The sequence below is a fragment of the Methylobacterium sp. JK268 genome (assembly GCF_054052225.1).
The window spans coordinates 220,366-330,431 of the sequence record NZ_JBSVZN010000002.1 but is presented as its reverse complement, the minus strand read 5'-3'; the positions used below and the strand labels follow the sequence as shown (position 1 = coordinate 330,431).

Genomic DNA, 110,066 nt, shown 5'->3' with positions numbered 1-110,066 from the left:
TGACGCCGGTGAGCTTGGCGTCGTCGCTCTCCACCCGGCAGAGCAGACGCCCGGTCATGTAGCGGGCGCCGTTCTCCACGTAGAGGAGTTCCGAGGGCTCGATGTCCTGCATCTCCTCCCGGGTCGGAATGGAGATGCCCAGGAACGCCTCGACGCGGTGATCCTCCTCCCGGGTCGGCTCGACGAGGTCGATCCACAGGGTGTCGGTCGGGATCGGTTCGTGGGCGTCGAGCAGGCGGCGTTCGAGGAGCGGCTGCCCCGTGCTGGGGCAGGCGTTCGGCTGGTGGACAAAGATCAAGGGTGCGGCTCAGTCGAGGGCGTGGGGCGGAGGCAGGCTCGTATCCGGCACGAAGAAGTCGGGTGCAAGCGCCACGCCCGGTGTGACGCGGTAGTGTGAGAAGTCCGTGACGCCCTCCTCGGCGAGGAAGCTGTCGTCGATGAGGAAGCGGCCGGTGAAGTCGCGCGCGGTCTTGGTGAAGACGTGCCAGGCGGCGTCGGCCAGGATCTCGGGCGTGCGGCTCGCCTGCATGAGCGCGTCCCCGCCGAGCAGGTTCTTCACCGCCGCGGTGGCGATGGTCGTGCGCGGCCAGAGCGCGTTCACGGCGATGCCCCGGCGCCGCAGCTCGCCGGCGAGCCCCAGCACGCAGAGCGACATGCCGAACTTCGCCATCGTGTAGGCGAGGTGGGGGGCGAACCACTTCTCCTGCATGTCGAGGGGCGGCGACAGCATCAGGATGTGCGGGTTCTCGGCCTTCTCCAGGTGCGGGATCGCGAATTTCGACACCATGTAGGTGCCGCGCGCGTTGATCTGATGCATCAGATCGAACCGCTTCATCTCGGTCGCCGGCGTGTTGGTGAGCGAGATGGCGCTGGCGTTGTTGACGACGATGTCGAGCCCGCCGAAGCGCGCCGCCGCGGCCTCGATCGCCTCGCGAACCTGCGCCTCCTCGCGTACGTCGACGACGAGCGGCAGCGCGGTGCCGCCCGCCTTCTCGATCGCCTCAGCGGCGCTGTGGATCGTGCCTTCGAGCTTGGGATGCGGCTCGGCTGTCTTCGCGGCAATCACCACGTTCGCCCCGTCGCGGGCCGCCCGCAGGCCGATGGCGAGACCGATGCCCCGCGAGGCCCCGGTGATGAACAGCGTCTTGCCCTTGAGCGACATGGCGATCTCCAGAGATGTGGCGAATGGCGAATGGCGAATGGCGAATGGCGAATGGCAATTAGTCTGACTTTGAGTCAACAAGTTTTTTAATCATATCCATTCCCTATTCGCCATTCGCTATTCGCTAATCCAATACCGCTCCGGCCGGCTGCCGTCCTCGTCGGTGAACCCGTAGGCACGGGCGAGGTCGGCGACGTGGAGCGTGCGCCCGCCCTGCCCAGCCACGTCCGGATCCCCGGCCAGGGCCGCGACCGCGCGGCCGGCGAACAGCGGGCTTTCCGTCGCCTCCGCCGCCATGCCGGCATCGACGGCGCGCTCGGTGCGGACCCGTCCGGGCGAGAGGGCGAGGGCCGTCACTCCGCGCGGGGCCAGTTCCGCGTTCGTCGCGACGGCGAGCCGGTTCGTCGCCGCCATGGCGAGGTCGTAGGCGAGGTCGCCGAGATAGCCATCCTCGGTCCCGAAGGTGACGAAGGCCAGGAGCCCGCCGCGCGCCGAGACCATCGCGGGCGCCACCGCCCGGGCGAGGAGCAGGGCCGCGTAGGGGCCGGACTGGAGGGCGTGGCCGAGGGGCGTCGCCGCGCGGCGCCAGAACGGGTCGCCCCAGGCCGCGCCGTCCGGGAAGCGCTCGCCGTCGAACCCCTCGTTGCCGCCCCACACGCTCGACACCGCGACGTCGATCCGCCCGAACCGGCGCAGCGTCCAATGGACCATGGCGTCCACCGCCTGCTCGCGCGTGTGGTCGCAGAGGTAGTGGAAACCCCGCCCTCCCGCGAGATCGACCTCGCGGGCGGCGTCCTCCAGCACCTCCGGCCGGCCGTCGGTGCGCGGCCCGCTCTCGCTGGAGCGCGCCGTCACGATCACCGTCGCGCCCGCCTCGCCGAGCGCCCGGGCGATGCCCCGCCCGACCCCGCGCGACGCGCCGGCGACGAGGCAGACCTTGGCGGAGAGGTCCGGGACCCCGCCGGGTCTCATGCCCGCGCTTTGCTCCGCTCGAGGAAGGCCCGGAAGGCGGCCTGGGCCTCCGGCGAGCGCAGGGCCGCCTCGAAGGCCTGGACCTCGGCCTCCAGGGCCGCCTGCACGGCGTCCCGGTCGCCGCGGATCAGCGCCCGGGTGGCCGCGAGCGCCCCGCGCGGCTTGGCGGCGAGCTTGGCGCCTTGCGCGAGGGCGTGCTCCAGGAGCGCATCGCTCGGGACCAGCGCGTTGGCGAGGCCGAGGCGCACGGCCTCGTCGCCGTCGAACGACTCGGCCAGCATCAGGATCTCGGTCGCCTTGGCGAGACCGACCCGGCGCGGGAGCAGGTAGCTGGAGGCCGCCTCCGGGACGAGGCCGAGATCGACGAAGGGCGCCCGGAACAGCGCGCGGGACGTCACGTAGACGAGGTCGCAATGCAGGGTGAGCGTCGTGCCGATCCCGATGGCGAGCCCGTCGACGGCGGCCACCATCGGGGTGCGCGTCACCGAGAGCTGGCGGATGAAGCGCAGGGAGGGCGCCTCGCGGAAGCCCGCGTCGTTCGCCCGCGCGACGAAGTTCGAGATGTCGTTCCCCGCCGTGAAGGCGCCCTCGGCGCCCGCGAAGACCACGGCACCGATCTCCGAGCCCTCGGCATCGGCCGCGACCAACGCCTCGCGCATGGCATCGTACATCTCGCCGACCAGCGCGTTCTTCTTCTCCGGTCGATCGAGCCTGATGAGGAGAACGCCGCCGGCCTCCCGGGTGATCCTGACGAGATCGGTCATGGCATGGGCTCCGTGGAGTTTATCTATACTCGACCCCTATTCCGGACGACTGAAGCGTCAGCGGAAGGAGATCAGGAAACCAGCACAAAACCTTGCCGCGAAGCGGCTCTGCATTGTGCGGCGTGGTACACAGGCGGTCGCTTCGCGACTTCTTGCGCTGGTTTTCGGATCTCCTTCCGCTGACGCTGCACTCGTCCGGAAAAGGGTCGAATCGTTGGTGGACCTCGAGCGAAGGAAGAGGATCAGCTCGCCAGCGCGAGGGCCGCGTCCTGCAGGGAGCCGGCGCCCGCGGTCACGGTGGCTTCCAGGCCGCCCGCGGCCGTCGCGAGGTTCTCGGCGAAGAACCGCGCGAGCGCGACGCGCGACGGATGCGCCGGGTCGGTGTCGCCCTCGGAGGCCGCGCGCTGAGCCGCCAGCGCCGCCTGGGCGAGGCGCGCGCCCCCCTCGGCGAGGCCGAAGAGGCGAAGATACGGCGTCGCGCCGGCGAGCGCCTCCTCGGGCCGGTTCGAGCGCAGCGCCCGCAGCAGGAAGCTCGTCGCGCGATCGAGGCTCTCGGTCGCCTCGCGCAGGCGCGGTGCGGTGAGCCCGAAACCCGGGCCGCCCTCCCGCAGGACCCGCTCGGCGATCCCGCGCAGCGTCGCGATCTGCGCCCGCACCACCGCGCCGTCGCGCAGCGGCAGCTTGCGGGTGACGAGGTCGATCGCCTGGATGCCGTTGGTGCCCTCGTAGATCGCCGCGATCCGCGCGTCGCGCAGGTGCTGCGCCGCGCCGGTCTCCTCCACGAAGCCCATGCCGCCGTGGACCTGGATCCCGAGCGACGCGACCTCGATGCCGATGTCGCTGGAGAAGGCCTTCGCCACCGGCGTCAGCAGCGAGGCACGGTCGAGGGCGTCGCGGCGCGCGGCCTCCGTGGGAGACCGGTGCGAGCGGTCCAGCGCCTCCGCGGTGACGTAGCAGATGGCGCGGGATGCCGCCGTCAGCGCCTTCATGGTGAGGAGCATCCGCTGCACGTCGGGATGCGCCACGATCGGGCTCGTGCCCTCGGCGCTGCCCGGCGCCTTGCCCTGGCGGCGGTCGCGGGCATAGGCGAGCGCCTGCTGGTAGGCGCGCTCGGCGATGCCGACGCCCTGGAGGCCGACGCAGAGCCGGGCGTTGTTCATCATCGTGAACATGCAGTTGAGGCCGCGGTTCTCCTCGCCCACGAGCCAGCCCACCGCGCCCTCGTGCTCGCCGTACACCATGGTGCAGGTCGGCGAGCCGTGGATGCCGAGCTTGTGCTCCAGCCCTGCGCAGCGCAGGTCGTTGCGGCTCCCGTCCGGCAGCACCTTCGGCACCAGGAAGAGCGAGATGCCGCGGGTGCCGGCCGGGGCGTCGGGAAGCCGCGCCAGGACGAGGTGCACGATGTTGTCCGTGCAATCGTGCTCGCCCCAGGTGATGTAGATCTTCTCGCCGCGGATCCGGTAGGTGCCGTCGTCCGCCCGCTCCGCCCGGCTGCGCAGGATCGCGAGGTCCGAGCCCGCCTGAGGCTCGGTCAGGTTCATGGTCGCGGTCCATTCCCCCGTGACCAGCTTCTCCAGGTAGCGCGCCCGCAGCTCCTCCGAGCCGTGCTGCGCCACCGCCTCGACGCCGCCCGCGGTGAGGAGCGGACCGAGCCCGAAGGACATCGAGGCCGCGTTCCACATCTCGACGCAGGCCGCGTTGAGCAGGAGCGGCAGGCCCTGGCCGCCATATTCCACGGGGCCCGGAAGCGCGTTCCAGCCCGCTTCGCTCCAGGCCCGGTAGGCGTCCCGGAAGCCCGCCGGCATGGTCACCGCGCCGTCCTTGAGCACCGCGCCCTGCTTGTCGCCGACCCGGTTCAGCGGCGCGATCACGTCGTTGGCGAAGCGGCCGGCCTCCTCCAGGATCGCCTCCGCGAGGTCCGTCGTGAGATCCCCGTGCAGCCCCTCCGCGATCGCCGCGTCGAGCCCGGCGACGTGCCGGATCGTGAACGCCATCTCGGCCACGGGTGCGCGAAAGCTCATCGGATCCTCCCGGCAGCGCCGCGCGATCATCCCGGCCGCGGGCCTCGTCATTTGACGCGAAGCCGGACGCGACGCTAGGGCGCTGTCATGTCGGACGATAGTTTACATGTGAACCAACCCCGGTCAACGGGCGCGACCCGTCTCCTGCCGGGCGACGCCGCGGGCGTCGCGGGCGCGGCCGCGCTCCTGCGCGCCGGAAGCCTCGTCGCCTTCCCGACCGAGACGGTCTACGGCCTCGGCGGTGACGCGAGCGACGGGGCGGCGGTCGCGGCGATCTACGCGGCCAAGGGGCGCCCGCGCTTCAACCCGCTCATCGCCCACCTCCCCGATCTCGCCGCCGCGCGCCGCGAGGGCGTGTTCGACGCCCCGGCGTCGCGCCTCGCGGATGCGTTCTGGCCGGGACCGCTCACCCTCGTGGTGCCCCGGGCGCCGGGAGGCCGCGTCTGCGACCTCGCCCGGGCCGGCCTCGACAGCGTGGCGCTCCGCGTCCCGGCCGCCCCCCTCGCCCGCGACCTCCTGGTGGCGACGGATCGGCCGGTGGCGGCGCCCTCGGCGAACCGCTCCGGCCGCGTCAGTCCCACCCGCGTGGACCACGTTCTCGGGGACCTCGACGGCCGCATCGCCGCGGTGCTGGATGGCGGCCCCTGCCCGGTCGGCGTCGAATCGACGATCGTGGCCTGCCTCGAGGGCGTCCCGCGGCTGCTGCGTCCCGGCGGCGTCGCCCGCGAGGCGCTGGAGGCGGTGCTGGGCGCTCCGCTCCTCGCGCCCGAGGCGACGGGCGAGGGTCCCGTGGCGCCCGGGATGCTCGCCTCCCACTACGCGCCGCGCGCGGCCGTGCGGCTCGAAGCCACCGCTATCGGCCCGGGCGAGGCGGCACTTCTTTTCGGCCCGGCGCGACCGCCCGGTCTCGACAGGGCCGTCGCGCAGCTCAACCTCAGCCCGGACGGGGATCTCGTCGAGGCGGCCGCGAACCTGTTCGCGGCCCTGCGCACGCTCGACGCCTCCGGCGCGGCGACCATCGCGGTTGGGCCGATCCCGCGGCAGGGATTGGGCGAGGCGATCGCGGACCGCCTGGCCCGGGCCGCGGCGCCCCGCTGAAACAGCCGCGGCGACGCGTCCCCGGCGTCATCGAGAAATTTCCCGTTGCTTCGGAACCGATCCGGAGGACGCCGCGTTAAGGGAGCATCGAAGGCCATCTCAAGCCCCCATCGGCCTTCCCCCTTGACAGGGCCCGGAGCGATCCGGGCCTTTTTCTTTGGCATGCCCGAACGGGATCAGCCGGCGAGCTTGGCGGCGATCCCGGCCACGTGGCGGCCCTGGAAGCGGGCACCCTCGCGTTCCACCTCGGAGGGCTGGCGGCTGCCGTCCCCGTCCGCGATCGTCGAGGCGCCGTAGGGCGAGTTGCCCATCACCTGCGCCACGCCGAGCTGGCCCTGGAAGCTGTAGGGCAGGCCCACCAGGACCATGCCGTGGTGCAGGAGCACCGTGTGGAAGCTCAGGATCGTCGATTCCTGGCCACCATGCTGCGAGGCGGTCGAGGTGAAGACCGAGCCCACCTTGCCGACCAGCGCGCCCTTCATCCACAGGCCGCCGGTCTGGTCGATGAAGTTCTTCATCTGCGCGGCCATGTTGCCGTAGCGGGTCGGCGTCCCGAAGATGATCGCGTCGTAGCCCGGCAGTTCGTCGACGGTGGCGATCGGCGCGGCCTGATCGAGCTTGTAGTGGGCGTTGCGCGCGACCTCCTCCGGCACCAGCTCGGGCACCCGCTTCACGTGGACTTCCGCGCCGGTCTCGCGGGCGCCCTCGGCGACCGCGTAGGCCATCTGCTCGATATGCCCGTAGGTGGAGTAGTAGAGCACCAGAACCTTCGCCATCGTCGGTCTCCTCCGCGCTGAGCCATCGCGCCCGACCTGCGGCCGGTCGCCGTGACGGCACCATCGGGCATCGCCTGGCGAACCGAAACGGCCTATGATGCAAGCCTGGTCGTGCACGGATGCAAGGAAGGCCGTGGGATCCCCTCTCTCCTGGGACGATTTCCGGCTCGTCAAGGCGATCGCCGACCAGCGCGGCCTCGCGCCGGCCGCCGCGCGGCTCGGCATCAACGCCTCGACCGCCTTCCGCCGCCTCGGCCAGATCGAGGCGGCGCTCGGCACGCCGCTGTTCGAGCGGCGCCGCGCCGGTTACGCGGCGACGCCGGCGGGTGAGGAGATGGTGCGGGCCGCCGCCCGGATGGAGGACGACGTCGCCGCCTTCTCGCGCAAGCTCGACGGCCAGCTGCTGGCACCGTCCGGCGAGCTGCGCGTCACGACGGCGGATTCCCTGTTCGGCTACCTGCTGGCGCCGATCCTGGCGCGGTTTCCCGACCGCTACCCGGAGATCCGCCTCGATCTCGTCCTGTCGAACCGCCCGCTCAACCTCGCCAAGCGCGACGCGGACGTCGCGCTGCGCGCCACCGACGATCCGCCGGACACGCTGGTCGGGCGGCGCCTCGCCACGATCGCCTGGGCCCTCTACGGGCGGGTGGAGGACGGGGCCGCGCGGCCGCTCGCGGAGCGGCGCTGGATCTCGCTCGCTCACGAGACCGGAGCCGCCAAGGTGGCGCGGTTCGTGGCGATGCGGGCCGAGCCCGCGCGGATCGTCCTGCGGGTCGACACGGTGGCGGCCCTGGTCGAGGCCGTGGAGGCCGGGATCGGGATCGCGCCCCTCGCCTGCGTGGTGGGAGACCGCCAGCCCGGCCTGACGCGCCTGTCCGAGCCGCAGCCGGATCTGGCGACCGGGCTCTGGCTCCTGACCCACGCGGATCTGCGACACGCCGCGCGGGTACGGGTGTTCCTCGACTTCGTCGCCGAGGAGATCGGCCGCCAGCGCCCGCTGATCGAGGGGCGCGGGGAGCGCGCTACCGAACCTCGATGATCTCGATGTCGTGATCCGCCACCGTCACGGCGTCGCCCGCCTGCTTGCCGGTGAGCGCGCGCGCGAGCGGTGCCACGTAGGCGATGGAGCCCTTGGCCGGATCGGCCTCGTCCTCGCCGACGATCCGGAAGGTCTGGCGCGTGCCGTCCTCCCGCTCGATTGTGACGGTCGAGCCGAAATGCACCGTGTCGCCGGGCGTGGGCTCGATCACCTGCGCGGAGGTCCGGCGGGCCGTCCAGTAGCGTAGATCCCGGTTGGTGCGGGCGAGCGCCGCCTTGTCGTCCGGACCCAGGGCGGCGTGCTCCGCGTGCAGCCGATCCAGCTCGGCCTCGATCAGGGCGAGGCCCTCGGGGGTGACGAAGTTGGGATGCGGGGAGATCGGACGGTCGGGCAGGTCCTCGAAGGCCTCCCCGCCCTCCGGCTCACGAACGAAGGCGATGCTCATGAAACAGGCAACACGCGGAGCACCGTCAAGGTTCCCGGCAAAATGATGCCAATTCGGTGGCGGGATCGCTCAATCGATGGCCACGACGATCCGTCCGCGCACGCGCCCGGCCAGGATCTCCGGAGCCGTCTCGATCACCCTGTCGAGGCCGATCGTCGTCGTCATAGCCGCGAGCTTGGCCGGATCGAGATCGCGGGCGAGCCGGCCCCAGGCCTCGCGGCGCAGCGGGAGCGGCGCCACCACGCTGTCGATGCCGAGGAGCGCCACGCCCCGCAGGATGAAGGGTGCCACCGAGGTCGGCAGATCCATGCCGCCCGCATTGCCGCAGGCGGCCACCGCCCCGCCGCGCTTGGTCATGGAGAGAAGATTCGCGAGCGTCGCGCCGCCCACCGTGTCGATGCCAGCGGCCCACCGCTCCTTGGCGAGGGGCTTTGCCGGCTGGGACAGTTCCGACCGATCGAGGATCTCCGCGGCGCCGAGGTCGGTCAGGTAGGCGGCCTCCGCGGCGCGGCCGGTCGCGGCGATCACGCGCCAGCCGGCCGCGGCGAGGAGCGCCACGGCCACCGAGCCGACGCCCCCGGCCGCGCCGGTCACGACGGCCGGACCGTGCGCGGGCGTGAGGCCGTGCCGCTCCAGGGCGAGCAGGCAGAGCATCGCGGTGTAGCCGGCCGTGCCGATCGCCATGGCCTGGGCCGGGGTGAGGTTCGCCGGCAGGGGCACCAGCCAGTCGCCCGGGACGCGGGACTTGCGCGCAAAGGCCCCGAGATGGGTCTCCCCGGTGCCCCAGCCGTTCAGCACCACCGCGTCGCCCGGCTTCCAGTCCGGATGCCGGGATTCCTCGACCACGCCGGCGAAATCGATGCCGGGGATCATCGGGAAGCGGCGCACGACCGGCAATTTGCCGGTGATCGCGAGCCCATCCTTGTAGTTGAGGGTCGAGTGCGTCACCCGCACGGTGACGTCACCCTCCATCAGGCCGGATTCGTCGAAGCGGGTGAGCGCGACCGACTGGCCACCCTCACCCTTCTCGATCACGATCGCCTCGAACTCCGCCATGCGCGCCTCCCGGATGCCCCTCGGTTGTGGGGCGGCGCGGGGCGGGCGGCAAGGCGGCCGGGCGGATGCGGGGCTCAGAAGTCCCCGAACGCCGCGCCGGTCACCGCGCCGGCGGTGGCGAGCCCGAGGCCCAGGCCGGCCCCGGCGAGGCCGAAACCGGCGCCGACCGGGCCGGACGCGTAGGTGCCGGGATAGCCGCCGCCGTAGCCGCCCTGGCCGCCGGCCGGTACCCAGCCCGCCCGGGCCGGCGAGACCAACACGCGGCGCTGGTAGGTGGCGTAAGCCGGCGGGATCACCTCCGGCACCACCTCCGGCGCCCGCACCAGCACGCGGCGGTGGCGCACGGCGTAGCGGGCCGGGGTGGTGACCCAGCAGCCCACGAGCGCGCCGCTCGCGTCGTAGGAGGTCTGCCAGACCCGGCGCGGCGGGGAGACCAGCACCTGCTCGGCCACCGTGTCGTAGACGGGCGGCGTGACGTGGGTGATCGTGCGGGCGGGCCGGACCATGACCTGCTCGGCGACGGTGTCGTAGACCGGCGGCGTCGTCACGTAGCGGTAGCAATCGGCGGAGGCGCAGCCGTAGCCGCCGGCCTGGGCCGGCAGGGTGAACGCGGCGAGGCCCGCCGCGGCGGCGAGCAGGAGCGGGAGACGGGCGACCGGAACGGTCATCGGGGGTTCCTCATGGACGAAGGGGCAGCGCGGGCGGGGAGCACCGCGCGTGGCCGTATGGAAGCCGCGCCCGACCGCGGCCGGCAAGTCGAAAGCCCTGCCACGGTAAAATCGCCCTCGGAAATTACTACGTATTTGCACAGATCCCCGTCAGGATCACGCAACACCCCGGCCGGCCGGCGCCAGTTCCTGCGGCGAGCGGATCAACACAGGACATTTGCCGTTTAAGATTAATGGATCCCGTGCGGCGCCCGGATCGTCAGGCGGCGCGCATCGAGGCGACGAAGCCGTGCATGGTGCTGCGCAGCCGCTCGGCTTGGACCGCGAGGTCGGAGGACGCGGCGAGGACGTGATCGACGCCGTCCCGGGTCTCCTCGCTGGCCCGAGCCACGTCCGCGATGCTCTCCGTCACGGCCCCGGTGCCGCCCGCCGCCTGGGCGACGGCCTCGACGATCGACCGGGTCGCGGCCGATTGCTGCTGCACGGCGGCGGCGATGGCGGCGGCTGTCCGGTCGATCGTCCCGATCGTCGCGGAGATGCCCTCGATCGCCGGGACGGCCTGCCGCATGCTCGCCTGGATGGCCGAGATCTGGGCGGTGATGTCATCGGTTGCCCGGGCGGTCTGGCCGGCCAGGCTCTTGACCTCGGCGGCCACCACCGCGAAGCCGCGGCCCGCCTCCCCGGCGCGGGCCGCCTCGATCGTGGCGTTGAGCGCCAGCAGGTTCGTCTGCCCCGCGATGCCGGAGATGATCTCGACGATGGCGCCGATCCGCGACGCGATGCCGGCGAGGTCCGCCACGACCGTGGCGGTCGTTCCCGCCTCGCGCACGGCGTCCTGCGCGAGCCGGGCCGAGACGTCGACCTGCTGGCCGATCTCGGCGATGGAGGCGCCGAGTTCCTCCACGGCGCCGGCGACGGCCGCGACATTCTCGGAGGCCAGCCCCGCGGAGGCCGCGACCGCGGTCGATTGCCGAGAGGTCCGCTGCGCCGAGCCGGTGAGCTGCTGGGCGGTGGCCTGCAACTCGGTGGCGGCCGCAGAGACGGATTGCGCCACCGCGCCGATGGACGATTCCACTTCTTCGGCGAGGCCGGCCATGGCGCGGCGGCGCACGGCCTCGTTCTCCTGCCGGTCCGCGGCGGCCTGCGCCTCGAGCTGCCGGTTGCGCTCCAGCCCCGCGCGGAACACCGCGACGGCCTGCGCCATCGACCCGATCTCGTCGCGGCGCCCCGCCCCCACGATCGCGACGGCGAGGTCTCCCGCCGCGATCCGCCTCATCCCCTCCGTCATGGCCGCGAGCGGCTTCGTCACGCGCGCCCGGATGATCCAGAACGCCGCGGCGGCCACCAGGGCGGCCGCGCCCGTCGCCAGGATCGCGAAGCCGAGCGCCGCCCGCGCCTCGCCGGTCAGATCCGCGATCCGCGCGATGGCGCTGTCGTAGGCGGCGTCGCGCGCCTGCGCGATCAGGGTCCACATCGGCACAACGGTCTCGCGGTAGGTCTTCCCGTCGATGGGGAAGCGGCCGCTGTCGAACTGCCCGACGAGGGTGGATTTCAGCGCCCGGAAGGGCTCCCAGAAGCCCTGCGCGACGCTCCGCACCGCCGCCTTGATGTCCGGCGACGCCGAGACGTGGTCGGCGGTCGCGGCGATGCGGGTCCAGACCTGGAGCACCTGTCCGTCGAGCTGGGTGAATTGCTGGCGGTCTCCCGCACTCACCGGCCGCGCCGCCACGACGAAGTTCTGCAGCGTGCCGGCCTGACGCCCGGCGACGTCCCGCAGGTCCCACAGGGAGCCGGCGAGGTCGCCCATGCGGTAGGCGATGCCGTCCGCGGTGGCGACCGCGACCAGTTGATCCCGGAGCAGGGCGATGATCGCGCGGTTGAGCTCCGTCACCGCGGTCACGACGTCCGAGGCGGCGTCGCCGCGGCGCTCCACCGGCGTCCCCGCCAGCAGCGCGTCGATCCGGCCGCGGAGGGTCTGAAGGTCCTGCTGCTGCCGGTCGAGAGCGGACAGGATCGCGGCCTCGTCGGGCCGCCGGGCCGCGAGACGCTCGCCGAGGTCGTGCGCCCGGGCGAAGGCCGCGTCCGTGGCGCGACGGCTCTCGGCGATGGCGGGCCGCCCGGACGAATCGCCCGGCGCGATGGTGCCGAGCTGCAACTGGAGGAGGCCGCGCTCCAGGTTCAGCGTTCCGGGAATGTCGGCCAGGGCCTTCGACACCTGGAGCCGCAGCGCGGCCTCGGCGTAGGTGTCGAGGCGGCGGCTCTGGGCGGCCCAGTTCCAGACCGCGAGCCCGCAGCCGAGCGTCGCCAGCGCGAGTACCACCGCGGGCAGCAGCCTTCCGAGACGCATATTCTCCCCCCGCGCCGGTACGGTCCCGCCGATCGAGGGTCGTTGCGGCTGCTCGTCACCGGATGGCCGGGCGGACGGCGGATGCGCGACACCTTCGAGGCGGCCTCGACCGTCTACCGGGGAAACCTAAGACAGAAATCATTGACGTTGGGTAATCAAAACGCCGGAGCGCGTCGCCGCGAGCCCGCTTCCGGCGCTCACGTCTGGCCCGGCTTGAGCTGGTAGAAGATGTGGCGGCCGATCACGTCCATCTTCTTGAGGCGCCGGGACCAGCTCGGACGGACGTAGTCGGCGTGATAGTGCGTCGCGCCCCCCACATCGGCCAGGTAGGTGCGGCCCTCCACCACCTCGCGGGCGACGCGCGCCGCCGTCGTCCAGGCGGCGGTATCGCTGACGCGCAGGGACCGGCCCTCGCAGGCGAAGGAGAACTGGCACCCCATGTAGCGGTGGCGGTTCTGGTACACGACGCCGCAGATATTGGCCGGGTAGAGGCCGCTCTTGGCGCGGTTCAGCACCACCTGCGCCACCGCCGCCTGCCCCTGCTCGGACTCGCCGCGGGCCTCGAAATAGACCGCCTCGGCGAGGCAGCGCTGCTCCCGCTCGGCGGTGTCGGGCGTGATCAGGTCGGCGTAGCGGCGGCGCGCCTCGTCGCCGGGGAGGTCCTCCGGGGCGATCCGCGCCGCGGCGGTGCCGTCGGGCCGCGCCTCGAGGTGCGGGCCGAGCAGCCCGCCGGCGACGGGCGCCGCGGCGACCTCGATCGGCGTGGCATCGGCCGGCGCCGGCGTCGTCGAGGACAGGGCGACGGCCCGCGGCACCGTCGGCGTGGCGCCGTCCTGGCGCGCCTCTCCGGTGCGGACGCCCGAGGCCGCGCCCCGGGTCTCGTCGGAGGCGGCGCTCGACGGCGAACTCTCCGCCGCGCGGTCGCCGGGCAGCCCCTCGGGGAGCGGGACGAAGCCGGAGGCGGGTTCGAGGTCGGGGTTCCAGGCGGCCGGTCCGGGCGTGAGCGTCGAGGCGACACCGCTTCCGGCGCCGCTGAGCCAGCCCGAGCGGAGCGCGGAGAGGAGCCGGCGCGAGGCGCCGACACGGGCAGGCACCAGGGCGTCGGCCTTGGCCTCCCGCGGGGCGACCGGGTACGGCCCGGCCCCGGTCTTGAGGTCGTCCCGCGGCGCCAACGCCCCGAGGGGCGCCCGCGCCTCCGCGTCGAGCGGGACGAGGCCGGCGACCGGCAGGGGCGGCGTCGCGCGGGCCGCGATGAGGGCGACGGCGCTCGATCCGAAGGAGGAATCGACGCCCGCCGCCGCCGTGAAGGAGACGAGCACGCCCGCCGCCACCACCCAGGGCAGCGTCGCGGCCGCCATCCAGCGGACGCCGCGCCCTCGTTGTCTCCGCCTCGCGCGCACGCTCCGATCCCGCGGCTGTTGATCCCACGGCCGCGTGGCGGCCCGGCGCGATGATCGGAGCGTATGGTTGAGCGTCGGTTAACCGGCGGGAAGCGGCCCGCCGGTTCGTCAGGCCTGGCCCTGTGGCTTCGCCGAGAGGGCCGCCTGCGCGGCGGCGAGCCGCGCGATCGGCACGCGGTAGGGCGAGCAGGAGACGTAGTCGAGGCCGACCTCCTGGCAGAAGGCGATCGAGGCCGGGTCGCCACCGTGCTCGCCGCAGATGCCGAGCTTGATGCCGGCCCGCACGGCACGGCCGCGCTCGGCGCCGAGCTTCACGAGTTCGCCCACGCCCTCCTGGTCGATCGACACGAAGGGGTCGGCGGCGAGGATGCCGGCCTTGGTGTAGGGGCCCAGGAATGTGCCGGCATCGTCGCGGCTGATGCCGAGCGTGGTCTGCGTCAGATCGTTGGTGCCGAAGGAGAAGAACTCCGCGGTCTCGGCGATCTCGCCGGCCCGCAGGGCCGCCCGCGGCAGCTCGATCATCGTGCCGACCTGGTACTCGACCCTGGTGCCGCTCTCCTGCGCCACCGCCTTGCCCATGGCGTCGATGCGCGCCTTCACGAGGTCGAACTCGGCCTTGGTGAAGACCAGGGGCACCATCACCTCGGGGATCACCGGCTTGCCGGTCTGCCGGGCGGCCTCGACGGCCGCCTCGAAGATCGCGCGCGCCTGCATCTCGGCGATCTCCGGGAAGAGGATCGCCAGCCGGCAGCCGCGGAAGCCGAGCATCGGGTTCGTCTCGTGCAATTCGGTCATCCGCCGCCGCAGCTTGTCGGCCGGCAGGCCGGTCTCGGCCGCGAAGGCGGCGACCTCCTCCTCCTTCGGCAGGAACTCGTGCAGCGGCGGGTCGAGGAGCCGGATCGTCACCGGCAGGCCCGACATGATGGTGAACAATTCGACGAAATCCGCCCGCTGGTAGGGCAGGAGCTTGGCGAGCGCTGCGCGCCGTCCCTCGGCGTCGTCCGCGAGGATCATCTCGCGCACCGCCGTGATGCGGCCCGCGTCGAAGAACATGTGCTCGGTGCGCGACAGACCGATGCCCTCGGCGCCGAAGTTGCGCGCCGCGCGGGCGTCGGCGGGCGTCTCGGCATTGGCCCGCACCTTCATGGTGCGCACCTCGTCGGCCCAGCTCATCAGGGTGGCGAAGTCGCCCGAGAGCTCCGGCTCCCGCATCGGCATCTCGCCCCGGATCACCTGCCCGTTCGAGCCGTCGATGGTGATGAGGTCGCCCGCCTTCAGGGTCACGCCTCCGACCGAGAGGGTGCGGGCGTTGTAGTCGACCCGGATCGCGCCCGCGCCCGACACGCAGGGCTTGCCCATGCCGCGGGCCACCACGGCCGCGTGGGAGGTCATGCCGCCGCGGGTGGTGAGGATGCCCTCGGCCGCGTGCATGCCGTGGATGTCCTCCGGCGAGGTCTCGATCCGCACCAGGATGACCTTGCGCTCGGCCTTCTTGGCGGCCTCGGCCTCCTCGGAATTGAAGACGATCTCGCCGCAGGCGGCGCCCGGCGAGGCCGGAAGGCCGCTCGCCAGCACCTTGCGCTCCGCCTTCGGGTCGATGGTCGGGTGCAGGAGCTGGTCGAGGGAGGCGGGCTCGACGCGGCCCACCGCCTCCTCGCGGGTGATCAGCCCCTCGCCCGCCAGCTCCACGGCGATGCGCAGGGCCGCCTTGGCGGTGCGCTTGCCGTTGCGGGTCTGCAGCATCCAGAGCTTCCCGGTCTCGACCGTGAACTCCATGTCCTGCATGTCGCGGTAATGGTGCTCCAGCAGGCCGTAGATGCGGACCAGCTCCGCGTAGGCCTCCGGCATCGCCCGCTCCATCGACGGCTTGTCGGAGCCGGATTCGATGCGGGCCGCCTCGGTGATGTCCTGCGGAGTGCGGATGCCCGCCACCACGTCCTCGCCCTGGGCGTTGATCAGGAACTCGCCGTAGAGCGCCTTCTCGCCGGTGGACGGGTTGCGCGTGAAGGCGACGCCGGTGGCCGACGTGTCGCCCATGTTGCCGAACACCATGGCCTGCACGTTGACGGCGGTGCCCCAGCTCGCCGGGATGTTGTGCAGCTCGCGGTACTTGTTGGCGCGCGGGTTCATCCACGACCCGAACACCGCCCCGATCGCGCCCCAGAGCTGGGCCTGCGGATCCTGCGGAAAATCCTGGCCGAGCTCGCGCTTCACGATCGCCTTGTACTCGCCGATCAGGTGCTTCCAGTCCTGGGCGGAGAGATCGGTGTCGAGGTCGAGGCCCTTCGATTCCTTGTAGTGCTCGAGCGCCTCCTCGAAGGTGTGGTGCTCGACGCCGAGCACGACGTTCGAGTACATGGTGATGAAGCGCCGGTAGCTGTCGTAGGCGAAGCGCGGGTCACCCGCCCCCTCCGCCAGCGCCTCGACCGTGGTGTCGTTGAGGCCGAGGTTGAGCACGGTGTCCATCATGCCGGGCATCGACGCGCGGGCGCCCGAGCGGACCGACACGAGGAGCGGGTTCTCGGCGGCGCCGAAGCGGCGGCCGGTGAGCGTGCCGACGGCGTCGAGGGCGGCGTCCACCTGCTCCTTCAGCTCCGGCGGGTACTCGCGGCCGTGGTCGTAGAAGTAGGTGCAGACCTCGGTGGTGATCGTGAATCCCGGCGGCACCGGCAACCCGAGATTCGACATCTCGGCCAGGTTGGCGCCCTTGCCCCCGAGCAGGTTGCGCATCGACGACTGGCCCTCGGCCTTGCCGTCGCCGAAGGTGTAGACCCACTTCGTCATGGTGTTCGTCCGTCCGGGTTGCAACCTCACGCCTCGCCGGGGTTGGACCATCCCACGGCACAACGCAAGCTGAATGGCCGGGGCGCTCTGCGGAGCGGCGCGTCAGGATTCAGCGCAGGAGGCCGAGGCCGAACAGCCCGACGAGGATGAGGTAGATCGCCACGATGTAGTTCAGCAGGCGCGGCACGACCAGGATGAGGATGCCGGCGATGATGGCGATGATCGGCTGCAGGTGGGCGACCGTGATGGTCATGGGCGGTCTCCGGGCGCGGCCGGGAGCAAGCGTGGCCGCATTCCGACGACGCGTCAGACCTGCTCCGGTTCCCTAACGGGAGGTCAGGACCGGTAGCGGCCGTGCCGCTTCACCAGCACCGTCGTCCCGACCGGCACCCGCCCGTAGAGGTCGACGATGTCCTCGTTGAGCATCCGCACGCAGCCGGAGGACATCTGCTCGCCGATGCTCCAGGGCTCGTTCGTGCCGTGAATCCGGAACAGGATGTCGCGGCCGCCCTGATAGAGGTAGAGGGCCCGCGCCCCGAGCGGGTTGTCGAGGCCGCCCTTGCGCGAGCGGGGCAGGTCCGGGTGCAGGCTCACCATGGTGCGGGTGGGTCCCCAATCGGGCCACACCGCCTTGCGCCCGACCGAGGCGACGCCCTTCCAGGAGAAGCCGAGCTTGCCCACGCCGACGCCGTAGCGGATCGCCTCGCCGCCGTCCTGCACGAGGTAGAGGTGGCGCGCGTCGATGTCGACGACGATCGTTCCGGGCTTCTCCGGCCCCGCATAGGCCACGACCTGGCGCCGGTACTTCGGGTCCATCCGGCTGCGGTCGACGAGCGGCACGTCGAAGGGCTGGTCGGGCATCGTCCCGATGTACCAGGCCGCATCCTCGTCCACGGCCGCGACATTCGCGGGTCCGCGCGCCTGGCAGGCGGCGAGCGGGAGGCCCGCCAGGAGGAGGAGGAATGTGCGGCGCAGCGGCATGGGACCCCGGGATTCGGCGATGGACGTCTCGCGTCCCTGCCTAGCGCCTCGTGGGCCGCGCGGATGTGTCCCGCGCGCCGCAGGAGCCCGGGAAGCGCCCGCGCGGTCAGGCCGCCGCCGCGGCCGTGATCAACCGGGCGAGCGTCGCGGGCGGCACCGGGGGCGCCAGGAAGCGGCCCTGCACCAGGCTGCAGCGTGAGGCGCGGAGGGCGTCGAATTGCCGGCGCGTCTCCACGCCCTCGGCGACCGTGGCGATGCCCAGGCTGCGGCCGAGATCCGTCAGGGCGCGCAGGATCGCCGCGCAGAACGGATCCTCTCCGAGGCGGCGCGTGAAGGAGGGAGCGATCTTGATCGCGTCGAACGGAAAGGCCTGGAGATTGCTCAGGCTGCCGTAGCCGGTCCCGAAATCGTCGATGGCGATACGGGCCCCGAGCGCGCGCAGGTCGCGCAGGACCGGCAGCTCCGCGACCCGGTTCGACAGCAGCACCGACTCGGTGATCTCCAGATCGAGGCGGTGGGGATCGAGGCCCGCCTGGGCGACGGCCGACACGACCGTCAGCGCCAGCGTCGGGTTGCGCAGCTGCCCCGGCGAGAGATTGACCGCGAGGCGCAGCCGCGCCGGCCAGGCGGCGGCCTCCCGGCAGGCCGCCCGCAGCGCCCAGCTCCCGATCTCGTCGATCAGCCCGATCTCCTCCGCGATCGGCAGGAAATCGGCCGGCGGCACGAAGCCCCGCTCGGGATGCTGCCAGCGCAGGAGCGCCTCGCATCCCGAGAGGCGCAGCGATCGCGCGTCGAAGAGCGGCTGGTAGTGGATCTTCAGCGCGCCGGTCGCAACCGCGACCCGCAGCTCGTTCCCCAGCGCGGACCGCTCGCGCGAGGCCGCCTCCATGGCGGAGGCGAAGGCGACCGCCGTACCGCGGCCCGCGCCCTTCGCCGCGTAGAGCGCCTGGTCGGCCCGGTGCAGCACGTCGTCCGCATCGGTCCCGTGCTCGGGCACCAGCGCCACGCCGACGCTCCCCCCGATCGTCACCGCGTGTCCCGAGAGGTCGAAGGGGCGCGTCAGGGCGGCGACGATCCGCTCGGCCACCGCCATCACGCAATCCGAATCGTCCGCCGGAACCACGAGGGCGAATTCGTCGCCTCCGAAGCGCGCCACCGTGCCGCCGCCCGCGCAGGCGACGAGCCGGCCGGCGACCTGCCGCAGGAGGTCGTCCCCGGCCGGGTGGCCGAGCGTGTCGTTGACGAGCTTGAACCGGTCCAGGTCCAGGCAGAGCAGGCCCGCGACCCCGCCGCGGCGGCGCTGGTCGGCGATGGCCTCCAGCACCCGCTGCCGGAAGAGGGTTCGGTTGGGCAGGTCGGTCAGGGCGTCGTGATGCGCCATGTGGACGATGCGAGCCTCCGCGCGCCGCTTCTCCGTCACGTCCACGAGGACGGTGAGCATCGCCTCGCCGCCGCGGAAGGGCACGCGCCGCGCGTAGGGGACGACCTCGATCAGGCTGCCATCACGGCAGCGATGCAGGGCGGGTTCGCCACCCTCGCCGGCCGGGGTGACCTCGATCTCCCGCAGGGCGGCCAGCAGGAACTCCTCCCGCGGGTAGCCGTAATGGCTGATGGCCGCGTCGTTGACGGCGAGGAACCGGCCGGCGGGATCGGCGACCCACATCGGCAGCGGATTGGTCTCGAAGAGCAGCCGCGCCGATTCCTCGCGCAGCTTCACGTCGCCGATATCCGTGAGGGTCAGGCCCAGGTAGTCCCCGAGCGACGCGCCCTCGACCTGCAGATGGAGCGGCGGTGCGTCGCGGCGCGGATAGGCGATCTCGAAATTCACGCGCCGGCGCGCCCGCAGCGCGTCGCGCAGCCGGGCGAGGAGGCCGAGACGCTCCATGTCCGGGGCGAAGACGCTCAGCCGCTGCCAGAGCAGCGTGTCGAGGGGCCGACCGCCGATCTCGGCGGCGGCCCCGTTCAGGGCGACGATCTGGAAATCCTCGATCGCGCCGTCGGCGGCGCGGATGGCGCTGAGGGCGAGGACGCCCTGCCCGGTGGACCGGAGAACGGCTTCGAGGAGGTTGGTCCGGCTGGTCTCCCCGGCGAGGCAGGCGAGGACGCGGCGCCCCCCCGCGCGATCCCGCAGCGGCAGCATCAGGATGTCCGTCGCCAGGGCGAAGCCTCCGGTGACGCGCGTGCAGGGGCGCCGCACCGGCTCGCCCGTCGTCACCGCCTCCCGGATCATCGCGCCGAGGCCGTGGCCGAGCCCGTCCGGCAGGTCGTCGACGGCGACGCCCTGCGGGGGGATCCCGAGCCATTCCTCGAAGACCTCCCCGCCCCACATCAGGATGGCGGATCCCGCTTCCGGGATCGCGGCCACCACCGCGCGTCCCGCCAATCGCCCGAGATTTCCCAGGACGACGTTCTCATAGAAGGGAGTTCCGCCCGCCGCCAGCCGCGCGGAGTTCCAGCCTCTCAGCAGAGCGTCGATGGCAACCGCATCCTTCGCCGCGCGCATGACATCGTTCCGGGATATTCCGCTCCCTGTGTTGCGCTCCGGACCTTACTCCTCCCTAAATGTTTGCCGGCACATTCCTGTCCTCTGCCTCGGAAGATGCGCGCGATTACTCTGGTCTGCTCTCGGCGCGCGCCGTCCGCCCGCGCGACTACAGGGCGACTTCGATCAGGAACGGACCGCGCCGGGCGAGAGATCGGCGGAACACGTCGATCAGGGCCGGCAGAGTCTCGACCCGAACGCCCTCGACGCCGTAGCCGCGCGCGAGGCTCGGCCAGTCGATCGGCGGATCGTCGAGGGTGAGCATGTCGATGGCCTTGCGTCCCGGATTGGCGCCGACATTGGCGAGTTCCGCCCGCAGGATCGCGTAGGCGCGGTTCGACCAGACGAGCGTCACCACGTCGAGCTTCTCGCGCGCCTGCGTCCAGAGGGATTGCGCCGTGTAGAGGGCGGAGCCGTCCGCCTGCAGGGTGATCACCTTGCGGTCCGGGCAGGCGATCGCGGCGCCCGTGGCCATCGGGATCCCGAGGCCGATGGCGCCGCCGCTGAGCTGGAGCCAGGTATGCGGGGCCGCGCCCTGCGTGACGGGGAAGAAGTTGCGCCCCGTCGTGATGGATTCGTCGCAGACGATGGCGCCCTCCGGGATCAGGGCGCCCAGCATCTGCCCCACGGAATCCTGGTCGAGCCGCTCGCCGCCGGGCAGGTCCGGGCGCGGCGCGGGCGGCAGCGTGACCGCGGGAGGCGCGCCCACCACCTCCGCGAGGCGTTCGAGCGCCTCGATCTGGTCCTGGTCGGGCGTCGCCAGGGCGAAGACGTCGCAGGTCGGCGGAGCGAGAGCCGAGGGCTTGCCCGGATAGGCGAAGAAGGCGACCGGCAGCGTCGCCCCGACCAGGATGATGTGCCGGTACTCCTTCAGCACCTCGCGGGCCGGGTCGACCGGGTAGGGCAGCCGCTCGATCGGCACGGTCCCGGCGCCGCGGTCGATCCGGGCGTTCGACGTCATGGCGAGAAGCCGCGCCCCCGTCTTGGCGGCGATCCGCGCCGCGATCCGCCTCCCCTCCCCGCGCACCGCCCGGTCGCCGAGATGGAGGAGCACCGGCTCGCCGCTGCGCAGGGCCGCCGCCGCGTGGGTGATCGCCTCGTCGGAGACCCGCGCCGGCGCCGGGATCGGCGGCAGGGACGCGATGCCGGAGCCCGGCTCCCAGGCGGTGTCGGCGGGCAGGATCAGGGTGGCGATGCCGCCGGGCGGCGCCAGGGCCGCGGCGACCGCCGCCGCCCCGTCCTCGGCCACCGACGCGGCGCTCATGCCGGTGCGCAGCCAGGCGGAGACCGGCCGGGCGAGGCCCTCGATGTCGCTGGTGAGGGGCGCGTCGAAGGCCCGGTGGTAGGTCGCGTGCTCGCCCACGATGTTGACGATCGGCGAGCGCGCCCGCCGGGCGTTGTGCAGGTTGGCGATGCCGTTGCCGAGGCCCGGCCCGAGATGGAGGAGCGTCGAGGCCGGCTTGTCGGCCATGCGCGCGTAGCCGTCCGCGCTGCCGGTCGCCCCGCCCTCGAACAGGCAGAGCACGGCGCGCATCCCCTCGACCCGGTCGAGGGCGGCCACGAAATGCATCTCGGAGGTGCCCGGGTTGGTGAAGCAGACCTCGACGCCGCCCGCCACCAGCGTGCGGACCAGGCTCTCGGCACCATTCATGGCCATCGGCGGGACTCTCCCTCGATTCTCTTCGCGTTTCGGCCGTTATAGGGCGCCGCGCTGGATCCCGAAGCCCGCTTGGCCGTTTGGCGTGCGCGCCCCGGCCCCCAGGTCCGCGGCTTGCTTCCTCTCGGTCGCGCGGAGGCCACACGATGCGACTCTTCCAATGCCAGTCCTGCGGCAACATCCTGTATTTCGAGAACACGCGCTGCGAGCGCTGCGGGCACCGCCTCGCCTACCTGCCTGAGACCGGCACCCTGTCGGCCGTCGAGCCGGCCGAGGGCAATGCCTGGACGCCGCTCGCGGCGCCCGACCAGCCGAGGCTGTTCTGCACCAACGCGGAGCACGACGTCTGCAACTGGCTGGTGCCGCCGGGGACGACCGACGCCTTCTGCCTCGCCTGCCGCCACAACGGCATCATCCCCGACCTCTCGAACGCCGAGCACGTGGCGGCCTGGCGCAAGATGGAAGCGGCCAAGCACCGGCTGTTCTACACGCTGCTGCGCTGGAACCTGCCGCTCAGGACGCGGACCGAGGATCCCGAGCACGGGCTGATCTTCAACTTCCTGGCGGATCCGCCCGCAGACGGCCCCAAGGTGATGACCGGCCACGACAACGGCATCATCACCATCGCGCTGGTGGAGGCGGACGACGCCGAGCGCGAGAAGCGCCGCGCCGCCATGGGCGAGCCCTACCGCACCCTGCTCGGCCATTTCCGCCACGAGGTCGGACACCATTACTGGGACGTGCTGGTCCGCGACGCCGGCAAGCTCGATGCCTGCCGGGCGGTGTTCGGGGACGATTCCCAGAACTACGAGGAGGCGCTGCAGCGCCACTACAGGGAGGGCGTGCCGCCGAACTGGCAGGAGACCTACGTCTCGGCCTACGCGACCACGCATCCCTGGGAGGATTTCGCCGAGACCTGGGCGCATTACCTGCACATCGTCGACACGCTGGAGATGGCGAGCGCCTTCGGCATGCAGGTGCAGCCGCTCCTCGACGCCAGCGGGACCCTCGCGGCCCGCATCGGCTTCGATCCCTACCGGGCCGAGAGCGTCGAGCAGGTGGTGGGCACCTGGCTGCCGGTGACCTTCGCGCTGAACAGCGTCAACCGGGCGATGGGGCTCAACGACCTCTACCCGTTCGTGCTGGCACCGCCGGTCATCGCCAAGCTCGGCTTCATCCACGACCTCGTCCACGGCCGCGTCTGAGCGGTAGCGTCGGCGCGCGGACGCGTCCATGATGGGGGAGAGCCCCCGGGGAGGCGTCCGGCGCCATCGGTGCCTCCCGGCGAACGGGGCCGGGAGGATCATCCATGAAGCTCGCCAGCCTCGCGCACGGTCGGGACGGCCGCCTCGTCGTCGTCTCGCGGGACCTCACCCGCGCCACGGACGCCTTCATCGTGGTGCCGACGCTCCAGCAGGCGCTCGACGACTGGCCGCGCTATGCCCCGGCCCTGGAGGCGCTGGCCGAGCAGCTCGAACACGGCTCGGTGCCCTCCTTCCGCTTCCACGAGCACGCCTGCGCGGCGCCGCTGCCGCGGGCCTATGCGCGCCTGCACGCCGCGCCCTGGCCCGGCCATGTCGGGCTCCTGCGGCAGGCCGAGGGCGCGGAGGCGCCGCCCGCGGGCCGCGATGCCCTGCGCCGGGCGGTGTCGGACGGGTTCCTGGGCCCGCGCGCGCCCATCCGGGCGGAGGCGTCCGCCTCCCTCGACATCGCGGCGGGGCTGGCGGTCATCACCGGCGACGTGCCCGCCGGGGCCGGCCTCGACGAGGCCGCGGCGGCGATCCGCCTCGTGACCCTGGCCGTCGAGGTGATCGCCCGCGACCGGGTGAAGCCGGACGGGATCGACCTCGACGGGCCCCTGGCGCCGGGCTTCGCGGCGAGCCTCGGCCCGGTGGCGGTGACGCCGGACGAGTTCGGCGCCTCCTGGCGCGACGGCATGGTGCAGCGGCCGCTCTGCGTCACCCGCAACGGCGCCCTCCTCGGGCGTCCCGAGGCCGGGGCCGATCTCGGGGCCGGCTTCGCCGCCCTGGTCGCGACGGCGGCGCGGCGCCTGCCCCTCGGCAGCGGCACCCTCGTCAGCGCCGGACCGGTCTCCAACCGAGGGATCGACGGCGGACCCGGCCGCTCGGTCGCCGAGGGCGGCGCCGGCTTCGCCTCCCTGGCCGAGGCGCGGGCCGCCGAGGTCGTGGCGAGCGGCTGGGCGCGCCTGCCCTTCCTCACGCCGGGTGATCACCTGCGCGTCGAGATGAAGGATGCCGCCGGCCACGGCATCTTCGGGGCGATCGAGCACGAGATCGTCGGCTGATCGGCGGGCGGCGCCGGGACCTTCCCGTCACCCGGCCCCGCCCTAGCTCCCCGGCACAGGCCATCAGGACGAGCCCCGGCCCATGTCCGATCCCGAACCGCTCCCGGACCTCGTCGAGGCGCTGCCCGTCGTGGACCTGCGCCCGGCCATCCATCTCGACCACTGCGTGATCCACGTCTCCGACTGGGAGCGGGCGACCGCCTTCTACACGCAGGTGCTCGGGGCCGAGGCCGTCCCGGTCGGGAAGGGCTTCGCCTACCGGTTCGGCGGGGTCCAGCTCAACGTCCACGGCCCCGGGCAGATCGGCGAGCCGCGCGCCCGCCTCCCGGTGATGCCCGGCGGCAGCGACCTCTGTTTCCGCTGGTCCGGACCGATCGAGGAAGCGATGGCGCATCTCGAGCGCCACGGCGTGCCCGTCGAACTCGGGCCTGTCCCCCGCAATGGCGCGGCGGGACCCGGGATCAGCGTCTATTTCCGCGACCCGGATGGATCGCTCATGGAGTTCATCACCTATCCGCCCGGCGGCGTATCCTGACCGTCCGCGCACAGTGATCGCGCCTCAACGGGACGACCCTGCGGCACGGGGCGGCGCCGGCCCCTCATATACTCGCGATCCCGTCCAGAATTCGCGAGCCTCGCCGCCTTTCTCTCGTGAATGTGATCGGATGACATTACTCGGTGCGGAAATGCGTCGAGCATCCGAGTCTCGAAAATCAGTTTAAATATTCCGAAAGACGGTTCGCGGATGACTCCTGTGGTCCTCGGCGCGGCGGGTTGGCCGGCGAGGGGCTGAAGGAGGCCGGGATGCGGTCGCAGGGCGGAGAGGGTTGGCGGGCGCGCGGCCTGCGCGCGCTCGCCGCGGGGGCGGCGGAGTTCCGGGCCGAATGCGGCGGGGCCATCGCCATGATGTTCGCCGTGGTGGCGATCCCGGTGGTGCTGCTCGTCGGCGCAGCGATCGACTTCACCTCCTACCTGAAGGTGCGCGCCGGGCTCGACGCCGCTGCCGACCAGGCCGTCCTGGCGGCGGTCAGCCCCAGCGGCCTGAAGATGAGCCAGGCCGAGGCGGAGGCCTCCATCGCCAAGCTGTTCCGGGACGCGGCCGCCGCGCAGGCCGGCATCACGCTCGGCACGGTCACGGTGCACGCGCCGACCGTGAACGGCGCGCGCGCCGCCAGCCTGACCTACGCGGCGTCGCTGCGGACGGGGATGATGCAGCTCGCCATGATCCCGTCGATCACCTTCAACGGCAGCGCCACCGCGAACTCGCCCGACCCGATCTTCCTCGATTTCTACCTCCTGCTCGACAATTCCCCCTCGATGGGAGTGGCCGCGACTTACGGCGACATCGCCACCATGGTGACCAATACCGGCGACCAGTGCGCCTTCGCCTGCCACGACCTGTCCGCCAACGGCAACGACTACTACGCGCTCGCCAAGAGCCTGAAGGTGCAGATGCGCATCGACGTGGTGCGGCAAGCCACGCAGCAGCTGATGGACACCGCCGCCGCCAAGGCCGTGACGCCGGGCCAGTACCGCATGGCGATCTACAGCTTCGGGACGAGCTGCGCGAGCGTCGGGCTCACCCAGGTCTCGGCGCTGACGTCGAACCTCGCCACCTCGAAGAGCGACGCCGCCGCGATCGACCTGATGTCGACGCCGGGGCAGAACTACAACAACGACCAGTGCACCGACCTCGACGGCAGCCTCGCCAAGCTCAACGCCGCGATGCCCGCCACCGGGGACGGGTCGAGCGCGGCCTCGCCGCAGAAGGTGGTGTTCTTCGTCTCCGACGGCGTGGCGGACGCGTACTACCCGAGCACCTGCACCAAGCCGACCGTCAGCAACGGCCGCTGCCAGGAGCCGATCACGCTTGCCGGCTGCCAGGCCCTGAAGGATCGCGGGTTCCGGGTCGCGGTCCTCTACACGACCTACCTGCCGCTCCCGACCAACGATTGGTACAACAGCTTCATCGCGCCCTTCGCGGACCAGATCCCGATGAACATGCAGGCCTGCGCGTCGCCGGGCCTGTTCTGGCCCGTGAGCCCGTCGGACGGCATCGCGGACGCGATGCGCAACCTGTTCAACAAGGTCGTGGCGACGCAGACCCGCATCACGCACTGAGCCTCGAGCGCAATCAGTCCGCGATGCGGCTGGGTGGCTTGGGGCTCGCGAGATTCCGCCTTTTCCGGGTCGCATCCCGCCGACGCTGCTCTCGTCCGGACGCGGGGCGCCCGGAACCGGGCTGGGGTCTCCTCGACTCAGTCGCCGGGACCCGCTTCGATCAAGCGGCTCCCGCCTCACAGCCCCGAGACGAGGTGCCCGCCGTCGACCGGCACCGTGGCGCCCGTCATCCAGGACGAGGCGTCCGTGGCGAGGAGCAGGAAGGCGCCGTCGAGTTCATCCGGCCGGCCGAGGCGGCGCATCGGGATGCGCTTCACCAGCGCCTCGCCGGGCGGGCTGGCGAAGAAGTCGCGGTTGATGTCGGTGTCGATGTAGCCCGGCGCGAGGGCGTTCACCCGGATGCCGTGGCGGGCCCATTCCAGCGCCAGGGCCTCGGTCATCTGCACCACCCCGGCCTTGGAGATCGTGTAGGGCCCGACCCCGCCCGCCACCCGCAGGCCGAGGATGGAGGCGACGTTGAGGATGACGCCGCCGCGCCCGGCCTCGCGCCAGCGCCGCCCCGCCTCGCGCGACACGGCCCAGACCCCGCGCAGGTTGGTGGCGATGACCCGGTCGAACACCGCGAGGTCCGTGTCCAGGGCGGCGCCGCCCTCGGCGATGCCGGCGTTGTTCACGACCACGTCCGGCAGGTCGGGCAGGGCCGCGAAGGCGGCCGTCACCGAGTCTTCGTCCGTCACGTCGAGGGCGACCGAGCGCGCCCGCGCGGCGCCGCCCTGCTCCAGCGCCGCGACGAGGGCGTCGAGCCGGTCGCGCCGGCGCGCCGCCACCGTCACGGCGGCACCGCAGCGGGCGCAGAGGCGGGCGAAGTGCTCCCCGAGCCCGCTCGACGCACCCGTGACGAGCACGTGGCGGCCCCGCAGGCCGGCACCGAGATCCATGGCGTTTCCCCGTCTGTGTTGCTCCGGCCGCCGGCCGGGCGTCAGCCCGACCGGCTCCGGGCGAGCTGCTGGTTGGTCATCTCGAGGCGGTGGGCGAGTTCGCGCATCACCGCGATGGCGATCTGCGGGAATTGGCTCAGCAGTTCCAGAAAGACCCGGCGGTCGATGCGGAGGGCCGTGGTCGGGCTCGTCGCCGTGATGGTGGCCGAGCGGGGCTGGTCGGCCAGGATGCCCATCTCGCCCACGAGGGCGTTGGCGCCGAGCAGCGCCACCTGGATCGGCCCGCCCGGCCCGTCCAGGGTGACGGCGGCCTCCCCGTGGAGGATCAGGTAGGCGGCGTCCGCCGCGTCCCCCTGGTGGAAGAACGTCTGTCCCTCGGCGAAGTGGACCCGCTCGCTCGTGAAAGCGAGGAGCTTGAGGCGCGGGGGATCGACCTCCCGGAACATCGGCACTTGGCGCAGGGACTGCACCTCGGTCTCGAGCGTCATGCCTCGCACCTCGATCCTCGACGGCCGGACCTTGCCGCAGCGCCGGGCCCGGCGCCAGCCCCCGGGCCGCGGCATCCTCCGCGAACAGCGAGGCGGCGCTTCAGCCCTCCCTGGCCGGCGCCGCCTCGACCGCGGTACCGCTCGCGCGCAGCACGACGTCGAAGAGCGGCGCGAAGCGCTCGTTCGGCAGCACCGCGACGAGGCTCGCCTCGCGCCCGAAATGTTCCAGCAGGAGCTGCAGGGTCGCCCGCGCCCGGTTCTCGCCCATCGGCGCCAGCGCCCCGTCGAGGACGAGGAGGTCGGGCCGGCGCACCAGGGCGCGGATCAGGCTGATCGCGGCGCGCTGCCCGCCGGACAGGAACCGCCCGGCCGGGCCGACCTGGTGGTCGAGCCCGACCCGGGCGACCGCGTCGGCGAGCTTCAGATCCTCCACGGTGGCGGTGATCGCCGCCGTGACGGAGGCCGCCGCGTCGGCGGCGGATTGGTTGATGCGCCCGAACAGCAGGTTGTCGCGGAGCGGCGCCGCGGTGCAGACGGCGTCGGGCTCGTAGAACTCGACGCCCCCCTCCCCGGAGGCGTCGAGGGCCGCCCGCAGCGCCCCGCGCGCCGCGACGAGCCGCTCGCGCCGCGCGTCGTCGAGGAGCCCGAGGCGGTGGCGGGGCTCGATATAGGCGAGCGGCAGCGCGATCAGCCGGGTTGCGTCGGCGCCGCCGTAGCGCTCCAGGCCGAGCCAGCGGCGCCGGAACCGGGCGACCGACGAGGCCCCGTGCCGCGCCTGCGAGGCCTCCGTGGCGGTGCGCCGCGCCAGGATGGCCTCGTATTCGGGCAGCTCGTCCGCCGACAGGAAGGAGAATTGCTCGAAGAGCGGGTGGCCCATCGGCAGGCCCTGGAAGATCTCCAGCATGGTCTGGGCGATCTCCTCGCCCATCGTCACGAATTCCTCGGTCAGCCCGGCGGCGTCGAGGACGCCGCGCACGACCGGGTGCTCGGCCATGGCGCGTCCCCTCAGGCTCGACGTGGTCGGCACGCCGAAGAGCAGGTTCTCGCCGACCGTCGCCTGACGATTGTAGCGCGCCGGATCGAACGGCTCGACGAGGTGCGCCATCCCGGACGCGGCGAGCCGGTCGCGCAGCGCGCCCCGCGCCTCGATCAGCCGCTCCGCGAGGTCGGGATGCCGTCGGGGATCGACCTGGCCGAGCAGCCCGAACCGGTAGACCTCCTCGCCCATCCCCACGTGACGCAGCCAGCCGAGGATCACCGCGTCGAGGCCGGCCGCGTCCTTCACCCCCGCCTGCGCGTAGTCGATCCAGTCGCCCGACAGGCTGCTGATCGGGTTGCCGGTGCGCCGGGCCTCGGCGCGGCGGCGCTTCTCCTCGGCCGTCTCGGCCGGCGGGAGCCGCTCGGGCGGGCGGTGGAGGCCGTAGATGATGTTCTCGCGCAGCGAGCCCGGGAACAGGATCGGCTCGACGCTGGCATAGGCGATCCGCCGTGCCAGGGCGAGCGACCCCCATTCGGTGAGGTCGTGCTCCCCGACCGTGAGCCGCCCCCGGTTCGGCGGCAGGCGGTTGGCGAGCACCCGCGCGAACGCGCTGGCGGCGGGGCCGCCGTCGCTCACGATCCCCATCCGGGCCGGCAGGGTCTGGGACAGGGACACGCCCTCCAGGAGCGGCCCGTGATCCTCCTTCACCCACACATCCTCGACCGCCAGCGTACCGAGGAGCGGCGCGTCGCGGCCGGGCACCTCGGCCGGAAGCAGCCGGTCGGGCAGGAACTGCTGCACCACCTGCTCGTACTTGACCTGGACATCCAGCCGCTGCTGGTCCCAGTCGATCAATTCCTTCAGCGGCGGCGGCAGGTCGCGGTAGGCCGCGATCACCGCCACCAGCTGGCCGATGCTGAGCTGGCCCTTGAGCGCGAAGTAGCCGCCGATGCAGTAGAAGAGGAACGGCGTCATCTGCGCGAGCAGATTGTTGAGGAACTTGACCATGAACTTGCGCTGGTAGATGCGCAGGCGCAGGTCGAAGAGGCCGAAGAGCCGCTGCCCGATCTCGGCCCGCTCCCAGGGCTCCGATCCGTTGGCGTGCACCGCCTCGATCCCGTCCACCACCTCGCCGACCCGGCCCGCGAGCCGCCGCGAGGCGAGCTGGCGCTGGCGCCCGAGGCGGAGCAATTCGCGCCGCAGCCGCGGGATGACGACGAACTGCACCCCGACCACCGCGGCGGCCATCAGCCCGAGCCAGGCGTTCTGGATCAGGATGAACGCCATGGCGGTGGCGGCCTGCGTGCCCAGGAAGGCGGGCAGGATGTAGGCGTCGCCGATGAACCCGCCGATCGGCTCCACCTCGTCGCGCACGATCGTGGCGAGTTCCGAGGCCTTCGCCTGCCGGATCGAACTGGGCGAGAAGCGCAGGATCAGCGAGAACAGCTGGAAGCGCAGGCGCCGCAGCATCCGCTCGCCGAGGGCCCCCTTGGCGACGTTGATCCAGTACTTGAAGGCCCCGTTGATCAGGACCAGGAGCAGGAACAGCGAGGAGAGCCCGAACAGGAGTTCGAACCGGTCGACCTGGAAACCGTCGAAGAGCGCGCGCTCGCCGCCGAACCAGTCGGGCATGCGCAGGCGCAGCACCAGGAAATGGGCGGTGGCGTTGCCCTTCTCGAAGGCGTGACCCTGGATCGCCTCGTTGACGATCCGGCGCGGCAGGTCGAGGGACGCGAAGTAGAGGGGCAGCGACGCCAGCACGACGGCGCAGATCAGGATCTGGTCCCGCTTCGAGTGCCGCCAGATGTAGCGGAACAGGCTGCGATCGAGGCCGCCTGAGGCGTCGGCGGCCTCCGGGTCGCTCTCGGCCGTCAGGGCGCCGCTGGCGGCCTCCTGGTGGCCCAGGTCCGCGCCGACCTGATTGCGATTGAGCGCCCCTGCCCCGTCCATTGCGCTTCCCGTCCGTCGCACCGCTGCCCTCGCCCCCGTCCCGCGGAACGATCACGTCGCCCGCGCGCCGGCGGCAGGGAGGGTCCGGGTCCGCCCTTGGAAGTCTAATCGTCCGGCCGAGGTCCGGAAACTCTCCATTGCGGGAAGAGCCGACGGGCGGAGAGCCTCGGACGCGCCGGGCCTCACGCCTTGCGGGTCGTCAGGCCGCCGGGTCGCCGGAACCCACGATAGTCCTGGGCGTGCGGCGAATCCTCGGGATCGCGGGTGGTCAGCGGTGTGGGGCTGTCCTCCGGGGCCGGCACCGGCGGCAAGGCGTCGCAGTTCGGCGCGGGTGCCGACTCGGGATGGACGGCGGCCTCGCGGCGAACCATGGCAGGATTGGTCATCTCGACGGCTCCAGATCGTCCGGTACGGCCCGGGCCGGCCCTCATGAGCTGGCCTCATTGCCGTGCTTCGGCCCGCACCGGTCGAACGTCACGCCACCGCAGGGGTTCCGCCAGCCGCCGCGCGGCTCCCGCCCGGGAAACGGTCCAGGAACCATCATTTGCGCTGAAGGTTGAGAGCACGAGGACACCGGCCAAGGAGGCATTCATGGCAACCGGGAATTCGACCTCGAAGCGCGGCTTCGCATCGATGGATATGGAACGGCAGCGCGAGATCGCCAGCAAGGGCGGTCGCAGCGTTCCCGCAGAGAAGCGTTCGTTCTCGCAGGACCGCGAGCTCGCGTCCTCCGCCGGCCGAAAGGGCGGGCAGGCCTCGGGCTCGGGCCGCGCCAGCGAAGACTGATCCGGGGTCTCTGACGCATCGCCGTGGTCCGGCCCCGTGCCGGACCACGGTGTCCGCCGTCCTCGGCCGATCCTCACGCGCGGACGAACGCAACGGGCGCCTCGCGGGCGCCCGTTCTAATTCCCGACCTGGTTGTGAGGGGGGCGCAGCGGCGGTTCAGGCCGCCCGACCGGTCACCACGAGGTTGCGCCGGAGCAGGGCTTGGCAGATCGCGTCGTCGGACGGGCGGGTCACGACGAGCCCCGCCAGCAGGCGCTCCAGGCGCTCGCTCTCCGGCAGGGCGGCCGGCTCGCGGCGCGGGCGATCCGCGCAGCCGGGCGGCGGGACGGGAATTTCGGATTCGCGGTAGCCGAGCATGGCGTTCCCTCCGGCTGTTCGTGTCAACCGGCCGCGGAGGCCGGGTCGACCTGGGCGAGGCAGCGGCTCGGCAGCAGGCGCCGGGCCTCGTGCCCGGCGAGCCCGCTGATGGCGCCCTCGCAGCCCTCCGGCATCACCCGCCGGGTGCCGACCGCCTCCGGGGGCGTCCCCGGCGCGCGGATCGCCACCGGCGCACCCTCGCGGCTGCGCAGCGTCACGTGCGGGAGGGCCGTGTCGCGGGCGACAAGAGTGGTGTTGGCCGCAGCGTCGGTCTGGTAGAGCACCTCGCCGGACGCTCCGCGCAGAGTGACTTTCGCGGCGCCGAGGCCCGTGATCTCCACGGCCACCGGCACCTGCTGGCTCGCCACGGGCCGAACCGGCGCCAGCCGGTCACCCTTGACAAGCTGAACTTCGTTCGGGGCCGGCCCAGCGACCGCCACGAGCGAATGTTCGACCAGCGGCTGCGCGATCAGGGCAAGCAGCGCGGCCGGGGCGGTGATGCTGAAGAAGAGGTGAGCGCGAAGCATACGCGGGTCCTCGAAGCGAAGCTTGACACGTCACTGCGATAACGTCGGACCAGGCCAAGTCGTTCCGTGCCGACGTGCATAAACGGCACAGCTGATGCCGACGATTGAGGAGAGCCGCTTAAGGGTTCGTTCACGCTACGGCGGTGCGCCGGCGCACCCGGCGTGCGGCAGATCGGCAACACCGAGAGAAAAAACACCTGGCCCGGGCCGGAACTCCGGGAGGCGAGGCGACGTTGGTATGACAACCCGGCCACCTGGTCCTCCCCGCATTCCCCTTGTGCATTGGCCGGAAACTTCGAACGGGCCGGAGCATCTCCGGTCCGTTTCTTTATGGGCAACCGGTTGGGCGACGCGAAGAAGGCCGCCCCGATAGTCGGAGCGGCCCCTGTCACCTCGACGATGTCTTGCGATCGGTTGCGGTCGCCCCCGTAGCGACGACCAACGTCCGGTGAGGACATCGGTCGTGACGCAGGCTTTGCGCCGGGCCGATCCGCCGGTTCCTACGCGGTCGCGCGCGCTTCGCGGCGGCGGGCGCTCTGCTGGAAGAAGAGGGCCTGGCTGATGACGGCCGAGACGTTCGCCGGCTGGAAGGGCTTGGCGATGAGGAAAGCCGGCTCGGGACGCTCGCCCGTGAGGAAGCGCTCCGGGTAGGCGGTGATGAAGATCACCGGCACCTCGAAGGTCTTCAGCAAATCGTTCACCGCGTCGAGGCCCGAGCTGCCATCCGCAAGTTGGATGTCGGCCAGGATCAGCCCGGGGCGCCGGCCCTCGGCAAGCTTGATCGCCTCGGTGCGGGTGCGGGCGACGCCGGTCACGTTGTGGCCCAGGCCCTCGACCAGGGCCTCGAGGTCCATGACGATGAGCGGCTCGTCCTCGATGATGAGGATCTCCGTGGCCATGTCGGCGGCGAGTTCGCGCCCGGCCTCGTCCACGAGGTCACGCACCTCCGAGATGTCGACGCCCAGAATCGTGGCCGCGTCCTCCTCCGAGAAGCCTTCGAGGCAAGAGAGCAGGAAGGCCTGACGGGGCAGCGGCGTGATCTGGCCCAGGCGCACCTCCGCCGGGAGATCGTGCTGCACCTGGTCGCTCTGCCCGTTCACCGACAGCGAGTTCCAGATCCGCGTGAACACCCTGAACAGGTCGGCCTTGACGTTCGCGCTCCGGCCCAGCGTCTCGGGCTCGTTGACCAGCGTCTCGAGCGTCGCCGCCACGTAGGCATCGCCGGCCACCTGGCTGCCCGTGAGCGCGCGTGCGTAGCGGCGCAGGTACGGCAGGTGCTGCACGACGAGTTGTGCTGTCGACATTCAGTTCCCCTTGCGAGTGCTGTCGCGCGTGCGAAGTCCCTGTTTCTCAACGCCGCGCCTGCGCGATCGTTCCGGTTCGTGGAACCGCCGTGACCCGAAAGCGTTGTCGGCGCAAGAGCGCGTGTTGGTCAACAAGCGCCGCGCACTCGCCCTGCCCGTCGTCGGGGAGCAGGGCGAAGGGGACACGCATGATCGATGGCAAGGGGATGGAGGGCGCCGATGCGTCCCCGGAGCACGGGATGGCGGGAACGTCGGAGCAGCCCGGACTCGACCGCCGCACGCAGGGCCGGATCGGCTCTCACCTCCGGGCCATGTACGACGAACTGCTTCAGCAACCCATCCCGGACCGTTTCGTCGAGTTGCTCGCGAATCTCGACGAGTCAGGTCCCGTGAAGAGGGATTCCTGAAGGGGCCGCGCGCCGCGATGTGCGGCGCGCGTCCTGACGATGCTTCACAGCGTGGGGGAGCGTCCGCGCAGGAGGCCGACGACGGCCGAGATCGCGAACAGCACCACCGCGACGAAGAACACGATCTTCGCGGCCTCGACCGCGGTGCCGGCGATCCCGCCGAACCCGAACAGCGCGGCCACCAGGGCCACGACCAGGAAAGTAACCGCCCAACCGAGCATGGCGCGAACCTTTCGTCTGTCCAAATCATCGGCCCGCGGCCGATCTTGAGCGGAGAAACGTGACCGCTCGGAATCGGTTCCGCTTTGTCGCAGCGACGACGCGACGATCGCTCCCCATATGCGGTGTTCGGAACTCGCGTTTCGGACCGGACGTTGCATCGGTGAACCCAGTGGAGGCTGCGCGATGACCCGTTCTCTTGCCCTTCCGGCCGGCCTCGCGCTGACGCTCGGGCCGTTCCTGGCCGGGTTCGAGTCGATCGGATCGCTGATCCCGGCCCTCGCCGCGGGCGCCGCCGTCGCGGCCGCCGCCGCCGCCGCCCTGCGCGGTGCCGCGCAGCCCGTTCCCGTGCCGGTTCCGGTGCGTGCCCGCCGCGGCCGTCGGCAGAACTGATCGAGATTTCGCCAGCCCCGCCGGGCCAGGCTCCTCGCCCTATTCGTGGAGAATCCTCCCGCGCCGCCGGCCCTGCTGCCTTCGCGACGGCCCGACCCGCAGGGCGCTTTCCCTCAACTGGTAGTGATCCGACTCATCTCAGTGCTCCTTCCTGATTGATCCTCCCTTCCTTGCGGGCCTACTTGCGGCAGACTGACCGCTGGAGGCCCCATGGGCGTGCAAACCCGCTCCGTCATTCCGTCCCTTCTGCGGAATGCGGCCCTGGGCGTCGTGATCGGGCTCGGTGGCGCCGTCGGCACGACGACGCTCGTGCGGGCCGCGGATGATGCCGGCGTGTTCGAGGTGATCTTCGGCAATTTCGCCCGCAGCCTCGGTGGCCCTTCGGCCCCGGCGGCCGAGGCGCGGCGGCCGGCCCCACGCCGCCCGCAGAGAGCCGAGGCGGCCCGGCACCCCGCCCCGCCAACCGCGCGCGTGACCCACGCGGCGAGGTCCCTCCACACGCCGAGGATCTCCGCCGCGCCGCGGATCGCCCACACGCCCCGCCCCGCCCAGACGCCACGGCCCGTCTGCGTCGCGGCGACGACGACCGGCCTCGCGCAGCAGCACGCCGCGCCGCTGCCGAAGGGCGCCCGGTCGGTCTGCGTGCGGACCTGCGACGGGTACCTGTTCCCCCTGGCGACGCTTGGCGCCCGCGAGGATGCGGCGGTCCAGGCCCAGTCCTGCGCGACCGCCTGCCCGGGCAGCGAGATGCAACTCTACACGGTCGGCGCCGGCCAGGACCTCGACCGCGCCGTGAGTCTCACCGGCCAGCCCTACCGCGAGATGGCCAGCGCGTTCCTGTACCGGAGCCGCGTCGTGGCTTCCTGCTCCTGCCACCCGGACGGGGCCGTGGCGGCGGCGGTCCCGCCGGACCGGGACGTCACCCTGCGCCGGGGCGACGCCATCGCGGGAAGCGGAACCGCCCAGGTCTTCACCGGTGCGGGCGGAAGCCGGCCCCGCTTCGTCGAGTTCCGCCGGGCCGGCGTGCTGCCGGCCGCGTGGCGGCACGATCTCGACCGTCGCCTCGACGTGACCCGGCGCGAGCGCGAGCAGGCGGCGTTCCGCGAGTCGCTCGCGCGGACGTTGCGGGCGGAGCGGGTGCGGACGCGCGTCGCCCGCGCGGGAGGGTTCCCGGTCCTGGCGAGCGACGCGGGGTTCGACACGGTCCGCGTGGTCGTCCCCTCGCCCTACCGCTGATCCCTCGCAGGGGCTTGCGGGCGGGCCTCGACCTCCAGGCGCGGCGCGAGCTGCGCGGCCTGATGGATCCAGCCGGCGACCATGCTCCGCGGCGGCGGAACGGCGCAGACCGCCCGCGCCGCGTTGGCCGCCTCCAGCCGGTCGCGCAACGCGCCGGGTTCCTGCCCGGCGAGGTCGGCAGCGGAGCCGATGCCCACCGCCTCGAGCAATTCGGCCATCGGGCGCGACAGGCCGTGGACCCGGAAGAGGTCGCAGCGTCGGGCCCAGCGCAGCAGCTCCTCGCCCGGGATCCCCGTCGCCTCGGACAGGCGGCGCCGCTCGGCCGCCGCCCCGGCGCTCGCCAGCAGCGCGTCGGTCGTGGCGATTCCGGCCGCGCGCAGCCGGTCCGCCAGGAAGGGCGTGACGGTGCCGATGGTTTCGATCAGGTAAGCCATGCCGGGATCCGCGCAGGGCCCAATCGGGTCGGGGCCAAGTCCGCGCGAGTCCAGGTCGTGGCGCGGCCAGGTCGTTGCGGAGACGTTAACTGGGCCGTTCGCGCCGGTCCAGGTTGCGAGAGGTCGCGGCGCTCGACAGGAGTGCCGGGCGTCGCTAGAGCGGCCCGCGGCCGGTGCGGGCGGGTCCCGTCGCGATCCGCGGCGCCGACCCAGGAGGCATGCGGCTTGAGCACGACCGAGAGCGCCGACCCGCCGACCTTCTCTCGCGAGGCGCCCGCGCCGGGCCGGATCGAGCAGGTCTCGCCGCTGATCCGGCGGCTGGTCTGCCCGAATGGCGGCCCCTTCACCCAGACCGGAACCTGCACCTACGTGGTCGGGCACGACCGCGTGGCGGTGATCGACCCGGGACCCGACGCCCCGGAGCACCATGAGGCGCTGCGCGCCGCGCTCGCGGAGGAGGTCGTGACCGCGATCGTGGTCACCCACACCCACCGGGATCACTCGCCGGGCGCCCGGGCGCTTCAGGCGGCCACGGGCGCGCCGATCGTCGGATGCGGTCCCCACCGCGCTGCCCGCGCCCTGCGCGGCGGGGAGACGGCCCTCCTCGACGCGGCGTCCGACCGCGACCACCGGCCCGACCAGGAATTGCGGGACGGCGAAGGCATCGACGGGCCGGGCTGGACCCTGCGGGCCATCGCGACGCCCGGCCATACCATGAACCACCTCGCCTTCGCGCTCGCGGAGGAGGAGGCGCTGTTCTCGGGCGACCACGTGATGGGCTGGTCGACCAGCATCGTGGCCCCGCCGGACGGCGCCATGGGCGCCTACATGGACTCCCTTGACCGCCTCAAGAGCCGCGGCGACCGGACCTATTGGCCGGGCCATGGCGGGCCGGTGCGCGAGCCGCAGCGCTTCGTCCGCGCGCTGGCCCACCACCGGCGGGCGCGGGAGGCGGCGATCCTGGAGCGCCTCGCGGGCGGGCCGCGCACGATTCCGGCCCTCGTCGCCGAGATCTACCAGGGCCTGGACCCCCGGCTCACCGGCGCCGCCGCGCTCTCGGTCTACGCCCACCTGGAGGACCTCGTCGCGCGCGGGCGCGCCCTGACCGACGGCGAGGCGGCCCTCGACAGCCTCTACCGGGCGCCCTGACCGACCCTCACTTCACCGCGAGGGCGAGGTTGGACAGCTCCTCGAGATACGAGCGGATGTGATCGGCGTTCTGCCCGAAATCGCGGTCGCCGTAGCGGGAGGCCGCCCGTACGTCGATGCGGGCGCCGTCGGCGCGCGGCCGAACCCGGACGGTGACGTCGTAGGGGAGCCCGAGGAGGCGCGAGCGGACCACCGCCTCGATCCGCCCGTTCCCGACCCGTCCGCCGGGCTTGTAGGATTCCACCACCTGCCACTTGCGGTTTCCCGCCGCCTTCAGGGCGAGCTGGAAGGCTTCGTCCGGTCCCAGGTCGAGGGTGAGCGGGGCGATCTGCGGGTAGGCCTCCCGCTGCAGGGCGCGCGGGCCGGGCGCCACGTCGGGAGGCAGCCAGCCGCCCCGCGCCGCGTAGGCGGCCCGCGAGCGCGAGAAGGCGGGGGGATCGGCGATGTCGGTGGCGATGTCGGTGAGCCGGGGCAGCGTCGCGCCCCGCACCGCCATGAGCCCCGGATAGGCCAGGACCAGGGCGGCGAGGAACAGGCCGGCGGTCGCCGTGCCGAGGCCGCGGGCGCCCTCGTTCCACACCCGCACGAAGGCGCCGATCGCCAGGAGGACGGCGAGGAGCGCGACGCCGACTCCCGCGGCCATGGCCGCGAGGGCCGGGCCGGTCTCGGCCCGGGGATCGCGCACGAGCAGGAGCGCGATGGCCACCACCGCCAGCGCGAACCACGCGCAGCGCAGCGACCAGGGGGCCGCCCGGGTGACGGGCTCCTCGACGATCAGGCGGCGCATGCGGGGACCGGGCCGGGCGTAGCTGTCATCCGGGGGTTAGTAATGGGGCGCGCCGCGCGGAGGAACCCCCGCCCGCGCGGCGCGCCCGCCTGCGGCCTCACGCCGCCCCGGGCAGCCTGTACTCCCGGAACTGGTCGCGCAACGTGGTCTTCTGGATCTTGCCCGTCGCCGTGTGGGGGATCTCCTCCACGAGGACGACGTCGTCCGGGATCCACCACTTGGCGATGCGCGGGCGCATGAAGTCGAGGATGTCGTCCTTGGTCGGGGTGCGGCCGGCCTTGGGGACCACCACGAGGAGCGGGCGCTCGTCCCACTTCGGATGCGCGATCCCGATCACCGCCGCCTCCGCCACGTCCGGGTGGGCGACCGCGAGGTTCTCGAGCTCGATCGAGGAGATCCACTCCCCGCCCGACTTGATCACGTCCTTCGAGCGGTCGGTGATCGTCATGTAGCCGTGCGGGTCGATGGTCGCGATGTCGCCGGTGTCGAAGAACCCGCGATCGTCGAGGATCGGCGTGTCGTCGCGGAAATACGCCTTGGCGACCGCCGGCCCGGCCACCTTCAGCCGCCCGAAGGTGGTGCCGTCCCAGGGCAGGTCCCGTCCGGCATCGTCGGTGAGGCGGAACTCCACGCCGAAGGGCGGGTAGCCCTGCTTCATCTTCAGATCGAGGCGCGCCTCGCCCTCCAGGTGGCCGACCTCGGGCTTGAGCGAGCAGAAGGAGCCGATCGGGCTCATCTCGGTCATGCCCCAGGCATGCGTCACGGTGACGCCGAAATCCCGCTCGAACCGCGCGCTCATCGCCCGCGGGCAGGCCGACCCGCCGATGACGACCCGCTTGAGGTGCGACAGCCGCCCTCCCGTCGCGTCGAGGTGCTGCAGGAGCCCGAGCCACACGGTCGGCACTGCCGCCGTGACGGTGACGCCCGTCGTCTCCAAGAGATCGTGCACGGAGGCGCCGTCGAGCTTCGGGCCGGGCAGGACGAGGCCGGCGCCCGCCATCGGCGCCGCGAAGGCGAGCGACCAGCTGTTGGCGTGGAAGAGCGGCACCACCGGCATCGCCACGTCCCGGCTGGCGAGCCCGAGATAGTCGGGCCCGTTATTCGCCATCGCGTGCAGCACGTTCGAGCGGTGCGAGTAGAGGACGCCCTTGGGGTTCCCGGTCGTGCCCGAGGTGTAGCAGAGGCCCGCCGCAGTGCGCTCGTCGAAGGAGGCCCAGGCGAAATCGTCGTCGGCCTCGGCGATCCAGGTCTCGTAGGCGACGGCGTTGCGCAAGCTCGTCTCCGGCAGGTGCGCCGCGTCGGTGAGGATCACGAAGCGCTCGACCGTCGGCAGCTGCGCGGCGAGCCGCTCGATCATCGGCACGAAGGTGAGGTCGAGGAGGAGGATGCGGTCCTCCGCGTGGTTGATGATGTAGGCGATCTGCTCCCCGAACAGCCGCGGGTTGACCGTGTGGTAGATCGCCCCGAGACCGGTGATGCCGTACCACGCCTCCAGGTGCCGCCACGTGTTCCAGGCCAGGGTGGCGACCCGGTCGCCGAGCCGGATGCCCTCCCGATCGAGGCGCTTGGCGAGGCGCAGGGCCCGGCTGCGCACCGCGCGGTAATCGGTGCGGTGCATCGGTCCCTCGACGGACCGCGACAGCACCGTCCGGTCGGGATGCTGCGCTCCCGCGTAGTCGATGATGCGGTGGATGAGCAGGGGCCAGTCCTGCATCAGGCCGAGCATGGCGCGTGTCCTTCCCTCTGGCGGACGCCTGCGCGCCCGATCCTCGCCGGGGCGACCCGCCCCGGCGACGGGCGGCGAGGCCCGTCGTCGGCATCCTAGCGAATTTTTTGCCGCGCTTGGACCAGGGCGATCAGGCCGGTCCGGCGAGCTGGAGCAGGAGCAGCACCGCGAGGCCCAGCAGGGCGATGGGGATCTGGACCGGCCGCAGCCGGGCGAAGTGGCGCGGGGCCTCGCCGGTCCGCGCCGCGCGCGGGTCGAGGACGACGATCAGCCCGTAGCCGACGAGGAGGAGCCCCGTCGCAGTGAGGGGCCGGCCGAATGCGACGCCGAGCACCGCCGCGAAACCCAGGCCGAACAGCGCCAGCATGGTGGCGAGCTGCGCCGCGGTCGGCCCCCCGACGGTCCGGAAGCTGAGACCGCGGCGCACCCCCGACAGGAAGCACAGGATGGCGCAGCCCCAGAGCAGGGTCAGCGCGACGACGACCCGGCGCGTCTCACCCCCGGCGAGAGCGGCTGCCGCGGCGCCCGCCGCGAAGGGGAGCATCGGCAGGAACCCGAACAGGAGGCTGAGCCAGGGGACGCGCGGCGAGGCGTCCTCCGCGGTGGGCGGCGGTCTGATCGCGCCGGCCCCCCCTGACGGATCGGGTTCGGCGACTCGGATCGGCGCCGCCTCGTCGCGGGCGGGGTGTCTCAGGTCCGGCATTGGGTATCCCGCGTCGCGGCCGGTCGGCCGCCCTGCCCAACGCAGCAGCCGCGCGAGCGTTCGAACGCCGCGTCGGCCTCCGTCCTCAGGAATATCGTGCCCCGGAGTGGATTGCGGCCAGCTCCCGTCCGCATACTCGCGTGGGACAATCTTCAGGGAGGAGAGGATGCGGTGGCTGGCCGTCCTCATCGCAATGCTGTGCGGGTTCGCCGCGCTCGCGGACGACGTGCCGCGGTTCCGGGTGGACCCGTTCTGGCCCAAGCCCCTGCCCAACAACTGGATCATCGGCCAGGCGTCGGGCGTGGCCGTGGATGGCCAGGATCGGATCTGGGTGATCCAGCGGCCCCGGACCCTGACGGACGACGAGAAGGCCGCGAGCCTCACGCCCCCGCGCAGCCGCTGCTGCGTCCCGGCCCCGCCGGTGCTGGTCTTCGACCAGGGCGGCACCCTGGTGGCCTCCTGGGGCGGCCCGGGGACGGGCTACGACTGGCCCGAGAACGAGCACGGGATCCACATCGACCCCAAGGGCTTCGTCTGGATCGCCGGCAACGGCGAGCATGACGGGCAGATCCTGAAGTTCACCCAGGACGGCCGCTTCGTCATGCAGATCGGTCATCCCGGCCCGCAGACGAACAGCGCCGACGTCACCCGGCTCGGCCGGCCGGCCAACATGCAGGTCGATCCCGAGACGAACGAACTCTTCGTCGCGGATGGGTACTTCAATCACCGGGTGATCGTCTTCGACGCCGAGACGGGCGCCTACAAGCGGCACTGGGGCGCCTACGGCAAGCCGCCGACGGACGTCGCGCTCGGCCCCTACGATCCCGCCGCCCCGCCGGCCGCGCAGTTCCGCAATCCGGTTCACTGCGTGCAGATCGCCCGGGACGGGCTCGTCTACGTCTGCGACCGGACGAACGACCGCGTCCAGGTCTTCCGCAAGGACGGCACCTTCGTGACGGAATTCTTCGTCGAGAAGGACACCCGCGCCAACGGCTCGGTGTGGGAACTGGCGCTCTGGCCGGATGCCGCCCAAAGCTTCCTGATGAACGCGGACGGTGCCAACAACGAGGTCCGCACCCTGCGGCGCGACACCGGCGCGGTCGTGGGCCGCTTCGGGCGCAACGGGCGGCAGGCCGGCGACTTCCACTGGGTGCACAACCTCGCGGTGGACCGGCACGGCAACGTCTTCACGACCGAGGTCGATACCGGCAAGCGGGCCCAGAAATTCGTGCGCGAGGGCGGGCCCGATCCGAGCAGCAGCCCGCAATGACCACGCGGCCTCAGGCGCCGGCCCGCTCGGCGGCCCGCTCGGCGAGGTCGTCCAAGTTGCGCCGCAGCTGATCGAGCGAGAACGCGATCCAGAAGATCTGGCCCACCACGTCGGTGGAGAGGTCGCGGGTGAGGTGGCGCTCGCGCATGGCGTCGATCGCGGCGCGGTAGGCCGCGATCGCGTCCGGGAAGGCCGGATCCTCGGCCGGAGCCGCCGTGCCGTCCTCCAGCGCGGCCGCCACCGCCCGCAGGCGGGCGGCGGCGGCGCGGGCGGCCCGTGCCCAGGGCTCCGCGAGATCCGGGCCGAGATCCGCCTCGCGGACGGCGCGGCGAAGCACCACCACGTCGTGGCGCAGGCGCATCAGCGTGCGGGCCAGCGGCTCCGGGTCGGGCGCCGAGGCGAGGCGGCTGCGCATCTCGCGGGCCGCCTCGGCCACGAGCGTCTCCAGCCGGTCGAGGCTGCGGCGGGCGGCGAGCGGCAGGCCCTGGGCGTCGATCCCGGCATCGTCGCGGCGGCCGAGGGCGTCGAGCTGGTCGGCGAGGAGCCGGGCGGTGCGCGCCGCCTGGATCCCCACGAGCCGCGAGGCGCGGGACGGGGCGACCAGCAGCGAGACGGCAAGCCCGATGGCGCAGCCGAGGCCGACCTCCAGCATCCGGTCGAGCGCGAAGGCGATCGGCCCGAGCGTGCTCCCGGTCGTGCTCAGCAGCACGATGACCGCGGTGATCGGGGCGATCCGGAACCCCGCCGATTGCGCGGCGGCGAGCGAGAGCGGCGCGATCGCCAGCACCAGGGCCAGCACCGTCTCGACGCCGCCGTGATGGGGCACCGCCAGGGCCACGGCCCCGCCGTAGACCGCCCCGAGGACCGAGCCGAGGAAGCGGTCGATCGCGGCCTTGATCGACGAGCCGACGCTGCTCTGCGTCACGATGAGCGCCGTGATCACCGCCCAGAAGCCCTGCGGCAGGCCGAGCGCCTCGGCGAGCAGGAAGGTCGTGAGGCTGGCGACCGTCATGCGCCCGGCCTGGATCACCTTGGCGCGGTTGCGGGAGAGCCAGACGGCGAGGCGGGCGGCTGGGGCGGTCATCACGGGCTCGACAGGCCCCCTCCACGCCAGTCGCGGCGCGCCCTGTCAACCGCTCCCGGCCTCGCGGACACGCTTCCCGTGGACAGAGAGCGGGCGAAGCCCTTAGCTGCGCCCGGCGCGACAGGAGAGCGGCGATGCGGGTGATCGGGTGGGCGGGGTTCTGGGCGGCGGCGATCCTGTTCGCAGGTCCGGCCATAGCGCGGCCGCTGGCGACGATCCGCGACAGCGGCACGCTGCGGGTGGGTCTGACCGGCGATTACGCCCCCTACTCCCTGAGGACGGAGACCGGGATCAAGGGTGCCGACGTCACCATGGCGCGGGACCTGGCGAAGGCGCTCGGCGTCTCGCTCGAGATCGTGCCGACGACCTGGAAGAACCTGAAGGACGACCTCCTCGCGGACCGCTTCGACATCGCCATGGGCGGCGTCTCGGTGACGAGCGACCGCGCCGCCGTGGCGGATTTCTCCGTGCCGGTGATGACGGACGGCAAGCGCCCGATCGTGCGCTGCTCCGATGCCGGAACCTATACGTCGCTCCCGGCGATCGACCGGCCGGAGGTGCGGGTCGTCGTCAATCCGGGCGGCACCAACGAGCGATTCGCGGCCGCGAACCTGCCGCACGCCGCCCTGCGGGTGCACCCCGACAACCGCACGATCTTCGAGGAGGTCGCGGAGGGCCGCGCCGACCTGATGATTACGGACGGGGCCGAGGTCGACTACCAGGCCCGTCGGCACCGCGGCGTGCTCTGCCCGGCCGCCGTGCCGGATACCTTCGACCACGCCGACAAGGGCTACTGGATGACCCGCGACCCGGCCCTCAAACAGGCCGTCGACGGCTGGCTGAAGGCGGCGCTCACCTCCGGCGCCTACGAGAAGGCGCTGGAGGCGGCGGCCGAGTAGGCAGGGCGCGTCACGCGGCCCGCACCGTGTCGAGGAAGCCGGACACGTCCGAGGCGAGACGGTCCGACTGCGCCGACAGCGCGCCCGCCGCGTGGAGCATCCGGGCGGCGGCGGTGCCGGTCTCCTCCGCGGTTGCGAAGACCTCGGCGATGATCGCCGTGACGCCGCGGGTGCCGGCCGACGCCTCGGAGACGTTGCGGACGATCTCCTGCGTCGCGGCGCCCTGCTGGGTGACGGCGGTGGCGATCATCGTGGCGACGCCGCGCATCTCGCCGATCCGGCGGGTGATGGCGCCGATCGCCGCGACCGCCTCGCCGGTCGCGCCCTGAATCTGGGAGACCTGCCCGGAGATCTGTTCCGTCGCCTTCGCGGTCTGGTTGGCGAGTTCCTTGACCTCCGCGGCCACCACCGCGAAGCCGCGGCCCGCCTCGCCGGCCCGCGCCGCCTCGATGGTGGCGTTGAGCGCCAGCAGGTTGGTCTGGCTCGCGATGTCGGCGATCAGGCCGACCATGTCCCCGATGCGGCCCGCCGTGCGGCTGAGGTCGTCGACCAGCCGGGCGGTCTGATCCGCCTCGACGCCCGCCGCCGCGGCGAGATCCGAGGAGCCCACCGCCTGACGGCTGATCTCCGCCACCGAGGCGCCGAGTTCCTCGGCCGCCGCCGCCACCATATCGACGTTGCCGGAGGCCGCCTCGGCGGCCGAGGCCACGGTGGCGGCCCGCGCCGCGGTGCTGTCGGCCGAGGTGCTCATCGCGGCCGCCATCGCCTGCAGGTCCGCCGCCGAGGCCGAGAGCTGCCCGACGACGAGACCGGCCGAGCCCTCGAACTGCTCCGCCAGCGCCAGCATCGCCTCGCGCCGCCCCTGCTCCTGGTGCGCGCGCGCGGCGCGATCCTGCTCCTGCGCGTCCAGCGCCCGTTGCCGGATGACGTCGCGCAGCCGCACGACCGCGCCGGCGATCCGCCCGATCTCGTCGCGGCGGCCCTCCCCGCTCACGGCGGCCTCGACCTCGCCCTCCGCGAGACGCTCCAGCGACCTTGTCAGCCCCGCGAGCGGCTTGACGATGCCGCGCCCGATCAGGAGCGCGAGCGCCAGGAACAGGAGGGCGCAGGGCACGATCTTCCACAGCAGGCCGATGACCGCCTGGCGCAGGGCCGCGTCGATATCGTCCAGGTAGAGGCCCGCCCCGACGAAGAGGCGCCATTCCGGGATCCCGATCGAGTAGGTCACCCGCACGGTCTCGGTGGTCTCGCCGGGCCGCACCCAGAGGATCTCGTTGAAGCCCGCGCCCTTCTCCTTCACGACGTCGACGACCTCGCGGATGATGAAGCGGCCGCTGCGGTCCTTCAGGCCCAGGTTGTTCCGGCCCTCCAGCTCGGGCTTGACCGGCTGCAGGATGCCGTTGCCCTCGTAATCGTAGATGTAGAAGAAGTTGCCGGAATCGAAACGGACCGGGCGGAGCACGCCGACGGCCGCGCGCCGCGCCTCGGCCTCGGTCATCTCGCCGGCCTTGGCGCGGGCGACGTAGCCGGACAGGATGCTCGCGGCGGCCTCGACGCTGTGCCTGATCTCGCCGCGGCGCTGATCGAGCATCATCGCCCGCACCTGCACCAGGGTCGCCCCGAGGGCGCCACCCAGAAGCACCAGGGCCGCCAGCGCCAGTGCGATCAGGCGATGGACCATGCCGAATCGAAACGTCATCGTTATGCCCCGTGAATCAGGGGCATGAATGAAACAGGGGAAATTTAACAAGATGCTCCGCGCCCAGGAGCCGGCTTCGATCAGGTCGTACCGCGACGTCTGCTCCGGGCCTTCGATGGCTCGTATTCACACGCTTGGCCTGGGGTTGTTTCTGCGGGAAACGCTCGATCGCAGGCTGCGCCGCGACTACTGAGGCGGAAAGTCACGCGCTGTGCTGCCGACACGATCACCTGGCCGACATTGCGCGACAAATTCACAGCCGTACATCCTGGACGCATATCAGATTTGATACAACAACACGAACGCAAACAGAGCATAATATCCCGTCAATGGCAACAAATCCACCTCCTCATGCTGAGGTGCGAGCGGAGCGAGCCTCGAAGCAACCCAGAGCATCTCGTCCAAAGCGCCTTTTCTCTTGGATGAACGTTCCGGGTGCTTCGAGGCCGCTGCGCGGCGCCTCAGCATGAGGATTGTCGCGCATTCCAGGCGCGGTCATTCAATAAGCCGGCTACCGAGATGTGTGCACACGGTAGCCCTATGGGGAGCGGGGATCCTTTCGCCCCGACCACCGGACCGGCCCGCCGCGAATCTCCCAGCCCTGACGAAGCCTTGCGCGCGCGTTCGATCTAGAGGCGGGCCTTCGCCTCGCGCACGACCGCCTCCGCGGTGATCCCGAAATGCCGGAACAGTGCGTCCGCGGGCCCCGAGGCGCCGAAGCCCGTCATTCCGACGAAACCGCCATCCTCCCCGATCCAGCGGTCCCATCCCTGACGGATCGCCGCCTCGACGGCGACCCGCACCGTGTCGCGCGGGATCACCTCGCGGCGGTAGCTCTCCGGCTGCGCCGCGAAGGCCTCCCAGGACGGCATCGAGACGACCGCGGCGGGCACGCCCTCCGCCTGGAGCCGATCCCGCGCGGCGAGCGCCACCGCGACCTCGGAGCCTGTGCCGATCAGCGTCACGCGCTCGCGCGCGCCGGTCGCGGGGGCGACCACGTAGGCGCCGCGCGCGCTCAGGTTCTCGCCCGTGGCCGGTCGCGGGAGCGGCGGCAGCGGCTGCCGCGCGCAGATCAGCGAGGTCGGGCCGTCGCGATGGGCGAGCGCCATCTCCCAGGCCTCGACCGCCTCGATCGCGTCGGCGGGGCGCAGCACCAGCATGTTGGGGATGGCCCGCAGCGAGGCCAGGAACTCCACCGGCTGGTGGGTCGGGCCGTTGCGGCCGATGCCGATCGAGTCGTGGCTGTAGACGGTGACGACGGGCAGTTCCATCAGCGCCGCCATGCGCAGGGCCGGCCGCAGGTAGTCGGAGAAGACCAGGTAGGTGGCGCCGACCGGGATCAGCCCGCGATGGGCCGCCATCCCGTTCATCATCGCCCCCATGGCGTGCTCGCGGATGCCGTAGTGGAGGTAGCGGCCGCTCCGGTCCCGCGCCGTGAAGGCGGCGAGCGCCTGCTTGTGCTTCGTCGGACCTTCGAGGTCAGGGGCGCCGCTGAACACGTCCGGGATCGCCTCGGCGAGCACCGCCAGGATGTCGGCCGCGGTCTCGATGGTGGGCCGCTCCGGCGCGGCCTCGGCCCAGTGACGCTTGAGGCTCTGGAGCGTCTCGCGCCAGGTCTCCGGCAATTGGCCGGCCATGCGCCGGTCGAAGGCCGCCCGCGTCTCGGGGGAGAGCGCCGCGCGGCGCTCCTGCCAGGCCGCATAGGCGGCGCGGTTGCGACCACCCGCCCCGGCCTCCCACGCCGCCCGCACCTCCGGCGGCACCGCGAAGGCCGGATGGTCCCAGCCGCGCGCCGTGCGCGCCTCGGCGCAGTCGCTGTCGAAGACGCGGCCGCCATGGGCGCCGCGCTGCCCTTCGAGCCGGGGCAGGCCGCGCCCGATCACGGTGCGGCAGGCGATCAGGCTCGGGCGCGGGTCGCCCCTGGCGAGGAGGAGCGCCGCCGAGACCGCCTCCACGTCGTGGCCGTCGCAATCGATCACCTGCCAGTCGGCGGCCCGGAAGCGGGCGCGCACGTCCTCGGAGATCGACAGATCGGTGCTGCCGTCGTCGGTGATGCGGTTGTCGTCCCAGAGGACAGTCAGCTTGCCCAGTCGCAGGTGGCCGGCGAGCGAGATCACCTCGTGGGCGATGCCCTCCTGCAGGCAGCCGTCCCCGACGAGCGCGTAGGTGCGGTGGTCGACGAGAGCGCTCCCGAACTCGGCTTCGAGCTTCGCCTCGGCCACCGCCATGCCGACCGCGTTGGCGATCCCCTGGCCGAGGGGGCCGGTCGTGGCCTCGATCCCGTGGTGAGGCGCGAATTCCGGATGACCGTGGCAGGGCGAGCCGAGTTCGCGGAACGTCCGGAGCGCCGCCTCCGACATCGCCGCGTAGCCCGAGAGGTGCAGGGCGGCGTAGAGCAGCATCGAGCCGTGGCCGTTCGACAGCACGAAGCGGTCCCGGTTCGGCCATTCCGGATCGTCCGGGTTGCAGACGAGGTGGCGGGTGAACAGGGCGGTGGCGATCTCGGCGCAGCCGAGGGGCGCGCCCGGATGGCCATCCCCGGCGCGGGCGATGGCGTCGAGGGCGAGGAACCGGATGGCGTCCGCCATGCGGCGGGGATCGGCGGTCATGGCGGGCGGTCCTTTGGGCAAGGCGGGGCCGTCCGCGGTCGCCGGGGGGCGACCGCGTCACGGGCGGCGCGGGGAAGCGGGCGCTAGGGCGCGGCGAGGAAGCCGGTCGAGATCCAGGGCACCAGGATCACCACCACGAGGCCGGCGAGGAGCGCGAGCATGTAGCCGATGATCGGCCGGATCCCCGCGTCGGGATGGATCCGGCTGATGGCGCAGGCCGCGTAGTAGCCGACCCCGAAGGGCGGCGCGAACAGGCCGACGCCCATGGCGAGGATCACCACCATGGCGTAGTGCACCTCGTGCACGCCGACCTGGCGGGCGATCGGGAACAGCAGGGGACCGAACAGCACGATGGCCGGGATCCCCTCCAGCACCGAGCCCAGCACCACGAAGGCGGCGGCCGACACCGCCAGGAACCCGAGCGAGCCGCCCGGCAGGCTCTTCATGAGGACGGCGAGGCTCTGGGAGAAGCCGGATTGGGTGAGCGCCCAGGCCATGCCGGTGGCCGCCCCGATGATCAGCAGGATCGCCCCGGACAGGGACGCGGTCGAGACGAGCATCGGGTAGAGCCGCCGCCAATTGAACTGGCGGTAGATCAGGAGGCCCGCGAGCACCGCGTAGACGATGCCGATGGTCGAGACCTCGGTGGCGGTGGCGATGCCCTCCACCACCGCGAAGCGGATCACGAAGGGCAGCGCCAGGGCCGGGATCGCGATGACGAGGGCGCGGCCGATCTCGCGCCCGGTCGCCCGGCGCACGTGGCTCAGGTCCTCGCCCCGGTAGCGCCACCAGACCAAGCTGCAGAGCGTGATGCCGAGAACGACGCCGGGCAGCAGGCCGCCGGTGAAGAGCGCGGTGATCGACACGCCGGTGACCGACCCGATCGTGATCAGCACCAGAGACGGCGGGATGGTCTCGGTCTGGGCGCCGGTGGCGGCCAGCAGCGCCACGAGGTCGCCCTCCTTGGCCCCGCGGGCCTTCATCTCGGGGAAGAGCACCGGGGCGACCGCGGCCATGTCGGCGGCCTTGGAGCCCGAGATGCCCGAGACGAGGTACATGGCGCCGACCAGCACGTAGTGCAGGCCGCCGCGCACGTGGCCGAGCAGGGCTGCGAGGAAGCCGACCATGGCCTTCGCCATCCCGGTCATCTCGATGAGGAGCCCGAGGAAGACGAAGAGCGGGACGGCGAGCAGGATCAGGTGGCTCATCCCCTCGTCCATGCGCCCGACCACCACCATCGAGGGGGCGCGGGTGGTGAAGGCGAGGTAGCCGAAGGTCGCGAGCCCGAACGCGAAGGCGATGGGGACGCCCGAGAACACCAGCGCGCCGACCCCGAGCACGAAGAAGATCAGCAGGTTCCAGTTGCCGAGGCCGCGCAGGGTCGGCTCGGCCAGGAACAGCCCGCCGATCACCGCCCCCACCACCACGAGGGCGCCGAGGGCGATCTTCCAATCGGCGCTCTCGACGAGGCGCAGCACCGCGATGGCGAGGAGGAGCACGAAGCCGACCGGCAGGGCGGCGGCGCGCCACGCATTGGTGATCTCCAGGGCCGGCGTCTGGACGAACAGCTCCTCGCTGGCGAACTCGTAGGCCGGTTCGAGGAGCACCGCGATGAACACGAGGCCCGCGGCGAGCGAGAGCGCTTCGAGAAAGGCGCGGACCCGCGGCGAGGCGAGGCTCACCACGGCGGTCATGCGCATGTGCTCGCTGCGCCGATACGCGACGACGGCCCCCAGCATGGCGAGCCACAGGAACAGGATCGAGGCGAGTTCGTCCGCCCACACGATCGGCTGGTGGAAGACGTAGCGGCTGACCACGCCCGACAGGAGCACGACGATCTCGAGCACGACGAGGAGGGCCGCGGGCGCCTCGATGCAGTGGCCGAGCGTGTCGTCGAGCCACTTGAGGCGGGCCCGTCGGCCGGTGAGGGCCGCCGAAGGCGACTCCTCGGCGAGTTCGAGATGCATCGCGTCCTCCCTCAGGCCAGCTTTCCGGACACGGCTTCCAGGTAGCCCCAGGCCGCGTCACCGAACTTGGCTCGCCAGTCCTTGTAGAAGGAAGTCCGGCCGAGCGCATCGCGGAAAGGATCGCGATCGACCTCGATGAAGGTGATGCCCTTGGCGGTCAGATCCTGACGGAGCGTGGTCGCGAGGCGGGCGATGTCGGCGCGCTGATCGTCGGCGGACTTGTCGAGTTCGCGGGTGACCAGGGCGCGCAGGTCCTCCGGCAGGCGCTGAACGGCGCGCTTGTTGCCGAGAATCCAGTAGCCGTCCCAGACGTGGCCGGTGAGGCTGCAGGACTTCTGGACCTCGTAGAGGCGCGTGGTGGCCGTGATGGCCAGCGGATTCTCCTGGCCCTCGAAGATCTTGGTCTGGAGCGCGGAGTACAGCTCGTTGAAGTTGAGCGGCGCGGCGCCCGCGTCGAGCGCCTTGAACAGCGAGGTCAGCATCGGGGCCGGGGGCACCCGGATCTTGAAGCCCTTGAGGTCGTCCGGGGTGCGGATCTCGCGGGTCGAGGAGGTGATGTGGCGAAAGCCGTTGTCCCAGGCCTTGGACACGGTCTGGATCGGCGTCTTGGCGATCTCGGCGCGGATGTAGGTGCCGAGCGCCCCGTCCATCGCCGCCCAGACGGCATTGTAGTCCTTGAACGCGAAGCCGGTGTTGGGGAGGCTCGCGGCGGCCACGAAGGTGGCGAGGATCGAGGTCGAGAGGTTGAAGAACTCGACGCTGCCGTTGCGCACCTGCGAGAGCAGGTCGGTATCCGAGCCGAGCTGGTTGGCCGGGAACAGCTTGATGTCGAGCCGCCCGCCCGATGCCTCGCGGATGCGGTTCAGCGCCTCCTGCGCGCGGGTGTTGACCGGGTGGGTCGGGTCCTGGCCGGTGGCGAGCTTGTACTCGAACTCGGCCGCGTTGGCCGGGCGACGCAGGATCGTCACGAGCGGGATGCCGGCGGCGGCGCCGGCGAGGAGCGTGCGGCGGCAAACGGTCGACTTCGACATGGCGTTCTCCCTGACTTGCGATGGTTCGACAGGCCGGTTGATCCGGCTCTGCTCGGCTGTGTTCGGCGAGGCGGCTCGCCATCTTGCGGCGCGGGACGTTCGCTCCCACGCTCTCCCCTTCGCGGAGCGGGGCGGGGGAGGGGAACCAGGCTTCCGGAAAGAGCTGAGCCGTTCCGACGAGCGCCCCATCTTGAAGCGTGGCTCCCCTCTCCCGGCTCACTCCGTTCGCCACCCTCCCCCGCAGAGGGGGGAGGGTCACGCTCGGCGCGGCTCCTCACCGCGTCCCGTTCAGCGCCCGGTAGGACCGGATCACCTGGCTGTCGTCGGCCGCGCCCTCCCCGCGCCCGGAGGCGGCGAGGAAGAGCTGGTGGGCGAGGCTCGCGAGCGGCAGGGCCGCCTTCTGGTCGCGGCCGGCCTCCAGCACGATGCCGAGATCCTTCACGAAGATGTCGACCGCGCTGGTGACCCGCGGATCCGCCTCCAGCATCCGCGGGCCGCGGTCGCGCAGCATCCAGCTCGCGGCCGAGGAGCCCGACAGGATCTCCAGCACCACCGAGAGGTCGACCCCGACCCGCTCGGCGAGCGAGAAGGCCTCGGCCGCCGCCGCGATGTGGATCCCGCAGAGGAGCTGGTTCACCGCCTTCACGGTGGCGCCCTGGCCAGGCTCGGTGCCGACGTGGAAGATCCGCTCGCCGACCGCCGCGAAGAGCGGGCGCACCGTCGCGAACACCTCCGCGGGAGCCGCCGCCATCACGGTGAGCGTGCCGGTCTCGGCGCCCACGACCCCGCCGGAGACGGGGGCGTCGACGAAGAGCCGCCCCGTCGCCTCGACCCGGGCGGCGAGCCCCGCCACCGCCTGCGGCGGGCAGGTCGCCATCAGGATCACCGCCGCGCCGGGCGCCAGCGCGTCGAGCGCGCCCTCGGCGAACAGGACCGTCTCGGCCTGGGCGGCGTTCACCACCATCAGCACGAGGCTACCCGCGCCCTCCGCCGCCGCGCGCAGCGTGTCGGCCGCCCGTCCGCCCGCCGCCGCCAGGGCGGCGCGGCCCTCGGGACGCACGTCGTAGCCGCGGACCTCGAACCCCTTCGCCAGGAGATTCTTGGCCATGGGCAGGCCCATCGAGCCGAGGCCCACGAAGGCGACCGGCGTCAGAGCCATTCGCGGATCCTCCCGACGACGGCGTTCGTGGACAAGCCGTAGCGGTCGTGGAGGGTGGGCAGCGCGCCCGCGTCCAGGAATTGGTCGGGGAGGCCGATCTGCCGGAAGCCTTTCTCGCAGCGCGTCCCGCTGCGCATGAGGAGCCCCGCCACCGCTTCGCCGAGACCGCCGATCACCGTGTGGTTCTCGGCCACCACCACGAGCCGGCCGCCGCGTCCCGCCTCGCGCAGGATCGTGGCCTCGTCGAGGGGCTTGATCGTCGGCACGTGCAGCACCGCGACGTCGATGCTGTCCCGGGCCAGGGCCTCGGCCGCCTCCAGCGCCCGCATGGTCATCAGGCCGCTCGTCACGATCAGCACGTCGCGCCCGTCCCGGATGCTCTTCGCCTTGCCGAGCTCGAAGCGATAGCCGTACTCGTCGAGGACGAGGGGCACGTTTCCGCGCAGGAGCCGCAGGTAGACCGGACCCTGATGCGCCGCCATCGCGGGCACCACCTGCTCGATCTCGTGCGCGTCGCAAGGGTCGATGATGGTGAGGTTCGGCATGCCCCGGAAGATCGCGAGATCCTCGGTGGCCTGGTGGCTCGGGCCGTAGCCCGTGGTCAGGCCCGGCAGCGCGCAGGCGATCTTGACGTTCAGGTTCTCCTCGGCGATCGCCAGGCAGATGAAGTCGTAGGCCCGCCGCGCCGCGAACACCGCGTAGGTCGTGGCGAAGGGCGTGAAACCCTCCCGGGCGAGGCCGGCCGCCGCGCTGAACAGCAGCTGCTCGGCCATTCCCATCTGGTAGAAGCGGTCGGGATGGGCCTGCGCGAAGATGTGCAGGTCGGTGTACTTGCTGAGATCCGCGCTGAGACCGACGATGTCGGGCCGCTCGGCGGCGAGCCGCACCAGCGCGTGCCCGAACGGCGCCGGCTTGGTGCGCTGGTCCGGCCCGGCGAGCGAGGCGATCATCGCCGAGGTGGTGAGCCGCGGCGCCCCGTTCAGGAGATGCGTCGGCCGCTCGTATTTCGATCGCCTCATTCCGCCCTCCCCTCGGCCAGCACGCTCAGCGCCTGGCTCCACTCGGCCGGCTCGACGCGCAGGAAGTGGTTGCGCTCGCGCGCCTCCAGGAACGGCACGCCCTTGGCCATGGTCGTGTCGCAGATGATGATCCGGGGCTTGGGCTCCGGATGCGCCCGGGCGGCGTCGAAGGCCGCGACCAGGGCCGCGATGTCGTTCCCGTCGACCCGCTGGACGAACCAGCCGAAGGCCTCGAATTTCGGGGCGAGCGGCTCGAAGTTGAGGACGCCCCGCGAGGGGCCGTCCGCCTGCATCCCGTTCACGTCGACGAGGCCGATCAGGTTGTCGAGTTTGAAGGAGGCGGCCGACATCGCGGCCTCCCAGGTCGAGCCCTCGTCGAGTTCCCCGTCCGAGAACAGGTTGTAGACGACGTTCTTCGAGCCCTTCCGCTTCAGGCCGAGCGCGAAGCCGACCGCGATGCCGAGCCCGTGGCCCAGGGACCCGCCGGTGATCTCCATGCCCGGCGTGTAGTCGGCCATGCCGGACATCGGCAGGCGGCTGTCGTCGCAGCCGTAGGTCTCCAGCTCGTCCTCGGGAAGGATCCCGGCCTCGATCAGCGCCGCGTAGAGCGCGATGGCGTAGTGCCCGATCGAGAGCAGGAAGCGGTCGCGGCCCTCCCATTCCGGGTCGTCGGGCCGGTAGGCCATGGCGTGGAAGTAGGACACCGCGAGCACGTCCGCGATGCCGAGCGCCTGGGCGATGTAGCCCTGGCCCTGGACCGCGCCCATGCGGAGCGCATTGCGCCGGATCCGGTAGGCGCGCTCGGCGAGCGAGACGTTCGAGCGGTCGCGCGCCTCGGTGGTCTGCACGGCTGACATGATCGCCTCCGTCAGTGGATCAGCATGCCGCCGTTGACGTCGATCACGGCGCCGGTGGTGTAGGCGGAGAGGTCGGAGGCGAGGAACAGGCAGGCCTTGGCCACGTCGTCCGCGACGCCGAGCCGCCCGAGCGGGATGCCCTTGATGATCTCGGCCTTGAGGTCGTCCGTGAGCTTGCCGCCGGTGATGTCGGTCTGGATCAGGCCCGGCGTCACCGCGTTGGCGCGGATTCCGTCGGGGCCGAGCTCGCGGGCCATGGCCTTGCACAGGCCGAGCACGCCGCCCTTGGCGGCGCTGTAGTGCGGCCCGCCGAAGATGCCGCCGCCGCGCTGCGCCGAGACCGACGACATGCAGACGATCGAACCGGACGTCTGCGCCCGCATCTGCGGGATCACCGCCTGGCTCATGTAGAGGGTGCCGCGCAGGTTCACGTCCGTGACCGCGTCGTAGTTCTCCGGCGCGATGTCCATGATCTTGAGCGGCTGGGTGATGCCCGCATTGTTGATCAGGACGTCGATGCGGCCGAAGCGCGAGAGCGTCTCGGCGGCGGCGGCCTGGCAGGCGGCCTTGTCGGTAACGTCGCAGGCGAGGCCCGCATGGCCGTCCCCGAGCGTGCGGGCCGCTTCCTCCGCCTGGCCGGCGTCGAGGTCGAGGATCACCACCCGCCCGCCCTGCTCGGCGAAGAGCCGGGCAGTGGCGCGGCCGATGCCGCGCAGCGACGCGGCGCCCGTGATCAGGCAGACCTTCCCGGACAGAAGCATGACGTCCTCCCTGTGCAGCCTGTCAGGCTGTGCGGCCCTTCGGGCCGGCGATCGGTTCGACGACGGGAGGAACGGGGCGGCGCGTGGCCGCAGGCACCGGCGGGAGCAGGTCGCTCCGGCCGCACCCCGGCGTACCCGGGCGTTTCCTCTCGCTGTCGTTGAACCGACCCTGCCAGCCGATTGCCGCGTGCACAAACGCACAGTTTGCAACAGCGGATGAATGCCATTCATCTGCGCGGGCGCGCCTCAGGGCCGCCCCCTTTCGGTCTTGCCGCTGCCCCGTCCAGGGTTCAATGTCGCGCCCGATTGCGCGCCGTCGCTGCGGCCGGCGCGCCGATGGAGCCGTCACTTGGTGCCCATGACCCGTTCCCTGCCGACCCGCCTGCGCGGCGGCGCCGCCCTGCTGGCGCTGCTGCTGGCGGCCCCCTCCCCCGGCCTCGCCGCGCGGCTCGCCTCCCGCGACGTGACGACGACGTCCACCTACGAGCCCGCAGATTCCCTCGAAGGCAATTTCCTCGCGGCCTACATCGCCGGGGCGTCCCGGGACACGACGGCGGCGGCCTCCTTCTACCGGGAGGCCGTGAAGGGCGACCCGCGCAACGCGGAACTGCTCGAGCGCTCCTTCGTGGCGCTGCTGGCGGACGGCTCGCTCCCGGAGGCCTTCCGGGCGGCGGAGAAGCTCTCGGCCCGCGACACGTCGAACGGCCTCGCTCAGCTGGCGCTCGGCGTGCAAAAGCTGAAGGGCAAGCAATGGGCGCAGGCGCGCCAGAACCTGCAGCGGGGCGGCCGCGGCGCGACCGGGGACCTGACCTCGACCCTGCTCACCGCCTGGTCCTACGCGGGCGAGGGACAGCCCAAGAAGGCCTTCGAGACGATCAACAAGCTCAAGGGCGAGCGCTACTACAACGTCTTCCGCGACTACCACGCCGGCCTGATCGCGATCGTGGTGGGCGACAAGGTCGAGGCGGAGCGGCGCCTGAAGGCGGCCTACGACGCGGACCGCAACACCCTGCGCATCGTCGACGCCTACGCCCGCTTCGAGGCGGATTCGGGCCGGCCCGATCTCGCGGTCGCCGCCTACGAGGCCTTCGATGCCATCCTGCCCCGGCACCCGATCGTGCGCGACGCGCTGGAGAAGCTGAAGGCCGGCACGCCGCTGGCGCCGCTGATCGCCAATGCGCAGGAGGGCGCCGCCGAGGTGCTCTACGGCCTGGGCACCGCCGGGACGTCGCAGGGCGAGGAACTGCCCGCGGTCATCTACCTGCGCCTCGCGCTGTACCTCGCGCCGGACCACCCGCTGGCGCTGCTGACGCTCGGCGACACGCTGGAGCGGATGAAGCTCCCGGAGCGCGCCAACGAGACCTTCGCCAAGATGCCGGCGACCTCGCCGCTCAAGCTCAACACCGATATCCAGATCGGCCTCAACCTGGAGCAGATGGGCAAGAGCGAGGAGGCGCTGGCCCACCTCGACGCGGTCGCCAAGACCAACCCCAACGACATCGACCTGATCTCGGCGCTCGGCAGCGTGCAGCGCTCCCGCAAGAAGTACGCCGAGGCCGCCGAGACCTACTCGAAGGCGATCTCGCTGATCGGCGCCGAGCCGCAGCAGAATTACTGGAACCTCTACTACTATCGCGGGACCGCCTATGAGCGGGCCAAGGACTGGCCGAAGGCCGAGGCCGACCTGAAGAAGGCGCTGTCGCTGGTGCCGGAGAACCAGCCGAACGGGCGGGCGCAAGTGCTCAACTACCTCGCCTATTCCTGGGTCGACCAGAACATGAACATCGACGAGGCCTTCCGCATGCTGGAGAAGGCCGTCGACCTGCAGCCGCGGGACGGCATGATCGTTGACAGCCTGGGCTGGGCCTATTTCCGCCTCGGCCGCTACGACGACGCGGTGCGCGAGCTGGAGAAGGCTGTCGACCTGAAGCCGGGCGACCCGACGATCAACGACCACCTGGGCGACGCCTACTGGCGCAGCGGCCGGCGGCTCGAGGCGAAGTTCCAGTGGCAGCACGCCAAGGACCTGAACCCCGAGCCGGAGGATCTCGCCAAGATCGAGCAGAAGCTCAAGGACGGCCTGCCCGAGCCGGAGAAGCCTGCCGCCACCGCCGAGGGCCATCCGACGCCGGACCAGCCGGAGATGCCGAAGGGCTCGCCGGCCCCGAGCGACCCGCCGGCCATGGGCGCGACGCCGAAGAACGGCGGCTAGGCGGGAACCAACCCTCCCCCCGCTGCGGGGGAGGGGCCGGCCCGAGAGACACTCTTCTCGCCAAAATGGCGGTATCGACATCCGAGCGAAGCGCGGGATCCCCTCTCCCGTGCGGGAGAGGGGATCCCGCGCTTCGCTCGGACGCCGACTTGCCTGAATAAACCTCTGTTACGTCGTCGTTCCTCTTCCCTGGTGCAAATGCTCGCGCATAGGGGAGAGGGTCCGGGATCAGCCCACAGAGTCCGACCGTGCTGCCCCTCACCACCCGCGCGCCCGCCAAGATCAACCTCACGCTGCACGTCCTCGGCCGCCGGCCGGGTGACGGCTACCATGCGCTGGAGAGCCTCGTCGTCTTCGCGGGCGTCGGCGACACGTTGAGCCTGACGCCGGGCCCCGATCTCGCCCTCGACGTCTCAGGTCCGACCGCGGGGCCGGCCGGCCCGACCGCCGACAACCTCGTGCTGCGGGCCGCCCATCGCCTCGCCGCTCTCGTGCCCGGCCTCGCCGCCGGTCGGTTCTCGCTGGTGAAGCGCCTGCCGGTGGCCGCGGGGATCGGCGGCGGCTCGTCGGATGCGGCGGCGGCCCTGCGCCTCCTCGCGCGGCTCAACGGCCTCCCGGGCGACCACCCGGCGCTGATCGAGGCGGCACGGGCCACGGGGGCCGATGTGCCGGTCTGCCTCGCCCCCCGCGCGCGCATGATGCGGGGCGCCGGCGAGGCGGTCGGCCCCGCCCTCGCCCTTCCCGGGCTCCCGGCCGTGCTGATCAATCCGGGCGTTCCGGTCGAGACGGCGCCGGTCTTCCGGGCGCTCGGGCTCGCGGTCGGCGAGGCGAACCCGGCCGCGGCGGTGCCCCATCCGGCGATCGGCCCCGGCCTCGACGCCGCGGCGCTGCTCGGCGTGATCGCGCCGGCGCGCAACGACCTCGAAGCGCCGGCGCTCACCGTCGCGCCCGTGATCGGCGACACCTTGGCGGCCCTGCGCGACCGGCCGGGCTGCCGGCTCGCCCGGATGTCGGGATCGGGGGCGACGGTGTTCGGCCTCTTCGCGCACAGGACCCGCGCGGCCCAGGCCGCCCGCGCCATCGCGGCCGCTCATCCCGGCTGGTGGGTGCGCGCGACGATCCTGCGCTGAGGAGGTTAGCGGCGCGGCACTCGAGTTCGCGCCTTGAGGAGGATCGCCCTTTTCCGGGTCTCCTTCCGCTGGCGCTGCACGCGCCCGTAAAAGGGGAGTGTGGACTGAACGCGAGGCGATCGACGGGATCAGCGCGCTCGGGCGATGCAGAAATCGACCACCTGCAGCATGGCCCGCTTCATGGGCGCGTCCGGGAACAGCGCCAGGGCGTCGCGGGCGATGGCGCCGTAATGGCGCGCCCGCTCCACCGTGTCCTCCAGCGCCCGGTGGCGGCGCATGATGGCGATCGCCGTGTCGAGGTCGCGCGCGTCGTCGATCTCGCCCTGCTCCAGCGTGCGCCGCCAGAAGGCGCGCTCCTCGGCCGAGCCGCGCCGGAAGGAGAGCACGATCGGCAGCGTGATCTTCCCCTCGCGGAAATCGTCCCCGACATTCTTGCCCAAAGCCGCGCTGGTGCCGCCGTAATCGAGGGCGTCGTCGATGAGCTGGAAGGCGATACCGAGATTCATCCCGTAGCTGCGGCAGGCCGCGGCCTCGGATTTCGGGCGCTCCGCCAGGACCGGGCCGACCTCGCAGGCCGCGGCGAACAGTTCCGCCGTCTTGGCGCGGATCACCGCGAGGTACTCGTCCTCGGTCGTCTCGGTGTTCTTCGCGGCGCCGAGCTGCATCACCTCGCCCTCCGCGATCACCGCGGCGGCCGAGGACAGGATGTCGAGGGCGCGCAGGGACCCGACCTCGACCATCATCTTGAAGGCCTGGCCGAGCAGGAAATCGCCCACCAGCACGCTCGCCTGGTTGCCCCACTTGATGCGGGCGGCGACCCGGCCGCGGCGCATGTCGCTCTCGTCCACCACGTCGTCGTGGAGGAGCGTCGCCGTGTGCATGAACTCGACGCTCGCCGCGAGCTTGACGTCCCCGTCCCGCCCGCCCTCGCCCGACCGGTAGCCGCAGAGCTGCGCGGTCGCGAGGGTCAGGATCGGCCTCAGGCGCTTGCCCCCCGACGCGATCAGGTGGTTGGCCACCTCCGGGATCATCGTCACGTCCGAGCCGGTCCGCGACAGGATCGTCGCGTTCACCCGCTCCATTCCGCCGGCCACCAGGGCGACGAGGTCGTTGAGGCTCGCCTCCGGATCGGAGGAGGACTTATCGAGAGGGAGGACGACGCCCACGCGCGGCAGATCTCCGACCAGAGAGGGGACGCCGTCCAGCCGGACCCGGATCGGCCTCCCGCCGACGGCGCGTGATGCTGCTTTGCACGCGTTCCGCCGCGGCGGCAACACGCAGCTTGCCGCAAGCGCGGCGCCGCTCTCAGCGCGCCTTGAGGCCGGCCAGCAGGAAGTCGATCATCTCGTCGAGCGTCGGGCCGACCTCGTCGGCGCATTGCGCGATCAGGGCCGGGTGGCAGAAGCGCACGAAGGCCGTGTGGACGCAGCGCGCCGCCACCATCGGATCGGCCACGCCGAACTCGCCGGAGGCGGCTCCCTCCGCGACGAGGCGGCACAGGACGCGGTCGACGTGCTCGATGTGGCGGTGGATCACCTGCCAGCTCTCCGCCATCGCCACCTCGACCATCTCGTGCATGCGCCGGTTCGCGGTGAATTGCCGGGCGCTCATCTGGTGGATGGCCGACAGGAGGTCCCGCAGCCGCGCCGCCGCCGGGGCGCCGGGCCGGGCCGCGATGGCGTCGAGCTCGGCCTCGATCTCGCCCAGGAGACGCGCCGCCACGGCCTCGTTGAGAGCCTTCTTCGAGGGGAAGAATCGGTAGACGTTGCCGGGGCTCATCCGCAGGTCGGCGGCGATGTCGGCCACGGTGGTCTTGCGGTAGCCGAGATCGCGGAAGAGACGCTCCGCGATCGCGAGAATCCGGCAGCGCAGGTCGGGCGACCCGGCGCTCTCGGGATCCTGGGTGAGGTTCTGCACGGTCATTGCGTTCGGCTCCGGGGCCGGAACGCGGCCCCGCGGCTGTTGGATCCTCTCACTCTGCGGCAACCGCCAGGGGAATGACAATCGGGTCGGCCTCGCCCGCCTGCGCGGCCGCGCCGAGATGCTTGCGGTACCAGAGGGCGTAGAGGGCGGGAAAGAAGAAAAGAGTCAGGAAGGTCGCCACGAACAGGCCGCCCATGATGGTGATCGCCATCGGCCCCCAGAAGGCGCTGCGGGAGAGCGGGATCATGGCGAGGATGGCGGCGAGCGCGGTGAGCACCACCGGCCGGGCCCGCCGCACCGTCGCCTCGACGATCGCCTCGCCCCGGGCGTGCCGCCCGGAGGCCACGTCCGCCTCGATCTGATCGACCAGGATCACGGCGTTGCGCATGATCATCCCGGCGAGCGCGATCAGGCCGAGCAGCGCCACGAAGCCGAACGGCTTGCCCGCGAGGTTGAGCCCGAGCGAGGCCCCGATCAGGCCGAGCGGCGCGGTGAGGAAGACGAGGATCAGGCGCGAGAAGCTCTGGAGCTGGATCATCAGCAGCGTCAGCATCGCCAGGATCATCACCGGGAAGAGGATGAACAGCGAGGCGTTGGCCTTGGCGGATTCCTCCACGGCGCCGCCGATCTCGATCCGGTAACCGGGCGTCAGGGCGGCGCGGATCGGCGCCAGGCTCGGCCAGATCGCGGTGGTGACGTCGGGCGGCTGCACGCCGTCGACCACTTCCGCCCGCACGGTGATGGCCATGTCGCGGTTGCGCCGCCACAGGATCGGCTCCTCGTGCGCGAAGTCGAGCCGCGCCACCTGCGCCACCGGCACCGGGACGCCGCCCCGCGAGATCACCGTGAGGTCCCCGATGCGGCCGAGCGCGAGGCGCTCGCCGGGAACCGCGCGGGCCACCACGCCGACCTGCTCGATCCCGTCGCGGACCGTCGTGACCGTGACGCCCGAGAGGAGCGTCTGCAGCGTCTGCGCCACGTCCTGCACGTTGAGGCCGAGCGCCCGCGCCCGCTCCTGATCGATGACGAGGCGCAGGGAGGGGGTCATCTCGTTCCAGTCGAGCTGGGGCTCCACCACCTTGTCGTTCCGCCGCACCGCGTCGCGGACCCGGTAGGCGATCTCGCGCACCCGCGCCGGGTCGGGGCCGACGACCCGGAACTGGACCGGGAAGCCCACCGGCGGGCCGAAATTGAAGCGGTCGACGCGCACCCGCGCCGCCGCGAGCGCCCCGTCGGCCACCGCCCGCTCGATGCGCGCCTTGACCCGCTCGCGGGCCTCCACGCCGCGGGCCACGATGACGATCTCCGCGTAGGCTTCGTTCGGCAGTTCAGGGTTGAGGCCGAGCCAGAAGCGCGGGCTGCCCTGCCCGACATAGGCCGTGTAGGTGGCGATGTCGGGGTCGTCCTGCCCGAGGAGCCTCTCCGCGTCCCGCACCACGGCGGTGGTCGCCCCGATGGCGCTGCCCTGCGGCAGGCGCAGCTGCAGGAACAGTTCGGGCCGCTCCGAGAGCGGGAAGAATTGCTGCTGCACGTGGCCGAAGCCGACGAGCGCGGCCGCGAAGATCCCGGCCGTCGCCGCGACGGTCGCCACGCGGTGGCGCGTGCAGGCCTGGATCAGCCGGCGCAGCAGCCTGTAGGGCCGCGTGGCGTAGAGCGCGTCCGGATCGGCCTCGGCGGCGTGCCGGGAGAGGTCCTTGGGAAGCAGCAGCACGCCGAGATAGGGCGTGAACAGCACCGCCGCGAACCAGGAGGCGACGAGCGCGATCGCCACCACCCAGAAGATGCCGCCCGCATATTCGCCGACCGCCGAATTGGCGAAGCCGACCGGGAGGAAGCCCGCCACCGTCACGAGGGTGCCGGTGAGCATCGGGAAGGCGGTCGAGTCCCAGGCGAAGGCGGCGGCGCGCATCCGGTCCCAGCCCTGCTCCATCTTCACCACCATCATCTCGACCGCGATGATGGCGTCGTCGACGAGGAGCCCGAGCGCGATGATGAGCGCGCCGAGCGTGATTCGGTGCAGGTCGATGCCCAGCGCCTGCATCACCACGAAGGTCAGCGCCAGCACCAGCGGCACCGAGAGCGCGACCACGATCCCGGTGCGCCAGCCGAGCGACAGGAAGCTCACCGCGAGCACGATCACCAGCGCCTCCACGAAGGAGCGCTCGAACTCGCCCATCGCCTCCTCCACGACCTTCGGCTGGTCGGCCACCAGGGCGAGGTCGATCCCCTGGGGCACGTCCGCCATGAACGCGCGCGCAGCGGCGCCCACGCCCTCGCCGAAGGCCGTGATGTTGGCGCCCCGCGCCATCACCACGCCGACCCCCAGGGCCGGCCGGCCCATCTGGCGCACGAGGTTGTCCGGCGGGTCGGCGAAGCCGCGGCTGATGCTCGCCACGTCGCCGAGCCGGAAGGTGCGCCCGCCGGCCTCGACCGGCGTCTCGGCCACGGCCCGCACGCCGTCGAGGGCGCCCGTGACCCGCAGCGGGATGCGCTGGGCGGCGCTCTCGACCGTCCCGGCCGGCGCGACAGCGTTCTGGCGCCCGAGGGACTCGAACAGGGTCTGGGGCGTGATCCCGAGGGTGGCGAGCTTGGCGTGGCTGAACTCGACGAAGATCCGCTCCTCCTGCACGCCGTAGAGGCTGACCTTCACCACGCTATCGACCTTGAGCAGGCGCTGGCGCAGCCCCTCCGCGACCTTCTTCAGGGCCGCGTAATCCGCGCCGTCGCCGGTCAGCATGTAGAGGATCGAATCGACGTCGCCGTACTCGTCGTTCACGGAGGGCCCGATCACCCCGGCGGGCAATTCCCCGCGCACGTCGTCGAGCTTCTTGCGGATCTGGTAGAACAGGCCCGGAACCAGCCCGCCCGGGGTGCTGTCCCGGAAGGTGACCTGCATCGCCGCGAAGGAGGGCTTGGCGAAGGTCACGACCTTCTCGAAATAGGGCAGCGCCTGCAGCTTCTTCTCGATCCGGTCGGCGACCTGGTCCTGCATCTCGCGGGCGGTGGCGCCCGGCCACAGCACCGTCACCACCGCGACCTTGATGGTGAAGTTCGGATCCTCCGCCCGGCCGAGGCGCAGGAACGCGACGGTGCCGCTCAGCGCCACCGCCAGGATCAGGAACAGCACGAGGGCGCGGTGCCGGACCGCCCAGTCGGAGAGGTTCAGGCGGCGCATCGCGTCTTCCCCGGATCAGTACTGGAGCGCGTCGACGACGCGGACGGGCAGCGCGGGATCGAGCTTGTGCACGCCGAGCCGCACCACCTGCTCGCCCTCCGCGAGCCCCTCCGCCACGAGCACGTCCCGCTCCTCGTAGGCCGCGACGGTGACCGGGCGCAGGGACAGCGCACCGGCCGGGTCGACGGTCCAGACCGCCGGGCCGCCGCCCTGATTGAGGAGGGCCGAGAGGGGAAGGCGCGCCACCCGCTCGCCCCCGGCGCCGATGAGCGTGACGGTGGCGGTCATGCCGAGCTGCACGCGCGCATCCGCGTCCGGAAGCGAGAACCGCGCGAGGTAGGTCCGCGTCGCCGCGTCGGCCGCGGGCGCGAGTTCCCGCAGCCCCGCCCGCAGGCGCGCCGTCGGGTCGGACCACAGCCCGACCGTGGCGCGTCCCTCCCGGGCCTGTCCCACCAGCGCCTCGGGGATCGCGATCACCGCCTCCTTCTCGGCGGTGCGGGCGAGCCGGATCGCCGCCTGCCCGGCCGCGACCACCTGCCCCGGCTCGACCAGGGTGGCGGTCACGACGCCGTCGGCATCGGCGGCCAGCACCGCGTAGGAGGCGGCGTTGCGCGCGAGCGTCAGCGCCCGCTCGGCCCGCAGCAAGCGGCTGCGCGCCTCCTCGGCCGTCGCCCGCTGGCGGTCGAGCGTCGAGGCCGCCGTCCAACCCTGCCCGGCCAGGATGGCGGCGCGCTTGAGATCGGCATCCGCCTGAGCGAGCGACGCGGTCGCGGCCGCGCGTTCGGCCTGCGCCTGCTCGGTCTGCAGCCGCAGGTCGACCTCGTCGAGGGTCGCGAGCGGCTGGCCCACCTTCACCACGTCGCCGACATTGACGAGGCGCTTCTCGATCTTGCCCTGGACGCGGAAGCCGAGATCGCTCTCGATCCGGGGGCGGATCGTGCCGACGAAGCTGCGGCTCGGCACCCTGTCCTCGAAGGCGACGCGCTGCACGAGAACCGGCCGGCTCGCCACCGCTCCGGGTGCAGCGGGACTCTCTTCGTCGCGGCAGCTGCCCAGCGCGAGTGCGGCCAAGGCCGCGACGAGGAACGGGGAGATGAGGGCCCGTGGCATCACGCTGCCTCCGCGCGAGGTGCCGCAGCCGGGCGATCCCGCATGATCGATCGAGGGGGCGGAGACCGGCACGGGGACCGGCCCGGCTGCTGCTCGCACACCGTACCCCGAAATTGACGATTGTCAACAATCGTCAATTCAACGCCTCTTATGGCTGGCGACCTCGACGCTCCGCCGGCCTGCCCGGCGCGGAAACGCCGCTCCGGCCTGGCTAAAGGGCCTTTGGTTCCGTGAAAATTCCTGCAACGAAGCGGCGTCCGATTCGCCGGATCAGGTCCTCGCACGAGGCGGGAATGCCGCTGCCATTGTCGGTTCAGAAGCTTCGCCGTCGGCGCTGGCACGGCTACGCGATCGGGTTCGCCCTGTTCGCGGTGGCGTGGGGCGTTCGGCTCGCCCTCGGACGCACCCTCCAGGGCGTCCCGTTCGTGACCTTCTTCCCGGCCGTCGTCGCCGCCGCCGTCTTCGGCGGGATCCGCGCCGGCGCGACCACCGCCCTGCTCACCGCCCTCTCCGCCGTCGCGGCCATCCAGGCCGGCGGCGCGGCCCGGCCCGTGGACTGGCCCGGCGGTCTCGTGGCGCTCGGCCTCTACTTCGTCACGACGGGCGCGGTGCTCTGGGTGATCGACGCACTCAACCGGACCATCGACGCGCTGACCGAGGAGCGGGACCGCTCCGCGGCCTTGTACGAGGAACTCCAGCACCGGGTCGCGAACAACCTCGCCTTCGTGTCGAGCCTGTTTCGCCTGGAGCAGCGGCGGATCGCGGAGGGGCACGCGCCCGACACGGTGGAGGTTCTGGAGCGGGCGCAGGGGCGGCTCGACCTGATGGCCCGCATCCACCGGCGCCTGCACGATCCGGACTCCGTCCGGCAGCCCCTGGAGGATCTTCTGCGACACCTCTGCGCCGATCTCCTGGAGGCGGCCGGCGAGTCGGAGCGCGTCGCCGTGACGGTCGCGACGCCCGACGTGGCGTTCCCCCTGCGCCGCTTGCTGCCCCTCGCCCTGATCGTCTCGGAGACGGTCACCAACGCCCTCAAGCACGCCTTTCCGGAGGGGCGGCGCGGCCGGATCGCGATCACTCTGGACCGCGCCGGCGCCGATTACGTGCTGACGATCCGGGATGACGGGCGCGGTCTGCCGCCGGGCTTGGATCCCGCCGCGGGCCGCAGCCTCGGCCTCCGGATCGTGCGCTCGCTCGCGCGCCAGCTCGGCGGAGAGGTCGAGGTCGAGACCGGGAGCGGGGTGACGACCCGGGTGCGCTTCCCGGCGTGAGACTGGCGCGGGGGCGCGAGCCGGGGCATGACACCGCCATGGTCGAGATCCTGCGCACCAACGACATCGTGCTGATCGGCTTCGCGCAGTCGCTGCTCGAAGGCGCCGCCATCCCGGTCCTCGTGGCCGACACGCATATCAGCGCCCTGGAAGGCATGATCGGCGCCTTTCCGCGCCGCCTGCTCGTGCCGGAGGACCATGCGCCGCAGGCCCGCCGGCTCCTGACCGATGCGGGCCTCGCTCACGAGTTGCGCGATGCCACCCGGGGCCGATGACGCCACGTCGTGGCTCGGCGGTCGCCTGCGCCTCCACCAGCCCCCGCCGGGGTCGCACCGCGCGGGCACCGACGCCGCCCTGCTGGCCGCCGCGGCGGGAGAGTCCCGGGGCACGGTGATCGACCTGGGCGCAAGCACCGGGGCGGTCGGTCTCGCCGTGGCGCAGCGCGTGCCGGCGTGCCGCGTCGTGCTGGTCGAGCGCGATCCGGAGGCGGCCGCCCTCGCCCGGGCGAACGTGACGCTCAACGCGCTCGACGCCCGCGTCGCGGTCCTGCAAGCGGACGTGCTCGCGCCGGGGGCGGCACGGCGGGCGGCCGGGCTCTCGCCCGACATGGCGGACCTGGTCCTCACCAACCCGCCCTTCTTCGAGGGAGCCGGGCACCGGCCCTCCCCGGTGGCCGCCCGCGCCGCCGCGCACGGCCTTCCGGCGGGTGGGCTCGACCGGTGGCTGCGCACCTGCGCGGATCTCCTGCGGCCGCGCGGCCGCCTGGTCCTGATCCACAGGGCCGACGCCCTGCCGGCCTGCCTGCGGGCGCTGGATGGCCGATTCGGCGACCTCGCGGCGCGCCCCGTCCATCCGCGGGCCGAGGCCCCGGCCGGCCGGGTGCTCGTGGCGGGTATACGCGGGAGCCGCGGACCCTTCGCGCTGCTGCCGCCCTTGGTGCTGCACGAAGCGGATGGTCGGTTCACGCCGCTCGCCGCCGCCATCCACCGCGGCGAGGCGTTCCCGACGTGATACGGGCGCCCGCGAGCGCCCGTTCGACTGATGCCGCGTGACGGAGCGGGCGGAGCGCGCTCAGAAGTAGAACCGCGGACGGTAGTAGCGACGGTGATAGTAACGGCGGTACGGACGATAGTAATAGTAGCGACGGTACGGCCTGTAGTAGCGGTAGCGGCGATAGGGCCGGTACACGTAGTATCGCCGAACCCAGTAGGCCTTCTCGACCTGCGGCGCCGCGGCCGGCATCGCACCCGCCGCGATCGCGCCGGCGGTCGGCAGGGCCGCGGCCTCGCCGCGGGTCGGCGACAGACCGAGGCCGGCCACGACCAGTGCCAGGACGACCGTCACCCAACGAAGAACACGCATCCACCCTCTCCCGGTAGGCGTCCCGCCGCGGCGAAACAGCGCCGCGTCGGAAACACGAGATGGACGGGGTGCCCCGCGCGGACACCCCGATGATCTGCGCGCCCGGGGCCTCCCGCGCTCAGCGGATCGAACCTGAGAGCTGCAGGAGAAAGTCTAGACCAGTCTTTGGAATAATCAATAAAGCCCAGGACGAAAACTGTGTTTCCGGACTGCGTAGAATCCACCGAGACCCCGCTTGCCGCGGCGGCCGCCCCCGCTTACCTGCGGGGTCCGTCGAGAGGTGAGACCCGTTCCCCATGCCGTTCGCGAACCGGACGTCCCTGCGCGCCCTCCTGCCCGCCCGCTGGCGGCGCGACCGCCCCCTCGTCCCGGTGGTGCGCCTCAGCGGGCCGATCGGCGCGGTCTCGCCCCTGCGGCCCGGCCTGACGCTCGCCGGCTGCGCCTCGGCCCTGGACCGGGCCTTCGGGCTTCCCCGCATCAAGGCCGTGGCGCTGGTGATCAACTCCCCGGGCGGATCGCCGGCGCAGTCGCACCTGATCCATCGCCGCATCCGGGCACTCGCATCCGAGTCGAAGGTGCCGGTCCTCGCCTTCGTGGAGGACGTGGCGGCCTCGGGCGGCTACATGATCGCCTGCGCGGCCGACGAGATCATCGCCGACCCCTCCTCCCTCGTCGGCTCCATCGGCGTGGTCTCGGCGGGATTCGGCTTCCAGGGCCTGATCGAGCGCCTCGGCGTAGAGCGCCGGGTGCACACGACCGGTTCCTCGAAGGCGATGCTCGACCCGTTCCGGCCGGAGGAGCCGGCCGACGTCGCCCGGCTGAAGGGCATCCAGGCCGACATCCAGGCGCTCTTCACCGACCTCGTCGCCGGGCGCCGTCCGAAGCTCGCGGGGGATCCGGCGGAGCTCTTCTCGGGCGCGGTCTGGAGCGGCCGGCAGGGGCTGGCCCTCGGTCTCGTCGACGCGCTCGGCGACCTGCGCGGCGAGTTGCGGGCGCGCTACGGCGAGACGGTCGAGATGCGCGTCATCGAGCCGGCTCGGGGCGGCCTGCTGGCCCGGCTGCTGCGCCGGCGCGAGCCGGGCGCCGAGGTCCTGGCCGCCGTCGAGGGCGCGGTCGCCCTGCTGGAGGAGCGGGCCGCCTACGCGCGGCTCGGGCTCTGAGCCCGGCTCGGGTTGACAGGAGGGGCCACCCTCGTAAACGGGCCGGGCCGTTCCGCGAGACCGCCGATGACCGCCACCGACGACGCCCTGCAACCGACGCGCTCGTTCCAGGGGCTGATCCTGACGCTCCAGCGCTTCTGGGCCGCGCAGGGTTGCGTGATCCTCCAGCCCTACGACATGGAGGTGGGGGCCGGCACCTTCCATCCGGCGACGACCCTGCGGGCGCTCGGCCCCCGCCCCTGGCGCGCCGCCTACGTCCAGCCCTCGCGCCGGCCCAAGGACGGCCGCTACGGCGAGAACCCCAACCGGCTGCAGCACTACTACCAGTTCCAGGTGATCCTGAAGCCCAACCCGCCGAACCTGCAGGAGCTCTACCTCGCCTCGCTGCGGGCGATCGGCGTCGACCTCGCGCTCCACGACATCCGCTTCGTCGAGGACGATTGGGAGAGCCCGACCCTCGGGGCCTGGGGCCTGGGCTGGGAATGCTGGTGCGACGGGATGGAGGTGAGCCAGTTCACCTATTTCCAGCAGGTCGCGGGGTTCGAGTGCGCGCCGGTGGCGGGGGAACTCACCTACGGGCTGGAGCGCCTCGCCATGTACGTGCAGGGCGTCGAGAACGTCTACGACCTCAACTTCAACGGCCTCGACGGGGCGGACCGCGTCTCCTACGGCGACGTGTTCCTGCAGGCCGAGCAGGAATATTCGCGGCACAATTTCGAGGCCGCGGACACCGAGATGCTCTTCCGCCACTTCCGCGACGCGGAGGCGGCCTGCCGCCGCTACCTCGCCTTCGGCGAACCAGCGCAGGGATCGAACGACGCGCGGCACCGGATGGCGCAACCCGCCTACGACCAGTGCATCAAGGCGAGCCACGTCTTCAACCTGCTCGACGCGCGCGGCGTCATCTCGGTGACCGAGCGCCAGAGCTACATCCTGCGGGTGCGGGACCTCGCCAAGGCCTGCGGCGCCGCCTGGCTGCGGACGGAGGCGGGCGGCGCCCCGGGTGCCGGCGCGGGCGGCTGAGCCCGTCCGGCCCCCACCCGCCCCGTCCGAATTCCCTGACCCCGCCGGTACCCGATGCCCGACCTGCTGCTTGAACTCTTCTCCGAGGAAATCCCCGCCCGCATGCAGCGCCGGGCGGCGGAGGACCTGCGCAAGCTCGTCACCGACGCCCTGGTGGAGCGCGGCTTCCTGTACGAGGGCGCCAAGGCCTTCGCGACGCCCCGCCGCCTCGCCCTGCACGTCGCGGGCCTGCCGGTGCGGGGCAAGGACGTGCGCGAGGAGCGCAAGGGGCCGCGGGTCGGCGCGCCGGAGGCGGCGATCCAGGGCTTCCTGAACAGCGCCGGGCTCAGCCGCCTCGACGAGGCCAGAATCGTCAAGGACCCGAAGAAGGGTGAGTTCTACGTCGCGCTGATCGAGCGGCCCGGCCGCGAGACGCTCGACGTGCTGGCCGAGATCCTGCCTTCGGTCATCCGCGCCTTCCCGTGGCCGAAATCCATGCGCTGGGGCGCCGCCTCCGCCGAGCCGGGCGCGCTGCGCTGGGTGCGCCCGCTCCACGCCATCGTGGCGACCTTCGGCCCCGAGACCGAGACGCCGGAGGTGGTGCCCTTCAGCGTGGACGGCATCGCGGCCGGCACCACCACCTACGGCCACCGCTTCCTCGCCCCCGGGCCGATCGAGGTGCGCCGCTTCGCCGACTACCTCCCGGCCCTGGAGCGCGCGAAGGTCGTCCTCGACGCGGAGCGGCGGCGCGACATCATCCTGCACGACGCGCGCGACCTCGCCTTCGCGCGCGGCCTCGCGCTCGTCGAGGACGAGGGCCTGCTGGACGAGGTCGCCGGCCTCGTCGAATGGCCCGTGACCCTGATGGGTTCCTTCGACGAGAGCTTCCTGGAGATTCCGCCCGAGGTGATCCGCGCCACGATCCGGGCGAACCAGAAGTGCTTCGTGCTGCGCGCGCCCTCGGAGGACGGGCGCGAGCGGCTCGCCAACGCCTTCATCCTGGTCTCGAACCTCGCCGCCTCGGATGGCGGCGCGGCGATCGTGGCGGGCAACGAGCGCGTGGTGCGCGCCCGGCTCTCGGATGCCAAGTTCTTTTGGCAGACGGACCGGCGGATCCCGCTGGCGGATCGGCTGCCGAAGCTCGACGCCATCGTGTTCCACGAGAAGCTCGGGACGCAGGCGCAGCGCGTGGCGCGCATCGCCGCCCTCGCCCGGGCGATCGCCCCGGCCATCGGCGCCGATCCGGCGCTGGCCGAGCGCGCCGCGCGCCTCGCCAAGGCCGACCTCGTCAGCGAGATGGTCGGCGAGTTCCCGGAACTGCAGGGCCTGATGGGCCGCTACTACGCGGAACTCCAGGGCGAGGCCCCCGAGGTCGCGGTGGCGATCGAGGAGCATTACAAGCCGCTCGGGCCGAGCGACCGCGTCCCGACCGCGCCGGTCTCGGTGGCGGTGGCGCTCGCCGACAAGCTCGACACGCTGGTCGGCTTTTGGGCCATCGACGAGAAGCCGACCGGCAGCAAGGACCCCTACGCCCTGCGGCGGGCGGCTTTGGGCGTGATCCGGCTCCTGCTCTCGGCCGATGCCCGGCTGCCGCTCACCCCGGAGGTGTCGCGGGCCGCGGCGGGACACGGGGCCGATGCGGCCGGCTTCGCGGCGGACCTGCTCGGCTTCTTCGCCGACCGCCTGAAGGTGCACCTGCGCGACCAGGGCGCCCGCCACGACCTGATCGACGCGGTTTTCGCCCTGCCCGGCCAGGACGACCTGCCGATGGTGGTGCGGCGCGTGGAGGCGCTCGGACGTTTCCTCGACACGGAGGACGGGCGCAACCTGCTCGCGGGCCATCGCCGCGCCGCGAACATCCTGCGCATCGAGGAGAAGAAGGACGGCCGTGCCTACGACGCGGCGCCCGACCCGGCCCGCTTCGCCCTCGCCGAGGAGACGGCGCTGGCCCAGGCCCTCGCGGCGGCGCAGGCCGAGGCCGCGAAGGCGGTCGCCGCCGAGAATTTCGAAGGCGCAATGCGGGCGCTCGCGGCCCTGCGCGTGCCGGTCGACGCGTTCTTCGACAAGGTCACGGTGAACGCCGACGACCCCGCCGTGCGGGCGAACCGCCTCGCGCTCCTCACCGCGCTGCGGTCCGCGACGCTCGCGGTGGCGGATTTCTCGCGCATCGAGGGCTGAGGCGCGGCCCTCCATCGGACGCTCTCGCAGGGCCTAGCCGTTGCTGCGCGAGGGAGGGCAACCCGGTCTGAGAGGTCCGGCGCGGGGAACCCGTCTCCCGCGTTGGCTTGCGGCTTCACGCGTCGGGTCGTGCGCAGGCCCGGCTCCTCGCAGGCCGTTTGCAGAGTCGGACGGCCCCGTCGTGGCTTCGTGGACGGACCGCCCCTGGAAGTCGCACCCTTCCTCATGCTGACGTGCGAGCATCGCGAGCCTCGAAGCACCCCTGACCACAGATCCAAGCCAAGGCCGCTTGGGATCGACCGTTCCGGGGTGCTTCGAGGCTGGCTCCGCCAGCACCTCAGCATGAGGAGTGTTGCGACACCCAGCCACGTCCAGCCGACGCGCCGAACGCCGGATCGTGTGAACAGGCAGGCCCGCACGGGAGAGGGGATCCCGCGCAGGCCGGAGAATTCGCGCTTCGCTTCGATCGAACGGACGGCGTCTCAGTCGATCGCCAAGGGTTTCGTCGCGCAGGGAATGGGACCGAGGACGCGCGGCTGGGGATCGCGATCGGAGGAGACAAACTCCGGAATGCCGAGCCGCCGCCCCTCCGCGGCGCCGAAGGTCGCGACGGAGCCGCGAGCGCAGAGGGCGCGCAGGCCCGCAGCGTCGGCTTGGCCAAGCAGCACGATCCTCGGGCGGTTCGCGAGGTCGGGAGCATTGCGGACGAGGTCGCGGGCATAGGCGATGCCCGTCTCGTCGACCACGACGACGTCCGCGTCGGTGCGCCCGATTGCCCGCGCGGCCGCCACGTAGGGCGCGGCGAAGCGGTGGACGTTCCCGGCGAGGACGGGCAGCACCAGCGCGACGGTCGCGAGGCCGCCGAGCATCACGGCGCCGCGGGCCCGCCGCACCTCCTCGCGGTCCAATCCCTCGGTCGCGGCCATCCATCCGGCGGCCGCGATCAGGCAGGCATTGCCGATGAGGCCGTGGAGGTAGCGGTAGCCCCAGCCGTGCCCCTGCAGCGGGGAGAGCACGGCCATCGCCGCGACCGTGAGCAGAAGGCCGGCCGCGAGCGGCCGCACCACCCCGTCACCCCGGCGCAGGGCCGGCCAGGCGAGCGCCGCGAGCGGCAGCAGGAGCGGGTTCTCCCAAATCCAGAATCGCAGCAGGTTCTTGGCCATCGGGTCGGCGACCGTCCCGCTGAAGGAGGCGAGTTGTTCGACGATACGCGTGACGAGGAAGCGCCCCCCGAGAGCCCCCTCCCCCGTCGCGGTGCCGGAGAGCGCGACGGCGATCGACCAATACTGCGCCCAGAACAAGCCGATGAGCGCGTAGGCACCGGCGTAGAAGGTGACGAGGCGCCAGCGGCGGGCGGTCACGAGTCCGACCAGGAACGGCACCGCAAAGAGCGGGTGGAACACCGCCTGGTGGAGTCCGCAGGCGAGGAATCCGACGAGCACCGCGCCGCCGTGACCGAGCCGCCCCCCGCGCAGGAAAAGGCGCAGCCAGAGCAGGTTCAGGGTGAGATGCGCCGACATCGCGTAGGCGGTCGTCGCCGTCACGAGGACCTGCGGCGCGGTGGCGAGGAGAAGCCCCGCCACCAGCGCCGCGTCGGGCCGCGCCGGCCAGAGGCGACGGGCGATGTCGACGGTGAGCCAAGCCGCGAGGCCGGCGAGCACCGCCCCGGTCAGCCGTTCCGCGCCGACGAGGCCGAAGCCCGCGCGCAGCATCGCGCCAACGGGCAGGTAGGTAGAGGCCCAGGCCGCGTGGCCCGGCACCGGCAGCACGAACTGGGGCGCGAGCGCGGGAACGAGATCGCGCCACTCCGGGGCGACGGGCGCGAGGAGACGGCCCGACCGGAAGATGCCGGCATCGAACTCCGCCATCACCTCGTCGTAGGAGAGCGGGAAGCCGCCGTGCAGGAGCCAAGTGAGCAGGGCCGCCGCCACGGCGAGCGCCACCCCCAGGGCGATCCCGGGGCGACGCGCGAGCCCGTCCGGGCCTGCAAACGCGTCGAAGCGCGCCAGAAGAGCGATGAGCACGAGCCCGAGCACGGCGGCCGCCCGCCCGAGGGCGGGGCGATCCGCGTCGAAGAAGACGCCGAGAAGCGTGACCTCGGCGCGAAGGAGGCCCGACGCCCACAGGCAGGCGGCGATCGTGCCGGCGAGGGCGATCACGATCGCGCCACGCAAGGCGGCCCATGCCCGGTCCGGGCTGCCGGCGGCAAGGCGCCGGACCACGGCGGGAGAGGAGACCGAGATCGGCATGCGCGGCGATGTCGTCAGCAAGTCTGCGGAGATGGGGACCGACGACGCGCGTCGATCGCTCCAGCCTCCGTCCGATCAAACTGGACCGCCGATGGTTAAGGAAGCATCCTCACGATGCTCTCACGAAGGGCACGACGAGGTTCCTCGGCCCTTTGCTCGGACTGAGTCGTCGCGACGCGCAACGCACCCGGCCGGAATCCCAGCCGCGCCGTCACGCCGCGGTGGGCAGCGCGGCCGCCCGGCGCGACCCGGTCCCGCGACTCCAGGATTGGAACAGGTAGTAGCCGTTCCAGCGCGCACCTTGCCGCGCGACCGCCGGGAGGAAACCCTGTGGCGCTGCGGCCTCCGAGATCTCGGAGACGAAGGTCCAGCCGGGCGCCCGAATAAAGCCAGGCACGGGCAGCCATTCCGGCACTGCACAATAAAGGTCACCCTTATGTGCATTGCAAAACAAATTGTACTGCGCGACATCGCGGCTCATGAGCGTCATCCCATGCCGCCGCACCTGTACTTTGGTGCAAGAGCCCGTGTCAAGACGAGAAAGCACGTAATCTAAAGATCGACCTGGAGTGATTTGAAGCGCGCGTGCCGGATCGCACGCGGGTGCGCAGCCGCGCGCCTCACCTCAGCGCGAACCCGAAGGGCGCCGGCCGGTCAGAGTCGATCGCGTCCGCGACGCTCAGCGCCGTCCCGATCACCAGCAGCGCGAGCCCCGCCGCGATGAGCCCGATCGCCTCGATGGGACGCCACGCGCCGCGGCGGCGGCGGGCCTGGCCCGGACGGGGCCGGTGGACGATCACACGGGACATCTGCGGTTAGCCTTGCTGCCGGACCCGCCGGCATGGTCTGCCGCGCGGATCCGTCGATCTCGGCTCGACGCTAGGCGCTGACGGTTAACAAGTGATTGCACCCAAGTTCAGCGCAAGCTTCGCGGCTCACCGCGCGCCGACCGGGCAGCCCGCCATCTGATCGAACCGTCAGTCGACAGCGTAACGCCAGACTCGCGAGACGGCGTTTGCCTGCCGTCTTCGACGCGTGGATCGGATCGTGCCGCCCGATCCGGCGCCCCGGGCTCCGCGTCAACCGATGCTGTAGCTGCGCTCGATCAGCACGCCGCAGCTCTCGGCGAGGCTGAACGCGAGCTCCCGGGTCAGGCCGAAGATCAGCGGCGTGTCGCCCCGCAGGAGGGTGTAGCTTCCGTCCGGCTTGACCGTGATACGGATGGACGTCGACATCGGTGTCTCCCTGCGGCGGCCGGGTCCTTGCCTCGGCCGCGCTTTTATGGGCGGGCACGTTAGGCTGATTCGCGGTCCGACTGAAGGGGGGAGCGCCGTCCGCGCCGGGGCGGCGTCAGCGCCCGAACAGCACCGCCTCGCTGTAGGTCAGATCTCCCGGGTCGGGTCGGTGGGCGCCACGGAAGATCTTCGATCCGCGCTCGCGGAAGAAACGCCCGGGCACCCCCGCGACGGGTTCGTTCGCATCGACCACGAACCAGGGCATGGCCTGATGGCGCAGGAGATGCCGCCCGAGAGCCCCAGCCCAGGACGCGAGATCGAGACTCGGGGAGCGATAGACGAGCTGCAGGCTCGGAACCCGCAGGACGCCGTTCCCTCCCGGCCGCAGGTTGAGGCTCCGCCACTTGAAGAGGACGACCCCGACGCCCTCCGCGCCACTACAGATCATGCCGATGCAGCCGTAGGCGAGGTGGTCGGTCACGAGGCGCGCCTCGCCCGGGGGTAGCCGCGCGAGCGCGTCGTTCGTGCAGGGATGGATGCTCTGGCCCGTTCCCCGCCGCGCCAGGGCCGGGAAGGCGAGGAACTGGCCGCGGCAATAGGTCTGGAAGCCGCGCACGGCGTGGATGGCGAGCGTGTGCGGCGCGGGCGACAGGTTGACGTAGGTCGTGGTCCGGTCGCGCATCGCGTGGTTGTCGAGCAGGACCGCGTAGGAGCGGAAGGGCGGCTCCACATACCAGCTCGACAGGTTGCAGCGCAGGTGGTGACCGCCGTCGCGCTCGACCACGCTGTAGAGGGTCAGCAGGACGCCGACCAGCACCCCGTCATGGACCAGGACGTAGCCGTAGCGGGGCAATCCGGGCGGGAGCGCCCGGGCGCGGTGGCGCGCGAGGCCCCGCCGCCAGTCGGCCTCCGGCTGCGCGGGGAACCCCCGCGCCAGCAGCCGCACGACCCCCGCGATGTCCCCGTCCTCGATCGGGCGGCAGCGCACGGGCGTGGCCCGCGGATCTCCGCCGGCGCCCGGACGCTCGGGTCGTGCCCCCGGCACCGGCGCGACGGACCTGCCGTGCCGCGCCGGTTCATGGTCGACCATGTCGAGGGGGAGGGCTCGCATCAATCACTTCCCGCAGACGTGCCGATCTGCACCGTCCCGGCCCGCTTCGCGAAAGCCGGGCCAGCCGTCCGGACCGGCAAACGTCCCGATCCGCGCCGGTGGCGGGCTATCGCCGCGTCATCCGCCGCGCGGGCGTTTCGAAGTTGGACATGGGGGCCGGCCGCGCCAATGTGGGGCGGCAACGGTCGGCGGTCGACCGTCCGGTCGGCGAGGTGGCGATGGCGTCAGGAGGGTCCGACGACGAGGCGGCGCAGCGCCGGCGCGCCCTCGCGGCGCTGGTGCTGGTCGTCGTCCTGGTGATCGGGAGCGTCTGGGTGTTCTCCGCCCTGCGGCGGGAGGCGCAGCGCGAGGACTGCCTCGCGTCGCACCGGCGGGATTGCGGCGACGTCGAGCCTGGACGCTGAGCGCCGCTCAGCGGCCCGGGTTCAGGATCCGCCGCACCTGATCGTAGAACTCGACCGTGGCATCCTTCTCGCCCGGGGCGCGCTCGTCGTTCGAGGCGACCGCCCGCGTCTGCGTGTCGATGCGGCCGTTCACCGTCGGGGCGAAGCGCGGATCGTTGTCCTGAAGGTACTTGGCGATCATCCGCACCGCCGTCTCCACCACGCGAAGCCTGATCTCGCTGTCCATCGCCCGTTCATCCGTAAGTCGCGTCCGGTCCGGCCACCGGGGACAGGTCGCGCCCGGACGAAGCGCGCGATCCGTCCCCGATCGCGACGGACGACACTGCGCTGCCCGGAGCGATGCCCACCGTTCCGTTGCGGACATCATTGATGGATCGCCTTAAGAAAGCGTCGATCCTTCGGTCCGCCGGTCGACGAAACCCACGTCAGGCCCGCGCGTGGCGCGCGCGATGCCGCTGAAATCCGATCACCCGGCGGCCCCTCTCCCAGATCTCGACGTCGAATGGCAGGTCGAGGCCCCGCGCCTTGAGCAGCGCCTCGACGTCGTCCTCCGCGTCGATCCGCTCGACGCCGACGATGCGGTCCGCCTCGATCAGGTAGGCGCGATAAGCCAGCGGTCCGATCGACGACGCGCCGTCAGAGTCCAGAGATTTGCAACGACATGCCATAGGTGCCCGCCTCGTCTGGGCGGGAGATCCCGATCTCCCCTATAGCCAAGTTGTTCATTATCGAAACCGATGTCAAGGGCATCTTGATACAGTCATTTCGAAATATCGCTATGTCGAATACCGGCTCTCAGCCACAATGGTCGGGCGATATTGCCATCGCTGACAAGAGGGCTGCCCGGCGGCCTCGCCGCCTGCCGAGGATCGATTCCCACATCTCCGGGCCGGGCCGGGCGTTGCGACGGTTCCCGAAGTCCCTAGAAGACAATCGCCCCCGCTGCGGACGGAACAGACGCCATGCCCCCGGTCATCGTCGCCCTCGCCCTTGCCCGGGACGCCGCCGCGCCGCAGCTTCTGGCGGATCTCGGACGCGGGGGCGAATCCGGACCCGCGGTCCCGGGCCTCGCGCCGCTCCTCGCGCAACTCCCCGCCCCCTTCGCCGACGAACCCGCAACGCTGCTTCTGGCCCTCCTGCTCGCCGCGATCCTCGTGATCCTCGCGGCCTCGCTCCGGTCGGGCGCGCGGCGCGAGAGCCTGCACCGCAAGCAGCTCGACGCGACCCTGCGGGCCATCGAGGCCCAGGCCGCCGCGCTCGACCTGCAGCGCGACGCGAGCGCGCGGCAGCTGCGCGCCTATGTCGACGTGGCGGCGATCTCCTTCCAGCGCTTCGCTCCCGGCCAGGACATCGTCGTGCGGATCGAGCTGCGCAATCACGGGCTCACGCCCGCGCGCGACCTGATGCCGTGCTTCCGGCTCGTGGTGGCACCCTTCCCGGCCGCGGACTTGCCGGAAGTCGAGACCGCGCCGGAGATCCTGCCCCTGACCCTCGCGGCCCGGGAGACCCGTGCGCTGACCCAGGGGCTGGACCTCCAGACGGCGCCCGGCGTGGCCGAGCGGCTGCTCGGCGCCCAGCTCGGGCTCTACCTCGTCGGACGGGTAACCTACCGGGACGTCTTCGGCGTCGCGCACCGGACGGCGGTGAGCCTGGTGGCGACCGGCGAGCGGATCCGCGGTCGCCAGCCCTTCCTGCCCTGCGAGGCGGGCAACGAGGCCACCTGACGGGGAAGTCCGCCCGCGGCGGCAGCGCCCGCCGCTGATCAGCGCGTTACGTAGGACCGCCAGCCGCCATAGGCGGTGACCTCCTCCGCGCCGAGGACGCCATGCGCCTCGCACAGGAAACCGGGGACCTGGGTGCCGTCGTCCAGGGTGATCTTGCCGATGCCGAGCGGTGCCGGGATGTCGGCCACGAACCGCCCGAAGGAGGCGGGGGAAAGCGCCCAGACCTCGATGGCGAGGCCCGGGCCCGCGAAGCCCGGATCCCGGACGAGGCCGGGTTTCGGGGGACGGGTGCCCGGGAGCGCGAAGAGCCGGTAATCGGGGGCGGTTCGGCCCTCCCGCATCAGCCGCGCCCCGAGCGCGACGAGGTCCGGGTTCAGCGGCAGCCCCGACAGGTGCGCTCCCACCACCGCGAGGGGGATCGCGTCGTCGGCCCCATGCCCCGGCTCCGGATCGGGGATCCGCGCCGTCCGCTCCAGGCCGAGGCCCTCACCCAGAGCCGCGTGCAGGGCCTCCGCGAGGGGCGCCAGGGCCTCGTCGCTGGATCCCGGGCCGATCAGGGTGACGCCCGCGGGCAGGCCGTCGCCGCGGAAGCCGGCCGGCACGGCGATCGCCGCCAGGCCGAGGAGATTGGTGAAGTTCGTGTAGAGGCCGAGGCGGCTGTTGAGCCGGATCGGATCGGCCATCATGGCGGCGACCGTGTACGTCGTCGGCGCGGTCGGGAGCAGCAGGTGGTCGACGCTCTCCCATGTCGGCGCGATCCGGCGCTTGAGCGCGTCGAGTGCGGCGAAGCCCCGGAAGGCATCGGCGGCACTGAAGCGGCGGCCCGATTCGATGATGGCCCGGACGCTCGGGTCGAGATCTGGCCCGTGCGTGGCAAGGAAATCCTCGATCGGCGCCAGGCGCTCCGCCACCCAGGGGCCCTCGTACAGGAGCGCCGCCGTCTCCCGGAACGGCGCGTAGTCGATCGGGATTGCGACGGCGTCGAGCGCCGCGAGAGTGTCCACCGCCTGCGCGTAGAGGCGGGCAGCCTCGGTATCGCCGAAGAACTCGCGGTCGCCCTCGGCGAGCACGCCGACCCGCGGGCGGGCAGGCAGCCCGGCGGGCGCGGCCATGCGCGACGGGTCGCCGCCCTCCGCCACGCGCCGCACCGCGATCCCGTCCGCGACGGTCGCCGCGAAGACCGAGACGCAGTCGAGGCTGCGGCAGGCCGGCACGAGACCGTCGGTCGGGAGGCGGCCGGGCGTCGGCTTGATGCCCACGAGGTTGTTGAAGGCGGCCGGCACGCGGCCGGAGCCGGCAGTGTCGGTGCCCAGGGCGAAGCTCGCGAGCCCCGCGCCCACCGCCACCGCCGATCCGGAGCTCGAACCGCCCGAGATGTGCTCCGGGCTGAAGACGCTGCGCGGGGCGCCGTAGGGCGAGCGCGTGCCGTTGAGGCCGGTCGCGAATTGGTCGAGATTCGCCTTGCCGACCACGAGCGCGCCGGCCGCCCGCAGCCGCGCCACCACCGCCGCATCGGCGGCGGGCGTGTACGCGAAGGCCGGGCAGGCGGCGGTGGTGGGCAGGCCCGCCACGTCGATGTTGTCCTTCACGGCGAAGGGGATCCCCCACAGGGGGAGGCTGTTCGGCGCGGGGTGGCGCGTCTCAAGGTCCCGCGCCGCCGCCACCAGGGCGTCGCGGGCGACGGTCGTGATGAACACGGCCTTGTCCGGATAGGCCGCGATGCGGTCGGCGAGGGCCTCGGCGAGGCCGACCGGCCGCAGCGTGCCGGAGGCGTAGAGACCGCGCAGGCGCGCGAAATCCAGGATCGTCGGCAGCATCGTTCAGACCTCCTCGATCACGGCGACCAGGTCGCCGGCCCGCAGGGTGCGGCCGGCCTGCCCGCGCAGCTCGCGGATCCGACCGGCGGCAGGCGCCCGCACGGTCATCTCCATCTTCATCGCTTCGAGGATCGCGATCGGCTGGTCGGCCCCGACCACGTCGCCCTCGGAGACTAGGATCTTCCAGACGTTGCCCGGCACGCTGGTCGGCGCGCCGAAGCAGCCGGGCGGGATCGCGCCGGCCTCGGCGGGCCCGCCGTCCTCGACCACGAAGCTGTCGAGGCCCTGCGCCTTCCAGCGCTCGCGCTCCGCCTCGAAGGCCGCCTGCCGCCGGAGCGCGGCCGCGGCGATCGGCGCGGCCTCGGCGGCGAGGAGCGCCCGATGCGCGGCGTACGAGAAGGCGCCCTCCTCGATGCGGATCGGGTAGGCGCCGTGCGGGAAGGCCTCCCGCGCTTCGAGGAGTTCACCCGCGCTTACGGGGAAGAATCGGATCCGGTCGAAGGGCCTGAGGAGCCAGGGGGTGCCCGGCGCGAAGTCCCGGGTCGTCCGCCACGTGTTCCAGACCTGGATGGTGCGCCCGAACAGCTGGTAGCCGCCCGGACCCTCCATGCCGTAGATGCACATGTAGGCGCCGCCGATGCCCACGGCGTTCTCAGGCGTCCAAGTCCGGGCCGGGTTGTACTTGGTGGTGACGAGCCGGTGGCGCGGATCGACCGGCGTCGCCACCGGCGCCCCGAGATAGACGTCGCCCAGGCCCATCACGAGGTGCTGCGCGTCGAACACGATCTCCCGCACCGCCGCCTCGTCGGGCAGGCCGTTGATGCGGCGGATGAACTCGATGTTCGAGGGACACCACGGCGCGTTCGGCCGCACCAGATCCTGGTACTTGCGCATGGCGAGTTCCGCCTGCGGATCGTTCCAGGACAGGGGCAGGTGCACGATCCGGCTCGGCACGCTGACGTCCTCCAGGGGCGGAAGTCCGGCCTCGATCTGGCGCAGGGCGTCGAGCAGCCGCCGCCGCGGAAGACGGCGCCCGTCGTAGTGGATCTGCAGCGAGCGGATGCCGGGGGTCAGATCGATCACGCCGGCGAGGCGCGCCGCGGCAACCGCCTCGGCAAGAAGATGGACTCGCAGGCGCAGGCCGATGTCGAGGCTCATCGGACCGTACTCGACGAGGAGATTGTCGTCGCCCTGGCGCCGATAGACCACCGGCACCGGCCCGGCGTCGTCGCGGGCGAGGATGGGGGAGCCGGTCTCCGCGACGGGGCGCCGCACGGACGGGGCCGCGGCCACCATCTCTGCGCCGACCGGGTCGTCCGGCCGGGGCTCGGGCCGGAAGCGGACCGTGTCGCCAGGCCGGAGCTGGCCGAGCTTCCAGATCTCGTCCCGCGCGACCACTGCCGGGCAGACGAAGCCGCCGAGGCTCGGCCCGTCGGGACCGAGCAGGATCGGCATGTCCCCGGTGAAGTCGATGGCGCCGACCGCGTAGGCGTTGTCGTGCAGGTTCGACGGGTGCAGGCCCGCCTCGCCGCCGTCCCGGCGGGCCCAGCGCGGCGTCGGCCCGATCAGCCGGATGCCGGTCCGCGCCGAGTTGAAATGCACCTCGTAGGGTTCGCCGAACAGGTCGGCGATGTCGGCGTCCTGGAAGAAGTCGGGCGCGCCGTGCGGGCCGTAGACGACGCCGATCTCCCAGTCGCCGGTCAGGGGCGCCGGCTCCGGCGCCGTGGCCGGAACCGTCGGCCCGTCCGCGAGGTGCAGCGTGTCACCGGCCTTCAGCGCCCCGGTCGCGTGGCCGCCGAAGCCCCCGAGCGCGAAGGTCGCCCGCGAGCCGAGGATGACGGGCGCCGCGAAACCGCCGCGGACCGCGAGGTAGGCCCGCTGCCCCGGCCCGGCGATCGTGCCGATCGCCAGAACCTGGCCGGCGCCGACCGTGAAGGCTCGGCCGTGGGGCTGCGGCACGCCGTCGAGCGTGAGCGCCATCGCGGCCCCGGCGAGGGCGACCAGAGCCTCCGCGTGGAAGCGCAGCACCGGGCCCGACACGGTGAGTTCGAGGGCGCAGGTCTCGGCGGGATTGCCCACGAGGGCGTTGGCGGCTGCGAAGGAGCGGGGATCCATCGGCCCGCTCGGCGGCACCCCGACAGGCCAGAGGCCGAGCCGGCCCGGCAATTCCTGGAGGGTCGATTGCGGGCCGGGCGACAGCACCGCCACGCTCCGCGGCGCGAAGGCGAAGTCCCGGAGCGCCGTGGTGGCGACCTGGCCGCTCGCCAGCAGGTCGGAGGCGGCGATGGCCCGCAGGTACCCGAGGTTCGTCTCGATCCCCGCGACGCGCGTCGCGGCGAGGGCCGTCCGCAGGGCTGCAATCGCCGCCGGGCGGTCCGGGCCCGCCACGATGATCTTGGCGAGCATCGGGTCGTAGAAGGGCGTGACGTCGGTGCCGGTGGCGATCCAGCCGTCGACGCGGATGTCGGCGGGAAAATGCACCTCAGTCAGAAGACCGGCGCTGGGGGCGAAGTCGGCATGGGGGATCTCCGCGTAGAGGCGCGCCTCGATCGCCGCCCCCTTCGGCACCAGCGGTCCCGCGGCGCCGATTGGGTCCTCGCCGGCCGCCTGGCGGATCATCCACTCGACGAGGTCGATGCCGAACACCGCCTCGGTGACCGGGTGCTCGACCTGCAGGCGCGTATTGACCTCCAGGAAGGAGACATCCTCCCGCACCGGATCGTAGATGAACTCGACGGTGCCGGCCGAGGCGTAGGAGACGCTCTCGCCGAGCGCCACGGCTGCTGCATGCAGCCGCCTGCGGACGGGGTCGGGGAGGCCCGGCGCTGGCGTCTCCTCGATCACCTTCTGGTTGCGGCGCTGCAGGGAACAGTCGCGCTCGCCGAGCGCCACCACGCGCCCCTTCCCGTCCCCGAAGATCTGCACCTCGACGTGGCGTGCCGCGGGCACGAAGCGCTCCAGGTAGACGCGCGCATCCCCGAAGCTCGCCCGCGCCGTGCGCTCCACCGCGGCGAAGCGCTCGGCCAGTTCCGCGGCCGAGCCGCAGAGCTGCATGCCGATGCCGCCGCCGCCCGCGGTGCTCTTGAGCATGACCGGGTAGCCGATCACCTCGGCCGCCGCGAGCGCGGCCGGCAGGTCGGGCAGGAGGCCGCTGCCCGGCAGGAGCGGCACGCCGGTCGCCTGCGCGAGCGCGCGGGCCTCGTGCTTGAGGCCGAAGGCGCGCAGGTGCTCGGGCCGCGGACCGATGAAGGCGATGCCCTCGGCGGCGAGCCGCTCGGCGAAGGCCGCGTTCTCGGACAGGAACCCGTATCCCGGATGCACCGCCTGCGCGCCGGTCGCCCGGCAGGCCGCGACCACCGCCTCCTCGTCGAGGTAGCTCTGGGCGGCCGGGGCCGGGCCGAGGCGGACGGCCTCGTCGGCCTCCCGCACGCCCGGCGTGAAGCGATCGGCATCCGAGTAGACCGCGACCGAGCCGATCCCCATGCGCCGCAACGTGCGCACGACCCGGCGGGCGATCTCGCCGCGATTGGCGACCAGGACCTTCGCGAACATCGCCTCACGCCCCGTCCCGGATGGTCACGCGGATCGGCGTCGGGTCGAAGCCGTTGCAGGGATTGTTGATCTGCGGGCAGTTCGAGATCACGCAGATCACGTCCATCTCCGCCCGCAGCTCCACGTAGTCGCCGGGCTGCGAGACCCCATCGGCGATCACGAGGTCGCCGTTCTGCTCGATCGGCACGTTCATGAAGAAGTTGATGTTGGGAACGATGTCGCGCTTCGACAGGCCGTACTTGGCGAGTTCGAGGATGAAGTTCTCGCGGCAGGCGTGCAGGTACTTGGTCGCGTGGCCGAAGCGGACGGTGTTGCTCTCGCAGGAGCAGGCGCCGGCGGCGGTGTCGTGCCGGCCGCAGGTATCGGCGGTGACCGTCAGCATCACCCGGCCCTCGCTGGACATGACCGGCGTGCCGGTGGTGACGTAGGCCGCCCCCTGCGCCCGGATCGTGTCCTGCGCGGAGTAGCGCTCGCCCATGTCGTCGGCGCGGTAGAACAGGGTGTCGACGGCCTGGCAGCCCTGGCTGTCGGTGATGCGGAGGATCTGGCCGCGGCGCACCAGGCCGGACCAGGGCGCCTCGGCCGGGACGACCTCGTCGCGCAGCACGGCCTTCGGATCGGTCACGCTCATGATCCCCTCCTCACAGGCCCGCGGCGGCGTTGTTCTCGAAGCCGCGGACGGCCTCGATCGTGGCGGTGCGGCAGAGGTCGTCCGCCGCCGGCGCCGCGGCGCGGAAGCGGACCGCCGCGATGGGATTCGGCGCGTAGTCGGGCGCGGGATCGAGCGGATGCGGGCAATTGGAGAGAGCGACGATCAGGTCCATCTCGGCGCGCAGGTCGACGAAGTCGCCCGTGCGGCGGCCGGCGGTGCTCCAGGCGAGCCGGCCCTCGGGCCCGACCCGGACGGGCGCGAAGACGGAGAGGCAGGCCGGCACGTCGCGACGGTCGAGCCCGTGCTTGGCGGCCGCCAGGACCAGGTTGTCGCGGGTGTTGCGGTGGGGACCGCCCGGATAACGCGCCGCGTTGGTGGCGGCGTTCGAGCCGCCCGCGAGCGCGTCGTGGGCGGCGCAGGAATCCTCGACCAGCGACAGCATCACCCGCCCCATGTCGGAGAAGAGGACGCGGCCCTTCGACAGAGCCGCGCTCCACTGCACCTTCACGGTGTCGGCGATGTTCAGGCGCTCGGTGGTGTCCGCTTCGTTCCAGGCCACCAGGGCGACGCAGGACGGCCCGTGGTCGAGGGCGAGGCGCAGCGCCTCGCCGCGCCTGAGCCGGGTCGTCCAGTACCAGCCGCCCGGGATGATCTCGCGATGGACCACCGCGGAGGGATCGATCGGGACCTCGCCCCGTTGGCTGGGCGGCGGCAGCGCGCGGGCCGCGTGGCCCTGAGCGGCTTCCTTCAGCGCCTCGTAGCGTCGCCGGTTCTCGGCGATCGTCGCCTCTGTCCGGGGCATGGCCCTACTCCTTCAGGATCGGACGGGTCGTCCCGTCGCCCAGAACCCCATCGCGGCCGGGTCGTCCCGGCGGGGCGGAAGGCGGTGTCGATCGGGAGGGTGCCGCGAGACCCGCGGCGCGCCCGAGCGTGCGCAGAACGGTCATTCCACCTCGTCGCCGATGCAGGTCAGGCGGTTCACCTCCGCGACGGCGGCCCCCTCGGCGGGCGGCCCTGTCGTTGGGGGGATGGATCAGCGCGTCGAGGCGCGCCCGCGTCGCGCGGAATTCCGGCATCGGCACCTGATCCGGGCTGCGGGGCCGCGGCACCAGCACCTCGATGAGTTCGCTCACCTCGCCCGGATGCGCCTCGAGCACGAGGATCCTGTCGAAGAGGTAGACCGCCTCGTCGAGGTCGTGGGTGCGGAGGAGTCGAACCACGCGAAGGTGGCGTCGATGGCGGCCTCCTTCAGCCCGGCCTTGTCGATGGCGACCTGCCACGCCACCCAGCCCGGCCAGTCGCTGTCGCCGATACGCAGCGGCGCGGCGTCGAGCGGCGAGGCCGCGAGCAGGCCCGCCGAGAGGCCGAGCACCAGCAGGAGGGTGTCTCCGCCCCGGCGGAGGCGGTTTCGAACCTCTGCGAACCAGGCCCGACGTGACATGCGCGATCTCCGGACGCGGGGGGTCGGACGGCCCGTGGGGGAGAGGGCGGCCCGGAGGGTGGTCGAGGACGGGAGTGGATCGGAGGGACGCGGCGTCGCTCACGTCGCGATGCGGCCGCAGCGGCCGTCCCTGCTGCCGACGGCGAGGCCGGGGCGGGTGGCGTTCGGGATCAGCGGCGGGGCTGCGGCCCGGCGCGACGTCGGTCGCGAGCCGGTTCCGGCGGAGCGCGCGGGTCGAGGGATCGGCACCGAGGGACCGGCGGACCATGCGAATCGACGCTGCTCGGCCCGGGTTGGGCCGCGGTCTGGGCCCGTCGCGACATCGTCGGCCATCGAATCCCCTTCCCGCCGCTGAAAGGGATTGCGCACGACCATCGCTCGCCATCCCTGGCCAGTGAGGTCTCCCGGGTTTTTGTCCCGCCGTGCCTCCGGGCGGATGTCTCCCGCACCGGCGACCGCTCTCGGACCAGACGCGCCCTGAAGGACACCGGAACCCTAGCGATCAACTCAAATTCGAGAGTAACGAACCGTCGTCCGCAGGGTCAACGGCGCGCCGTTGCGCCTTTGCGTCAATTCTAGATTGGCGACGACGCAAATTTCATCATTCTGCACAGCCCTTAAGCGCCGGATCGAGACGGCTGGGCGGTCATGGACGGCCCGGATCCGTGCCGCCACGGGCGCGGCGTCACGCCGCGTCCGGGGTCTCTCGCGCGCGCGGACAGCAGCGCCCGGGCGCGGCAGCGCTCCGCCGCGCAGCCCCGCCGAGGCACCATCTGCTTTGATCAATCGAAGAACCTCTCGTCTCGCCCGCTGCGAACCCCTGGAAAGCATCGCCGCGATCAGCGAAGATTCGTCCGTCAGCCTGCCGTCCCGGGCAGCGCGTTGAGACCGGCCCCGGCCGGTGACCGTGGTGAACACGCCAAAGCGACACCATGCCAGGGAACACGACCGATGAAGATCGTTCACATCGCCAACGAAGTCGTCGACACCGGTAACGGCATCGCCAATTCCGCCGTCGACCTCGCCTGCATGCAGGCCGGCGCAGGCCACGATGTCCGGTTCGTGAGCTCGGGCGGCGGTCATGTCGGACTGCTCGAAGCCCACGGCGTCCGGCACATACACCTGTGCCAGCGCGTGCGTGAGGGAACGCGCTTCTTGGCGGATCTTCGGCAGTTGCGCGGCGTCGTTCGGTCGGCCGATCCGGACATCGTGCACGCCCACATGATGACCGGCGCCGTGCTGATGTGGCTCGGCAGAGCGATCGCGGGATTCGGCCCCTACGGTCTGGTCACCACGATCCACAACGAGTGGCGGCGAACCTCCGACCTCATGCGGCTCGGCGATCGCGTGATCGTGCTCTCGGAGAACGGTCGACGGCTCTTCCGCAGGCGGGGGTTTCCGGATCGCAAGCTGCGCGTCGTGCCGCACGGCATCCTTCATTCGCCCCGGCGGGCGAAGGCGCTGTCCCGCTCGTCACGGTGCGAACGGCCGGAGAGCCCGGGCGCCCGGATCGTCGCCATCGCGGGATTGTACCGCCACAAGGGCATCGCCGACCTCATCGAGGCGTTCGGGCGGATCGCCGACGAGTTTCCGCACGCCTCCCTGTCGGTGCTGGGCTGGGGACCGGATCACGCGGTCTTCTCGCGGCTCAAGCAGCGCACGAAGGGCGGGGAGCGCGTCCACCTGCGAGGCTTCGTCGCCGACCCGCACGCGGTCCTGCGGCGGGCGGACGTGTTCGTCCTGCCCTCGCATACGGAATCCTGGCCGCTCGCGATGCTGGAGGCGCGCGAGGCCGGGTGCGCGATCGTCGGCACGCGCGTCGGCGGCGTCCCGGAACTCCTGGAGCAGGGACGGGCCGGTCTCCTGATTCCCCCCCGGGATCCGGCGGCGCTGGCGCAGGCGCTCCGGCACCTTCTCTCCGACCCGAACACCTTGGCGCGCTGGCGACGGGCGGCCCGCACGAACCTCGGATGGCTCACCTGCGAGCGGATGACGGCGGACACGCTCGCCGTCTACGCGAACTTGCTCGCGCAGCGCGCCCGCGCCAAGACCGCCGTTCTCAGCCGGTCCTGAGCCGTCGGACCCGCGGCGCGTCACGCGGGCGGCCGAGACCCCGGCCACCGCACCGCATTCGCCGAACCGTCGATGAACTCGAACGGGCCGGCTTGGCTGAGCGTGTGGAGCCTTCGGCCGGGCCACGCGCGACAGGGGCCGATCACCGCTCGGGTCGCCTGCACGTAGCCGCCGTCGTCGAGGCGCAGGATCTCGGTCAGGCCGACGGCGGCGCCGTAGCGGCGCGCGCAATCCTGCACCGGCCGCCACAGCCGCCCCCCGCGCCGGACCATCGGACCGGCGGAGCGGGCGACGCGCGGGTCGCGCAGCACGGGATTGCCGGCATGCGCGCGCCACGGCCCGCACAGGCGTTCGGCGGAGAACACATGCAGGTCCGCGCAGGAACTGGTCTCGGTCTCGACGGTCGCCAGGAGCCAGAGCCGCCCCTCATGCGCGATCACTGTCGCATCGCAGGCCGCGAGGCCGCGGATGAGGGTCGCCTCGCGGACCCACCGGTCCGGGAACGGATCGGCGCGGTACAGCGCCACCTCGCGGTTCGCCGAACTCTCGGGGATCATCCATACGCCCCCCTCCCCCGCCATCACGAAGGGATAGGAGAGGTGCCAAGGCTCCTCCAGCACGCGGCGGAGCGGGCTCGCGGGTCCGCTTTCGGAGAACTCGATGGCCGAGATGACACCCTTCTGCCGGTGATGGTCGAAATCCTCCATGAAGAGCACGGTGCGCCCCTCGACCGTGATGGCGATCGGATCCGCCAGGAAGCGCCCGGGTGGGTTGGGAAGCACCTGCCACCGCGTTCCCCGCAGCGACTGCCGCTCCCACAGGTCCGGCCCCGTTCTTCGCCGCCATCCGACCCGCCAGTGGGGCGAGTAGAAGAACCTGGAGTAGATCGTCCCGGCGAACCGGCGAAGACTCGACATGGGGCGGCGACCTCACGCTGGCCTTCGCGAGGGTGCCCAGACAACACGGTCGGGCGAGGAGCATCAAGCCGCGGACTGCATGCGGACGCGTCATGCGACGCGCCTTGCGCCGGCTCCGGGAATGATATTGTGCTGTGGGACCGCTCTGACCAAGCCAAGCGCCTGATTCTGCTGGCGCGCCCTACGGGACTCGAACCCGTGTTTTCGCCGTGAAAGGGCGACGTCCTAGACCGCTAGACGAAGGGCGCTCGCGGTGTCGGACCCTATAGTGACGTTCGCCGGCCGCGGCAACCCGATTGATGGGGTTGACGGAACCGGTGTCGTGCTGTGTGTCGGCGCGCCGCAGGGCGGCGGGAGACCACGGCATGGCAATGAAGCGGACGCCGCCCCGGGCGCGGCGAGGCGGGCAGGGACCGGAGCGGCGCCACGCGCGGACCGACGAGGACACCGTCGTGCTCTACGGGTGGCACCCCGTGGTGGAGGCCCTGCGCAATCCCAAGCGCCACCCGAACCGCCTCCTCGCCACCGAGAACGCGATGGCCCGGCTCGCCGAGGAGGTCGGCGAGTTGCGCATTGCGCCCGAGATCGTGCGCCCGGGCGAGATCACCCACATCCTCGGCCCGGAGGCCGTCCACCAGGGGCTCTACCTGGAGGCCGATCCCCTCGCGGCGCCGCCGGTCGAGACGCTTCCACCGGACGCGGTGCTGCTCGCCCTCGACCAGATCACCGACCCGCACAATGTCGGGGCGATCGTGCGGACCGCGGCCGCCTTCGGGGTCGCCGCCATCGTCACCACGGCGCGCCACTCGCCCGCCGCGACCGGCGTCCTCGCCAAGTCCGCCTCCGGCGGCCTGGAGCACGTGCCCTTCATCACGGTCCGGAACCTCGCCGAGGCCCTGATCGGCTTCGGCGAGCAGGGCTTCACCCGGGTCGGCCTCGATTCCGAGGCACCCGTTCCCCTCGCCGAGGTGACGGCGACGGGCCCCCTGGTGGTCGTGCTCGGCGCCGAGGGCAAGGGCCTGCGCCAGCGCACCCGGGAATGCTGCGATGTGATGGCCCGGCTCGATTTTCCCGGCGCCATCAAGAGCCTGAACGTGTCGAATGCCGCTGCGATCACGCTCTACGCCCTGGCGGGCCGACGCTGAGCGCAGGCCCCCGGTCCGCACGGGGCCCTGCGACGGCCGCTGCCATGCCCCGAACCGGAGAACCCCGATGCGCTTTCGTCCGATCGTCGCGGCGCTCCTGGCACTGGTCTCCGCCCAGGCCCTGGCGCTCGATGCGCGCCCCTCCGGCGGCGGTGACATCAGCGTCCAGGGCTCACCGTTCGACGGGGTCAGCCTGCGCAACGTCCTGGCAGCGCTCCGGCCGCAGGTGGACGACACCGCCGCGCTGAAGACCTCGCCCACGTGGTTCAGCAGCGTCCGCCGCAACGGCTTCGCCCGCCCCGGCGATGGCGGCGTGATGGACTACACGTGGGTTCCGGCGAACTGTACGGCCCCGGATGACGGCGCGCAGGTGCAGCCCGCGGGGCGCAAGGGGTGCTGGGTCGCCGACTTGGCCGCGCCGAGCATGGACGTCCGCGTCTGGGGTGCGGAGCCGGGCCGGACCATCGACGACGCCCTCGACAGGGCCATCGCCTGGGCTTGCACCACCCACGTGCCGATCACGATCCCGTATCCGCGCAGCGGGCAGCCCTACCTCGTCGCGCGGTCGCACGTGATCGGCAACGGCGCGGCCACCCGCCTCTCCACCTGCAACAACGTCACCCTGCAGGTGACGGGCGCCTACGAGGAGGCGAGCCCGGGCACCTCCCCGCCGCTCGCCCTGCCGTTCAAGTACACCGGACGCGCCGACGCGGTCCCGTTCGTCGCGCAAGGGCCGGCCGCCGGCATCAACCTCTCCGGTATCGGGATCGATTGCAGCAACGTCTGCGCGACGGGGATCAAGATCGACAACATCATGAACGGCGATTTCGGCCGCCTGACCGTGCACGGCCATGTCGGGCCCGCCATGGTGATCACGACGACGCAGGGCAATCCCTGGGGCGGCGCCACCGAGGGCTCGCGCTTCCACGATGTCTGGCTCGTCGTTCCGGGTCCCGGCGGAAGCGGTCTCCAGGTGGGCGATGACACCTGCCCGGCGAACTGTAACTTCGCCGTGATCTCGAACATCTTCGACAACATCACGATCAACTGGGACAGCACGCATGCCGACGCCTATGGCATCAAGCTCGGCCTGGCGACACAGGACACGTTCAACCGGCTGCGGGTGACCTACGATCCCGTCCGCGGCGGCAACAAGGGCACGCCGCTGAAGATCAGCCCGCCGCCCGGCAACCGGGTCTTCCCGACCGACATCGTGTTCCGCGACGTGGTGTTCATGGGCACCGTCGATCCGGGACCGGACGCCAAGGGCTGGGCGCCCTTCGCCGCGAACGGGATCAGCTTCGAGCGCTACAACACCAACCAATCTCCGTTCCCGGTCGCTACCGTGTACGGCCGCTACACGGGCACGGACAGCCAGGGCAACGCCTATCCCGGATCGGCCCCCTGGCGACCCACGGACGCCAGCGGCGCCGGCCTCGCGCTCACCGTGGCCGACGCGACCTTCATCAAGCGGGGCCGGACCTGCACGGTCACCTTCGCGATCGTCTTCCCCGTGACCGCGGCGCGCAACAGCGCCGCGATCGGCGGCCTCCCCTGCGCGCCGGCCTCCGGCGCCACGTCGCGGTTCGGCGGGGCGCTGTCCTACACGGATGCGGGGTTCTCCCCCTCGGTCCTGCTCTCGCAGGACGGGCAGATCCAGCTCTACAACGCCCATGGGGGCGGCGTCGGCGTCGCTTCCCTGTCGGGCAAGAGCATCCGGGGCTCCTTCACCTTCCCGACGGACTGAACGGAGCGCTCCCGCAAGGCCTCGCCGTCCCGTTCATCCGCAAGGGACGGCGAAGCTTGTCGCCGCCGGGCCTCAGCGCCAGAAGGGCCGCACCTCGACCAGCGCCTCGTGCGCCTCCGCCGCCGCGGCGAGCAGGCGGGCGGTGCGCTCCTCGGTGTCCGCGGCGGTCAGGCCCGCCGCGAAGACGGCCGCCTCGGGAGCGCCCCGCGAGAGGTCGGCGGCGAGCCGGTGCGCCGTGGCGATGTCGTTGAGATCGCCCAGGCAATCCTGCAGCGCCGCGAGGGCGGCCACGAAGGTCTTGTGGCGCTTCTGCGCCTTCGGCTTGGGGTAGAGGCTGCCGAAGAACTCGGCGCCGTAGCGCAGCTTCTTGGCGGCGATGCGGACCTGGTGGCGCGCCTCCGGGTCGAGGTCGTCGAGGCCGCGCCCCCGCTTCTTCACCTGGCGCCGCCGGCGCTCCAGCTCCTCGCTCGCGAAGGCGCGGGCCGGCGCGTCCCGCCGCGCCGCCTGGGGGGCCTCCGGCGCCAGCCAAGGTCCGGCATCCACCCAGGCGATCAGGTCGAGGAGGAACAGGCGCCACTCCCCCCCGCGCAGGATCGCGTCGACGGCCGCGTAGGCCCGGTCGCGTTCGCCCTCCAGATGCGTCTCGAGCCGCAGCAGGCCGCTCTCGTCCGGACGGCGCTCGCGCTCGAGGGGCAGCGTGTGCGACAGGAAGACGTCGAGATTGCGCGCTTGGCCGAAGGGCTCGCTCAGCCGCTTCAGCTCCACCTTCAGGCCGGGCGCGCGGGAATCCTCCACGAGGTCGCCGAAGAGCGAGAAGGCCGAGCGCAACCGGCGCAGGGAGACGCGCAGCTGATGCAGCGCCTCGGCGTCGCGCCGCGCGAGCAGCACCGCCTCGTTCAGCCGCATGTGGCGCAGGCAGGCCTGCGCGATCGCCTGGAAGGCGGCCCCGGCGCTCATGCCGGAGTCGAGGTGCACCGGCTCGGCCTTGGTGAAGCGGTCGAGGCGCCCGGACAGCAGCGCGTAGCCCCGCTCGGCCTTGGTGAGCACGCCGAGCCGCAGGGGCACGCTCGCCCCGAGGTCGCGGGCGAGCCCGAACAGGTCGGCGGAGGTGCCGCCCTTCAGCTCGAACTCGATCTCGTTGATCGGCGCGATCCGGTCGGAGGCGCCGTCGAGGGCGGCGATGCGACCGCGATCGAGGGCGACCTCGATCCGCGACCCGCCGTGCTCCACGGACCGCACCGAGCGCGAGACGGTGGCCGAGAACAGCGGCCGCAGCACGGACTTGCGGCCCAGGAGGCCGGCGACCGGCGTCTCGCCGAGCGGCTCCAGGTCGGGCTCCGCCCCCGCCACCTCCCATTCCCATTCCGCGCGGTCGAACAGGCCGGCCCCGGTCCCGGCGGACTTCACCGTCTGGACGTGGCGCGCCCCGTCGTGGCGCACTCGCAGGGTGTAGCCGGCCTCGCGGAGGCGCCGATCCTCCGTGTCGAAATACACCGAGGTGAGCCGCGTCTCCCCTCCGCCCGCTCCGAGAAGCGGATGCCCGTCGAGGGCCGCGAGGTCGGAGGCCTCGAATTCGAGCTTCAGTTCGGTCTCACGCGGCGTGTCCATTCGCGGGTCTCATGCTCCTTCTGCGGCACCCGGCCATCGCCGTCGCCTCGCACCGGCGGCAACGTCCGAGCCGGCGGAAAGATCATGAAACTGTCACATGGATCGGCGCAAGGCGCAGCGGCGGAACTTTTCAGCGCGAGCGCAGATGCGCGACCAGCCGCGCCGCGCCCTCCTCCGGGCTCCCGTCGTTGACGATGGTCAGGTCCGCCGGGTCCGGCGCCTGCCGGGCGAGGCGGGCCGCGAGGTCCCCGTCCTCGGCCCGCGCGCGGGCGGCGAGGCGCCGGGCCAGGATCTCGGGCGGGGCGGTGATCCCGACGACGCTCACCCGCGGCAGCCGCGTCCGCGCCGCGGCCACCGCCCGGCGCGAGACGTTGCACGCGACGACGTGCCCGGCCTCGGCGAGGCGCAGCGTCTCGCCCGGCACCCCGTAGCCGAGGCCGTGGGCGCGCCAGGACAGGGCGAAACGCCCCGCCGCTTCCCCGGCCGCGAAGGCCGCCTCGTCGATCTCGTCGTTGTCCTCGTGGGCGGAGGGCGGCCGCGTCACGAGGCGGCGCGGGAAGACGAAGCGCGGCTCGTCCGCGAGCGCCGCCCGGGCGAGGCGGATCAGCGTGTCCTTGCCCGCCCCGCTCGGGCCGACGATCAGGACGAAGCCCCCGGGCCGGGCGCCCTCCCCCGCCACGTCAGGCCACCCGCTCGCCGCCGCGCCAGACCTGGCGCACCACCGGCACGCCGCCCGCGACGCGCACCCGCACGAGGTCCGCCCGCAGGCCCGGCGCGAGGGCGCCGCGGTCGTCGAGCCCGGTCGCGCGGGCGGGATTGGTGGTGACGGTGGCGATCGCCTGCGGCAGCGTGATCCCCGGCACCCGCTCCGGCAGCAGGAAGGCCGCCATGATCAGGCTCGCCGGCACGTAGTCCGAGGACAGGATGTCGAGATGGCCCGCCCGGGCGAGGTCCTCGGCCGCGACGTTGCCGGAATGCGACCCCCCGCGGATGAGGTTCGGCGCGCCCATCATGACGGTGATGCCGGAGGCCCGCGCCGCCTCGGCCGCCTCCGCGGTGGTCGGGAACTCGGCGAGAGCCACCCCCTCGCGGCCGGCCAGCGCCACGTCGTCGAGGGTGGTGTCGTCGTGGCTCGCCAGCGCGATGCCCCGCGCCCGGGCGAACTCCACCAGGGCCGGCCGGTTGACGGCGTTGAGGGCCTGACCGTCCCGGATCTTGCGCTCGGTGCCGGCCCGGATGGCCTCCATCGAGCGCCCGCCGCGGCCGGCATATTGGTAGTACTTGGCGATGTCGCGGAACTGACGCTGGCCCGGCGTGTGATCCATCAGCGAGATCAGGTCCACGGTGAAGTGCGCCGCGAAGTCCCGCACCATGTCGATCACGTCGTGGGAGGGGATCTCGCAGCGCAGATGCGTGCGGTGCTCCGCCCGGCACAGGCCGGCTTGGCGCGCCGCGTCGATGGCGCCGGCGAGCTGCATCAGCTCCGGGCCGAGCCCGCTCCCGTCCGGATCGCTGCCGGCGCGCAGGGAATCGAACACCGTGGTGATGCCCGAGGCGGCGATCTGCGCGTCGTAGGACAGGACCGCCCCGAGCGGGTGCCAGCGCACGCCCGGCCGCGGCGCGTAGTGGGTCTCCAGGTGGTCGGTGTGCAGTTCGACGAGGCCCGGCATGAGGTGGTCGCCGCCGAGGTCGAGCCCCCGCTCGGGCGCCCGCCCCTCGCCGATCGCGGCGATGCGGCCCTCCGCGACGGCGAGCCAACCCGCCTGCACGCGGTCGGGCAGGACCAGGGTGGCGTTCTCCAGGATGGTGTCGGTCATGGGTGGATCGCCCCTCAGGCGGCCGCGCGCTCGCGGAAACGGGTGACGTCGACGATGCGGGTGGCCACCGCCTCCCGCACATCGGCGTCGTGGAAGATGCCGAGCAGACCCGCGCCGGCGGCCTGCTTCTCGCGGATCAGGTCGATCACCACCGCCCGGTTGACGGCGTCGAGGGAGGCGGTGGGCTCGTCGAGGAGGAGGAGCGGCTTCTCGGCGATGAAGCCGCGGGCGATGTTCACCCGCTGCTGCTCGCCGCCCGAGAAGGTGGCGGGCGGCAGGTCCCAGAGTCGCTCGGGCAGGTTGAGCCGGGCCAGCAGGTCGGCGGCGCGACGGGCGGCGGCCTCCGGCGAGAGCCCGCCCTCGCGCCCGGCCGCCTCCACCACCTCGCGGGCCCCGACCCGCGGAATCACCCGCAGGAACTGCGAGACGTAGGCGATGGTGCGGCGGCGCAGCGCCAGCACCTCCCGCGGGGCGGCCCTGGCGACGTCGACCACGCCCTCCTGGCCGCGGATGCGGATCGACCCGCGATCGACCCGGTAATTGCCGAAGGCCATCTTCAGGAGCGAGGACTTGCCCGCACCCGACGGGCCGCCCAGCACCACGCACTCGCCGGGGAAGACGTCGAGGCTGACCGCGGCGACGACCGGCAGCGCGAGGCCGCCGCGCAGGTGCAGGGTGAACGTCTTGGCGACGTCCGCGAAGGCGATGAGCGGGATCATGCGGCGAGCACCGAGGAGACGAGGAGCTGCGTGTAGGGCTCGGCCGGGTCGTCGAGCACCTGGTCGGTGAGGCCGGTCTCGACCACGCGGCCGCCGCGCATCACGATCATGCGGTGCGAGAGCAGCCGCGCCACCGCGAGGTCGTGGGTGACGATCACCACCGCGAGGCCGAGTTCGGCCACGAGGCGGCGGATGAGGTCGAGAAGCCGGGCCTGGACCGAGACGTCGAGGCCGGAAGTCGGCTCGTCCATCAGCACGAGCCGCGGGCCGGTCACGAGGTTGCGGGCGATCTGCAGGCGTTGGCGCATGCCGCCTGAGAAGCTCTTCGGCGCGTCGTCGATCCGATCCGCGGCGATCTCGACCTTGCCGAGCCAGTCGAGTGCCGCGGCGCGGATGCCGCCATAATGGCGGGCGCCGATCCCCATCAGCCGCTCGCCGACATTGCCCCCGGCCGAGACCGCCATTCGCAGCCCCTGCGCCGCGTCCTGGCGGATGAAGCCCCAGTCGGTCCGCATCAGCAGGCGCCGCTCGGCCTCCGACAGCGCGGCGAGGTCGGCCAGGCTCCCATCCCGCATCCGGTAGAGCACTTGGCCGGCATCGGGCTGCAACTCGCTGGCGATCAGCGACAGCAGCGTCGACTTGCCCGAGCCCGATTCGCCGACGATCGCCAGCACCTCGCCGGGATCGAGGTCGAAGGCGATGTCGGCGCAGCCGAGCCGCGCCCCGTAATGCTTCGTCAGGCCGCGCACGCTGAGCAGCGGTTCCGTGGTCATTCGCCCGCTCCCTGGTGGCCGGCCGCCCGGCGCTCCTCGCAATGGTCGGTGTCCGAGCAGACGAACATCCGCTTGCCGCGGTCGTCGAGCAGCACCTCGTCGAGGTAGACGCCCTCGGCCCCGCACAGCGCGCAGGGGCGCTCGAAATGCTGCACCCGGAAGGGATGGTCCTCGAAATCGAGGCTGCGCACCCGGGTGTAGGGCGGCACCGCGTAGATCCGCTTCTCGCGCCCCGCCCCGAAGAGCTGCAGGGCCGGGCAATCATCCATCTTCGGGTTGTCGAATTTGGGAGTCGGCGACGGGTCCATGACGTAGCGGCCCGCCACCTCGACCGGATAGGCGTAGGTGGTGGCGATGTGGCCGTGCCGCGCGATGTCCTCGTAGAGCTTCACGTGCATCAGGCCGTACTCGGCGAGCGCGTGGAGCTGGCGCGTCTCGGTCTCGCGCGGCTCCAGGAAGCGCAGCGGCTCGGGGATCGGCACCTGATAGACCAGCACCTGGCCCTCCGCGAGGGGGTGCTCGGGGATGCGGTGGCGGGTCTGGATCACCGTCGCGTCGCGGGTGCGGGTGGTCACCGCCACGCCGGCCGTGCGGGCGAAGAAGGCCCGGATCGAGACCGCGTTGGTGGTGTCGTCCGAGCCCTGGTCAATGACCTTGAGCACGTCGTTGCGGCCGAGGATTGCGGCGGTGACCTGGACGCCCCCGGTGCCCCAGCCGTAGGGCATCGGCATCTCGCGGGAGGCGAAGGGCACCTGGTAGCCGGGCACGGCGATCGCCTTGAGGATCGCCCGGCGGATCATCCGCTTGGTGCCCTCGTCCAGATAGGCGAAGTTGTATCCCGTGCCGGGCTCCTCCCCGGCGGCCCGGGCTGCAGCGGCCTCGCTCATTCGGCGGCCTCCTTGGTCTGCGCGGCCGCGTGCTCGGCGCGCAGGCGGCGCACCAGCTCCAGCTCGGCCTGGAAATCCACGTAGTGGGGCAGCTTCAGGTGCTCGACGAAGCCGGTCGCCTGGAGCGCGTCGCAATGGGCCAGCACGAATTCCTGGTCCTGGGCCGGGGCGGCCACCGGCTCGCCGAGTTCCTCGGCCCGCAGCGCGCGGTCGACCAGCGCCATCGCCATGGCCTTGCGCTCGCTCTGCCCGAAGGCGAGGCCGTAGCCGCGGGTGAATCGCGGCGGGGTCTCGGCGCTGCCGTGGAACTGGTTGACCATCTGGCACTCGGTGAGCGTCACGCGCCCGAGGGGCACCGGGAAGCCGAGCTCCTCCGGCACGAACTCGACCTCGACCTCGCCCACCCGGATCTCGCCCACGAAGGGGTGGGTGCGCCCGTAGCCGCGCTGGGTCGAGTAGCCCAGCGCCAGCACGAAGCCCTCGTCGCCGCGGGCCAGCGCCTGCAGGCGCACAGCCCGGTCGGTGGGAAAATCGATCGGCTCGCGGGTGAGGTCGCCGACCGGGGCGCCCTCGTCGGGCGGCGAGGGCTCGATCAGCCCGTCATGGCCGAGGAGGTCGGTCACGCGGGGCGCCGGACCTACCTCCGGCTCGGCCTCCATCGCCTCCGGCACCGCGCCCTCGGCGGCGAGCGCGAAGTCCACGAGGCGGTGCGTGTAGTCGAAGGTCGGCCCGAGCACCTGGCCGCCGGGCAGGTCCTTGAAGGTCGCCGAGACGCGCCGCCGCAGCCGCATCGCCCCGGTGTCGACCGGCTCGCTGGCGCCGAAGCGGCTGAGCGTGGTCCGGAAGGCGCGAACCAGGAACACCGCCTCGATCACGTCGCCGCGCGCCTGCTTGAGGGCGAGCGCCGCGAGGTCGCGGTCGTGGAGCGAGCCCTCCGTCATCACGCGGTCGACGAGGAGGCCGAGCTGCTCGGCGATCTGCGCCACCGAGAGCTCCGGCACGGCCGGATCGCCCCGGCGGACCTGCGCCAGCAGCCGATGGGCGTTGGCGATGGCGGCTTCCCCGCCCTTGACGGCGACGTACATGGGATCAGCCCTCCGTCACGCGGGTCGAGCGCGGCAGGCCGGCGATGCGGCCGGGCGCCACGAGCAGGAGATCGAGGCCGAGCGGGAACGACGCCCGGTTCGCCGCCATCCGGGCCGCGAAACCGGCCGGGAGCGGCGCCGCGCCGAGCCGCGCGCGGCCGCGGATGCCCGGGCCTTCCAGCGTGAAGCCGCCCTCCTCGGTCAGGTGATCGACCGCGAGGACCAGGGTCGCCGACCGGTCGGGATAGGCGGGCTCGCCCTGCGCGAAGGCGCCGAAATCCGGGCAGGCGGCCGGGTCGGCGAGGAGCGCGAAGGCGGCCCGGGCGGGATCCGGCACCAGGGCCGCGCCGGTGTGGAAGCGCAGGAACTCGGCCACCTCCGGCCGCTCGGCGAGCGGCGCGTCGAGCCACAGCGGCGCGTCCGCGTCGGCCAGCGCGAGGGCGATGGCGGCGAGTTCCGGGGTGAGCGGCCGGGGCGGCGCGAGGGCGGGTGCGAGACGCTGCACGCGCCCGGGGCGGGCCAGGGCCTCCATCGTCGCGCGGAAGATCGCCTGCCCGTCATGAACCGGATCGCGCAGACCGGGAGCGAGTGCCATCAATCCTCTCCCCGGGCCATGGTGAAGAAATTGACCCGCGTCGCCGCGATGCGCCGGGCCTGGGTCTCGGCCTCGGCCGCCCGCCGCTCCGCGATGCCGGCGAGCGCCGCCTCGACCGCGGGCCGCCGCCTCGGCTCCTGCCAGAGCGCGTCGAGGATCGCGGCGAGGCGCGCCTTCCGGCGGTCGCGGCCGAGATGGTAGGCGAAGCCGGTCCCGCCCTCGGGCAGCCGGATCGCCGCCCGGGTGACCGTCATCTCCCCGAGGTTGAAGGGTCGGCCGTCGCCCCCAATTCGTCCCCGCGCCATGACCAGCCCGGTCTCGGCCGGGCGGAGATCCTCGGCCGCGCCGACCGGGCCGAGCCCGTCGAGGGCGGCGGCGAGGTCCTCCGCCGTCGCCTGCGCGCAGAGCGCCATGGCGGCCCGCCGCGCGGCGATGTCTGGCGCGAGGCCCGCGTCCCGTGATTGAGTGTGATCCGGCATCGGTTTCCCGCGTGTCCTGATTTGTCTAATGGTATAGACAAGCGCGGCGCACGTGGCAAATGAAGTTTGGGTGACGGTATGGGCGAGAGCGGCGACACCCCGGTGACGGCCCTGAGCCGCGGCGAGGGGCTGGCGGCGTGGCGGCAGATCGCGGACGGGCTGGCGGGGGAAATCGCGGCGGGGCATCTGGCGCCGGGCGCGCAGCTCCCGACGGAGGCCGCCCTGGCGGCGCGGTTCGGCGTGAACCGGCACACGGTGCGGCGGGCTCTGGCGGTGCTGGCCGAGCGCGGGCTGGTGCGGGCGACGCAGGGGCGCGGGACCTTCGTGGAGGCGCCGCGCCTCGCCTACCCGATCGGCGCGCGGACGCGGTTCTCGGAGATCGTGTCGGCGGCCGGCCGCGAGGCCTGGGGCGACCTGATCGCGGCGGCCTCCGTGCCGGCGGACGAGGGGCTGGCCCGCGACCTCGGGCTGGCGCCCGGGGAGCCGATCCTCGAACTGCTCACCGTCCACCGGGCCGACGGCACGCCGCTCTCGACCGCGCGCACCTGCCTGCCCCTGCCCCGCTTCGCGGGGTTCGACCGCGCCTACGCGGCGCTGGGCTCGCTGACGCGCGCCTATGCCGAGTACGGCGTGGCGGATTACATCCGGCTCTCGACGCGGATCGGCGCCCGGCCGGCGGCGGCGGACGAGGCGGCCCGGCTCGACCTGGCGCCCGGGCGCGTGCTCATCACCATCGCGAGCGTGAACGTCGACGCGGCGGGCACGCCCATCCAGGCGACGCGCGGACTGTTCGTGGCGGACCGGGTGGAGCTGGTGGTCGAGAGCGACGCTCCGGGAGCGCCCGCTACCGCCGCTCGCCCCCGATGATCGCGCGCCGCAGCCGCCCGGAGACGAAGTCGATCGCCGCCACGGTGACGAGGATCATCAGCACCAGGAAAGCCACCTGCTGGAGTTCCAGCACCCGGATCAGCTCGGTCAGGTAGGTGCCGATGCCGCCCGCGCCCACGATCCCGATGATCGTCGCCGAGCGCGTGTTCGATTCGAAGTAGTAGAGCACCTGGCTCGCCAGGACCGGCAGGATTCCGGGCAGCAGCCCGAAGCGCAGGCGGTGCAGGCCGCTGCCGCCCGAGGCGGTCACGCCCTCCTGCGGTTTGCGGTCGGCGGTCTCGATCGCCTCGGCGAAGAGCTTGCCGAGCGCGCCGAAATCCGAGCACGCGATCGCCAGCGCTCCCGCGAAGGGGCCGAGGCCGACGACGTTGATCCAGAGCAAGGCCCAGATCAGCACGTCGACGGAGCGGATCACGTCGAAGCCGCGCTTCGTCGTGAAGCGCAGGAACGGGTTCGGCGCGGCGTTTCGGGCGGCGAGGAACGCGAACGGGAAGGCGAAGACGGCCGCCGTGAGCGTGCCGAGGAAGGCGATCGCCAGGGTCTCGCCGAGCGCCTTGAGGAAGTCGACGAAGTGGCCCTCCGCCGAGGGCGGAAGCATGAGGACGGCGAACTGGCCGAGGCGCCCGAAGCCGTTGAGGATCCGCAGCAGCGAGAAGTCGAGCCACACCATCCCGAAGACGGCGAGGCCCAGGAGGAGGGCGATCGCGCCGATGGCCGAGAGCCGCTGGCGGAGGGGCGTCGCGAAGGCGCCGGGATGGCGCTGCTTCAGGCCGGAGAGGTCGGCGAGCGCCGCCTCGCGCAGAGCGGAGGCGCGGCTCACAGGCCCGCCTCCCGGCCGAGCAGGCGGTGGCGCAACCGCTCGGTGCCGACGTCGATGCAGATCACCGTCGCGATGATCATCAGCAGGATGGCACTCACGTCAGTGTAGTAGAAGTTGCGGATCGCCACGAGGAATTCCTGCCCGATGCCACCTGCGCCGACGAAGCCGAGCACGCCCGCGCCGCGCACGTTGATCTCGAAGCGCAGCAGCGCGTAGGAGGCGAAGTTCGACAGCACCTGCGGCACCACGGCGAAGCGGACGGTCTCGACCCAGGTGGCGCCGCTCGCGGTCAGGCCCTCGACGGGCTTCATGTCGATGTTCTCGACCACCTCGGCGAAGAGCTTTCCGAGCGCGCCGGCCGTGTGGATGGCGAGCGCCAGCACACCGACCATCGGGCCGAGGCCGAAGGCGATCACGAAGATCAGCGCGAACACCACCTCCGGCACCGTCCGGAACACCTCGAGTCCTCGGCGGGTGACGAAGCACAGCGCGCGCGAGCGCACGAGGTTCGCGGAGGCGAGGAAGCAGAGCACGAAGGCCGCGAGCCCGCCGAACAGCGTGCCGAGATAGGCCATCAGCAGCGTCTCGCCGAGGAGCCCGAGCCATTTCGGCAGGCCCCAGTACCAGGCGGCGAGGTCGGCGGGGAGCGTCGCGAGACCGAGCGACGGCGTGATCTGGCCAAGGTAGGAGGTGAAATTCGCGATATTCTCGACGAAGGTGAGCGGCCTCACCTCCGCCATCCAGCCCGCCAGGACGGCGAGGAGGAGCAGGACGGCGAGCACGGCGAGGCTGCGTCGCCGCGCGCCCGCGACGGCCGCCTCGTAGGCGCCGGCGAGGGCGAGGGCCTTCGCCGGCTCGAGAGGTGCGATGCGGTGGGTCACGACCCGTCCGCAGGCTTACGAGCGCTTGCGCTGCTCGTCGTTGAACCGGATCATGTCGATGATCGGCTGGTAGTCCTTCAGGGTCACCTCGGTGAGGCCGAGGTCCTGCCCGTCCGAGAGCTTGTCGAACACGGCCTTGTCCTTGGTCGGGAGGGCCACGAAGGCGGTGCGGATCGCCTGCTTGAGATCCGCGGGAAGGCTCGCCAGCACCGCGAAGGGACCTTCCGGAAGGAACTCGGACTTGAACACGATCCGGAAGTCGGAGGGTTTCAGCGGCGTGCCGTCGGGCCCCTTGAGCAGGCCCTTCGTCTGCATGCGGGTCACGGTGCTGTCGGTCTCCGAGTTCCAGAGCGTCGCCGAAGCATCCGAGGTGCCCTGGATCAGGGCCAGAACCGAGTTCTCGTGGCTGCCGGCGAAGAAGGTCTTGCCGAAGAACTTCTCGACGTCGTAGCCCGCCTTCTGCAGGAAGAAGCGCGGCGCTTGGTTGCCGGAGGTCGAGTTAGGGTCGACCAGGGCGAGGTTCTTGCCCTTCAGGTCGGCGATGGACTTGTAGGGGCTGTCGGCCTTGACGTAGATGACCGAATAGTAGCCGGAGGCCCCGGTGTTGTGCTTCTGGTTGACGACCGGCTCGACCTTGACACCGGTCAGGATGGCGCGGGCGAAGGAGGCCGGGCCGTAGAAGCCGATGTGGATGTTGCCCGCGCGCTGGCCCTCGATCACCGCCGCGTAGTCGTTGGCGACGCGCAGCTTCACCGGCACCCCGAGCTGCTTCGACAGGTAGTCGGCCAGCGGGGTGTAGCGGTCGACGGTTCCGGAGGCGTTCTCGACCGGGATGACGCCGAAGGTCAGCTCCGGATACTTGGCCTTCCAGTCCTGCGCGACGGCCGGGAGGGTGAGCGCCGCGAGCGCCGCGAAGGCGCCGACGAGGGAGCGTCGGTTCAGCATCGTGTCCGTCCTTCTGCTTCGTATCGGCGGGCCTGCGCCCGCCCCGGAACCGTCAGGCTCCGATCACCGCCGGCACCGGCTTCGCGCCGGGCTCGGGAAGGGGCTTGGCCGGCGGGCGGTCCATGACCTCGCCGGCCTCGAGTCCGTAGAGCTCCTGCGCCACGTCCTCGGTGAGGTCGAAGGCCCGCCCGTCGAAGACCAGGCGGCCGGCCGAGAGGCCGATCAGACGGTCGCAATAGGCGCGGGCGAGGTCGAGGGAATGCAGGTTGCACAGGACCGTGATGCCGTAGCGCTTGTTGGCCTCGGCCAGCGCGTCCATCACGAGACGCGTGTTGCGCGGATCGAGGGAGGCGACCGGCTCGTCGGCCAGGATGATCTCAGGTTCCTGCACCAGGGCGCGGGCGATGGCGACCCGCTGCTGCTGGCCGCCCGAGAGCGCGTCCGCCCGGTTGCCCGCGAAGGGGCCCATGTCGAAATTCTCCAGCGCCGCCAGCGCCAGAGCCTTGTCCTCCTCCGACCACAGGCGCAGGAGCGAGCGGTAGGCCGGGACGTGGTTCAGGCGCCCCATCAGCACGTTCGTCAGCACGTCGAGTCGGCCGACGAGGTTGAACTGCTGGAAGATCATCGCGCAGCGGCCGCGCCACTCGCGCAGGCGCCGCCCGCGCAGGGCCGTCACGTCGAGGCCGTCGTAGAGGATGCGGCCCTCGGTCGGGTCGGCGAGGCGGTTCAGCATCCGCAGGAAGGTCGACTTCCCGGCCCCCGAACGCCCGATCACGCCCACGAAGCTGCCCGGCTCGATGCGCAGCGAGACCGAGTCCACCGCGCGGCGGGCGCCGTATTGGCGCGTCAGGTTCTCGACAACCAGCATTGATCCGTCCGCGAAGAAGTATGCGGGACGTAAACGCCCGTTCGGCGACAGTTGGATGACATTGCCGGCGCACGAGGCCCCGCCGCGCCGGGGCGGCGGGGCCTCGAGGACTCGTTACGCCCCGGAAGACGATTGGTACTTCTGGACGAAGGCGGCGGCGGGCAGGGCGCGGAAGTCCGGCAGGGCGCGGCGCAGGCGGTCGTGGTCCCAATCCCACCATGCCAGCCTCCGCAAGCCCTCGACGACGTCGGCAGGGAATCGTGGCCGCACGACGCGAGCCGGATTCCCGACCGCGATCGCGTAGTCGGGGATGTCCCGCGTGACGACCGATCCCGCGCCGACGACCGCGCCGGTCCCGATGCGGCGGCCGGGCAGCACGATCACGCCGTGCCCGATCCAGACGTCGTGGCCGATCTCCACCGGGAGGGCGCGCCGCCGGTCGAAGAAGGCGGCCTCGTCCTCCTCCTCCGGCCAGTACTGGCTCGCCCGGTAGGTGAAGTGCGCCTGCGAGGCCCGCTCCATCGGGTGGTTGCCGGGATTGATCCGGACCATGGCGGCGATCGAGCAGAACTTCCCGATCCGGGTCGAGATCACCTCGCCGTCGTTCACGATGTAGGAGTAGTCGCCCATCCGTGTCTCGGCGAGCCGGGTGCGGGCGCCGACCTCCGTGTAGCGCCCGAGGGTGCAGTCGCGCAGCGCGGCGGTGGGATCCACGAGGGGCTCGGGGCCGAGTCTCTTCGTCATGCCGCTCCTCCGAAGGGAAAGCGCCGCAGCACCCTGAACGGGCCGTCGCCGTCCTGCCGGAGCACCGTCACGGCATCGATCGTCAGGGGCTTCCCTGCCCCATAGGCGGCGGCGAGGCGCTGGCGCCAGGCCGCCCGCTCCGCCTCGGGCAGCGCGTCCGTCAGCGTCATGTGGAACCGGAAGCGCTCGAAGACGTACGGGTAGCCCCAGCGGTCGAGGAGCGCCCGTTCGCGGGGATCGAGGCGCTCCGGCCGCCGCCGCGCCCGCTCCGCCGGCGTCAGGGGCGCCCGCAGCGGGTCGAGCGCGGCCACGCACTCGGCCGCGAACAGCCCGAGGGTCTCGGGCGCCGCGACCGGGATCAGCGCCGTGAAGGCCCCGAGCGTCACCACGGTCAGGGGTCCGACGGGAAGCGGCGGGCGATGCGCCGCGAGGTCGCCCGCGCGGTCGAGGAGGTCCGCCTCGGTCGCGGCCTCCGCGAGGCGCATGGGCGCCTTCAGGGTGGCGTGGAAGCCGTAGCGGCGCGGCGAGGCGGTGACCGCGGCGGCGTCGGGGAACCCGTCGAGCGGCGGAACCTCCGCCCCGGTGACGCTGTCATAGCCCAGGATCCCGCGGCCGAATGCGGCAAGCCCGGACCCGGGATCCGGCGTGTAGTAGAGCGCGTAGCGGGGACGATCCGTCACGAAGAGCCCTCGGGTTGACGAGCATTCCGGTTCAGCATGCCGGCGTGACGGTTCGGTGACGAGCCCCGCGGGACCTCCTGCGGGATCTGGAGAGCGGCGCGGATCATGGCGAAACCCGGCGAGCGGGGCGAGGCGAGGCCGGCGGAACGGGCCCTGGTGGTGGGCGTAATCGGGCACGTCGATCACGGCAAGACCGCGCTCGTGCGGGCGCTCACCGGCACCGACACCGATCGCCTGAAGGAGGAGCGCGAGCGCGGCGTCTCCATCGTTCCGGGCTTCGCCCTGTTGCGGGTGCCCGGCGGCGAGATCGACCTGGTCGACCTCCCCGGCCACGAGCGCTTCGTGCGCGCGATGATCGCCGGGGCCACGGGCATGCGCGCGGTGCTGCTCGCGGTGGATGCCCGCGAGGGCATCAAGCCGCAGACGCTCGAGCACCTCGCGATCGCCCGCCTGATCGGCGTGCGCCGGGGCGTCGTCGCCCTCACCAAATGCGATCTCGTCGACGAGGAGGAGGCAGGCCGGCGCGCGGCCGAGATCGCGGCCCTCGTCGCCGCCGCGGGCATCGAGGCGGCGGCGCCCCTGCGCACCTCGGTGACGCGGGGCGAGGGTCTGGGCGAGCTCGCGGGCCGCCTCGCGGACCTCCTGCGCGACGGCGTCGCGAGCCCGGACGACGGCGCCCCGATCCTGCCCATCGACCGCGTCTTCCCGCGCCCCGGCTTCGGCGCCGTCGTGACCGGGACCCTCCGCCGTGGGCGGCTGGCCGTGGGCGACGGCGTGGCGGTGGCGCCGGAGGGCATCGCGGGCGCGGTGCGCGGGCTCCAGTCCCACGGGCGGCCCGTGGAGGCCGCGGAGCCGGGCCGGCGCGTCGCGGTGGCCCTGCGCGGCGTTGATCTCGCGCAGCTCCGCCGCGGCCAAATCCTGGCGCCGCCGGGCCTGCTCGTGCCGAGCCGCTGGCTCGACGTGTCGCTGACGGTCCTGCGCGACGCGCCCGCCGCCCTGGCGAGCGGGACGCGCCTGCGGCTCCTCGCCGGCACGACCGAGCTACCGGTGCGCCTGCGGCTCCTCGACCGCGAGACCGTCGAGCCCGGCGAGGAGGCCCTCGCCCAGCTCCACGCGGACGAGGCGGTGGCGCTTCCCGCGCGCGAGCCGTTCCTGCTGCGCTCGGATTCGCCGAGCCTCACCCTGGGCGGGGGCACGGTGCTCGACCCCGCCTCCCGCCGCCGCCGCCGCCGCGATCCGCGCCTGCTGGCGGAGTTGCGGGTTCTGGCCGACGGCCGGCCCGCCGACATCCTTCGCGCCCGGCTGACGCGGGCGGGACGGGCGGGGGCGCGCCTCGACGACCTCTCGCGGCTGGTCGGCATCGCGGCCGAGCGGGTGCGGCGGCACCTCGCGGCCCTCGGCGCCCTCGACCTCGGCGAGCGCTTCCTCGGGGCGGACGTCCTCGACGGCGCCCGGATCGACGCGATGGCGCTCCTCGACGCGCACCACCAGGCGCACCCGATGGAGCACGGGATCGCGCTCGCGCGCCTCGGGGCGGGCCTCGCGGCCGACGAGGGCGTGACGGCGGCGCTGGTGCGCGACCTCGTGGCGTCGGGCCGTGCCGTGCGCGAGCGCGACCTCGTGCGCGCGGCCGGGTTCGATCCGGCCCGGCAGGAGACGCCGACGGCGCGGGCCCTGGCGGAGCAGTTCCGCCGCGCCGGACTGACGCCGCCGGACGAGGCCGAGGCGGTCGGCCGCGACATCCGGCGCCAGGAGGCCGTGGCCTACCTCGTGCGCTCCGGCCTGCTGATCCGCGCGGCGGACCGGGTGCAGCGCCGCACCATCCTGTTCCACAAGGATGCGATCGAGGGGGCGAAGCGCACCCTCGTGGACGCGTTCGCGGTGCAGGCCGGCGGCGAGGGGTTCCTGGCCCGCGAGGCCGGGGCCGTTCTCGGCATCTCGCGCAAGTTCTCGATCCCGCTGCTCGAACACCTTGACGCCACGCGCTTCACCCGCCGCATCGGCGACCGCCGCGTGCTGATCGGCGCGTTGCCCCCTGGACCCGGCGGCCCCGCCTCCCCATAACGGATCACGGAGGCGATCGGGGTCTGGTGGCCCCCCTGGTCTTCAAAACCAGTGGCACGCGAACAGCGTGCGGTGGGTTCGATTCCCATCCGCCTCCGCCATGGTTCCGGGTCCGCGGCCGGCGCTGCTTCGGAGATCAGCAGAGGGGACATCGCCCCACGATCGTCACAGGACCGCGAGGGCGATCCTGATCACGCCCCACCCGACGAGGCCGAACCACGCCAGGGTCAGCGGGATGCCGAGGACGAGCGTCAGCATCATCGCGCCGAGGCGCAGCCGGTCCGCGAGGCCGGAGGCGGGACGGGGCGATGTCGGGGGCGTGTCAATCTGGTGCACGGTGCGGGGTCTCTCGAACCACGGGACCGTGCCGCAGCAAGGGCGGCGCCAGCGCGCTCAGGGCGCGCATCCGAGCATCCGCTCCGCTCGCCGGATCTCCGTGACGACCTCCCTCTGGCGGGCCGAGAGCGGAACGTCGCCCTCGTCGTCGTAGCTGCAGCCCGCATTCCCGAACGCGCGGATGCCGCGAGGCGTGCGGAAGCAGTAGCCGGCCTCTTTGAAGATCCGGTTGCGCTGGAACCACAACTCCTCGCAACCCTGGGCCAGGGCGCGGCCCGGCGCCAGGGCCGGGATCACGGACAGGGCCGCCACGAGAATCGTGCCGGCCGGCGACCATCGCTGCATGGGGAGCTTCTCCTGCGCCGGTCAGGCGACGCCGCAGCAGCATGCGCCCGCCGCCGCGCCTGTCCATGCGCTGGCGCACCCCGCGCACGCCCTCGATGCGCCGCCGTCGGAATCCGGCAGCAGCCCGCGGCATGTCCCCGCGCCGCCTCGACTGATAGAATTCCGCACAGAGGCGCTCGCGCCGCACCCGCCGGAGCGTTTCGACTTGCGGAAATCTCGCTGGATCTGGTGGATCGTCGCGACCCTGACGGTGGGCGCCATGACGCCCGCTCGGGCAGACTGGGCCGACCCGCCGCCCCGGCTCGCCGCGCCCCGGGACGCGGAGCCGGAGATTCGTCCGCGCGACTCACGGCTGCCCGCCGGCGCCTCGATGCGCACACGCGTTCGCGCGTCGGCCGCGCGACGCCCTCAGGGGCCGAGCATCGTGGCCGCGACGCGGCGTGCGGGGCGCCGTCTCCGGCCCCCCTTGTCGCTCGGACCATCTCGGCGAATCGTTCAGTCCCGCCCGGAATACGCTGCGCCGCGCGTCAGACGTCCGACACTCCGGATCCGCACGCAGTACCCGACTCTCGGAATCGAGGACGCCGACTCTGCGGCTCCCGGCAGGCCCCCCTGACCCAGCGCGCGACGACCCCGCCGCGTTAGCGCAGAACCGTTAGCGCAGGCGGCCGGGGCGCGCCGGCTCGAACACGATGCGGCGGTGGAAGGCGCACCAGCTCTTCCCGTCCTGGACCGGAGCGCCGCAGCAGACGGCGCGGTCGTTCGGCTCGCCGATGATGTACTTGCACACGAACGCGCCCGACTGCGCGAACGGCACCCGGAGTTCCGGGGACGGCTCCTCGACGGTCTCGGCAGGGAAGAGATGCGACATGCGCACGAGTTGGTTCATCGGGGACTGACTCACGGGCCTCCACTCGGTCCAGGGCGAGGACGGCGGGCCGGTTCGAGAAGTGAAACACGGCACGCCACCCACGGGACCCGTGACGGCACGGGTCGCAGGGACAGCGCGATTCCCCCAATGTGGAGAGCATGATGCGGGAAAGCAAGTGCTGCCTGGCGGCGTAACCGCAGGCCACCGCTGCGCAGAACGCGGAGCACGCTCAAGATCTGCTCAGGAGATGCGCCAGCAATGCGCGAAGCTGGCCAGGCTTGATCGGTTTGTGGACCAATTCGCAGCCGGCCGCCCGGACATGCGCCTCGACCTCCGGAGAATGGTCGGCAGTGGTGACGACGGCCGGGATATCTCCGCCGTGAACCGTACGCAACCACGTCACAGTGTCGAGCCCGCACGCCCCGCCGTCGAGGTGGTAATCCGCGATGATCACGTCCGGGCTCCACGTCGAGCCGGTGAGCCGCATCAGGCTGAGATGGTCGCGGGCGGCGAGCGCGTGCGCGTCCCAGTTCTGGAACAGGCGCGCCAGCGCCTCGAGGGCGGCGCGGTCGTTCTCGATCACGGCGATCCGCGCCCCGGTGAGGCGCGTCGGCAGGGCGAGGGGCTGAACCGGCCGGGGCGGCGCAGGGCGCGCCCGCGGCAGCGTCAGGGTGAAGCGCGAGCCGTGCCCGACCCGGGAGGTGAGCGTCAGCCGATGGCCTAGCGCCTCCGCCGAGCGGCGCACGATGGACAGGCCGAGCCCGAGCGCGATCTCCCCGTCGACGCTCTCGCGACCGCCGCGATGGAACTCCTCGAAGATCAGGTCGCGCTCCCCATCGGCGATGCCCGACCCCGAATCGATCACGTCGATCCGCACCTCCTCCCCGCGCGCCCGCGCCGCCACCAGCACGCCTCCGCTGTGCGTGTACCGGATGCCGTTCGACACGAGGTTCTGGATGATCCGCTGCAGGAGGACGAGGTCGCTCGACACCCACAGCCCGCCCGGCCGCACCCCGAGCCGCAGCCCCTTGCGCGCCGCCAACGGCCCGAAGCTCGCCTCGATGCTCGCGAACAGGTCGGCGAGATTCACGCTGCGCGGCTGCGGCTGGATCAGCCCGGCATCCAGCTTCGAGATGTCGAGGAGGGTCTTGATCAGGTCCTCGATCGTCTGGAGGCCGCGCTCGACCTGGCCGAC

Annotated in this window: 102 protein-coding genes, 2 tRNA genes and 1 riboswitch (2 of these 105 only partly in view); of the genes, 29 read left to right on the top strand and 75 right to left on the bottom strand. The window is 72.3% G+C overall.

What is annotated here, in order from left to right:
* The 5 genes from corA to ACW9J6_RS03455 all read right to left on the bottom strand — a co-directional run.
* Positions 1-298: the 5' end (the start) of a magnesium/cobalt transporter CorA gene (gene corA, locus ACW9J6_RS03475; RefSeq protein ID WP_457115026.1), read on the bottom strand. Its footprint begins 698 nt before the window's first position; the window shows 298 of its 996 coding nt (coding positions 1-298); the start codon lies at positions 296-298; the stop codon falls past the left edge of the window.
* Positions 299-307: 9 nt separating this feature from the next.
* Positions 308-1,162 carry an SDR family oxidoreductase gene (locus tag ACW9J6_RS03470; RefSeq protein ID WP_457115025.1) on the bottom strand — a complete coding sequence of 285 codons (855 nt, stop codon included), beginning with the start codon at positions 1,160-1,162 and terminating at the stop codon, positions 308-310.
* A 117-nt stretch (positions 1,163-1,279) separates the two neighbouring features.
* A complete protein-coding gene (locus ACW9J6_RS03465) occupies positions 1,280-2,134 on the bottom strand; it encodes an SDR family NAD(P)-dependent oxidoreductase (RefSeq protein ID WP_457115024.1) in 855 nt (284 codons plus the stop codon).
* Entirely contained in the window at positions 2,131-2,898 is a 768-nt protein-coding gene (locus ACW9J6_RS03460) for an enoyl-CoA hydratase-related protein (RefSeq protein ID WP_457115023.1), read from the bottom strand. Before ACW9J6_RS03460 ends, ACW9J6_RS03465 begins: the two co-directional genes overlap by 4 nt.
* A 242-nt stretch (positions 2,899-3,140) precedes the next feature.
* Positions 3,141-4,919 (bottom strand): acyl-CoA dehydrogenase, encoded by a 1,779-nt coding sequence (locus ACW9J6_RS03455; protein ID WP_457115022.1) that lies wholly within the window; start codon positions 4,917-4,919, stop codon positions 3,141-3,143.
* 108 nt (positions 4,920-5,027) lie between these two features.
* Between ACW9J6_RS03455 and ACW9J6_RS03450 the strand changes: the two genes are divergently transcribed.
* Positions 5,028-6,017, top strand: a complete 990-nt coding sequence (locus ACW9J6_RS03450) for an L-threonylcarbamoyladenylate synthase (protein ID WP_457115021.1) — start codon at positions 5,028-5,030, stop codon at positions 6,015-6,017.
* 176 nt (positions 6,018-6,193) lie between these two features.
* Here ACW9J6_RS03450 and wrbA read toward each other — a convergent pair whose 3' ends face one another.
* The gene (wrbA, locus tag ACW9J6_RS03445; protein ID WP_457115020.1) at positions 6,194-6,793 is read right to left on the bottom strand and encodes an NAD(P)H:quinone oxidoreductase; all 600 of its coding nucleotides are present in this window, start codon (positions 6,791-6,793) and stop codon (positions 6,194-6,196) included.
* 133 nt (positions 6,794-6,926) lie between these two features.
* On the opposite strand from wrbA, the gene ACW9J6_RS03440 reads away from it, so the two are divergent.
* Complete coding sequence (locus ACW9J6_RS03440; protein WP_457115019.1) at positions 6,927-7,832, top strand: LysR family transcriptional regulator; 906 nt, start codon at positions 6,927-6,929, stop codon at positions 7,830-7,832.
* Here ACW9J6_RS03440 and greA read toward each other — a convergent pair.
* The 10 genes from greA to ACW9J6_RS03390 form a co-directional block, all read right to left on the bottom strand.
* Positions 7,816-8,277 (bottom strand): transcription elongation factor GreA, encoded by a 462-nt coding sequence (gene greA / locus ACW9J6_RS03435; RefSeq protein WP_457115018.1) that lies wholly within the window; start codon positions 8,275-8,277, stop codon positions 7,816-7,818. The genes ACW9J6_RS03440 and greA overlap by 17 nt on opposite strands.
* A 69-nt stretch (positions 8,278-8,346) precedes the next feature.
* The gene (gene acuI, locus ACW9J6_RS03430) at positions 8,347-9,333 is read right to left on the bottom strand and encodes an acrylyl-CoA reductase (NADPH) (protein WP_457115017.1); all 987 of its coding nucleotides are present in this window, start codon (positions 9,331-9,333) and stop codon (positions 8,347-8,349) included.
* Between the two features lie 74 nt (positions 9,334-9,407).
* Positions 9,408-10,001 carry a hypothetical protein gene (locus tag ACW9J6_RS03425; RefSeq protein WP_457115016.1) on the bottom strand — a complete coding sequence of 198 codons (594 nt, stop codon included), beginning with the start codon at positions 9,999-10,001 and terminating at the stop codon, positions 9,408-9,410.
* A gap of 259 nt (positions 10,002-10,260) precedes the next feature.
* On the bottom strand, positions 10,261-12,348 hold the full coding sequence (locus ACW9J6_RS03420; protein WP_457115015.1) for a methyl-accepting chemotaxis protein: 2,088 nt from the start codon (positions 12,346-12,348) through the stop codon (positions 10,261-10,263).
* 197 nt (positions 12,349-12,545) lie between these two features.
* The gene (locus tag ACW9J6_RS03415; protein WP_457115014.1) at positions 12,546-13,706 is read right to left on the bottom strand and encodes a cell wall hydrolase; all 1,161 of its coding nucleotides are present in this window, start codon (positions 13,704-13,706) and stop codon (positions 12,546-12,548) included.
* 150 nt (positions 13,707-13,856) lie between these two features.
* Complete coding sequence (gene ppdK / locus ACW9J6_RS03410; protein WP_457115013.1) at positions 13,857-16,532, bottom strand: pyruvate, phosphate dikinase; 2,676 nt, start codon at positions 16,530-16,532, stop codon at positions 13,857-13,859.
* Positions 16,533-16,641: 109 nt separating this feature from the next.
* On the bottom strand, positions 16,642-16,785 hold the full coding sequence (locus ACW9J6_RS03405; RefSeq protein ID WP_457115012.1) for a DUF3096 domain-containing protein: 144 nt from the start codon (positions 16,783-16,785) through the stop codon (positions 16,642-16,644).
* A gap of 83 nt (positions 16,786-16,868) precedes the next feature.
* Positions 16,869-17,513, bottom strand: coding sequence for a L,D-transpeptidase (locus ACW9J6_RS03400; protein ID WP_457115011.1), 645 nt, complete (start codon positions 17,511-17,513; stop codon positions 16,869-16,871).
* A gap of 106 nt (positions 17,514-17,619) precedes the next feature.
* Positions 17,620-19,896 (bottom strand): putative bifunctional diguanylate cyclase/phosphodiesterase, encoded by a 2,277-nt coding sequence (locus tag ACW9J6_RS03395; RefSeq protein WP_457115010.1) that lies wholly within the window; start codon positions 19,894-19,896, stop codon positions 17,620-17,622.
* A gap of 268 nt (positions 19,897-20,164) precedes the next feature.
* Positions 20,165-21,712, bottom strand: a complete 1,548-nt coding sequence (locus ACW9J6_RS03390) for an acetolactate synthase large subunit (protein ID WP_457115009.1) — start codon at positions 21,710-21,712, stop codon at positions 20,165-20,167.
* 146 nt (positions 21,713-21,858) lie between these two features.
* Between ACW9J6_RS03390 and ACW9J6_RS03385 the strand changes: the two genes are divergently transcribed.
* The 4 genes from ACW9J6_RS03385 (at position 21,859) to ACW9J6_RS03370 (ending at position 26,138) form a co-directional block, all read left to right on the top strand.
* On the top strand, positions 21,859-22,917 hold the full coding sequence (locus ACW9J6_RS03385) for a zinc-binding metallopeptidase family protein (RefSeq protein WP_457115008.1): 1,059 nt from the start codon (positions 21,859-21,861) through the stop codon (positions 22,915-22,917).
* A gap of 104 nt (positions 22,918-23,021) precedes the next feature.
* The gene (locus ACW9J6_RS03380) at positions 23,022-24,017 is read left to right on the top strand and encodes a fumarylacetoacetate hydrolase family protein (protein ID WP_457115007.1); all 996 of its coding nucleotides are present in this window, start codon (positions 23,022-23,024) and stop codon (positions 24,015-24,017) included.
* A gap of 82 nt (positions 24,018-24,099) precedes the next feature.
* Positions 24,100-24,552, top strand: a complete 453-nt coding sequence (locus ACW9J6_RS03375; protein ID WP_457115006.1) for a VOC family protein — start codon at positions 24,100-24,102, stop codon at positions 24,550-24,552.
* Positions 24,553-24,821: 269 nt separating this feature from the next.
* A complete protein-coding gene (locus ACW9J6_RS03370; RefSeq protein WP_457115005.1) occupies positions 24,822-26,138 on the top strand; it encodes a TadE/TadG family type IV pilus assembly protein in 1,317 nt (438 codons plus the stop codon).
* Positions 26,139-26,314: 176 nt separating this feature from the next.
* Here ACW9J6_RS03370 and ACW9J6_RS03365 read toward each other — a convergent pair whose 3' ends face one another.
* The 4 genes from ACW9J6_RS03365 to ACW9J6_RS03350 form a co-directional block, all read right to left on the bottom strand.
* Positions 26,315-27,076, bottom strand: coding sequence for an SDR family NAD(P)-dependent oxidoreductase (locus tag ACW9J6_RS03365; RefSeq protein WP_457115004.1), 762 nt, complete (start codon positions 27,074-27,076; stop codon positions 26,315-26,317).
* Between the two features lie 41 nt (positions 27,077-27,117).
* Complete coding sequence (locus tag ACW9J6_RS03360) at positions 27,118-27,564, bottom strand: cyclic nucleotide-binding domain-containing protein (RefSeq protein ID WP_457115003.1); 447 nt, start codon at positions 27,562-27,564, stop codon at positions 27,118-27,120.
* Between the two features lie 100 nt (positions 27,565-27,664).
* Complete coding sequence (locus tag ACW9J6_RS03355) at positions 27,665-30,493, bottom strand: ABC transporter transmembrane domain-containing protein (protein WP_457115002.1); 2,829 nt, start codon at positions 30,491-30,493, stop codon at positions 27,665-27,667.
* A 182-nt stretch (positions 30,494-30,675) separates the two neighbouring features.
* Entirely contained in the window at positions 30,676-30,879 is a 204-nt protein-coding gene (locus ACW9J6_RS03350; RefSeq protein WP_457115001.1) for a hypothetical protein, read from the bottom strand.
* 205 nt (positions 30,880-31,084) lie between these two features.
* On the opposite strand from ACW9J6_RS03350, the gene ACW9J6_RS03345 reads away from it, so the two are divergent.
* Positions 31,085-31,279, top strand: a complete 195-nt coding sequence (locus ACW9J6_RS03345) for a general stress protein (protein WP_457115000.1) — start codon at positions 31,085-31,087, stop codon at positions 31,277-31,279.
* 156 nt (positions 31,280-31,435) lie between these two features.
* On the opposite strand, the gene ACW9J6_RS03340 is transcribed toward ACW9J6_RS03345, so the two are convergent.
* The 3 genes from ACW9J6_RS03340 to ACW9J6_RS03330 all read right to left on the bottom strand — a co-directional run bounded on the left by ACW9J6_RS03340 (position 31,436) and on the right by ACW9J6_RS03330 (position 33,467).
* Complete coding sequence (locus ACW9J6_RS03340) at positions 31,436-31,636, bottom strand: hypothetical protein (protein ID WP_457114999.1); 201 nt, start codon at positions 31,634-31,636, stop codon at positions 31,436-31,438.
* Between the two features lie 23 nt (positions 31,637-31,659).
* Positions 31,660-32,163, bottom strand: coding sequence for a hypothetical protein (locus tag ACW9J6_RS03335; RefSeq protein ID WP_457114998.1), 504 nt, complete (start codon positions 32,161-32,163; stop codon positions 31,660-31,662).
* A 500-nt stretch (positions 32,164-32,663) separates the two neighbouring features.
* Entirely contained in the window at positions 32,664-33,467 is an 804-nt protein-coding gene (locus ACW9J6_RS03330) for a response regulator (protein WP_457114997.1), read from the bottom strand.
* A gap of 188 nt (positions 33,468-33,655) precedes the next feature.
* Between ACW9J6_RS03330 and ACW9J6_RS03325 the strand changes: the two genes are divergently transcribed.
* A complete protein-coding gene (locus tag ACW9J6_RS03325; RefSeq protein ID WP_457114996.1) occupies positions 33,656-33,874 on the top strand; it encodes a NepR family anti-sigma factor in 219 nt (72 codons plus the stop codon).
* Between the two features lie 44 nt (positions 33,875-33,918).
* Here the strand turns inward: ACW9J6_RS03325 and ACW9J6_RS03320 are convergent, their stop codons facing one another.
* Positions 33,919-34,095 carry a DUF1328 domain-containing protein gene (locus tag ACW9J6_RS03320; RefSeq protein ID WP_457114995.1) on the bottom strand — a complete coding sequence of 59 codons (177 nt, stop codon included), beginning with the start codon at positions 34,093-34,095 and terminating at the stop codon, positions 33,919-33,921.
* A gap of 184 nt (positions 34,096-34,279) precedes the next feature.
* Here ACW9J6_RS03320 and ACW9J6_RS03315 point away from each other — a divergent pair, with 184 nt between their 5' ends.
* A complete protein-coding gene (locus tag ACW9J6_RS03315; protein ID WP_457114994.1) occupies positions 34,280-34,486 on the top strand; it encodes a hypothetical protein in 207 nt (68 codons plus the stop codon).
* 210 nt (positions 34,487-34,696) lie between these two features.
* Complete coding sequence (locus tag ACW9J6_RS03310) at positions 34,697-35,722, top strand: DUF2865 domain-containing protein (protein WP_457114993.1); 1,026 nt, start codon at positions 34,697-34,699, stop codon at positions 35,720-35,722.
* Here ACW9J6_RS03310 and ACW9J6_RS03305 read toward each other — a convergent pair.
* Entirely contained in the window at positions 35,713-36,156 is a 444-nt protein-coding gene (locus ACW9J6_RS03305) for a DUF4332 domain-containing protein (protein WP_457114992.1), read from the bottom strand. The genes ACW9J6_RS03310 and ACW9J6_RS03305 overlap by 10 nt on opposite strands.
* Positions 36,157-36,381: 225 nt before the next feature.
* Between ACW9J6_RS03305 and ACW9J6_RS03300 the strand changes: the two genes are divergently transcribed.
* The gene (locus ACW9J6_RS03300; protein WP_457114991.1) at positions 36,382-37,305 is read left to right on the top strand and encodes an MBL fold metallo-hydrolase; all 924 of its coding nucleotides are present in this window, start codon (positions 36,382-36,384) and stop codon (positions 37,303-37,305) included.
* Between the two features lie 7 nt (positions 37,306-37,312).
* On the opposite strand, the gene ACW9J6_RS03295 is transcribed toward ACW9J6_RS03300, so the two are convergent.
* The 3 genes from ACW9J6_RS03295 to ACW9J6_RS03285 form a co-directional block, all read right to left on the bottom strand.
* Entirely contained in the window at positions 37,313-38,092 is a 780-nt protein-coding gene (locus tag ACW9J6_RS03295) for a DUF1499 domain-containing protein (RefSeq protein WP_457114990.1), read from the bottom strand.
* 97 nt (positions 38,093-38,189) lie between these two features.
* A complete protein-coding gene (locus ACW9J6_RS03290; protein ID WP_457114989.1) occupies positions 38,190-39,818 on the bottom strand; it encodes a long-chain-fatty-acid--CoA ligase in 1,629 nt (542 codons plus the stop codon).
* Between the two features lie 130 nt (positions 39,819-39,948).
* Positions 39,949-40,437, bottom strand: coding sequence for a DUF3429 domain-containing protein (locus tag ACW9J6_RS03285; RefSeq protein WP_457115119.1), 489 nt, complete (start codon positions 40,435-40,437; stop codon positions 39,949-39,951).
* Between the two features lie 277 nt (positions 40,438-40,714).
* Between ACW9J6_RS03285 and ACW9J6_RS03280 the strand changes: the two genes are divergently transcribed.
* Entirely contained in the window at positions 40,715-41,791 is a 1,077-nt protein-coding gene (locus ACW9J6_RS03280) for a hypothetical protein (protein WP_457115118.1), read from the top strand.
* Between the two features lie 10 nt (positions 41,792-41,801).
* Here the strand turns inward: ACW9J6_RS03280 and ACW9J6_RS03275 are convergent, their stop codons facing one another.
* Positions 41,802-42,875 (bottom strand): FUSC family protein, encoded by a 1,074-nt coding sequence (locus ACW9J6_RS03275; RefSeq protein ID WP_457114988.1) that lies wholly within the window; start codon positions 42,873-42,875, stop codon positions 41,802-41,804.
* Positions 42,876-43,009: 134 nt separating this feature from the next.
* On the opposite strand from ACW9J6_RS03275, the gene ACW9J6_RS03270 reads away from it, so the two are divergent.
* The gene (locus ACW9J6_RS03270; protein ID WP_457114987.1) at positions 43,010-43,774 is read left to right on the top strand and encodes a transporter substrate-binding domain-containing protein; all 765 of its coding nucleotides are present in this window, start codon (positions 43,010-43,012) and stop codon (positions 43,772-43,774) included.
* Between the two features lie 10 nt (positions 43,775-43,784).
* Here the strand turns inward: ACW9J6_RS03270 and ACW9J6_RS03265 are convergent, their stop codons facing one another.
* The 8 genes from ACW9J6_RS03265 to ACW9J6_RS03230 all read right to left on the bottom strand — a co-directional run bounded on the left by ACW9J6_RS03265 (position 43,785) and on the right by ACW9J6_RS03230 (position 54,876).
* Positions 43,785-45,473 (bottom strand): cache domain-containing protein, encoded by a 1,689-nt coding sequence (locus tag ACW9J6_RS03265; protein ID WP_457114986.1) that lies wholly within the window; start codon positions 45,471-45,473, stop codon positions 43,785-43,787.
* Positions 45,474-46,102: 629 nt separating this feature from the next.
* Positions 46,103-48,082, bottom strand: coding sequence for a transketolase (gene tkt, locus ACW9J6_RS03260; protein ID WP_457114985.1), 1,980 nt, complete (start codon positions 48,080-48,082; stop codon positions 46,103-46,105).
* Between the two features lie 83 nt (positions 48,083-48,165).
* A complete protein-coding gene (locus ACW9J6_RS03255; RefSeq protein ID WP_457114984.1) occupies positions 48,166-50,049 on the bottom strand; it encodes a TRAP transporter large permease in 1,884 nt (627 codons plus the stop codon).
* Between the two features lie 11 nt (positions 50,050-50,060).
* A complete protein-coding gene (locus ACW9J6_RS03250) occupies positions 50,061-51,080 on the bottom strand; it encodes a TRAP transporter substrate-binding protein (RefSeq protein ID WP_457114983.1) in 1,020 nt (339 codons plus the stop codon).
* 274 nt (positions 51,081-51,354) lie between these two features.
* Complete coding sequence (locus tag ACW9J6_RS03245; protein WP_457114982.1) at positions 51,355-52,239, bottom strand: NAD(P)-dependent oxidoreductase; 885 nt, start codon at positions 52,237-52,239, stop codon at positions 51,355-51,357.
* Positions 52,230-53,258: a transketolase family protein gene (locus tag ACW9J6_RS03240; protein WP_457114981.1), complete on the bottom strand. Its 1,029-nt coding sequence runs from the start codon at positions 53,256-53,258 to the stop codon at positions 52,230-52,232. Before ACW9J6_RS03240 ends, ACW9J6_RS03245 begins: the two co-directional genes overlap by 10 nt.
* Positions 53,255-54,115 (bottom strand): transketolase, encoded by an 861-nt coding sequence (locus ACW9J6_RS03235; RefSeq protein ID WP_457114980.1) that lies wholly within the window; start codon positions 54,113-54,115, stop codon positions 53,255-53,257. The genes ACW9J6_RS03240 and ACW9J6_RS03235 overlap by 4 nt, the downstream gene beginning before the upstream one ends.
* An 11-nt stretch (positions 54,116-54,126) precedes the next feature.
* Complete coding sequence (locus tag ACW9J6_RS03230) at positions 54,127-54,876, bottom strand: SDR family NAD(P)-dependent oxidoreductase (protein WP_457114979.1); 750 nt, start codon at positions 54,874-54,876, stop codon at positions 54,127-54,129.
* Between the two features lie 358 nt (positions 54,877-55,234).
* Between ACW9J6_RS03230 and ACW9J6_RS03225 the strand changes: the two genes are divergently transcribed.
* Together ACW9J6_RS03225 and ACW9J6_RS03220 are read left to right on the top strand one after the other, a co-directional pair.
* Positions 55,235-57,088 carry a tetratricopeptide repeat protein gene (locus ACW9J6_RS03225; RefSeq protein ID WP_457115117.1) on the top strand — a complete coding sequence of 618 codons (1,854 nt, stop codon included), beginning with the start codon at positions 55,235-55,237 and terminating at the stop codon, positions 57,086-57,088.
* Positions 57,089-57,336: 248 nt separating this feature from the next.
* Complete coding sequence (locus tag ACW9J6_RS03220) at positions 57,337-58,218, top strand: 4-(cytidine 5'-diphospho)-2-C-methyl-D-erythritol kinase (RefSeq protein ID WP_457114978.1); 882 nt, start codon at positions 57,337-57,339, stop codon at positions 58,216-58,218.
* A gap of 128 nt (positions 58,219-58,346) precedes the next feature.
* Here the strand turns inward: ACW9J6_RS03220 and ACW9J6_RS03215 are convergent, their stop codons facing one another.
* From ACW9J6_RS03215 to ACW9J6_RS03200, 4 genes are all read right to left on the bottom strand, one after another.
* Positions 58,347-59,384 carry a polyprenyl synthetase family protein gene (locus ACW9J6_RS03215; protein ID WP_457114977.1) on the bottom strand — a complete coding sequence of 346 codons (1,038 nt, stop codon included), beginning with the start codon at positions 59,382-59,384 and terminating at the stop codon, positions 58,347-58,349.
* A gap of 139 nt (positions 59,385-59,523) precedes the next feature.
* Positions 59,524-60,141 (bottom strand): TetR family transcriptional regulator, encoded by a 618-nt coding sequence (locus ACW9J6_RS03210; protein ID WP_457114976.1) that lies wholly within the window; start codon positions 60,139-60,141, stop codon positions 59,524-59,526.
* A gap of 49 nt (positions 60,142-60,190) precedes the next feature.
* The gene (locus tag ACW9J6_RS03205) at positions 60,191-63,316 is read right to left on the bottom strand and encodes an efflux RND transporter permease subunit (protein WP_457114975.1); all 3,126 of its coding nucleotides are present in this window, start codon (positions 63,314-63,316) and stop codon (positions 60,191-60,193) included.
* 15 nt (positions 63,317-63,331) lie between these two features.
* The gene (locus ACW9J6_RS03200) at positions 63,332-64,426 is read right to left on the bottom strand and encodes an efflux RND transporter periplasmic adaptor subunit (protein ID WP_457114974.1); all 1,095 of its coding nucleotides are present in this window, start codon (positions 64,424-64,426) and stop codon (positions 63,332-63,334) included.
* A gap of 293 nt (positions 64,427-64,719) precedes the next feature.
* On the opposite strand from ACW9J6_RS03200, the gene ACW9J6_RS03195 reads away from it, so the two are divergent.
* The 3 genes from ACW9J6_RS03195 to ACW9J6_RS03185 are packed head-to-tail and all read left to right on the top strand — an operon-like array spanning position 64,720 to position 66,708.
* Complete coding sequence (locus ACW9J6_RS03195) at positions 64,720-65,697, top strand: sensor histidine kinase (protein WP_457114973.1); 978 nt, start codon at positions 64,720-64,722, stop codon at positions 65,695-65,697.
* Positions 65,698-65,735: 38 nt separating this feature from the next.
* The gene (locus tag ACW9J6_RS03190) at positions 65,736-65,972 is read left to right on the top strand and encodes a putative signal transducing protein (RefSeq protein ID WP_457114972.1); all 237 of its coding nucleotides are present in this window, start codon (positions 65,736-65,738) and stop codon (positions 65,970-65,972) included.
* A complete protein-coding gene (locus ACW9J6_RS03185) occupies positions 65,953-66,708 on the top strand; it encodes a tRNA1(Val) (adenine(37)-N6)-methyltransferase (protein WP_457114971.1) in 756 nt (251 codons plus the stop codon). Before ACW9J6_RS03190 ends, ACW9J6_RS03185 begins: the two co-directional genes overlap by 20 nt.
* Before the next feature lie 60 nt (positions 66,709-66,768).
* Here ACW9J6_RS03185 and ACW9J6_RS03180 read toward each other — a convergent pair whose 3' ends face one another.
* Positions 66,769-67,059, bottom strand: a complete 291-nt coding sequence (locus tag ACW9J6_RS03180) for a hypothetical protein (RefSeq protein WP_457114970.1) — start codon at positions 67,057-67,059, stop codon at positions 66,769-66,771.
* Between the two features lie 296 nt (positions 67,060-67,355).
* Between ACW9J6_RS03180 and ACW9J6_RS03175 the strand changes: the two genes are divergently transcribed.
* The 3 genes from ACW9J6_RS03175 (at position 67,356) to glyS (ending at position 71,399) form a co-directional block, all read left to right on the top strand.
* Entirely contained in the window at positions 67,356-68,219 is an 864-nt protein-coding gene (locus ACW9J6_RS03175; RefSeq protein ID WP_457114969.1) for a S49 family peptidase, read from the top strand.
* A 66-nt stretch (positions 68,220-68,285) separates the two neighbouring features.
* Entirely contained in the window at positions 68,286-69,242 is a 957-nt protein-coding gene (locus ACW9J6_RS03170; RefSeq protein ID WP_457114968.1) for a glycine--tRNA ligase subunit alpha, read from the top strand.
* Between the two features lie 54 nt (positions 69,243-69,296).
* Positions 69,297-71,399, top strand: coding sequence for a glycine--tRNA ligase subunit beta (glyS, locus tag ACW9J6_RS03165; RefSeq protein WP_457114967.1), 2,103 nt, complete (start codon positions 69,297-69,299; stop codon positions 71,397-71,399).
* Positions 71,400-71,881: 482 nt separating this feature from the next.
* Here glyS and ACW9J6_RS03160 read toward each other — a convergent pair whose 3' ends face one another.
* From ACW9J6_RS03160 to ACW9J6_RS03140, 5 genes are all read right to left on the bottom strand, one after another.
* Entirely contained in the window at positions 71,882-73,648 is a 1,767-nt protein-coding gene (locus tag ACW9J6_RS03160; RefSeq protein ID WP_457114966.1) for a hypothetical protein, read from the bottom strand.
* Between the two features lie 211 nt (positions 73,649-73,859).
* Complete coding sequence (locus tag ACW9J6_RS03155; protein WP_457114965.1) at positions 73,860-74,129, bottom strand: hypothetical protein; 270 nt, start codon at positions 74,127-74,129, stop codon at positions 73,860-73,862.
* Positions 74,130-74,268: 139 nt separating this feature from the next.
* Entirely contained in the window at positions 74,269-74,457 is a 189-nt protein-coding gene (locus ACW9J6_RS03150) for a hypothetical protein (protein WP_457114964.1), read from the bottom strand.
* A 270-nt stretch (positions 74,458-74,727) separates the two neighbouring features.
* Positions 74,728-74,883 (bottom strand): hypothetical protein, encoded by a 156-nt coding sequence (locus ACW9J6_RS03145; RefSeq protein WP_457114963.1) that lies wholly within the window; start codon positions 74,881-74,883, stop codon positions 74,728-74,730.
* Positions 74,884-74,998: 115 nt separating this feature from the next.
* Positions 74,999-75,994 carry a hypothetical protein gene (locus tag ACW9J6_RS03140; protein WP_457114962.1) on the bottom strand — a complete coding sequence of 332 codons (996 nt, stop codon included), beginning with the start codon at positions 75,992-75,994 and terminating at the stop codon, positions 74,999-75,001.
* Positions 75,995-76,212: 218 nt separating this feature from the next.
* Between ACW9J6_RS03140 and ACW9J6_RS03135 the strand changes: the two genes are divergently transcribed.
* A complete protein-coding gene (locus ACW9J6_RS03135) occupies positions 76,213-76,398 on the top strand; it encodes a hypothetical protein (protein ID WP_457114961.1) in 186 nt (61 codons plus the stop codon).
* 7 nt (positions 76,399-76,405) lie between these two features.
* On the opposite strand, the gene ACW9J6_RS03130 is transcribed toward ACW9J6_RS03135, so the two are convergent.
* A complete protein-coding gene (locus tag ACW9J6_RS03130; RefSeq protein ID WP_457114960.1) occupies positions 76,406-76,624 on the bottom strand; it encodes a hypothetical protein in 219 nt (72 codons plus the stop codon).
* Positions 76,625-76,823: 199 nt separating this feature from the next.
* Entirely contained in the window at positions 76,824-77,066 is a 243-nt protein-coding gene (locus ACW9J6_RS03125) for a hypothetical protein (protein WP_457114959.1), read from the bottom strand.
* Positions 77,067-77,360: 294 nt separating this feature from the next.
* Between ACW9J6_RS03125 and ACW9J6_RS03120 the strand changes: the two genes are divergently transcribed.
* Positions 77,361-78,122, top strand: a complete 762-nt coding sequence (locus ACW9J6_RS03120) for a hypothetical protein (protein ID WP_457114958.1) — start codon at positions 77,361-77,363, stop codon at positions 78,120-78,122.
* A gap of 38 nt (positions 78,123-78,160) precedes the next feature.
* Here the strand turns inward: ACW9J6_RS03120 and atzF are convergent, their stop codons facing one another.
* The 5 genes from atzF to ACW9J6_RS03095 form a co-directional block, all read right to left on the bottom strand.
* The gene (gene atzF, locus ACW9J6_RS03115; protein WP_457114957.1) at positions 78,161-79,939 is read right to left on the bottom strand and encodes an allophanate hydrolase; all 1,779 of its coding nucleotides are present in this window, start codon (positions 79,937-79,939) and stop codon (positions 78,161-78,163) included.
* A 3-nt stretch (positions 79,940-79,942) separates the two neighbouring features.
* Positions 79,943-83,491 (bottom strand): urea carboxylase, encoded by a 3,549-nt coding sequence (gene uca, locus ACW9J6_RS03110; RefSeq protein WP_457114956.1) that lies wholly within the window; start codon positions 83,489-83,491, stop codon positions 79,943-79,945.
* 4 nt (positions 83,492-83,495) lie between these two features.
* Positions 83,496-84,122: an urea amidolyase associated protein UAAP2 gene (locus ACW9J6_RS03105; protein ID WP_457114955.1), complete on the bottom strand. Its 627-nt coding sequence runs from the start codon at positions 84,120-84,122 to the stop codon at positions 83,496-83,498.
* Positions 84,123-84,132: 10 nt separating this feature from the next.
* On the bottom strand, positions 84,133-84,945 hold the full coding sequence (locus ACW9J6_RS03100; protein ID WP_457114954.1) for an urea amidolyase associated protein UAAP1: 813 nt from the start codon (positions 84,943-84,945) through the stop codon (positions 84,133-84,135).
* Between the two features lie 327 nt (positions 84,946-85,272).
* Positions 85,273-85,584 carry a hypothetical protein gene (locus ACW9J6_RS03095; protein ID WP_457114953.1) on the bottom strand — a complete coding sequence of 104 codons (312 nt, stop codon included), beginning with the start codon at positions 85,582-85,584 and terminating at the stop codon, positions 85,273-85,275.
* Positions 85,585-85,983: 399 nt separating this feature from the next.
* Positions 85,984-86,094: riboswitch (guanidine-I (ykkC/yxkD leader) on the bottom strand.
* Between the two features lie 138 nt (positions 86,095-86,232).
* Between ACW9J6_RS03095 and ACW9J6_RS03090 the strand changes: the two genes are divergently transcribed.
* Positions 86,233-87,657 (top strand): glycosyltransferase family 4 protein, encoded by a 1,425-nt coding sequence (locus ACW9J6_RS03090; RefSeq protein ID WP_457114952.1) that lies wholly within the window; start codon positions 86,233-86,235, stop codon positions 87,655-87,657.
* Between the two features lie 20 nt (positions 87,658-87,677).
* Here the strand turns inward: ACW9J6_RS03090 and ACW9J6_RS03085 are convergent, their stop codons facing one another.
* Both ACW9J6_RS03085 and ACW9J6_RS03080 read right to left on the bottom strand, forming a co-directional pair.
* Positions 87,678-88,574: a glucosamine inositolphosphorylceramide transferase family protein gene (locus tag ACW9J6_RS03085; protein WP_457114951.1), complete on the bottom strand. Its 897-nt coding sequence runs from the start codon at positions 88,572-88,574 to the stop codon at positions 87,678-87,680.
* Positions 88,575-88,746: 172 nt separating this feature from the next.
* Positions 88,747-88,822 (bottom strand) — tRNA-Glu (locus ACW9J6_RS03080).
* Positions 88,823-88,939: 117 nt separating this feature from the next.
* Here ACW9J6_RS03080 and ACW9J6_RS03075 point away from each other — a divergent pair.
* Positions 88,940-89,719, top strand: a complete 780-nt coding sequence (locus ACW9J6_RS03075; protein ID WP_457114950.1) for a TrmH family RNA methyltransferase — start codon at positions 88,940-88,942, stop codon at positions 89,717-89,719.
* A gap of 67 nt (positions 89,720-89,786) precedes the next feature.
* Positions 89,787-91,466 (top strand): hypothetical protein, encoded by a 1,680-nt coding sequence (locus tag ACW9J6_RS03070; protein WP_457114949.1) that lies wholly within the window; start codon positions 89,787-89,789, stop codon positions 91,464-91,466.
* Positions 91,467-91,538: 72 nt separating this feature from the next.
* On the opposite strand, the gene ACW9J6_RS03065 is transcribed toward ACW9J6_RS03070, so the two are convergent.
* From ACW9J6_RS03065 to phnG, 9 genes are all read right to left on the bottom strand, one after another.
* Positions 91,539-93,074 carry a CYTH and CHAD domain-containing protein gene (locus tag ACW9J6_RS03065; RefSeq protein ID WP_457114948.1) on the bottom strand — a complete coding sequence of 512 codons (1,536 nt, stop codon included), beginning with the start codon at positions 93,072-93,074 and terminating at the stop codon, positions 91,539-91,541.
* Between the two features lie 130 nt (positions 93,075-93,204).
* Positions 93,205-93,753 carry a phosphonate metabolism protein/1,5-bisphosphokinase (PRPP-forming) PhnN gene (phnN, locus tag ACW9J6_RS03060; protein ID WP_457114947.1) on the bottom strand — a complete coding sequence of 183 codons (549 nt, stop codon included), beginning with the start codon at positions 93,751-93,753 and terminating at the stop codon, positions 93,205-93,207.
* Position 93,754: 1 nt separating this feature from the next.
* Positions 93,755-94,891, bottom strand: coding sequence for an alpha-D-ribose 1-methylphosphonate 5-triphosphate diphosphatase (locus ACW9J6_RS03055; RefSeq protein WP_457114946.1), 1,137 nt, complete (start codon positions 94,889-94,891; stop codon positions 93,755-93,757).
* 14 nt (positions 94,892-94,905) lie between these two features.
* Positions 94,906-95,610: a phosphonate C-P lyase system protein PhnL gene (gene phnL, locus ACW9J6_RS03050; RefSeq protein ID WP_457114945.1), complete on the bottom strand. Its 705-nt coding sequence runs from the start codon at positions 95,608-95,610 to the stop codon at positions 94,906-94,908.
* On the bottom strand, positions 95,607-96,383 hold the full coding sequence (phnK, locus tag ACW9J6_RS03045) for a phosphonate C-P lyase system protein PhnK (protein WP_457114944.1): 777 nt from the start codon (positions 96,381-96,383) through the stop codon (positions 95,607-95,609). Before phnK ends, phnL begins: the two co-directional genes overlap by 4 nt.
* Positions 96,380-97,270, bottom strand: coding sequence for an alpha-D-ribose 1-methylphosphonate 5-phosphate C-P-lyase PhnJ (locus tag ACW9J6_RS03040; RefSeq protein ID WP_457114943.1), 891 nt, complete (start codon positions 97,268-97,270; stop codon positions 96,380-96,382). The genes phnK and ACW9J6_RS03040 overlap by 4 nt, the downstream gene beginning before the upstream one ends.
* A complete protein-coding gene (locus tag ACW9J6_RS03035) occupies positions 97,267-98,355 on the bottom strand; it encodes a carbon-phosphorus lyase complex subunit PhnI (protein WP_457114942.1) in 1,089 nt (362 codons plus the stop codon). Before ACW9J6_RS03035 ends, ACW9J6_RS03040 begins: the two co-directional genes overlap by 4 nt.
* 4 nt (positions 98,356-98,359) lie before the next feature.
* Positions 98,360-98,950 (bottom strand): phosphonate C-P lyase system protein PhnH, encoded by a 591-nt coding sequence (gene phnH, locus ACW9J6_RS03030; RefSeq protein WP_457114941.1) that lies wholly within the window; start codon positions 98,948-98,950, stop codon positions 98,360-98,362.
* Positions 98,950-99,429 (bottom strand): phosphonate C-P lyase system protein PhnG, encoded by a 480-nt coding sequence (gene phnG, locus ACW9J6_RS03025; protein ID WP_457114940.1) that lies wholly within the window; start codon positions 99,427-99,429, stop codon positions 98,950-98,952. The genes phnH and phnG overlap by 1 nt, the downstream gene beginning before the upstream one ends.
* Before the next feature lie 78 nt (positions 99,430-99,507).
* On the opposite strand from phnG, the gene phnF reads away from it, so the two are divergent.
* On the top strand, positions 99,508-100,296 hold the full coding sequence (phnF, locus tag ACW9J6_RS03020; RefSeq protein WP_457114939.1) for a phosphonate metabolism transcriptional regulator PhnF: 789 nt from the start codon (positions 99,508-99,510) through the stop codon (positions 100,294-100,296).
* Here phnF and phnE (ACW9J6_RS03015) read toward each other — a convergent pair.
* The 6 genes from phnE (ACW9J6_RS03015) to ACW9J6_RS02990 all read right to left on the bottom strand — a co-directional run bounded on the left by phnE (ACW9J6_RS03015) (position 100,274) and on the right by ACW9J6_RS02990 (position 105,255).
* Complete coding sequence (gene phnE / locus ACW9J6_RS03015) at positions 100,274-101,137, bottom strand: phosphonate ABC transporter, permease protein PhnE (protein ID WP_457114938.1); 864 nt, start codon at positions 101,135-101,137, stop codon at positions 100,274-100,276. The two genes, phnF and phnE (ACW9J6_RS03015), sit on opposite strands and share 23 nt — an antisense overlap.
* Positions 101,134-102,018, bottom strand: coding sequence for a phosphonate ABC transporter, permease protein PhnE (gene phnE, locus ACW9J6_RS03010; protein ID WP_457114937.1), 885 nt, complete (start codon positions 102,016-102,018; stop codon positions 101,134-101,136). Before phnE (ACW9J6_RS03010) ends, phnE (ACW9J6_RS03015) begins: the two co-directional genes overlap by 4 nt.
* A gap of 15 nt (positions 102,019-102,033) precedes the next feature.
* Positions 102,034-102,963, bottom strand: coding sequence for a phosphonate ABC transporter substrate-binding protein (gene phnD, locus ACW9J6_RS03005; RefSeq protein ID WP_457114936.1), 930 nt, complete (start codon positions 102,961-102,963; stop codon positions 102,034-102,036).
* Positions 102,964-103,015: 52 nt separating this feature from the next.
* Positions 103,016-103,831, bottom strand: a complete 816-nt coding sequence (gene phnC / locus ACW9J6_RS03000) for a phosphonate ABC transporter ATP-binding protein (RefSeq protein ID WP_457114935.1) — start codon at positions 103,829-103,831, stop codon at positions 103,016-103,018.
* A gap of 114 nt (positions 103,832-103,945) precedes the next feature.
* Positions 103,946-104,575, bottom strand: coding sequence for a chloramphenicol acetyltransferase (locus ACW9J6_RS02995; protein WP_457114934.1), 630 nt, complete (start codon positions 104,573-104,575; stop codon positions 103,946-103,948).
* On the bottom strand, positions 104,572-105,255 hold the full coding sequence (locus tag ACW9J6_RS02990; RefSeq protein ID WP_457114933.1) for a DUF1045 domain-containing protein: 684 nt from the start codon (positions 105,253-105,255) through the stop codon (positions 104,572-104,574). Before ACW9J6_RS02990 ends, ACW9J6_RS02995 begins: the two co-directional genes overlap by 4 nt.
* Before the next feature lie 105 nt (positions 105,256-105,360).
* Here ACW9J6_RS02990 and selB point away from each other — a divergent pair, with 105 nt between their 5' ends.
* A complete protein-coding gene (gene selB, locus ACW9J6_RS02985; RefSeq protein ID WP_457114932.1) occupies positions 105,361-107,319 on the top strand; it encodes a selenocysteine-specific translation elongation factor in 1,959 nt (652 codons plus the stop codon).
* Between the two features lie 8 nt (positions 107,320-107,327).
* A tRNA-Sec gene (locus tag ACW9J6_RS02980) sits at positions 107,328-107,420 on the top strand.
* Between the two features lie 64 nt (positions 107,421-107,484).
* Here the strand turns inward: ACW9J6_RS02980 and ACW9J6_RS02975 are convergent.
* From ACW9J6_RS02975 to ACW9J6_RS02960, 4 genes are all read right to left on the bottom strand, one after another.
* Positions 107,485-107,655 (bottom strand): hypothetical protein, encoded by a 171-nt coding sequence (locus ACW9J6_RS02975; RefSeq protein ID WP_457114931.1) that lies wholly within the window; start codon positions 107,653-107,655, stop codon positions 107,485-107,487.
* Positions 107,656-107,712: 57 nt separating this feature from the next.
* The gene (locus ACW9J6_RS02970) at positions 107,713-108,000 is read right to left on the bottom strand and encodes a YARHG domain-containing protein (RefSeq protein WP_457114930.1); all 288 of its coding nucleotides are present in this window, start codon (positions 107,998-108,000) and stop codon (positions 107,713-107,715) included.
* Positions 108,001-108,655: 655 nt separating this feature from the next.
* Complete coding sequence (locus ACW9J6_RS02965; RefSeq protein ID WP_457115116.1) at positions 108,656-108,889, bottom strand: GcrA family cell cycle regulator; 234 nt, start codon at positions 108,887-108,889, stop codon at positions 108,656-108,658.
* Positions 108,890-109,100: 211 nt separating this feature from the next.
* On the bottom strand, positions 109,101-110,066 hold the 3' portion of the coding sequence (locus ACW9J6_RS02960) for a hybrid sensor histidine kinase/response regulator (protein ID WP_457115115.1). It continues 300 nt past the right edge of the window; the window shows 966 of its 1,266 coding nt (coding positions 301-1,266); the start codon falls outside the window, past its right edge; it ends in the stop codon at positions 109,101-109,103.

What these genes read in the sequence shown, in the direction of transcription:
- glyS (WP_457114967.1), top strand. Translation starts at nt 69,297, where the DNA reads ATGCCCGACCTGCTGCTTGAACTCTTCTCCGAGGAAATCCCCGCCCGC.
- atzF (WP_457114957.1), bottom strand. Translation starts at nt 79,939, where the DNA reads ATGCTGCCGACGATCCTGGATTTCGCGCGCCTGCGCGGTCTCTACGCC.
- ACW9J6_RS03040 (WP_457114943.1), bottom strand. Translation starts at nt 97,270, where the DNA reads ATGAGCGAGGCCGCTGCAGCCCGGGCCGCCGGGGAGGAGCCCGGCACG.
- ACW9J6_RS03295 (WP_457114990.1), bottom strand. Translation starts at nt 38,092, where the DNA reads ATGCGCCGCCTGATCGTCGAGGAGCCCGTCACCCGGGCGGCCCCCTGG.
- ACW9J6_RS03090 (WP_457114952.1), top strand. Translation starts at nt 86,233, where the DNA reads ATGGACGGCCCGGATCCGTGCCGCCACGGGCGCGGCGTCACGCCGCGT.
- ACW9J6_RS03200 (WP_457114974.1), bottom strand. Translation starts at nt 64,426, where the DNA reads ATGCCACGGGCCCTCATCTCCCCGTTCCTCGTCGCGGCCTTGGCCGCA.
- ACW9J6_RS03290 (WP_457114989.1), bottom strand. Translation starts at nt 39,818, where the DNA reads ATGCTCGGCCTGATGCAGGACTGGCCCCTGCTCATCCACCGCATCATC.
- ACW9J6_RS03460 (WP_457115023.1), bottom strand. Translation starts at nt 2,898, where the DNA reads ATGACCGATCTCGTCAGGATCACCCGGGAGGCCGGCGGCGTTCTCCTC.
- ACW9J6_RS03350 (WP_457115001.1), bottom strand. Translation starts at nt 30,879, where the DNA reads ATGACCAATCCTGCCATGGTTCGCCGCGAGGCCGCCGTCCATCCCGAG.
- phnK (WP_457114944.1), bottom strand. Translation starts at nt 96,383, where the DNA reads ATGACCACGGAACCGCTGCTCAGCGTGCGCGGCCTGACGAAGCATTAC.
- ACW9J6_RS03140 (WP_457114962.1), bottom strand. Translation starts at nt 75,994, where the DNA reads ATGCGAGCCCTCCCCCTCGACATGGTCGACCATGAACCGGCGCGGCAC.
- ACW9J6_RS03400 (WP_457115011.1), bottom strand. Translation starts at nt 17,513, where the DNA reads ATGCCGCTGCGCCGCACATTCCTCCTCCTCCTGGCGGGCCTCCCGCTC.
- ACW9J6_RS03125 (WP_457114959.1), bottom strand. Translation starts at nt 77,066, where the DNA reads ATGGCATGTCGTTGCAAATCTCTGGACTCTGACGGCGCGTCGTCGATC.
- ACW9J6_RS03360 (WP_457115003.1), bottom strand. Translation starts at nt 27,564, where the DNA reads ATGACGCTCGAGACCGAGGTGCAGTCCCTGCGCCAAGTGCCGATGTTC.
- wrbA (WP_457115020.1), bottom strand. Translation starts at nt 6,793, where the DNA reads ATGGCGAAGGTTCTGGTGCTCTACTACTCCACCTACGGGCATATCGAG.
- ACW9J6_RS03415 (WP_457115014.1), bottom strand. Translation starts at nt 13,706, where the DNA reads ATGGCGGCCGCGACGCTGCCCTGGGTGGTGGCGGCGGGCGTGCTCGTC.
- ACW9J6_RS03035 (WP_457114942.1), bottom strand. Translation starts at nt 98,355, where the DNA reads ATGTACGTCGCCGTCAAGGGCGGGGAAGCCGCCATCGCCAACGCCCAT.
- ACW9J6_RS03230 (WP_457114979.1), bottom strand. Translation starts at nt 54,876, where the DNA reads ATGCTTCTGTCCGGGAAGGTCTGCCTGATCACGGGCGCCGCGTCGCTG.
- ACW9J6_RS03095 (WP_457114953.1), bottom strand. Translation starts at nt 85,584, where the DNA reads ATGTCACGTCGGGCCTGGTTCGCAGAGGTTCGAAACCGCCTCCGCCGG.
- ACW9J6_RS03145 (WP_457114963.1), bottom strand. Translation starts at nt 74,883, where the DNA reads ATGTCGACGTCCATCCGTATCACGGTCAAGCCGGACGGAAGCTACACC.
- ACW9J6_RS03185 (WP_457114971.1), top strand. Translation starts at nt 65,953, where the DNA reads ATGCCACCCGGGGCCGATGACGCCACGTCGTGGCTCGGCGGTCGCCTG.
- ACW9J6_RS03325 (WP_457114996.1), top strand. Translation starts at nt 33,656, where the DNA reads ATGATCGATGGCAAGGGGATGGAGGGCGCCGATGCGTCCCCGGAGCAC.
- phnD (WP_457114936.1), bottom strand. Translation starts at nt 102,963, where the DNA reads ATGCTGAACCGACGCTCCCTCGTCGGCGCCTTCGCGGCGCTCGCGGCG.
- ACW9J6_RS03205 (WP_457114975.1), bottom strand. Translation starts at nt 63,316, where the DNA reads ATGCGCCGCCTGAACCTCTCCGACTGGGCGGTCCGGCACCGCGCCCTC.
- uca (WP_457114956.1), bottom strand. Translation starts at nt 83,491, where the DNA reads ATGTTCGCGAAGGTCCTGGTCGCCAATCGCGGCGAGATCGCCCGCCGG.
- ACW9J6_RS03320 (WP_457114995.1), bottom strand. Translation starts at nt 34,095, where the DNA reads ATGCTCGGTTGGGCGGTTACTTTCCTGGTCGTGGCCCTGGTGGCCGCG.
- ACW9J6_RS03250 (WP_457114983.1), bottom strand. Translation starts at nt 51,080, where the DNA reads ATGTCGAAGTCGACCGTTTGCCGCCGCACGCTCCTCGCCGGCGCCGCC.
- phnG (WP_457114940.1), bottom strand. Translation starts at nt 99,429, where the DNA reads ATGCCGGATCACACTCAATCACGGGACGCGGGCCTCGCGCCAGACATC.
- greA (WP_457115018.1), bottom strand. Translation starts at nt 8,277, where the DNA reads ATGAGCATCGCCTTCGTTCGTGAGCCGGAGGGCGGGGAGGCCTTCGAG.
- ACW9J6_RS03280 (WP_457115118.1), top strand. Translation starts at nt 40,715, where the DNA reads ATGCTGTGCGGGTTCGCCGCGCTCGCGGACGACGTGCCGCGGTTCCGG.
- ACW9J6_RS03330 (WP_457114997.1), bottom strand. Translation starts at nt 33,467, where the DNA reads ATGTCGACAGCACAACTCGTCGTGCAGCACCTGCCGTACCTGCGCCGC.
- ACW9J6_RS03340 (WP_457114999.1), bottom strand. Translation starts at nt 31,636, where the DNA reads ATGCTCGGCTACCGCGAATCCGAAATTCCCGTCCCGCCGCCCGGCTGC.
- ACW9J6_RS03130 (WP_457114960.1), bottom strand. Translation starts at nt 76,624, where the DNA reads ATGGACAGCGAGATCAGGCTTCGCGTGGTGGAGACGGCGGTGCGGATG.
- selB (WP_457114932.1), top strand. Translation starts at nt 105,361, where the DNA reads ATGGCGAAACCCGGCGAGCGGGGCGAGGCGAGGCCGGCGGAACGGGCC.
- ACW9J6_RS03180 (WP_457114970.1), bottom strand. Translation starts at nt 67,059, where the DNA reads ATGCGTGTTCTTCGTTGGGTGACGGTCGTCCTGGCACTGGTCGTGGCC.
- ACW9J6_RS02970 (WP_457114930.1), bottom strand. Translation starts at nt 108,000, where the DNA reads ATGCAGCGATGGTCGCCGGCCGGCACGATTCTCGTGGCGGCCCTGTCC.
- ACW9J6_RS03150 (WP_457114964.1), bottom strand. Translation starts at nt 74,457, where the DNA reads ATGTCCCGTGTGATCGTCCACCGGCCCCGTCCGGGCCAGGCCCGCCGC.
- ACW9J6_RS03240 (WP_457114981.1), bottom strand. Translation starts at nt 53,258, where the DNA reads ATGAGGCGATCGAAATACGAGCGGCCGACGCATCTCCTGAACGGGGCG.
- ACW9J6_RS03065 (WP_457114948.1), bottom strand. Translation starts at nt 93,074, where the DNA reads ATGGACACGCCGCGTGAGACCGAACTGAAGCTCGAATTCGAGGCCTCC.
- phnC (WP_457114935.1), bottom strand. Translation starts at nt 103,831, where the DNA reads ATGCTGGTTGTCGAGAACCTGACGCGCCAATACGGCGCCCGCCGCGCG.
- ACW9J6_RS03390 (WP_457115009.1), bottom strand. Translation starts at nt 21,712, where the DNA reads ATGGCCATGAATGGTGCCGAGAGCCTGGTCCGCACGCTGGTGGCGGGC.
- ACW9J6_RS03225 (WP_457115117.1), top strand. Translation starts at nt 55,235, where the DNA reads ATGACCCGTTCCCTGCCGACCCGCCTGCGCGGCGGCGCCGCCCTGCTG.
- ACW9J6_RS03190 (WP_457114972.1), top strand. Translation starts at nt 65,736, where the DNA reads ATGGTCGAGATCCTGCGCACCAACGACATCGTGCTGATCGGCTTCGCG.
- ACW9J6_RS03365 (WP_457115004.1), bottom strand. Translation starts at nt 27,076, where the DNA reads ATGGATCTCGGTGCCGGCCTGCGGGGCCGCCACGTGCTCGTCACGGGT.
- ACW9J6_RS03380 (WP_457115007.1), top strand. Translation starts at nt 23,022, where the DNA reads ATGAAGCTCGCCAGCCTCGCGCACGGTCGGGACGGCCGCCTCGTCGTC.
- ACW9J6_RS03310 (WP_457114993.1), top strand. Translation starts at nt 34,697, where the DNA reads ATGGGCGTGCAAACCCGCTCCGTCATTCCGTCCCTTCTGCGGAATGCG.
- ACW9J6_RS03245 (WP_457114982.1), bottom strand. Translation starts at nt 52,239, where the DNA reads ATGGCTCTGACGCCGGTCGCCTTCGTGGGCCTCGGCTCGATGGGCCTG.
- ACW9J6_RS03075 (WP_457114950.1), top strand. Translation starts at nt 88,940, where the DNA reads ATGGCAATGAAGCGGACGCCGCCCCGGGCGCGGCGAGGCGGGCAGGGA.
- ACW9J6_RS03070 (WP_457114949.1), top strand. Translation starts at nt 89,787, where the DNA reads ATGCGCTTTCGTCCGATCGTCGCGGCGCTCCTGGCACTGGTCTCCGCC.
- ACW9J6_RS03155 (WP_457114965.1), bottom strand. Translation starts at nt 74,129, where the DNA reads ATGAGCCGCGATGTCGCGCAGTACAATTTGTTTTGCAATGCACATAAG.
- ACW9J6_RS03085 (WP_457114951.1), bottom strand. Translation starts at nt 88,574, where the DNA reads ATGTCGAGTCTTCGCCGGTTCGCCGGGACGATCTACTCCAGGTTCTTC.
- ACW9J6_RS03195 (WP_457114973.1), top strand. Translation starts at nt 64,720, where the DNA reads ATGCCGCTGCCATTGTCGGTTCAGAAGCTTCGCCGTCGGCGCTGGCAC.
- ACW9J6_RS03255 (WP_457114984.1), bottom strand. Translation starts at nt 50,049, where the DNA reads ATGCATCTCGAACTCGCCGAGGAGTCGCCTTCGGCGGCCCTCACCGGC.
- ACW9J6_RS03355 (WP_457115002.1), bottom strand. Translation starts at nt 30,493, where the DNA reads ATGGACGGGGCAGGGGCGCTCAATCGCAATCAGGTCGGCGCGGACCTG.
- ACW9J6_RS03270 (WP_457114987.1), top strand. Translation starts at nt 43,010, where the DNA reads ATGCGGGTGATCGGGTGGGCGGGGTTCTGGGCGGCGGCGATCCTGTTC.
- ACW9J6_RS03160 (WP_457114966.1), bottom strand. Translation starts at nt 73,648, where the DNA reads ATGCCGATCTCGGTCTCCTCTCCCGCCGTGGTCCGGCGCCTTGCCGCC.
- ACW9J6_RS03315 (WP_457114994.1), top strand. Translation starts at nt 34,280, where the DNA reads ATGACCCGTTCTCTTGCCCTTCCGGCCGGCCTCGCGCTGACGCTCGGG.
- ACW9J6_RS02995 (WP_457114934.1), bottom strand. Translation starts at nt 104,575, where the DNA reads ATGACGAAGAGACTCGGCCCCGAGCCCCTCGTGGATCCCACCGCCGCG.
- phnL (WP_457114945.1), bottom strand. Translation starts at nt 95,610, where the DNA reads ATGATCCCGCTCATCGCCTTCGCGGACGTCGCCAAGACGTTCACCCTG.
- ACW9J6_RS03465 (WP_457115024.1), bottom strand. Translation starts at nt 2,134, where the DNA reads ATGAGACCCGGCGGGGTCCCGGACCTCTCCGCCAAGGTCTGCCTCGTC.
- ppdK (WP_457115013.1), bottom strand. Translation starts at nt 16,532, where the DNA reads ATGACGAAGTGGGTCTACACCTTCGGCGACGGCAAGGCCGAGGGCCAG.
- ACW9J6_RS03375 (WP_457115006.1), top strand. Translation starts at nt 24,100, where the DNA reads ATGTCCGATCCCGAACCGCTCCCGGACCTCGTCGAGGCGCTGCCCGTC.
- ACW9J6_RS03470 (WP_457115025.1), bottom strand. Translation starts at nt 1,162, where the DNA reads ATGTCGCTCAAGGGCAAGACGCTGTTCATCACCGGGGCCTCGCGGGGC.
- ACW9J6_RS03425 (WP_457115016.1), bottom strand. Translation starts at nt 10,001, where the DNA reads ATGACCGTTCCGGTCGCCCGTCTCCCGCTCCTGCTCGCCGCCGCGGCG.
- ACW9J6_RS03275 (WP_457114988.1), bottom strand. Translation starts at nt 42,875, where the DNA reads ATGACCGCCCCAGCCGCCCGCCTCGCCGTCTGGCTCTCCCGCAACCGC.
- ACW9J6_RS03335 (WP_457114998.1), bottom strand. Translation starts at nt 32,163, where the DNA reads ATGCTTCGCGCTCACCTCTTCTTCAGCATCACCGCCCCGGCCGCGCTG.
- phnF (WP_457114939.1), top strand. Translation starts at nt 99,508, where the DNA reads ATGGGCGAGAGCGGCGACACCCCGGTGACGGCCCTGAGCCGCGGCGAG.
- ACW9J6_RS03055 (WP_457114946.1), bottom strand. Translation starts at nt 94,891, where the DNA reads ATGACCGACACCATCCTGGAGAACGCCACCCTGGTCCTGCCCGACCGC.
- ACW9J6_RS03385 (WP_457115008.1), top strand. Translation starts at nt 21,859, where the DNA reads ATGCGACTCTTCCAATGCCAGTCCTGCGGCAACATCCTGTATTTCGAG.
- ACW9J6_RS03370 (WP_457115005.1), top strand. Translation starts at nt 24,822, where the DNA reads ATGCGGTCGCAGGGCGGAGAGGGTTGGCGGGCGCGCGGCCTGCGCGCG.
- ACW9J6_RS03105 (WP_457114955.1), bottom strand. Translation starts at nt 84,122, where the DNA reads ATGAGCGTGACCGATCCGAAGGCCGTGCTGCGCGACGAGGTCGTCCCG.
- ACW9J6_RS03210 (WP_457114976.1), bottom strand. Translation starts at nt 60,141, where the DNA reads ATGACCGTGCAGAACCTCACCCAGGATCCCGAGAGCGCCGGGTCGCCC.
- ACW9J6_RS03305 (WP_457114992.1), bottom strand. Translation starts at nt 36,156, where the DNA reads ATGGCTTACCTGATCGAAACCATCGGCACCGTCACGCCCTTCCTGGCG.
- ACW9J6_RS03455 (WP_457115022.1), bottom strand. Translation starts at nt 4,919, where the DNA reads ATGAGCTTTCGCGCACCCGTGGCCGAGATGGCGTTCACGATCCGGCAC.
- ACW9J6_RS03420 (WP_457115015.1), bottom strand. Translation starts at nt 12,348, where the DNA reads ATGCGTCTCGGAAGGCTGCTGCCCGCGGTGGTACTCGCGCTGGCGACG.
- phnH (WP_457114941.1), bottom strand. Translation starts at nt 98,950, where the DNA reads ATGGCACTCGCTCCCGGTCTGCGCGATCCGGTTCATGACGGGCAGGCG.
- ACW9J6_RS03345 (WP_457115000.1), top strand. Translation starts at nt 31,085, where the DNA reads ATGGCAACCGGGAATTCGACCTCGAAGCGCGGCTTCGCATCGATGGAT.
- acuI (WP_457115017.1), bottom strand. Translation starts at nt 9,333, where the DNA reads ATGGCGGAGTTCGAGGCGATCGTGATCGAGAAGGGTGAGGGTGGCCAG.
- ACW9J6_RS03175 (WP_457114969.1), top strand. Translation starts at nt 67,356, where the DNA reads ATGCCGTTCGCGAACCGGACGTCCCTGCGCGCCCTCCTGCCCGCCCGC.
- ACW9J6_RS03120 (WP_457114958.1), top strand. Translation starts at nt 77,361, where the DNA reads ATGCCCCCGGTCATCGTCGCCCTCGCCCTTGCCCGGGACGCCGCCGCG.
- ACW9J6_RS02965 (WP_457115116.1), bottom strand. Translation starts at nt 108,889, where the DNA reads ATGAACCAACTCGTGCGCATGTCGCATCTCTTCCCTGCCGAGACCGTC.
- ACW9J6_RS03405 (WP_457115012.1), bottom strand. Translation starts at nt 16,785, where the DNA reads ATGACCATCACGGTCGCCCACCTGCAGCCGATCATCGCCATCATCGCC.
- ACW9J6_RS03100 (WP_457114954.1), bottom strand. Translation starts at nt 84,945, where the DNA reads ATGCCCCGGACAGAGGCGACGATCGCCGAGAACCGGCGACGCTACGAG.
- ACW9J6_RS03265 (WP_457114986.1), bottom strand. Translation starts at nt 45,473, where the DNA reads ATGACGTTTCGATTCGGCATGGTCCATCGCCTGATCGCACTGGCGCTG.
- ACW9J6_RS03235 (WP_457114980.1), bottom strand. Translation starts at nt 54,115, where the DNA reads ATGTCAGCCGTGCAGACCACCGAGGCGCGCGACCGCTCGAACGTCTCG.
- ACW9J6_RS03135 (WP_457114961.1), top strand. Translation starts at nt 76,213, where the DNA reads ATGGCGTCAGGAGGGTCCGACGACGAGGCGGCGCAGCGCCGGCGCGCC.
- ACW9J6_RS03170 (WP_457114968.1), top strand. Translation starts at nt 68,286, where the DNA reads ATGACCGCCACCGACGACGCCCTGCAACCGACGCGCTCGTTCCAGGGG.
- tkt (WP_457114985.1), bottom strand. Translation starts at nt 48,082, where the DNA reads ATGACCGCCGATCCCCGCCGCATGGCGGACGCCATCCGGTTCCTCGCC.